At 40.9% G+C, this 108,606-nt stretch carries 100 protein-coding genes, 2 tRNA genes, 5 pseudogenes and 1 CRISPR repeat array; of the genes and pseudogenes, 53 read left to right on the forward strand and 54 right to left on the reverse strand.

The annotated features are described in order from the left end of the window. Positions 1–208 precede the first annotated feature (208 nt). The 10 genes from P1X15_RS27460 to P1X15_RS27505 all read left to right on the forward strand — a co-directional run bounded on the left by P1X15_RS27460 (position 209) and on the right by P1X15_RS27505 (position 13,135). Positions 209–2,980: a TonB-dependent receptor gene (locus P1X15_RS27460; RefSeq protein ID WP_277341339.1), complete on the forward strand. Its 2,772-nt coding sequence runs from the start codon at positions 209–211 to the stop codon at positions 2,978–2,980. 33 nt (positions 2,981–3,013) lie between these two features. Then, complete coding sequence (locus P1X15_RS27465; RefSeq protein ID WP_277341340.1) at positions 3,014–4,264, forward strand: right-handed parallel beta-helix repeat-containing protein; 1,251 nt, start codon at positions 3,014–3,016, stop codon at positions 4,262–4,264. Between the two features lie 83 nt (positions 4,265–4,347). Beyond that, complete coding sequence (locus P1X15_RS27470) at positions 4,348–5,424, forward strand: phytase (RefSeq protein WP_277341341.1); 1,077 nt, start codon at positions 4,348–4,350, stop codon at positions 5,422–5,424. A 245-nt stretch (positions 5,425–5,669) separates the two neighbouring features. Beyond that, on the forward strand, positions 5,670–6,977 hold the full coding sequence (locus tag P1X15_RS27475) for an esterase-like activity of phytase family protein (protein WP_277341342.1): 1,308 nt from the start codon (positions 5,670–5,672) through the stop codon (positions 6,975–6,977). Positions 6,978–7,175: 198 nt separating this feature from the next. Then, a complete protein-coding gene (locus tag P1X15_RS27480; RefSeq protein ID WP_277341343.1) occupies positions 7,176–8,108 on the forward strand; it encodes an ATP-grasp domain-containing protein in 933 nt (310 codons plus the stop codon). A 13-nt stretch (positions 8,109–8,121) separates the two neighbouring features. Continuing rightward, a complete protein-coding gene (locus P1X15_RS27485) occupies positions 8,122–9,000 on the forward strand; it encodes a substrate-binding domain-containing protein (protein ID WP_277341344.1) in 879 nt (292 codons plus the stop codon). After that, positions 8,993–9,886, forward strand: a complete 894-nt coding sequence (gene pstC, locus P1X15_RS27490) for a phosphate ABC transporter permease subunit PstC (protein ID WP_277341345.1) — start codon at positions 8,993–8,995, stop codon at positions 9,884–9,886. The genes P1X15_RS27485 and pstC overlap by 8 nt, the downstream gene beginning before the upstream one ends. 2 nt (positions 9,887–9,888) lie before the next feature. Beyond that, positions 9,889–10,746: a phosphate ABC transporter permease PstA gene (gene pstA / locus P1X15_RS27495; protein ID WP_277341346.1), complete on the forward strand. Its 858-nt coding sequence runs from the start codon at positions 9,889–9,891 to the stop codon at positions 10,744–10,746. Positions 10,747–10,769: 23 nt separating this feature from the next. Then, entirely contained in the window at positions 10,770–11,513 is a 744-nt protein-coding gene (gene pstB, locus P1X15_RS27500) for a phosphate ABC transporter ATP-binding protein PstB (protein ID WP_277341347.1), read from the forward strand. A 509-nt stretch (positions 11,514–12,022) separates the two neighbouring features. Then, entirely contained in the window at positions 12,023–13,135 is a 1,113-nt protein-coding gene (locus P1X15_RS27505) for an endonuclease/exonuclease/phosphatase family protein (RefSeq protein ID WP_277341348.1), read from the forward strand. A 288-nt stretch (positions 13,136–13,423) separates the two neighbouring features. On the opposite strand, the gene P1X15_RS27510 is transcribed toward P1X15_RS27505, so the two are convergent. The 5 genes and pseudogenes from P1X15_RS27510 to P1X15_RS27530 form a co-directional block, all read right to left on the reverse strand. Beyond that, entirely contained in the window at positions 13,424–13,675 is a 252-nt protein-coding gene (locus tag P1X15_RS27510) for a hypothetical protein (protein ID WP_277341349.1), read from the reverse strand. A gap of 268 nt (positions 13,676–13,943) precedes the next feature. Beyond that, positions 13,944–14,186 (reverse strand): hypothetical protein, encoded by a 243-nt coding sequence (locus tag P1X15_RS27515; RefSeq protein ID WP_277341350.1) that lies wholly within the window; start codon positions 14,184–14,186, stop codon positions 13,944–13,946. A gap of 256 nt (positions 14,187–14,442) precedes the next feature. Further along, positions 14,443–14,994 carry a hypothetical protein gene (locus P1X15_RS27520; RefSeq protein WP_277341351.1) on the reverse strand — a complete coding sequence of 184 codons (552 nt, stop codon included), beginning with the start codon at positions 14,992–14,994 and terminating at the stop codon, positions 14,443–14,445. Positions 14,995–15,032: 38 nt separating this feature from the next. Continuing rightward, complete coding sequence (locus P1X15_RS27525; protein WP_277341352.1) at positions 15,033–16,316, reverse strand: hypothetical protein; 1,284 nt, start codon at positions 16,314–16,316, stop codon at positions 15,033–15,035. Between the two features lie 429 nt (positions 16,317–16,745). Then, positions 16,746–16,904, reverse strand: a pseudogene (locus P1X15_RS27530) (zincin-like metallopeptidase domain-containing protein); the annotation flags it as partial. 244 nt (positions 16,905–17,148) lie between these two features. Between P1X15_RS27530 and P1X15_RS27535 the strand changes: the two are divergent. The 5 genes from P1X15_RS27535 (at position 17,149) to P1X15_RS27555 (ending at position 21,470) form a co-directional block, all read left to right on the forward strand. Further along, positions 17,149–17,874 (forward strand): DUF6088 family protein, encoded by a 726-nt coding sequence (locus tag P1X15_RS27535; protein ID WP_277341353.1) that lies wholly within the window; start codon positions 17,149–17,151, stop codon positions 17,872–17,874. Then, positions 17,871–18,089, forward strand: a complete 219-nt coding sequence (locus tag P1X15_RS27540; protein ID WP_277341354.1) for a nucleotidyl transferase AbiEii/AbiGii toxin family protein — start codon at positions 17,871–17,873, stop codon at positions 18,087–18,089. The genes P1X15_RS27535 and P1X15_RS27540 overlap by 4 nt, the downstream gene beginning before the upstream one ends. Positions 18,090–18,222: 133 nt before the next feature. Beyond that, complete coding sequence (locus tag P1X15_RS27545; protein ID WP_277341355.1) at positions 18,223–19,458, forward strand: tyrosine-type recombinase/integrase; 1,236 nt, start codon at positions 18,223–18,225, stop codon at positions 19,456–19,458. Between the two features lie 52 nt (positions 19,459–19,510). Further along, on the forward strand, positions 19,511–20,461 hold the full coding sequence (locus tag P1X15_RS27550) for a tyrosine-type recombinase/integrase (protein WP_277341356.1): 951 nt from the start codon (positions 19,511–19,513) through the stop codon (positions 20,459–20,461). Further along, positions 20,448–21,470 (forward strand): site-specific integrase, encoded by a 1,023-nt coding sequence (locus P1X15_RS27555; protein ID WP_277341357.1) that lies wholly within the window; start codon positions 20,448–20,450, stop codon positions 21,468–21,470. The genes P1X15_RS27550 and P1X15_RS27555 overlap by 14 nt, the downstream gene beginning before the upstream one ends. A 116-nt stretch (positions 21,471–21,586) precedes the next feature. Then, positions 21,587–22,206: direct repeats of the CRISPR family, unit length 29 nt; unit sequence CCTTCAATTGCACCTGTTGGTATTAAAAC. Positions 22,207–22,511: 305 nt separating this feature from the next. On the opposite strand, the gene P1X15_RS27560 is transcribed toward P1X15_RS27555, so the two are convergent. The 11 genes and pseudogenes from P1X15_RS27560 to P1X15_RS27605 form a co-directional block, all read right to left on the reverse strand. After that, positions 22,512–22,598 (reverse strand) — tRNA-Leu (locus tag P1X15_RS27560). Between the two features lie 47 nt (positions 22,599–22,645). After that, positions 22,646–22,718 (reverse strand) — tRNA-Gly (locus P1X15_RS27565). 118 nt (positions 22,719–22,836) lie between these two features. Then, the gene (locus P1X15_RS27570) at positions 22,837–23,691 is read right to left on the reverse strand and encodes a UbiA family prenyltransferase (RefSeq protein ID WP_277341358.1); all 855 of its coding nucleotides are present in this window, start codon (positions 23,689–23,691) and stop codon (positions 22,837–22,839) included. Positions 23,692–23,712: 21 nt separating this feature from the next. Beyond that, positions 23,713–24,474, reverse strand: coding sequence for a DUF6089 family protein (locus P1X15_RS27575; protein WP_277341359.1), 762 nt, complete (start codon positions 24,472–24,474; stop codon positions 23,713–23,715). A gap of 198 nt (positions 24,475–24,672) precedes the next feature. Further along, positions 24,673–26,490, reverse strand: a complete 1,818-nt coding sequence (locus P1X15_RS27580; RefSeq protein WP_277341360.1) for a DUF6089 family protein — start codon at positions 26,488–26,490, stop codon at positions 24,673–24,675. Between the two features lie 140 nt (positions 26,491–26,630). Beyond that, the gene (locus tag P1X15_RS27585) at positions 26,631–28,076 is read right to left on the reverse strand and encodes a M17 family metallopeptidase (protein ID WP_277341361.1); all 1,446 of its coding nucleotides are present in this window, start codon (positions 28,074–28,076) and stop codon (positions 26,631–26,633) included. A 59-nt stretch (positions 28,077–28,135) separates the two neighbouring features. After that, positions 28,136–28,828 (reverse strand): sulfite oxidase-like oxidoreductase, encoded by a 693-nt coding sequence (locus P1X15_RS27590; RefSeq protein WP_277341362.1) that lies wholly within the window; start codon positions 28,826–28,828, stop codon positions 28,136–28,138. Between the two features lie 35 nt (positions 28,829–28,863). Then, positions 28,864–31,122 carry a multicopper oxidase family protein gene (locus tag P1X15_RS27595; protein ID WP_277341363.1) on the reverse strand — a complete coding sequence of 753 codons (2,259 nt, stop codon included), beginning with the start codon at positions 31,120–31,122 and terminating at the stop codon, positions 28,864–28,866. A 30-nt stretch (positions 31,123–31,152) separates the two neighbouring features. Further along, complete coding sequence (locus P1X15_RS27600; RefSeq protein ID WP_277341364.1) at positions 31,153–33,267, reverse strand: heavy metal translocating P-type ATPase; 2,115 nt, start codon at positions 33,265–33,267, stop codon at positions 31,153–31,155. 114 nt (positions 33,268–33,381) lie between these two features. After that, the gene (locus tag P1X15_RS32645; protein WP_409049711.1) at positions 33,382–33,495 is read right to left on the reverse strand and encodes a hypothetical protein; all 114 of its coding nucleotides are present in this window, start codon (positions 33,493–33,495) and stop codon (positions 33,382–33,384) included. Then, positions 33,458–34,177, reverse strand: a pseudogene (locus P1X15_RS27605) (DUF3347 domain-containing protein); the annotation flags it as partial. The pseudogene P1X15_RS27605 and the gene P1X15_RS32645, both read right to left, overlap by 38 nt. Positions 34,178–34,732: 555 nt before the next feature. Between P1X15_RS27605 and P1X15_RS27610 the strand changes: the two are divergent. From P1X15_RS27610 to P1X15_RS27640, 7 genes are all read left to right on the forward strand, one after another. Then, on the forward strand, positions 34,733–35,725 hold the full coding sequence (locus P1X15_RS27610) for an EamA family transporter (RefSeq protein ID WP_277341366.1): 993 nt from the start codon (positions 34,733–34,735) through the stop codon (positions 35,723–35,725). Between the two features lie 7 nt (positions 35,726–35,732). Next, a complete protein-coding gene (locus tag P1X15_RS27615) occupies positions 35,733–36,362 on the forward strand; it encodes a DJ-1/PfpI family protein (RefSeq protein WP_277341367.1) in 630 nt (209 codons plus the stop codon). A gap of 153 nt (positions 36,363–36,515) precedes the next feature. Next, positions 36,516–37,013, forward strand: a complete 498-nt coding sequence (locus P1X15_RS27620) for a hypothetical protein (protein WP_277341368.1) — start codon at positions 36,516–36,518, stop codon at positions 37,011–37,013. A 267-nt stretch (positions 37,014–37,280) separates the two neighbouring features. Further along, the gene (locus P1X15_RS27625) at positions 37,281–38,279 is read left to right on the forward strand and encodes a M28 family peptidase (protein WP_277341369.1); all 999 of its coding nucleotides are present in this window, start codon (positions 37,281–37,283) and stop codon (positions 38,277–38,279) included. 11 nt (positions 38,280–38,290) lie between these two features. Continuing rightward, positions 38,291–38,683, forward strand: a complete 393-nt coding sequence (locus tag P1X15_RS27630; protein WP_277341370.1) for a hypothetical protein — start codon at positions 38,291–38,293, stop codon at positions 38,681–38,683. A gap of 83 nt (positions 38,684–38,766) precedes the next feature. Next, positions 38,767–40,143, forward strand: coding sequence for a serine aminopeptidase domain-containing protein (locus P1X15_RS27635; protein ID WP_277341371.1), 1,377 nt, complete (start codon positions 38,767–38,769; stop codon positions 40,141–40,143). After that, the gene (locus P1X15_RS27640) at positions 40,143–40,448 is read left to right on the forward strand and encodes a rhodanese-like domain-containing protein (RefSeq protein WP_277341372.1); all 306 of its coding nucleotides are present in this window, start codon (positions 40,143–40,145) and stop codon (positions 40,446–40,448) included. The genes P1X15_RS27635 and P1X15_RS27640 overlap by 1 nt, the downstream gene beginning before the upstream one ends. 3 nt (positions 40,449–40,451) lie before the next feature. On the opposite strand, the gene dapF is transcribed toward P1X15_RS27640, so the two are convergent. Both dapF and rplS read right to left on the reverse strand, forming a co-directional pair. Continuing rightward, a complete protein-coding gene (gene dapF, locus P1X15_RS27645; protein ID WP_277341373.1) occupies positions 40,452–41,246 on the reverse strand; it encodes a diaminopimelate epimerase in 795 nt (264 codons plus the stop codon). 90 nt (positions 41,247–41,336) lie between these two features. Beyond that, positions 41,337–41,696 (reverse strand): 50S ribosomal protein L19, encoded by a 360-nt coding sequence (gene rplS / locus P1X15_RS27650; RefSeq protein ID WP_277341374.1) that lies wholly within the window; start codon positions 41,694–41,696, stop codon positions 41,337–41,339. Between the two features lie 273 nt (positions 41,697–41,969). On the opposite strand from rplS, the gene P1X15_RS27655 reads away from it, so the two are divergent. Together P1X15_RS27655 and P1X15_RS27660 are read left to right on the forward strand one after the other, a co-directional pair. Next, the gene (locus tag P1X15_RS27655) at positions 41,970–43,115 is read left to right on the forward strand and encodes a glycosyltransferase family 4 protein (protein ID WP_277341375.1); all 1,146 of its coding nucleotides are present in this window, start codon (positions 41,970–41,972) and stop codon (positions 43,113–43,115) included. Next, on the forward strand, positions 43,112–43,975 hold the full coding sequence (locus P1X15_RS27660; RefSeq protein ID WP_277341376.1) for an alpha-1,2-fucosyltransferase: 864 nt from the start codon (positions 43,112–43,114) through the stop codon (positions 43,973–43,975). The genes P1X15_RS27655 and P1X15_RS27660 overlap by 4 nt, the downstream gene beginning before the upstream one ends. Here the strand turns inward: P1X15_RS27660 and P1X15_RS27665 are convergent. The 7 genes from P1X15_RS27665 to P1X15_RS27695 form a co-directional block, all read right to left on the reverse strand. Then, entirely contained in the window at positions 43,972–44,820 is an 849-nt protein-coding gene (locus P1X15_RS27665; protein ID WP_277341377.1) for a cytochrome c, read from the reverse strand. The two genes, P1X15_RS27660 and P1X15_RS27665, sit on opposite strands and share 4 nt — an antisense overlap. 19 nt (positions 44,821–44,839) lie before the next feature. Further along, positions 44,840–45,571 carry an NIPSNAP family protein gene (locus P1X15_RS27670; RefSeq protein ID WP_277341378.1) on the reverse strand — a complete coding sequence of 244 codons (732 nt, stop codon included), beginning with the start codon at positions 45,569–45,571 and terminating at the stop codon, positions 44,840–44,842. 132 nt (positions 45,572–45,703) lie between these two features. Next, positions 45,704–46,138, reverse strand: coding sequence for a GNAT family N-acetyltransferase (locus P1X15_RS27675; RefSeq protein WP_277341379.1), 435 nt, complete (start codon positions 46,136–46,138; stop codon positions 45,704–45,706). A gap of 10 nt (positions 46,139–46,148) precedes the next feature. Next, positions 46,149–46,796 carry an NAD(P)H-binding protein gene (locus tag P1X15_RS27680; RefSeq protein WP_277341380.1) on the reverse strand — a complete coding sequence of 216 codons (648 nt, stop codon included), beginning with the start codon at positions 46,794–46,796 and terminating at the stop codon, positions 46,149–46,151. Between the two features lie 181 nt (positions 46,797–46,977). After that, positions 46,978–47,610 carry an MgtC/SapB family protein gene (locus P1X15_RS27685; protein ID WP_277341381.1) on the reverse strand — a complete coding sequence of 211 codons (633 nt, stop codon included), beginning with the start codon at positions 47,608–47,610 and terminating at the stop codon, positions 46,978–46,980. 86 nt (positions 47,611–47,696) lie between these two features. Further along, a complete protein-coding gene (locus P1X15_RS27690) occupies positions 47,697–48,989 on the reverse strand; it encodes an aminopeptidase P family protein (RefSeq protein ID WP_277341382.1) in 1,293 nt (430 codons plus the stop codon). Between the two features lie 33 nt (positions 48,990–49,022). Continuing rightward, a complete protein-coding gene (locus P1X15_RS27695) occupies positions 49,023–50,408 on the reverse strand; it encodes an aminopeptidase P family protein (protein ID WP_277341383.1) in 1,386 nt (461 codons plus the stop codon). A gap of 376 nt (positions 50,409–50,784) precedes the next feature. On the opposite strand from P1X15_RS27695, the gene P1X15_RS27700 reads away from it, so the two are divergent. From P1X15_RS27700 to P1X15_RS27730, 7 genes are all read left to right on the forward strand, one after another. After that, positions 50,785–51,711, forward strand: a complete 927-nt coding sequence (locus P1X15_RS27700; protein WP_277341384.1) for a universal stress protein — start codon at positions 50,785–50,787, stop codon at positions 51,709–51,711. A gap of 101 nt (positions 51,712–51,812) precedes the next feature. Next, the gene (locus tag P1X15_RS27705) at positions 51,813–52,169 is read left to right on the forward strand and encodes a hypothetical protein (RefSeq protein WP_277341385.1); all 357 of its coding nucleotides are present in this window, start codon (positions 51,813–51,815) and stop codon (positions 52,167–52,169) included. 90 nt (positions 52,170–52,259) lie between these two features. Then, positions 52,260–53,546, forward strand: coding sequence for a DUF389 domain-containing protein (locus P1X15_RS27710; protein WP_277341386.1), 1,287 nt, complete (start codon positions 52,260–52,262; stop codon positions 53,544–53,546). A 7-nt stretch (positions 53,547–53,553) separates the two neighbouring features. Beyond that, complete coding sequence (locus tag P1X15_RS27715; RefSeq protein ID WP_277341387.1) at positions 53,554–54,246, forward strand: response regulator transcription factor; 693 nt, start codon at positions 53,554–53,556, stop codon at positions 54,244–54,246. Between the two features lie 3 nt (positions 54,247–54,249). Beyond that, a complete protein-coding gene (locus P1X15_RS27720; protein ID WP_277341388.1) occupies positions 54,250–55,629 on the forward strand; it encodes a cell wall metabolism sensor histidine kinase WalK in 1,380 nt (459 codons plus the stop codon). A 123-nt stretch (positions 55,630–55,752) separates the two neighbouring features. Then, positions 55,753–56,673: a hypothetical protein gene (locus tag P1X15_RS27725; protein ID WP_277341389.1), complete on the forward strand. Its 921-nt coding sequence runs from the start codon at positions 55,753–55,755 to the stop codon at positions 56,671–56,673. A 146-nt stretch (positions 56,674–56,819) separates the two neighbouring features. Next, complete coding sequence (locus P1X15_RS27730) at positions 56,820–58,520, forward strand: lipopolysaccharide assembly protein LapB (protein WP_277341390.1); 1,701 nt, start codon at positions 56,820–56,822, stop codon at positions 58,518–58,520. Positions 58,521–58,549: 29 nt separating this feature from the next. Here P1X15_RS27730 and P1X15_RS27735 read toward each other — a convergent pair whose 3' ends face one another. The 4 genes from P1X15_RS27735 to P1X15_RS27750 all read right to left on the reverse strand — a co-directional run bounded on the left by P1X15_RS27735 (position 58,550) and on the right by P1X15_RS27750 (position 64,873). After that, complete coding sequence (locus tag P1X15_RS27735; RefSeq protein ID WP_277341391.1) at positions 58,550–59,275, reverse strand: DUF2490 domain-containing protein; 726 nt, start codon at positions 59,273–59,275, stop codon at positions 58,550–58,552. Positions 59,276–59,324: 49 nt separating this feature from the next. Beyond that, on the reverse strand, positions 59,325–62,435 hold the full coding sequence (locus tag P1X15_RS27740; RefSeq protein WP_277341392.1) for an efflux RND transporter permease subunit: 3,111 nt from the start codon (positions 62,433–62,435) through the stop codon (positions 59,325–59,327). A 20-nt stretch (positions 62,436–62,455) separates the two neighbouring features. Continuing rightward, entirely contained in the window at positions 62,456–63,541 is a 1,086-nt protein-coding gene (locus tag P1X15_RS27745) for an efflux RND transporter periplasmic adaptor subunit (protein ID WP_277341393.1), read from the reverse strand. Between the two features lie 84 nt (positions 63,542–63,625). Continuing rightward, positions 63,626–64,873 carry a TolC family protein gene (locus P1X15_RS27750; RefSeq protein ID WP_277341394.1) on the reverse strand — a complete coding sequence of 416 codons (1,248 nt, stop codon included), beginning with the start codon at positions 64,871–64,873 and terminating at the stop codon, positions 63,626–63,628. A gap of 133 nt (positions 64,874–65,006) precedes the next feature. Between P1X15_RS27750 and P1X15_RS27755 the strand changes: the two genes are divergently transcribed. The 4 genes from P1X15_RS27755 (at position 65,007) to cydB (ending at position 69,721) form a co-directional block, all read left to right on the forward strand. Next, positions 65,007–65,711, forward strand: coding sequence for a response regulator transcription factor (locus tag P1X15_RS27755; protein WP_277341395.1), 705 nt, complete (start codon positions 65,007–65,009; stop codon positions 65,709–65,711). After that, the gene (locus P1X15_RS27760) at positions 65,708–67,093 is read left to right on the forward strand and encodes a HAMP domain-containing sensor histidine kinase (RefSeq protein WP_277341396.1); all 1,386 of its coding nucleotides are present in this window, start codon (positions 65,708–65,710) and stop codon (positions 67,091–67,093) included. The genes P1X15_RS27755 and P1X15_RS27760 overlap by 4 nt, the downstream gene beginning before the upstream one ends. Before the next feature lie 214 nt (positions 67,094–67,307). Then, the gene (locus P1X15_RS27765) at positions 67,308–68,687 is read left to right on the forward strand and encodes a cytochrome ubiquinol oxidase subunit I (RefSeq protein WP_277341397.1); all 1,380 of its coding nucleotides are present in this window, start codon (positions 67,308–67,310) and stop codon (positions 68,685–68,687) included. Beyond that, positions 68,687–69,721, forward strand: a complete 1,035-nt coding sequence (cydB, locus tag P1X15_RS27770; RefSeq protein WP_277341398.1) for a cytochrome d ubiquinol oxidase subunit II — start codon at positions 68,687–68,689, stop codon at positions 69,719–69,721. The genes P1X15_RS27765 and cydB overlap by 1 nt, the downstream gene beginning before the upstream one ends. A 776-nt stretch (positions 69,722–70,497) precedes the next feature. Here the strand turns inward: cydB and P1X15_RS27775 are convergent. Continuing rightward, on the reverse strand, positions 70,498–70,806 hold the full coding sequence (locus P1X15_RS27775; RefSeq protein WP_277341399.1) for a DUF1493 family protein: 309 nt from the start codon (positions 70,804–70,806) through the stop codon (positions 70,498–70,500). Next, positions 70,796–71,689: pseudogene (locus P1X15_RS27780) on the reverse strand (RHS repeat domain-containing protein); the annotation flags it as partial. The pseudogene P1X15_RS27780 and the gene P1X15_RS27775, both read right to left, overlap by 11 nt. An 89-nt stretch (positions 71,690–71,778) precedes the next feature. On the opposite strand from P1X15_RS27780, the gene tnpC reads away from it, so the two are divergent. After that, on the forward strand, positions 71,779–72,978 hold the full coding sequence (tnpC, locus tag P1X15_RS27785; RefSeq protein WP_277341400.1) for an IS66 family transposase: 1,200 nt from the start codon (positions 71,779–71,781) through the stop codon (positions 72,976–72,978). A gap of 262 nt (positions 72,979–73,240) precedes the next feature. Here the strand turns inward: tnpC and P1X15_RS27790 are convergent, their stop codons facing one another. The 12 genes and pseudogenes from P1X15_RS27790 to P1X15_RS27840 all read right to left on the reverse strand — a co-directional run bounded on the left by P1X15_RS27790 (position 73,241) and on the right by P1X15_RS27840 (position 82,378). Further along, the gene (locus P1X15_RS27790) at positions 73,241–73,759 is read right to left on the reverse strand and encodes a hypothetical protein (protein ID WP_277341401.1); all 519 of its coding nucleotides are present in this window, start codon (positions 73,757–73,759) and stop codon (positions 73,241–73,243) included. Positions 73,760–73,761: 2 nt separating this feature from the next. Beyond that, positions 73,762–74,688 (reverse strand): M91 family zinc metallopeptidase, encoded by a 927-nt coding sequence (locus P1X15_RS27795; protein WP_310586048.1) that lies wholly within the window; start codon positions 74,686–74,688, stop codon positions 73,762–73,764. Positions 74,689–74,977: 289 nt separating this feature from the next. Continuing rightward, the gene (locus P1X15_RS27800; protein WP_277341403.1) at positions 74,978–75,424 is read right to left on the reverse strand and encodes an SMI1/KNR4 family protein; all 447 of its coding nucleotides are present in this window, start codon (positions 75,422–75,424) and stop codon (positions 74,978–74,980) included. A gap of 107 nt (positions 75,425–75,531) precedes the next feature. Then, the gene (locus tag P1X15_RS32650; protein ID WP_409049712.1) at positions 75,532–75,603 is read right to left on the reverse strand and encodes a hypothetical protein; all 72 of its coding nucleotides are present in this window, start codon (positions 75,601–75,603) and stop codon (positions 75,532–75,534) included. A gap of 11 nt (positions 75,604–75,614) precedes the next feature. Next, a pseudogene (locus P1X15_RS27805) lies at positions 75,615–76,337 on the reverse strand (RHS repeat-associated core domain-containing protein); the annotation flags it as partial. A 294-nt stretch (positions 76,338–76,631) separates the two neighbouring features. Further along, positions 76,632–77,060, reverse strand: coding sequence for an Imm9 family immunity protein (gene imm9 / locus P1X15_RS27810; RefSeq protein ID WP_277341404.1), 429 nt, complete (start codon positions 77,058–77,060; stop codon positions 76,632–76,634). Between the two features lie 69 nt (positions 77,061–77,129). Beyond that, positions 77,130–77,531, reverse strand: a complete 402-nt coding sequence (locus tag P1X15_RS27815) for a hypothetical protein (RefSeq protein ID WP_277341405.1) — start codon at positions 77,529–77,531, stop codon at positions 77,130–77,132. A gap of 27 nt (positions 77,532–77,558) precedes the next feature. After that, positions 77,559–77,951, reverse strand: a pseudogene (locus P1X15_RS27820) (RHS repeat-associated core domain-containing protein); the annotation flags it as partial. Positions 77,952–78,092: 141 nt separating this feature from the next. Then, entirely contained in the window at positions 78,093–78,386 is a 294-nt protein-coding gene (locus tag P1X15_RS27825; protein WP_277341406.1) for an immunity 53 family protein, read from the reverse strand. A 375-nt stretch (positions 78,387–78,761) separates the two neighbouring features. Further along, positions 78,762–79,439: a hypothetical protein gene (locus tag P1X15_RS27830; RefSeq protein ID WP_277341407.1), complete on the reverse strand. Its 678-nt coding sequence runs from the start codon at positions 79,437–79,439 to the stop codon at positions 78,762–78,764. A gap of 309 nt (positions 79,440–79,748) precedes the next feature. Beyond that, positions 79,749–80,261: a HEAT repeat domain-containing protein gene (locus tag P1X15_RS27835; protein ID WP_277341408.1), complete on the reverse strand. Its 513-nt coding sequence runs from the start codon at positions 80,259–80,261 to the stop codon at positions 79,749–79,751. 230 nt (positions 80,262–80,491) lie between these two features. Further along, positions 80,492–82,378: a S9 family peptidase gene (locus tag P1X15_RS27840; RefSeq protein WP_277341409.1), complete on the reverse strand. Its 1,887-nt coding sequence runs from the start codon at positions 82,376–82,378 to the stop codon at positions 80,492–80,494. A 115-nt stretch (positions 82,379–82,493) separates the two neighbouring features. Here P1X15_RS27840 and P1X15_RS27845 point away from each other — a divergent pair, with 115 nt between their 5' ends. After that, the gene (locus tag P1X15_RS27845) at positions 82,494–83,030 is read left to right on the forward strand and encodes a C40 family peptidase (RefSeq protein WP_277341410.1); all 537 of its coding nucleotides are present in this window, start codon (positions 82,494–82,496) and stop codon (positions 83,028–83,030) included. 19 nt (positions 83,031–83,049) lie between these two features. Here P1X15_RS27845 and P1X15_RS27850 read toward each other — a convergent pair whose 3' ends face one another. Then, positions 83,050–84,288 (reverse strand): NAD(P)/FAD-dependent oxidoreductase, encoded by a 1,239-nt coding sequence (locus P1X15_RS27850; RefSeq protein ID WP_277341411.1) that lies wholly within the window; start codon positions 84,286–84,288, stop codon positions 83,050–83,052. A 120-nt stretch (positions 84,289–84,408) separates the two neighbouring features. Here P1X15_RS27850 and P1X15_RS27855 point away from each other — a divergent pair, with 120 nt between their 5' ends. Then, entirely contained in the window at positions 84,409–85,446 is a 1,038-nt protein-coding gene (locus P1X15_RS27855) for a DNA/RNA non-specific endonuclease (protein ID WP_277341412.1), read from the forward strand. A gap of 9 nt (positions 85,447–85,455) precedes the next feature. On the opposite strand, the gene P1X15_RS27860 is transcribed toward P1X15_RS27855, so the two are convergent. Together P1X15_RS27860 and P1X15_RS27865 are read right to left on the reverse strand one after the other, a co-directional pair. Then, positions 85,456–86,280, reverse strand: coding sequence for an N-acetylmuramoyl-L-alanine amidase-like domain-containing protein (locus P1X15_RS27860; protein WP_277341413.1), 825 nt, complete (start codon positions 86,278–86,280; stop codon positions 85,456–85,458). A 3-nt stretch (positions 86,281–86,283) separates the two neighbouring features. Next, complete coding sequence (locus tag P1X15_RS27865) at positions 86,284–86,712, reverse strand: OsmC family protein (protein ID WP_277341414.1); 429 nt, start codon at positions 86,710–86,712, stop codon at positions 86,284–86,286. Between the two features lie 165 nt (positions 86,713–86,877). Here P1X15_RS27865 and P1X15_RS27870 point away from each other — a divergent pair, with 165 nt between their 5' ends. From P1X15_RS27870 to P1X15_RS27880, 3 genes are all read left to right on the forward strand, one after another. Further along, positions 86,878–87,636: a hypothetical protein gene (locus P1X15_RS27870; protein WP_028666440.1), complete on the forward strand. Its 759-nt coding sequence runs from the start codon at positions 86,878–86,880 to the stop codon at positions 87,634–87,636. Between the two features lie 79 nt (positions 87,637–87,715). Next, the gene (lipA, locus tag P1X15_RS27875; protein WP_277341415.1) at positions 87,716–88,594 is read left to right on the forward strand and encodes a lipoyl synthase; all 879 of its coding nucleotides are present in this window, start codon (positions 87,716–87,718) and stop codon (positions 88,592–88,594) included. Further along, complete coding sequence (locus tag P1X15_RS27880; RefSeq protein ID WP_277341416.1) at positions 88,594–89,751, forward strand: lycopene cyclase family protein; 1,158 nt, start codon at positions 88,594–88,596, stop codon at positions 89,749–89,751. Before lipA ends, P1X15_RS27880 begins: the two co-directional genes overlap by 1 nt. Here P1X15_RS27880 and P1X15_RS27885 read toward each other — a convergent pair. Together P1X15_RS27885 and P1X15_RS27890 are read right to left on the reverse strand one after the other, a co-directional pair. Beyond that, on the reverse strand, positions 89,748–90,461 hold the full coding sequence (locus P1X15_RS27885) for a glucosamine-6-phosphate deaminase (protein WP_277341417.1): 714 nt from the start codon (positions 90,459–90,461) through the stop codon (positions 89,748–89,750). The two genes, P1X15_RS27880 and P1X15_RS27885, sit on opposite strands and share 4 nt — an antisense overlap. Before the next feature lie 80 nt (positions 90,462–90,541). After that, complete coding sequence (locus P1X15_RS27890; RefSeq protein WP_277341418.1) at positions 90,542–91,720, reverse strand: acyltransferase family protein; 1,179 nt, start codon at positions 91,718–91,720, stop codon at positions 90,542–90,544. A 328-nt stretch (positions 91,721–92,048) separates the two neighbouring features. Between P1X15_RS27890 and P1X15_RS27895 the strand changes: the two genes are divergently transcribed. Next, on the forward strand, positions 92,049–92,549 hold the full coding sequence (locus P1X15_RS27895; RefSeq protein WP_277341419.1) for a thioredoxin family protein: 501 nt from the start codon (positions 92,049–92,051) through the stop codon (positions 92,547–92,549). Between the two features lie 39 nt (positions 92,550–92,588). Here the strand turns inward: P1X15_RS27895 and P1X15_RS27900 are convergent, their stop codons facing one another. Continuing rightward, entirely contained in the window at positions 92,589–93,935 is a 1,347-nt protein-coding gene (locus P1X15_RS27900) for an APC family permease (protein WP_277341420.1), read from the reverse strand. Between the two features lie 209 nt (positions 93,936–94,144). On the opposite strand from P1X15_RS27900, the gene P1X15_RS27905 reads away from it, so the two are divergent. The 4 genes from P1X15_RS27905 to P1X15_RS27920 all read left to right on the forward strand — a co-directional run bounded on the left by P1X15_RS27905 (position 94,145) and on the right by P1X15_RS27920 (position 96,990). Then, positions 94,145–94,717, forward strand: a complete 573-nt coding sequence (locus P1X15_RS27905) for a hypothetical protein (RefSeq protein ID WP_277341421.1) — start codon at positions 94,145–94,147, stop codon at positions 94,715–94,717. Between the two features lie 3 nt (positions 94,718–94,720). Then, positions 94,721–95,269, forward strand: coding sequence for a DinB family protein (locus P1X15_RS27910; RefSeq protein ID WP_277341422.1), 549 nt, complete (start codon positions 94,721–94,723; stop codon positions 95,267–95,269). A 61-nt stretch (positions 95,270–95,330) separates the two neighbouring features. Beyond that, positions 95,331–96,206 (forward strand): geranylgeranylglycerol-phosphate geranylgeranyltransferase, encoded by an 876-nt coding sequence (locus P1X15_RS27915; RefSeq protein WP_277341423.1) that lies wholly within the window; start codon positions 95,331–95,333, stop codon positions 96,204–96,206. Between the two features lie 88 nt (positions 96,207–96,294). After that, entirely contained in the window at positions 96,295–96,990 is a 696-nt protein-coding gene (locus P1X15_RS27920) for a hypothetical protein (protein WP_277341424.1), read from the forward strand. Positions 96,991–97,000: 10 nt separating this feature from the next. On the opposite strand, the gene gldD is transcribed toward P1X15_RS27920, so the two are convergent. After that, the gene (gene gldD, locus P1X15_RS27925; protein WP_310586049.1) at positions 97,001–97,672 is read right to left on the reverse strand and encodes a gliding motility lipoprotein GldD; all 672 of its coding nucleotides are present in this window, start codon (positions 97,670–97,672) and stop codon (positions 97,001–97,003) included. Continuing rightward, positions 97,662–98,420, reverse strand: a complete 759-nt coding sequence (locus tag P1X15_RS27930) for a biotin--[acetyl-CoA-carboxylase] ligase (protein WP_277341425.1) — start codon at positions 98,418–98,420, stop codon at positions 97,662–97,664. The genes gldD and P1X15_RS27930 overlap by 11 nt, the downstream gene beginning before the upstream one ends. 47 nt (positions 98,421–98,467) lie before the next feature. On the opposite strand from P1X15_RS27930, the gene rsfS reads away from it, so the two are divergent. From rsfS to P1X15_RS27945, 3 genes are all read left to right on the forward strand, one after another. Next, on the forward strand, positions 98,468–98,851 hold the full coding sequence (rsfS, locus tag P1X15_RS27935; RefSeq protein ID WP_277341426.1) for a ribosome silencing factor: 384 nt from the start codon (positions 98,468–98,470) through the stop codon (positions 98,849–98,851). A 177-nt stretch (positions 98,852–99,028) separates the two neighbouring features. Further along, a complete protein-coding gene (gene ftsH / locus P1X15_RS27940; protein WP_277341427.1) occupies positions 99,029–101,014 on the forward strand; it encodes an ATP-dependent zinc metalloprotease FtsH in 1,986 nt (661 codons plus the stop codon). A 101-nt stretch (positions 101,015–101,115) separates the two neighbouring features. Next, positions 101,116–101,403: a YciI family protein gene (locus P1X15_RS27945; RefSeq protein ID WP_028665195.1), complete on the forward strand. Its 288-nt coding sequence runs from the start codon at positions 101,116–101,118 to the stop codon at positions 101,401–101,403. 102 nt (positions 101,404–101,505) lie between these two features. On the opposite strand, the gene rpsU is transcribed toward P1X15_RS27945, so the two are convergent. Beyond that, complete coding sequence (gene rpsU / locus P1X15_RS27950) at positions 101,506–101,700, reverse strand: 30S ribosomal protein S21 (RefSeq protein WP_028665194.1); 195 nt, start codon at positions 101,698–101,700, stop codon at positions 101,506–101,508. Positions 101,701–101,828: 128 nt separating this feature from the next. Here rpsU and P1X15_RS27955 point away from each other — a divergent pair, with 128 nt between their 5' ends. Then, the gene (locus P1X15_RS27955) at positions 101,829–102,773 is read left to right on the forward strand and encodes a phosphatase (protein WP_277341428.1); all 945 of its coding nucleotides are present in this window, start codon (positions 101,829–101,831) and stop codon (positions 102,771–102,773) included. 3 nt (positions 102,774–102,776) lie between these two features. Here P1X15_RS27955 and P1X15_RS27960 read toward each other — a convergent pair whose 3' ends face one another. Together P1X15_RS27960 and P1X15_RS27965 are read right to left on the reverse strand one after the other, a co-directional pair. Next, a complete protein-coding gene (locus tag P1X15_RS27960) occupies positions 102,777–102,986 on the reverse strand; it encodes an alkylphosphonate utilization protein (RefSeq protein WP_028665192.1) in 210 nt (69 codons plus the stop codon). 155 nt (positions 102,987–103,141) lie between these two features. Beyond that, positions 103,142–104,857 (reverse strand): IlvD/Edd family dehydratase, encoded by a 1,716-nt coding sequence (locus tag P1X15_RS27965; RefSeq protein WP_277341429.1) that lies wholly within the window; start codon positions 104,855–104,857, stop codon positions 103,142–103,144. Between the two features lie 433 nt (positions 104,858–105,290). Between P1X15_RS27965 and P1X15_RS27970 the strand changes: the two genes are divergently transcribed. The 3 genes from P1X15_RS27970 (at position 105,291) to P1X15_RS27980 (ending at position 108,520) form a co-directional block, all read left to right on the forward strand. Then, on the forward strand, positions 105,291–105,848 hold the full coding sequence (locus P1X15_RS27970) for a cob(I)yrinic acid a,c-diamide adenosyltransferase (protein WP_277341430.1): 558 nt from the start codon (positions 105,291–105,293) through the stop codon (positions 105,846–105,848). A gap of 133 nt (positions 105,849–105,981) precedes the next feature. Further along, positions 105,982–107,049 (forward strand): branched-chain amino acid aminotransferase, encoded by a 1,068-nt coding sequence (locus tag P1X15_RS27975; protein ID WP_277341431.1) that lies wholly within the window; start codon positions 105,982–105,984, stop codon positions 107,047–107,049. Between the two features lie 109 nt (positions 107,050–107,158). Then, the gene (locus P1X15_RS27980) at positions 107,159–108,520 is read left to right on the forward strand and encodes a P-loop NTPase fold protein (protein ID WP_277341432.1); all 1,362 of its coding nucleotides are present in this window, start codon (positions 107,159–107,161) and stop codon (positions 108,518–108,520) included. Positions 108,521–108,606: the final 86 nt, after the last annotated feature.

The following is a 108,606-nucleotide window of genomic DNA, read 5'->3' on the forward strand; positions in this document are numbered from 1 at the left end:
ATCGATACAGTTCAATGACATGCCATCGAAAGGCACCTGTTTTGTACTTTTTCTTTAAATTAATAAAGCTGCTCACTTTCATAACTTTACACAATTTGTGTCAAGCTATTTCAGGGATATACAGTTTGGATTAAGCTTTTTCTGGCCCACAATATCTCGTATTTCTTCTCTCTACTTTTACCGATGAAATAAGTCACTCAGTGAATTTATGAATCGACATTACCCCTGTCTCATCGCTTTATCCCTTCTTTTTTTATTACTGTTTTGCCAGAACGTTTTTGCTGCAACGCTGAAAGGTTTGGTAAAAGATGTCAAAACGGGGGAGCCTTTAGTCGGCGCTTCTGTAATGGTCAAAAATACAAAAATGGGTTCGTCAGCAGGACTGGACGGCACCTTTCAAATCAAAGATATTCCTGCCGGGGTGTATCAATTGCAAGTCAGTTACATTACCTATCAAACAGCTACCTTAAACGTTAACGTTGATAAAGAAGATGTTGCCGTTGTCATTTCGCTGGAAGAAAATACCGGAAAAACGCTCAACGAAGTGTTAGTGACGGGTGTCGCGGACAGATCTACCGAAAACAGCGCACGTCTTATTGAGCGTAATGCGAATCAGTTAATGAATATCGTCTCCGGCAAAACTATTGAGATTTCTCCGGATTTGACAATAGCAAACTTAATACAACGCGTATCAGGGGTCTCGATTGAGCGAAACAGCAACGGCGACGGGCAGTATGCCATTCTTAGAGGCATGGACAAACGCTACAATTATACGCTGGTAAACGGAATCAAGATTCCCAGCCCTGACAACAAATACCGCTACGTGCCATTGGATATTTTTCCCTCAGAATTGTTGGGGCGGTTGGAAGTAACAAAGACTTTAACCCCTGATTTGGAGGGGGATGCTGTTGGAGGGGTGGTTAATATGGTCATGAAAGATGCCCCAAATCAATTGGAAATCAGAGCAAATGTAGCGGGTGGCTATAATGAACTTTTTATGGAACGCGGCTTCGGCAGTTTTGATCGAAGTCAGATTCAACACCAATCTCCCTATGAATTGAAAGGTAGTTCGTATAGTGCGACCGTTAACGATTTCCCCAAAGCAACCGCCTCTACGCAAACTAAAACCCCGATACCTAACATCATCGGCGGGTTTTCCGTCGGAAATCGTTTTTTACAAAACAGGCTGGGGGTGATCCTCGCGGCGAGTTATCAAAATACCTATCGGGGCAGTAACAGCCGTTTTTTCTCGTCTACAGTCTATGATACCGAAAAAACATCTCGCATTACCAGCCTGGCAGAACGTAAATTTTCGGATCAACAACAGCGTTTAGGTCTTCATGCAAAAGCCGATTTTCGCTTCAATCAAAGAAACAAGTTACAGTGGTATAATGCATTTTTGAATCTGGCTAACATTCAATTAAGAGACACCAAAACCACCGAATTTTCTTCGGGCGGTTATGATCCGCTCAAAGGAAATGCCGGGTTAAGTTTCTCTACTCGGTCACGGGTGACACGGCAACAAATCCTGAACAGTACCCTGCAAGGCAATCATTTGTTGTCCAATAAATTAAAGGTAAACTGGTCGGTGGTATATTCATTAGCGACAAGCAGAATTCCCGATAATACAACCGTAAGCGTATTGGGTAAACGAGAAAATTTCGTTGAAACCAAAACCTACGCTTCCCAATCTACGCGTCGTTGGGAGCATAACTCCGATCAGGATTATGCAGGGTATTTGAATGCCAGCTATCGGACACTATTGAAAGGTAACTCGCTGGAGATCGACGCAGGTGGACTTTATAGAGACAAACGCAGAGAGAATTTTTATAATAATTACCAACTGCAACCCGCCAATACCTTTACCCAATACGGCAAAGACTTCTTCAGCAATGCCGATATTAACTGGACCTTAAACAATCCACGGGGCTCGGTGGCATCTGCCCTAACGTATAAAGCTACCGAGCAGATTGGGGCGGCCTATGCTATGGCAAAACTGGAAACCAAAAAATGGCAGGTAATTGGCGGATTGCGGACAGAACACACCAACCAAGGATATGAAATGCTGTTCCCGTTGGGTGAATTGCGCCCGTCAGGTACCCAAACCTATACCGATCTGCTGCCAAGTTTGAACCTTAAATACGGATTGACGTCTGTCCAATCTTTACGGGCTTCGTATTTTCGTTCGCTCAATCGCCCAGGCTTCTTTGAAATTGTACCTGGTAAAGTCGTGAATGAAGAATTTCAGGAAAGGGGAAATCCTGATTTAAAAAGAGCACTTGCCGACAATTTCGATATCCGGTATGAAGTTTTTCCTACTCCTTCCGACTTATTCATGGTAGGCGTGTTTTACAAATACATCAAGGATCCGATTGAATATGCCCTGAGTGTTGATGCTACACGCGGACAGGATGTGTTTTATTCGCCCGGAAACTATGGAAATGCAACGAATTATGGCTTGGAACTTGACCTCATTAAGTATTTTCACAAGGTAGGTATCAAGGCCAATTATACGTATACCAACTCCTCGATCACCACCCAAAAAATTATCAGAGAACGAGATGCCAATGGCAATCTCTTCAATAAAAATGTGCTGCAAACCCGCCCGCTTTACGGGCAGGCTGCCCACGTAGCCAATGTGACCTTGCTTTACAAAGACACCAAAAGCGGTTGGGACGCACAGGTCGCAGCCTCCTATACGGGCGAGCGTATCAACACCGTTTCACAATTTCTTGACAACGACCTTTGGCAAGAGGCCTTCATTCAAATGGATGCTTCCGTCGAAAAAAGCCTCCGAGGAAAGTGGGTGATCTTTGCCAAAGCCAACAACCTATTGGATACCCCTTTGCGGGTCATCATAAAAAATACCAATCCGGTTAACAACGACCTTGAGGCAGATACAAATACCGGAAACAGTACTCTCATTCGGCAGGATTTTTATAAAAGGTCGTTTGTAGCCGGACTTCGTTTCAAATTGTAAAATCAAATTTCACTTATACACATTCATTTAAAAATGAAAAAAATACTATTGTTCGCGATGGCTGCTGCCTTTCTGGCAGGATGCCAAAAAAGTACAGACGACGTAACGCCTGTCGTAAAGCCCGATGAATTGAGCGTTTCGGGAGAAGTTTCTGGAACCTGGAAGAAAAGCTCAATCATCACCGTGAAAGGGGATATTATCATTCCTGCCGGAAAATCCTTGGCTATTGAAGAAGGTGTAAGTATCATTATGGATACCACAACCAAACCGGAGATCATTGTCAACGGGAACTTATTTGCGGTAGGTACAGCGGCCAATCCAATCAAATTTACGGTTCCGGAAGCGGCAAGAACGGCAAAGTATAAATTCGGTCAACTTTGGGGTGGGATTTTAGCTTCTAAAACCTGTGCGGAATTGCTACTTAATAACGTAATCATGGAATACGGCGGGGCCGTCACGACAGAAGCTTCCACGTCGGTTAAATTGGGCCTTTACAAAGCGGCGAGCGGCGAATTTGATCCCGCATTGTGGTTTTCAAATACAAACGGTAAATTGGTAATTGTTAATTCTACCATTCGCAATTGGCGTGATGATGCTACCTATATCGAAGGCGGTAGCGTACTTTTTGCCAACAACACTTTTTATACCACCGGCATGAGTGGCGGAGACGGAATCAACATCAAATCCGGTGTAATTGCCGACGTAGCTTACAATCTTATTTATAGTACCAATACAAATGGTTTAAAATTGTCAAGTACTGGCGGACGCACGCCGCAAGCCTACGTGGTGGCTTATAACAATACGCTCGTCAATACCGGTTGGAGAAGACCTACAGTGAAAGGAGGTTCTATTTGGGTAGAACAAAGTGTAAGAGCTGATCTGTACAACAATCTGATGGCGAACTGCCGTTTCGGAATTAAAAGAGATGCCAAACTTCCAGAAGATGCTCGTTCGGTCGTAAGCAATAATTTTTACTACGGTTATTCTCAGGATGCGGTGGATCAATTCCAGCCTTCTAAAGAAATTTTGGCAGGTATAAATGATATTATCGGAATAAAAGCGGATCAAAATGACCCTAAATTTGTGAATTATCCTAACAGCACAGATAAACTTAATGCCGATTATAATACCTCATGGGATTTTCACTTAGCGGCAGGTTCGCCGGCGTTGGGAAAAGGCATTACTTCCTTTACGAGAAATTTTAAAGATGGAATCGTAATCAATGGCGTCGCCTACAAATCACCTGATCCGGCTACGTACATAGGTGCTTTCGGAACAAAATAGACTTTCTTAAACCCCAATTAGCTACAAAGACCACTTGAGATACAGTGGTTTTTTGTTAACCGCCCAACTATTTATTATTGTATATGAACTTCAAATTTGTACCTCTAATTGCGCTTGGTATTGTGGCCTGCAAAAGTCTGCCCAAACAATCAAGAAACACGACTACGGAGATAGTAGCGCCCGTAGTTGTGACAGATAGCGTAAAAAAAGATTCTGACGACCCGGCCGTTTGGATCAACCCCTCTGACCCTGCCAAAAGCCTTATCATCGGTACGGACAAAGATCAGGACGGAGCGTTGTATGTGTTTGATTTGAAAGGAAAAGTGCAAGAAGACAAAGTGGTAAGAGGACTGCAAAGACCCAACAACGTGGATATAGAGTATGGTCTGAAGTTAAAAGGCGTTTCGACCGACATTGCCGTAACGACCGAACGGTTTACTCATCAACTTCGTATTTATTCTTTGCCGGATATGCGTCCTGTGGACAATGGCGGCATTCCTGTTTTTGAAAACGAGACAGGCGAAGGGTTTCGAGATTTGATGGGTATTGCTTTGTATAAAAACAGTGAAGGAACAATTTATGCCATAGTAGGACGAAAAACAGGCCCTACTAGCGGCGACTATCTTTGGCAATACTTACTCTCAGATGATGGCACCGGCAACGTAAAAGCAACATTGGTCAGAAAATTTGGGCAGTATAGTGGTAAAAAAGAGATCGAATCCATTGCAGTAGACGACGAATTGGGGTACGTTTATTATTCTGACGAGGGAGTGGGTGTCCGAAAATACTATGCTGACCCGAGCAAAGGTAATGAGCAGTTAGCCCTTTTTGCTACTACCGGCTTTACGGAAGATCACGAAGGAATTTCGATTTACCAACTCTCGAAAACCAAAGGTTATATTTTAGTCTCAGACCAAGGTGCTGACCAATTCCACATTTTTATGCGAGAAGGAACAAAGCAAAATCCCCATGAGCATACTTTATTAAAAGTAGTAAAAGTGAAAGCTCACCAAAGTGATGGTTCGGAAACGGTGGCAATCCCTTTTAACAACGTTTTTCGTAAAGGGCTGTTTATCGCCATGAGCGACGACCGTACGTTTCATCTCTATCGTTGGGAAGACATTGCGGGAAAAGAATTAAAAAGTATCAAAGGAAAGTAGAGAAGCGAGAGCCAACCAAAGTTACCATATTTCGTTGTTTGCTATGTCTGGTTCTGTATTCTTAATAATTAGACAACAAACATTCCGTTTATTTAGAAAGAGTAGAGCCGAATGTTTTTTTAAAAACATTAAATTGCTGATATACAAACTACTACCATTGTTTACATATCCTTAATAGAGAAAGTTTTTTTACGAAAGGGACAACCAATAGCTTTGTACATACTATCATTTATTTCCCCTTTCACATGCAAACTTCTACCTTTTTGCAAGCCTTTGGCGGTGCCTTGTTTCTGAGTGTTGTTATTACCTCCTGTGATGACCACAAATTATTTCCCAATACGTATCCATTGTATGCGGAAGCGTCTAATCCGCAAGTATTGTCGACCGCGCCCAACGGCACAGTGCTTTACAATGGAGGATTTGGTTCGGCGCTTGTAAGAGATCTCAAAGATCCCAGCGTTTTCTATTTAATGACCGACCGTGGTCCCAATGCAGCAGGTGTGGCTGCCAACTCTATTATTTTTGGAAAAACTGATTTTACACCTCAAATCGGCAAATTCCGTTTGGTAGGAAATCAATTGGTATTAGAACAGACTATTTTATTCAAAAACGCAGCTGGTCAATTGCTGAATGGTTTACCCAATCCAAGCGGTCAAGGCAGTACTGGCGAAACAGCTATCGATTTAAACGGTAATCCGATTGCGCCTAGCTCTGACGGAATCGACTCAGAAGGTTTGGTGTTGGCAGCTGACGGCACGTTCTGGGTAAGTGATGAATACGGCCCTCATATTGTCCATTTTGATGCTTCTGGCAAAACCATCGAGCGAATCAATCCCTTCGGTACCGGAACCGGTGGCCGTACATTACCTAAAGTATTGGCACGACGTCGTCCCAATCGGGGTATGGAAGGGCTAACCATTACACCCAATGGAAAAACACTGGTAGGCTTGATGCAATCGCCCATGTATAATCCGTCTTCTAGCGCAGTTAGTGGCTCAGTGGTTCTTCGGGTGGTTACGTTTGAAATTGCTACTGGTGCTACCAAACAGTACGTTTATCTGATGGAAAATGCCTCCCTGACGGGATGTAGCGAAATAGCCGCCATTACGAATACAACATTCTTGGCCTTGGAAAGAGACGGTGATTATGGCGGTAATACGGCCAAGCCTGCTACCTTTAAACGCATTTATAAATTTGACTTGGCAGGAGCCACCGACATTTCCGATCCCGCCAATGGAGATGGAGGAAAATTGTACAGTGGGTCAACAGTCGAGCAATTGAAAAATATGACTGGCTTAACCAATGCAGGAATTGTACCAGTAAAGAAGACATTGGTGTTTGACTTACTGACCGACATATCGCCCATTTATCCTCATGATAAACCAGAGGGACTTGTGTTGATTGGCAGTAATACGTTGGCCATTTCTAACGATGACGATTTTGGGGTGCTAGACAACGGGCAAAATAGCTTTACAACGAAACTCTTACCCGCTACCGGCAAAGTAGATGCTAATCGGATTTATTTTGTAACCTTGCCTACTGCTTTAAGATAGTTTTTTCGGTTCTCGTACACGATTTTTGGGAACTCACCTTCTGACGAGGGTGAGTTCTATGATTTGTATACGGATAAAGCAGGAAATACCCTCATTTTTGTTTATAACTCAGACTTATTTAGGTAATGATTTGTTCACAGAATCTTAATCTACACCCGGCTTGGTTTATCGTAAATTCGTAGGATAAATCTATCTTACATGAAGTTACTTTATTTGTATTCCGACTCGGAATTTACACCCTGGCGAGAAAATATTAATGCGGTCACGGTAGCCTCTCTCATTGAAGCTACACCGAGTCATATACAGCCCTATATTGCTCATTTTGTTGGCTTTACCGAAGAATTTACCCATTTTCTTCGTCGATTTGATTTAGTTTTCAATATTTGCTACGGATTTGATAATGCCGACCAAGTAGAAGTAGCTGGCTGGCTAGATTGGCATGAAATCAAGCATACGGCCAGCTCGTATGCCACCCAGCGAGTGGCAATGGATAAATCATCATTACCAGAGCTTTGTCAGAAAGTACAGCTGAACACCCCCCGCTTAGTGGCCTTTGATGATTTAGCTTCATTTTCAGAAACGACTACCTTTATTGCCAAGTACCGCTACGGTAGTCTGCACCGCGATATGTTATTCTTCACGCAGGACAACGTTCCTTATGAACAACTGATGCTCAATGACAATTACATTATTCAGCCCTATCTGCCCGGACGGGAATTTACGGTGGCTATTATCCCGGACGAGGACGGAAGAGAGTTCATTTGTTTGCCACCCGTTGAAATCATTCCGGATGATGGTCGAAAGATTTATGTAGCTGGACAGGGATATGGTACAACCCTCAAACAATTTCAACCAGAGTTAACACCGTCTCTTTACCAAAAAATCACGGAAGGAATTTTGGCTTTACACCAACTCATCGGTATCAAAGGAATGTCCCGTACCGATATCAGAGTCATGGAGGATGAGGTATATGTATTGGACATCAATACTATGCCTAATTTAGATCCTAAGCGAAGTTATTTGCCAGCCATTGTGGCGCATCAGGGTATATCCATAAAGGAATTGATTGAGCGGCTTATTAAATCAGCGACCTATTGGTACGACAAAAAAAGAATCATAGAAACTGCTTAAACTTCATGGCGCAATGAGATTTCGCTCCCTGAATTATTTTTACAAAAAATGGATAACCGGAGTTTCGTTCGGTTTGCTATTGGGAATGATAGCTTGTAGCAGTGATACTGAATTTCTCAGACTGAAAGGCTCCGATACTGAAGTAAACCTTTCGGTGTTGTTGGCGGAAGCATTTTATAAACAAAATCAATCCCTTCAGTTGTCTGTTTCAGGAGGAGGTTCCGGGTTGGGAATTGCGGCCCTCATGAATGGGCTAACGGACATCGCCAACTCATCTCGCCCGATGAATTTGGAAGAAGAACGCCTCTTTAAAGAAAAAAAGAAAGAAATTATCCCTTATGTATTTGCGCACGATGCTATTGCCATTGTGGTTCACGCGTCGTTACCGTTAGATTCTATTTCAGTAGAAGCATTGAGAAATATATTTAGCGGCAAAATACGGCAATGGACGTTTAAACAACTTCCAATGACGATTTATGGGCGGCAAAGTAATTCGGGAACCCACAGTTATTTAAAGCAAAAATTAGGCATTGATTTCTCTCTGTATGCGAAGGAAATGAATGGCAACGCACAAATCATCGAAGCCGTAAAAGCCGATAAAGGAGGCATTGGCTATGCGGGGGCCGGATACGTCATCAAAAATGGCAAACAGCAGGGAACGGGATTTAAAATCCTGAAAGTGTACGAAAAGAATGCCTTAGCCTACTCGCCGCTTGATTTTGATGCGGTCGTTCATAAAAAATATTACTTTCAACGACCTTTGTATCAATACATTTTAAAAAGCTCATATGCAAAGGCACTGCCACTTTTGACGTTTGAGAAGAGTATAGAAGGACAAAAAATTATCATCAATAATGGCTATTTCCCGGCCGACATTCCCGTCCATGAATAAGACAAAAGCACGCGTCCGAATTAATAAACTATTTCGATTTCTTTTCCAATTTTCGGGATTGTTGTGCATCTCTATTTTGCTGGGAATTTTTGGGATGTTATGTTACAATACTATTGCTTTTTTTACCAAAATCAGTCCCATAGATTTTATCACAGCGACCCAATGGGCACCTTCCTCCGGGGGAGATACCTCTACGTATGGCTTATTACCCTTGTTGGTAAGTACGTTGTTAGTCACTTCGGGGTCAATGGTGCTGGCGATTCCTTTGGGTATCGGAACAGCCTTGTTCATGTCGGAATACGCAGGTGCTGGAATGAAACAATGGTTGAAACCGACCATAGAAATGCTGGCGGCGATACCGTCGGTAGTGATTGGTTTTGTAGGTATCACTATAGTCAGCCCTTTGATTTCAACCCTATTCGGCTTGCCCAATGGACTGAATGCATTGAACGGATCCGTTTTGTTGGCTATTATGGCATTACCTACCATTATCACCATTTCGGAAGATGCCATTCATGCTGTTCCACAATCACTGAAGGAAGCTTCTTTAGGCTTAGGAGCTACCTATTGGCAGACCCTTCGTGGAGTGGTACTGCCGACAGCAGCGCCAGGAATCATTGCGGCGGTGATGCTGGGAATGGGAAGAGCAATCGGCGAAACGATGACCGTCCTGATGGCAACTGGCAACACATTGGCTTTCCCGAAAAGTTTTTTTGATTCCATTCGTACTATTACGGCAACCATTGCCATCGAAATGGGGGAAGTTCCCTATCAAACCACGCATTATTATGCCCTTTTTGCGATTGCGTTTGTCTTATTTATAATCACTATGCTAGTGAATATATTGGCTGAACATATTGCTAATCGTATTCGACAATTCCAATAAAGATGAAACCAACTGCTTCTCATCAGGAAAGCCCCGCGCCTTACTTATGGCTTTTGGCAGGTACGCTGCTAGTATGCCTATTTTTATTCAATATTTTATTTTTTATCTTCTTCAGAGGGTTTCCTGCCTTATCGTTTGATTTTTTGATTCAGTATCCTACGGAAGGAATGACCCAAGGAGGTATCTTACCGGCGATTGTCGGAACAGTGCTTTTAACCTTGATGACGGCTGTGGTTGCTTTACCTTTCGGGATAGGATGTGCCATCTATTTAAATGAATATGCCCAAGACACCTGGCTTACACGCAGCATTCGAGCCGCGATTCGTAATTTAGCGGGGGTTCCTTCTATTATTTTCGGGTTATTCGGCTTGGCTCTGTTTGTCCAGGGATTGCAATTGGGAACTTCACTTTTGTCTGCCGGACTGACACTGGGATTACTTTCCTTGCCTTATCTGATTACTACAACGGAAGAAGCCCTCAAAACCGTACCAAACGCCATGCGTGAAGGTGCTTTGGCCTTAGGGGCTACTCAGTTTGAAACGATACGTGACATTGTGCTGCCTCAGGCCATTCCCGGTATTGCTACGGGTACTATCTTAAGTTTATCCAGAGCGGCCGGAGAAACAGCCCCCATCTTATTTACTGGGGCGGCCTTTTTTATTACCGATGTACCAAGAAATCCGAAGGAAGAATTCATGGCGCTTCCTTATCATCTTTACATGCTTTCTACTCAGCACCAATCCATTGAATTGGTGCGCCCTTTCGCTTACGGGACGGCGGCGGTACTGATTACTTTGGTGTTTTTGTTGAATTTAACCGCCATCATTATTCGAAAACGTTATCGTACTCATTATCAATAAACGCATTGAGCTAACCAAAATCAATGATTCAAATCAAGCACCTAAACCTTTATTTCGGCACGAAACAGGTGTTGAAAACGATTGACTTGGAGATTGCTGCCCACAAAGTAACAGCACTAATTGGCCCCTCTGGTTGTGGAAAATCGACCCTACTTCGAACCTTAAATCGAATGCATGACTTAACGCCTGATGTACGGATAGAAGGAGAAATAGAGGTCGATCATATCGATGTGTTGTCACCGCAAACCAATGTACACCAGCTCCGAAAAAAAGTGGGCATGGTTTTCCAAAAACCGAACCCTTTCCCTAAAAGTATTTACGAAAATGTAGCGTATGGATTGAAAATCAACGGCTTTGCCAAAGGGAAAATCGACGAAATTGTGGAAGATTCGCTTCGTAAAAGTTATTTGTTTGAGGAAGTTAAAGATAAATTACATGAACCAGCGACTCGCCTTTCGGGCGGACAGCAACAACGTTTGTGTATCGCCCGAACCATTGCAGTACATCCGCAAATTATCCTGATGGACGAACCGTGCTCGGCCTTAGATCCCATAAGCACGGGGAAGATAGAAGAACTAATCGGAGAATTGAGGAAAGATTACACTATCGTCATTGTCACCCATAATATGCAACAGGCCATTCGAGTGTCCGATTATACAGTATTTATGTATCTTGGAGAAGTGATTGAGTTTTCATCAACGGAGGCCATTTTCCAATCTCCTACAAAGGAGCTAACCAAAAACTACGTAAAAGGGCACTTTGGCTAATAAATTCGTATCTTTTATTAGCGCCGGTGTCTTCTCTGTTATTCTGCCACGGCTAGAACCTTCGTTGAGGAGACTTTGGCTTTTTGTTTGCTTGGTTTCACTCCCCGTTCATTCTTCGTGGCGCTTTTTTTCTTCTTTTCGAAAAAGCTTAGTTAATTTTCGACTTTTCATATTAATAGAAGTTTTAATAAATACATGCCTGACACTATTTTGTTATTTATGAAAAAGAATTTTTTAAATTAAATAATGACAGTATTAAAGACTCTGACCATTTCAGATTTCTAGCCATATCAAGGATTAAAACTTAAAAAAATCTGTATTTCCGCTGCTTAAATTTAAAAGTAAATCAAAAAAAACAACATAAATCATCAATTTATTAGAAATACACGCTTGAATAATGACTACAAAATAGCACTTCTAATAGCTAACAATCAACAACTTACCGTTTGATAACTTTATTGTAATCTCAAAAAAGATTATCGTATTTTTAGGTTAAAACTCTTACTACCATGAAAATAGCTTCCTTCAATGTAGAAAACCTTTTTGACCGTCCTAAAGTTTTTAATGAAACTCAGGCTATAAGTGACAAAGTCAACGACCAAGTCACCAAATTGAATAATCTTTTGGAGTTAGACCGGTATTCAGATACGGATAAAGTGGAAATAAAAAAACTAATCATTGTCTTGGGGCTTGAAAAAACCGATGAAAGTGAATTTGTCATTTTAAGGCAGAATCGGGGGAAATTATTATCCCGTCCTAAAAACAAACCCATAGAAGTAGTTGCTAATGGACGTGAAGAATGGATTGGATGGTTAGAATTAAAAACAGCCCCAATCAATCAAATCGCCATCCGAAATACCGCTCAGGTGCTACGTGATATAAATGCTGATGTAATGGTGGTCATTGAAGCGGAAAATCGAATTGCGTTGAAACAATATAGTGAAATTATTCTCAAAAGTGTTCAGGGACATCCTTACGAGGAAATCATGATAATTGACGGAAATGACCCTCGGGGTATTGATGTGGGAATCATGACCAAAAACGGTTTTACCATCGGCCGAATACAAAGCCATGTTCATGATAAAGATACGGCAGGTCGGCTTATTTTTAGTCGAGATTGTCCCGAATACCTTATCAAAACACCCTCAGGAGAGTCCATTTGGGTACTTCCAAACCACTTTAAAAGTAAGTTTGGGGGCGATGATGCCTCTTCGCGTCGGAAACGATTGACCCAAGCTAATCGGGTCAAAGAAATTTACCAAAGGCTTATTGCAGAAGGAGAAACCAACGTCATTGTTTTAGGAGATTTGAATGATACTCCCAATAGTCAAGCACTCAGACCATTACTAGAGGAAACTGATCTACAAGATGTTTCTAACCACCCTAACTTTGATACTGGGGAGTTTGATGGAAAAGGCACGTTCGGTTTAGGCAATGACACTAACAAAATTGATTACATTTTACTTTCTACCGCCCTTTTTGTCCGAATTACCGCCTGTGGATTATTCCGTAAAGGGGCGTGGCCAGGTAAATCTCCTAAACGTTGGACAGTGTACCCCGAATTACAGAAAGAAATTCATGCCGCCAGTGACCACCATTTAATTTGGGTGGAACTTCGATAGGCATTTAAAACACGACAAACGTAAGAAAAAACAGACAGGGTTTACATGGGGCTGCCAGCTCTTGAGCCAAATAGTCTTTTTTGCCTACCTGTCGGGGGCCTAGCACGCCAACGGCGGGAAATTCCTCCAGTAGCTGCGTAATTTCTAAGGTGGTGTTGCGTCTAATCATCCTTGCAATTATAACACATTGTGTTCGATTTACAAGGATGTATTTTTAGATTTTCGTTAATAATTACTGAATTAGCTTAAAAAAAACAGGGCCGAGGCCATTCTCGGCCCTGTTGCAGTTTACACTTCTTTTGGTTTATTCTTGCGAATAACCAAAGAAATTGGTTGACCCAAGACGGTCAAAGACAGGTTCAAACCTTCTTGGTCGGCGTGTTCCCAGGCGACGCCCGTTTTGAGCCAATCGGGTTTTTCTTGGCCTTCTTTGTCTTTCAAAAAATAGACCGTGTGGGAAGGGTATTTAGGGTGAGAAGTGGTATCACTAGTCATCGTAGAGTCTCCTTTGGTTGGTGGTAAATGACGGAAGTCTTTCAAGCGTTTCGGCCATAGGGTAGCTCCCCGTAGTCGAAGATGATTTTTTCAAAAATCAGGGATTAGCGCCCAACAAGACGATGCGCTAGGCTTCCTGCGTCATCCCGCCTCTCAACAAAGTAGCGACTCAGATGATTAAAGCCTACTTCGAACCCCTCACTTTTTGAAAAAGGAATGATTGGTATATTTTAGTAAATGAGGAAATGACATATACCAGAAGACATTCTGCAAAACAGTGGGACTGTAGTTCTGAGTGTGGATAGACAAAGGATTAGGACTGGAAGCCTAGCATGAAGCCGTTAGTAGGTTTGCCATTGAGGTAGCTACCGAATTTACCAAAATAGAAAGCTGCACGCCCGCAACTCTTAGAAGCATTGGCACAATGCAAAAAGCAACGTGTCATACTCATCATTGCAAAACTCGACAGATTAGGTAAAAATGTGGCCTTTATCTCCAATCCTATGGAAGGTAGGGTAGATTTTAAAGCAGTGGACAATCCTAACTTAGGAAGCATTTATTGCCTGCTTAGTTTCAATAAACTTCAAAGATATAAGCGGCGAACCGCTGGAAGGCTATTTTATCTGAATTGTTAATTACATTTGGTGAGAGGGCTCAGATTGGCAAACTAGAAAATTAATTATTGACACAGTTCAGTGAAAACTCTCTAAATAAATAGTTTACTCATACTTTACAATATAACTTTTCTAAGTTCATATGGATACCAGTGTTATGGGTATTCAATAACCAGACTATTGAATAGGGAAAATAAGCTAAACAGACTTCAGTTTTCTGATTTCTCCAGTTTTCTTATCAATCAAAAGAATAATACTACAAGGAGAGCTTCCTCCTGATATTATTTTCTGAAAGCTTCTTTTTTTCAAACTCCCGTCGGCATTATAGGTTTCCACCCATCTTCCTTTTCTCTTTTGTTCGACAAATACCCTATCTCCTACATCGTTTAACAAAGCTTCAAGTTGTTCGGAAGGAACTTCATTTTTTGGGGTTCTAATATTTTCATCATGTTCATAAATTAAAACAATCTTTCCCCAAAGGTGGGCGTATTGCCGAGGTGGGTTATCTTTAAAACTATCGGTTAAATTTGTCCATAAATTTATCCTTTTTTCAGTTTTTCCACTATCAGGATATATATCCATATGTATAACGCCCATATCTTTATAAATATCATTAGCTTTATTACAGGTAATGATGAGCTCGCCGATAGCATCAATGATTTGTTGATCCTTTATTTGTATTTTCTCGCATTTTTGAGCCATACCAGACGAGAAAATACATAACAATAAAAGAGTGATTATTAGTCTCATGGTCTTATTAGTTAAAGACGTAAGTTAATACAAAAAGATCAATTAAGAAAACTAGATATTCCCGCACAGTCATTTTGCCAATTCCTTTTTCTACTGATTACGGAAGTGCCGTTATACTTTATCAAACCGTTGGCATGTACGATATAATGAGCCAATTCCGGCACATGTGATGCTGTGTCATAATCTTTGTTAGGTCCTGAACTTGGCTCGTCATAATCAGTGTTTGGTTCTTGCGGATGAGTGTGAAAAATCCCCTTAATAACATATTCATGCTGAACATGAGAGTTGGTGTTTGGACCTTGATAATAATAAACAAGGATTCCCCACCCTCCATCTTTTGGATATGTAGATACAATGGGTCTATTATTAATATCATAACTGATACTTCCCAGTGTATAAGTAAAATCATGTTGGTTATTTGCGTCATTTGGCATGATAATTATTTTATTATCTGTTGTAATGAAACCTAACATTTCTTTATTCTCAGCAGCTTGAGCTGCAAGTGCTTGATTAAATCCATCACAAGGAGTGGTGTGCTCTGAAAATCTTTTGAAATAGGTTATAACTCCCTCTGAGCCTATTGCACTACCACCACTGTTATCACTATAACCACTACTTTCAGCTGGTGGTTCTTGATCTTGGTCGAATCCATAATTCCAGATACATGATAGACCAGTAGAACATACAGTCCAATAATGTGTAGAACCATAACTGGAGGTAGAACCGGAATAACACGATAGGGTCGTATAACAATAATGACTTGTACGTCCATTTTTAGGCTTCTTTACCAGCTGTTTGACTCCATTAATAATTTCTCCAATATCCATAAGTCCTGCTACAGCTTTCCCATTCTCATAGGCTATACCACCTAGAATATTATCACCCCATTCTCTTATCAACATTGCGCCAGTAAAGTTTTTGAAAGAATAATTACCAAGTTGCTCATGGGAGATATTAGTGTCATACAAAAACTCCACAATTCTCATGGTTATCTCTTTATTTTTATTTTTATATACCCAAAGTTGTTGAAGACCAAGTATTTTACCTCTTCGTGCTTGCGTTATAGGAACTATGATAACAGCACTTTTCTTATTTTTATCCATTTTGGATTCATATGCATATTTCCAAAACACTTGCCTTTCAATGTCGTTTCCGATTAGTCGGGAACTTTTCATCATGTCATCAAACCATAACCTTGCTTCATCAATTGTAATATTCTCATTTTTTGGAACACTTATTACGGATTCCAAATCCTTATTACAGGAAATGACACCTAAAAGGAATAGTAAAGTGATTATTTTTTGATAATAGTATTTTTTCATAGAAATAGATGATTTAAAATAATTTATCTAATAAAAAAGAACATGTAGAATCCTAAATTATAATCTATTATTCTTTTGAGGAAGAATAACTTTTTGCAAAAATAGTTTTATATTTTGGGCAATAAAATACTGAAATCCCAGTACTTTTGTATGTTTTTGACTTTTAAGAAAATTTTTTAACCTTAAAGGAAAATAGTTTGTTCTAACAATTAATATTTTACACAAAAAATCAATACACTCCACACTACTTGTATTTCATTCTCACACAATCCTTGTTTCGATAAGCATTATTAGTGCACAAAGCAACTGTACCAATTTAAACCCCAGCTTATTTCGGTGCGGTTTTTAGGTACTCTACCCAACATACAAATTAATTTCTTTAATAGCTTGACATCCCATGATGCCAAGCTATTAAAGGGCTTTTATTCCTCACGGCCCTTGCAACCCATGCAGATACTCCACGGCTTTCTGAGCATGAGATGCCGCCGTGAAAATGAAACGCTTGTCGTCTTTGAGCACCTGCAGCCACGATTGAAGGTAAGCCGCGTGTTGTAGCTCCGGCATCGGTTCAAAACCAAGGTCTGCACCTAAAAAGCAGGTTGATTAATTGTAACGGATGTTTCGGTTGGATGCCCCCAACGGCTGTTAATACCCGTTTAATATAGTTTATCATCTGCCTATCCATTATGCAACTAAAGCTTGCGCTTTGGATGCTGTTGCTGGCTTATTTGAAAATCTGTCGCCTTATAGAGGTAATCTTTAAATATTTATTTGTCCAGTTTTTTTACTAATAAACTGGACAAATCTAGTATGTTTGTGATAATATATTCTTATGAAAACATCTGATTACATAGTATCTACAATAGACAGATTGCCCAAGGTCTATGTTTTTACCTACGCTGATTTTATGACTGAGGTAAGTCAAAAGGAAGCGGTGATAAAAGCCCTTAACCGTATGGTGCAGGCAGGAAAAATCGCTAAACTCTCAAAAGGCAAATATTATAAACCCGAAAATACTGTTTTTGGTCCGCTGCTTCCCAACCAAAATCAGATAGTCAAAGACCTACTCAAAGAGGATGGAAAGGTTACGGGATACCTGACGGGTTACAGCATTTATAACCAATTGGGTTTAACCACCCAAATCAGTAATACCATCCAAATCGGCAAAAGAGATGTTCGTCCCGCCTTTCAAAGGGAACGTTATACGATTTCGTTTATGAAGCAAAAGAATACCATTACCAAAGAAAATATTCCTCTACTGCAAATTTTGGATGCCATTCGCACGATCAAAAAAATTCCTGATGCCAGTTTGCAATCCTCGGCAAATCGCCTACTCGCTATCTTGAAAGGTCTGTCAGACAATTACTTAAACACCCTAGTTCGTCTGGCGTTGAAATACCCCCCTGCGACCAGGGCCTTATTGGGAGCACTTTTGGATGAATTAAAGAAGGAATCACTGACCCTTTCTCTGTACAAAACATTGAATCCCATTACTAAATATAAATTACCTGGCTTGAATAAGTCCCTAAGTACCACCGAAAAATGGAATATCGTATGAGATTGCACGAAAATAAAACCCTTTTCAGGCAGGCGGTGCAATTCACGGCTGACCAAATGCAAATAGCAGCGATTTATGTCGAAAAAGACTATTGGGTGACCTATGCGTTATACGTTATTTTTCAACACTCCATTGGCGAAGATACCATTTTTAAAGGTGGTACCGCCTTGTCCAAATGCTTTAGCATGATAGACCGTTTTTCTTATCCAAAGTAAATCGTTATCCAAAGATCTTTTTATCAGACACCTTAACCGGCTGATTTACAATACGACTTATGATAATCTTCTTTTGATAATTATGTTATCAGTTAACCAAGTGTAACTCAACACTTGATTAATGATAACATACATGATGATTAAACAGGACATCCATTCTCTTGTCGAAGCATGTGTTGCTTGGCTAAGGGGTGAGGGTTATTCTGAAACGCGGATTCAGGATTACCTTAGGTTATGGAAGAGCGGAATTAAGAAGTTTATGGAAGAACATTCCTTAGCTTTTTACAGTACCGAGGTTGGAGCACGCTTTATTAATTCACCACTTCCCTTTGATAGTGCGACCTATAAACGGGCTGTTCGGCGTAGTGTAGCTGTGCTTTCTGATTTCCTGCTCAATGGCAAGGTCAGCAGGAGAATAGTTCACCGTGTTAACTACGAACTGCCTGGGGAAATAGGCGATGCTGCGAAGGCTTTTATTGCGTCCCGGGAGGAATTGCGCCTGAGTATGCTTACACTCAGTGAACATCGACGGGTGCTGAGTTATTTTATACAGCATCTGTCGATGAAATCAATACATCAAGTATCCGGGATCAATGAACAGCACGTACTTTCCTTTCTGGCTTCTTCCCAGAACTGCAAGGATAAATTCCTGAACACAACACGCCTGTTCTTCCGCTACCTTTACGCATGCAAACTGGTAGACAGGAATATCGAATATGTTATCGGGAGAAACAACTTTCTCCAACGGGAAAAACTACCTTCCGTATATGACGCCGATGAAATCAGGCAGATAGAAGGCGCGGTGGACCGATCGGACCCGGTAGGCAAGCGTGATTACGCCATGCTCTTGCTGGCTACCAGGTTGGGGCTCCGCTCTTCTGATATCGCCGGGCTGCAGTTTACCAATCTGGATTGGGATAATAACCTTATACGACTCACCCAATATAAAACCAAACGGGAAGTAGAACTTCCTTTACTCGCCAATATCGGTGATGCCATTATCAATTATCTGCAATACGCACGACCGGTATCACCTTTGCAGAATGTATTCCTTTCCGCCTGTGCCCCATATCGTATGACCAACCGTCTGATTATCAATGGAGCTATCAGCAGGATTATTAAAGCCTCGAAAGTGGTCGTTGGCAACAGGAAGTTTGGTCCTCATTCTATGAGGCACACGCTGGCAAGCCGGTTGCTGGGCAACGGAATCTCTTTGCCTATTATATCAGAAACCCTGGGTCATACGGACACACAGACTACAATGAAATACCTCCGTATTGATATCAACAATCTCCGACGTTGTGCCCTTGAGGTTCCCATGGTCGGCCAGGGCTTTTACAAACAGAAAGGAGGGGTGTTCTATGAGTAAGCGGATTGTCTTCAGGAGTGTTTTCGCTCCCTATTTCAACAGTTTCCTTGATATGAAGGAACAGATGGGCTTTGGCCTGACTAAATTCCGGGATGTGTTTACTGAGTTCGATCGCTTCTTTTTGGGTACCGGCGCCAATGACCTCCATATTACGTACAATCAGATTACGGCATGGAGTCAATCCCGCATCAATGATAAAGCCCGGACCCTTTACGACAAGCACTCTATTATGCGACAGTTCTGTCTTTACCTCTGTCATCTGGGACACGAGTGTCATATACATCGGCTGCCAAAACAGAACTGGCCCCCGTTCATCCCCTATATTTTTTCGCACCCGCAAATGGAACGTATTTTTAAGGCAAGCGATGAATTAACGCTGCCGAACAGGTCCCTGTCCAGTGTGCTTATCGCTATCCCGGCATTGATCCGGCTGCTTTATTCCACGGGAATGCGCATCAGCGAGGCTCTATCCATAAAAAACGAGGATGTAGATTTTGTGCGCGAACGCATACTGCTTAAGCAGACAAAAAACCGGATAGAGCGACTGGTTCCCATATGTCCGTCTTTGCTTGCGGTACTCAGCCAATATAAGGATTACCGTGATAGGATGCCGATCAATGGAGTATCCGCTCAAACGGCATTATTTTTCGTATCCACGGTTGGTAAGCCGATAGGTGTAAGCTCGGTTCGCCGTTGGTTCGCGGATATATTGGTGCAATGCGAAATTCCCCGCCGCGCAGATGGCCAAGGCCCCCGTATCCATGACATCCGCCACACCACAGCAGTTCATTCCCTGATGAAAATGGTACGGGAAGGATTGGATATGTACTGTGCTATGCCTATCCTGTCGATCTTCCTGGGACACAAATCTCTGAAAGGTACAGAAACATACGTACGACTGACCTGTGAGATGCATCCTGATATCGTCGGAATGGAACACCTGATCACCTCATTTGTATTCCCAAGCACTCCTTACATTGAAATAGACCATGCAAACAACTGACTTTGCAAAGTACCTGACCAAGTTCTTTTCTGAATACCTTACCGGAGAACGTGGTGCCAGCACCAACACGATCCGATCATACAGCAATACATTTACCCATTTGCTGACCTTCATGGATGAAAAAGAACACATCAAAGCGGATACATTGTTGCTCGACCATCTCAATAGGAATGTGATTCTACGCTTCCTGGACTGGCTACAAACCAGCAAACAATCCGGTAATGCGACCAGAAATCAACGTCTTGCCGCTCTGCATTCTTTCTTCAAATACATGCAATATGAGGACGTGAAGCGTATGAGCCAGTGGCAGGAGATCCTTTCAATAAAAGTTAAACGGCAGGAAAGAAGAAGCGTCAACTACCTTACTGTCGATGGGGTCAAGTTCCTGTTGGAGCAGATTCCTACCGATAACAGGACGGCAAGAAGGAATCTGGCACTAATAGCGTTGATGTACGATTGTGGGGCAAGGGTACAGGAAATCATCGACCTTTCCCCGTCTTCTTTGCGTATAGACAAACCTTCCTGTATCACGCTATATGGAAAGGGAAACAAAAAGCGGATCGTCCCCCTACAAGACGAACAGGTGGCATTGTTGAAGGAATATATGAAGGAAAACTCACTTGACAATCCGGCTAACAACCAACGACCGCTGTTTGCCAATAACCGGGGCGGGAGACTGACCAATGCCGGCATAACCTACATACTGAATATGTATGCAGACATGGCCCGTAAGTTGAAGCCGGAGATAATCCCCAAAATATCGCCACATACCCTTAGGCACAGTAAGGCTATGCATCTGCTGCAAGCCGGGGTTAACCTTGTTTATATACGGGATATACTTGGACATGTATCAATACAGACAACAGAAATATACGCGCGGGCGGACTCAAAACAAAAGCGACAAGCCTTGGAAGCCGCTTATATCAATGTCCTGCCAAAGACAGACAACCAAGGGTTATGGGAAAAAGACGCTCAACTCAAAACTTGGTTAAAGAACCTCTCAAAGTAGGTAAATCAAATCGTTATCAAAAGTTGTATTAGAAAGAACGAAGCATAATTGATTGAAAATCAATTCAAAATGTAATGCACTTTGGATAACGATTTACTTTGGATAACAATAGCGGGCCTTCAATTGCACCTGTTGGTATTAAAACTGGCCACGTCTTTTGCATCCATACTTTTTTTGGGGCCTTCAATTGCACCTGTTGGTATTAAAACGGAGAACTACTTTGGCGGATGTGAGTCCAGGTAATCCTTCAATTGCACCTGTTGGTATTAAAACCAGGTAATTTGACGCTTTACGCTAGAAGAGAAAAAGAGCCTTCAATTGCACCTGTTGGTATTAAAACTAGCCACGGCGATAAGTACAGCCCAAATTAACATATCCTTCAATTGCATCTGTTGGTATTAAAACAAAGGATGCCAGGAGCCTATACCCTTTTCGCGAAAGCCTTCAATTGCACCTGTTGGTATTAAAACATTGAACTTGTGTTAATATTACTGATGTCTCCAAGGTACCCTTCAATTGCACCTGTTGGTATTAAAACGCATTGATAGTGATACTTACCGCGTCGGCTCTGTCCATCCTTCAATTGCACCTGTTGGTATTAAAACATTGGACATTCAATAAGGAAGATGCGGAAGTAGATGACCTTCAATTGCACCTGTTGGTATTGAAACTTGGGCGAAAAAACGTAAGTATCACGGTTTGCTTTTGCTTCAATCGCACCTTTTGGCATTGAAACCCCGTTTAACACTCCAACCCGCCAACGTTATTTCACGCTTCAATCGCACCTTTTGGTAGGATTGAAACTTCCAAGACCTATTGAAAGTGTAAGGGAATTGGTGACTTCCAGAGGAATCCAACGATACAGAAGGATTGAAACTTTCAGAACAAGTAAAGGCAGAAAACTTTCCAAAACACACAGGTTTGATTAAACGCACAAACCTAAAAAAATCCAACGTACTCCACAACTTTTGGGATTGATCCAATGTTGTACCAAACAAAAAACGGGTTGCACAATTTCTTGTACAACCCGTTGATAATCAGTACTGGAAGCGGGAATCGAACCCGCACGGACTTTTACGGTCCACAGGATTTTAAGTCCTGCGCGTCTACCTATTCCGCCATTCCAGCCCGGCGTGCATTAGGGATAAAAAAAGCACCGTTTTGGCGGTGCTTTGAGCGGAAGACGGGGTTCGAACCCGCGACCTCGACCTTGGCAAGGTCGCGCTCTACCAGCTGAGCTACTTCCGCGTATGTTGTTGCCAATTGTTATTTGGTGGTGCAAAAGTAGGCGGTTTAAGTATATCACGCAAGTTTTTTCTCAAAAAAAATGTCTTTTTTTTGAGAAAAATTTACAATTTATTGAAAATCAGAACTTCCAAAAAAGTAAAACTCCAAAACAAATATTGAGACATACCGCCGCTATTAGGTTCAAATACATGGTATTTTTAAAATTAGCTTGACGTTCGTCTTCCCAAACATTCCACATCCATCTCCCAAAGAAAAGTAGTAAGGGTCCAAGCAAAATGATTAACAATAGCAAGTGAGCTGTAAATCCAAAATAATATAAAAATCCCCCGCCAGAAAGCCCTAACCAAAAGCAAGCATTCATAAAAGTCCCCTTAATTCCCAGCAGCCTACTCATGGTCATATCTCCTCGTTTTGCATCTTCTTCATGTTGATATATTTGAGTAAGCGGATAGATAGCCAGCAAATTGGAAGTACAAATTAGCGCTGGTACAAGTTGGGGTATTAGCTCAGAAAAAGTCGCTTGTGGCGCTACAGCCCTAAAAACAGCCACGTAGGTAAGTGCTCCTTGAAAGGTAGTAACAACAATCCAACTCAAAATAGGATACTTTTTGAGCCGAATCATAGGATGACTGTAGGCTTTCGAAACTAGTCCATACACCAATAAGTAAACTACAAATTCGATATTGACAAATAAGTAACCTAATATCAAACCCACCAAATCCATTGCCCAAGCAACGTACCATAATTCTTTGGTGACAGGCGGAGGCGTTTCGAGCAATCCAATACTACCTTCGTCTTTGTCATAGTAGCTATTGTAGGCATTGCTGGCAGGAAACAACAAAAAGTGTAAAATAAAAAACACCCACCACGCCTTTGCTACATTGATTTGGGGAGCCTGACTCAATGCAAAAAGAAAAATTGGAAGTAACAAAAAAGAAAAAGGCAACCGTAGATGGATGACGATATTTTTCATTAGAGGGGTTTAAGTATTCTGCTAAAAATAATCATTCATTGGGACTTTACACTTAGTGGGATTTCGATTTTTAAAACCGAAGGGCTTTTTTAGAAAACGATAAGTAAGAAACACTCCCCAAAATTGATATCTGTCGTTTTTGGCGGGATTGGCCGCATGACTTATACCGTCTAAATAATCCGAAAATGCAAATCTAAAAGTGGCTTCTATTCCTAAAGTCCAATGATATGTAAAATGATACTTCAATCCCAAACCCAAAGGAACTACTCCGCGTAAAAAACGAGACGGGGCTTGTTTGTCTTTAAGTATGCCCTCTACGATAAAAGGTTTTTCTTCTAGCATATTATCCATATCAGGCTTAGACACAGTATGGATCATACCAAAACCTGCTAGTAAATAGGGCGAAAACGAGGGTTTAAAGCGTGATTTCAGTGAAGGATGAGTGAGAGGCCAAAAATGCCATTCGACTTGTGCTGACAGCTCATTCAAGGAAGCTTGGGTCGTAAAGTTTCGAAAAGCTCTATCTTCATAATGACTATCTCTTCCCGACAACTTCCCTTGTAGAAAAGATAATCTCAGTGCTAACCGTTCCGAAAAATTATACCTGCTCAAGACACCCCAGGCGAGTTGAGGCTCTCTAGTCAACCAGTCTGACTTGTTGAGGTCGCCTAAATACCCTGACATCCCTGCCCAAAGCCCCAATTCTAATCGCTCTTGTGCTTTTGAGATTGTAGTGCATACAATCAAGCAAAGCGTCATCAATCCACCTCTACCACTTTTCATAAAAGAGTTTTATATCATAACCCTTCTAAAACGCAAAAAACCGAGCGAAAGTTATTCGATTCGGTTATTGAGTAGATATTTTGTATTTAACGGGCTCCAATGGTTCTGGCAAGGTATCTTCTCATTGGCTATCTCTTCTAAAACAAAAATGCGAGCCGAATCACATTCGCTCGCATTTTTGTAAAAGTTATTCGTTTTTTATTGCTTAAAGGCTTCTACTTCAGCGCGGCGGTTTTGTTGTCTGCCTTCTTCGGTAGTATTATCGGCAGCAGGAGTTGTTTCCCCCAATCCACGTAACAATACTCGTGTAGCGCTGATTCCTTTAGATTGCAAGTAATCAAGACATGCCTTCGCTCTTTTCTCGGACAGGCGTTGATTATAAGCATCCGAGCCTACATTGTCGGCATGTCCCGAAATCCGTAATTTATAACTTGGATTTTTGGTCATCAAATCTGCGATATTGTTTAAGATAGTTTTGTAGGCATCTTGTAGCACGGCACTGTTGGTACCAAACAAGATTGGCTCAATCTTAACATCTAGCAGTTTTTGCGACTCATCAATTTTCACACCTTGTTTTTTGGCCGCTTTGGCTTCCAAAAGGGCTTTCTTCTCGGCGGCTTTGATGATTGCCTTCAACGTCTTGGCATCAGGGCAACCTTCGAATTCAGGCGTACCCGCTACATCTGGACAACGGTCTTTGGCATCTTCTACCCCGTCCGAATCAGAATCTGGGCAGCCATTAAATTGTGCCACTCCTGCTACATCAGGACAAGCATCATCTTGGTCGGCCACTCCGTCGTTATCTCTATCAGGGCAGCCTTTAAGTTCGGCTTTACCCGCTACATCTGGACAAGCGTCGTCTTTGTCGGCCACGCCGTCATTATCCTTATCAGGACAGCCTTTGAGTTCGGCTTTACCCGCTACATCTGGACAAGCGTCGTCTTTGTCGGGTATGCCATCATTATCCTTATCAGGGCAGCCTTTAAATTCAGCTTTACCAGCTACATCAGGGCATTCATCATCTTTGTCGGCAATGCCATCTTTATCACGGTCAGGGCAGCCTCTCAACGACGCTAACCCAGCCTCGTTTGGACAAGCATCATCTTTGTCGGCTACACCATCCCCATCCGCATCTGGACATCCTTTAAGCGAAGCCAGACCAGCCACATCCGGGCAATCATCATCTTTATCAGCCACTCCGTCGTTGTCTTTATCAGGACAACCTTTCATCCTAACTGACCCTGGCACAGTGGGGCAAGCGTCTTTTTCGTCAGGAATCCCATCTCGGTCGGTGTCTTTTTTATCAAAGCGGTAAGTAAGCGAAATGTTAGATAGCTTATAACGGTCGTCTCGACCAGGATTTGCCCCTTGACTGATACCGTCCAAGTAATCAGAAAAAGCAAGACGAAAGCCAGCTTCTACACCTACCACCCAGTTTCTATTCAAATCATAACGAACCCCTATCCCAAAAGGAATGACAACATTTGTATTGGAATAATTAGCTGCTTGGTCAGCAATCGCCCCTTGCCTAAAATTGGCTGGAGTCGAGGGAGTTCCTGTAAAATCAGGCTTGGGATTGGTAAAACCTAGACCCGCTCCCGTAAACAAATAAGGTGACAATTTACGTTTGAAACGTACTTGAAATGCCGTAGAGTCATATTTAAAACGCCCTTTGCCCAAAAAGTCATATTCCACAATGGCTGACAAATCAGTAAGAGAAGAACGAGTTTTAAACCCACGAACTGCACGATCGGCAAAATTGGCGTCATTTCCAGAAAGTGTACCGAAGGTCAAAGCACCCCTTAAAGCCCAATTTCTATTGAAATGATAACGTCCCAAAAGGCCTCCGCTAAATTTGGGTTCTTGAGAAAAGAAATCTGACTTATTTAAATCCCCTAAGTATCCCGACAATCCAAGTCCGCCACCCACTTCCCAACGTGGTTGTAGCTGTTGGGCATAAGCTGTACTGACTGTCAAGCTTAGCCATACGAAACTCTTCAGTAATGTTTTATTCATAAATATCCGTCGTTTTACGCCTAAAACTAACAGAAGCTAGCTAGAATACCAAAATATAATCTTGCTATCTTAATAGGTTGACCGATTAGAGTCTTTGTCGAATAAAGTCTTAAACTAATTTTTTAAGAAAATAAGAAAAATCACCCTCGCGTTCTTAGCCATTCTATCAACAAACGAACTCCGTAAGCAGTGCCTGATTTCATAGTACCAAACTCAGAATCTCCAAAAGCGGTGCCTGCAATGTCTAAATGTGCCCAACTTGGGTGTTTGTCAACAAAAACCTCCAAAAACTTTGCCGCCACTATCGCTCCCGCAAAAGGTTTACCATGAAAATTTTTGACATCCGCCACATCAGACTTTAGTTCCTCTTTATAATCATCCCAAAGTGGTAATCGCCATAATTTTTCGCCAGTCTGTTGTCCACTTTGATACAAACTAGCCGCTAAGTCTTCGTTATTGGTAAACATCCCTGCGGCATGATACCCCAAGGTAGCCACGCAGCTTCCGGTAAGGGTTGCCAAATCAATAAGTACTTCAAGTTGAAAGTTTTTGAGAATATAACTCAAGCCATCTGCTAAAATAAGGCGTCCTTCAGCATCTGTATCTATGACTTCGATGGTTTTTCCCGAAAAACTCCCTATCACATCTCCAGGCTTCAAAGCCAAACCATCGATTGAGTTTTCGGTAGAAGGAATCACTCCAATCAAGTGCACAGGCAGTTGAAGTTTAGCGGCCAATTCGACCGTCCCAAGCACAGCTGCAGCCCCTCCCATATCAGATTTCATGTAGTGCATGTTGGTCGACTGCTTGAGCGACACGCCTCCAGTATCAAACGTGACACCTTTTCCCACCAACCCTACTTTTTGGGTTGCTTCTGGGTGTTTGTACTCCAATACAATAAATCTCGGGGGATTTTTGCTCCCTTCACCAACCGCTAGCAATGCATGTAAACCCATTTGAGCGCATTCGAGTTCATTGTAAACGTTGACCAAATAGCCATATTTAGTACCCGAATCTAATGCCCAATCGCCCAAGCTCTCTGGAGATTTTTTGTTAGAGGGCGCATTCATCAAGTCCATGATTCTTATCTGTGTCCAGGCCGTAGCTTCTCCCCTAAAAGCGTGTTGCTTGGCTAGTTCAGTATTAGCCTCTTCTACTACGATTTGTAAAGAAGTATTTTTGCCAAAGAAAGTGGGTTGCATCCCCTCTGTTTTATACAAACCTAAATCATAATCTCCCAACACTACTCCATTGACAATGGCACTTATCCATTCGGTTTCGATTCCACCCAGCGTAAGATTCAGGGCTACCGTATCTGGTAAATCTTTTTTTTGTTTATAAAAAAATGAACGAAGTACCTTGATATAATCGCTTTCTTTGGGAGATTTGCCAAGCCCAAGGAAGAAAACTTTCTGGTTTGCTTGGTAAAAAAGTTGCGTTTGTTTGGCCTCTGCTTTAAAGTCTTGTACCAAAAAATCGGCAAACGGAAATGATTGTATGCGCTCAATGAGGGTATCGTCTTGCCGAAACAAATAGATGACTGTCTGAGCCGTATTTGAATTTTGATAAATTACTTCTACTTTCATTTATGACAAAAGGTAATAACTTCTTTTCTTCGATTTAACTTGAAAATGTACTCAATTCCTTAGCTATAACGATCGTTACGCCAAGGATATGCGGTATTGGAATATCCTCTTTCTTCCCAAAAACCCCGTTTATTTTTAGACAAAAACTCAATTCTTTTAATCCATTTGGAGCCTTTCCAAGCATACAGCTGCGGTGTAATCATCCTGACTGGCCCGCCATGTTCTTTAGGAAGTGGCTCGCCATATACAGTATGAGCCAGCAATACATCAGGTTTGAGCGCTTCTTCGAGCGACACATTGGTGGTGTAGGTATCGTATCCATAGCACATCAAATGTGTAGCAGTTTCTTTGGGCTGTACTAGGGCCGCAATGTCCATCAAACGCACCCCTACCCACGACATATCCAGTTTTGACCAAGTGGTTACACAATGGAAATCAGATACATCTTCGGTTTGGGGGAGTGACATAAAATCATCCCATGTCAAAACCATTGGATGTTCTACTTCGCCATCAATATAAAGTCGCCAGCGGTCAAGCGTCACATTGGGTTGATAGCCCAAATCCAGCACTGGCCATTTGGTAGTGACGGTCTGTCCTACTGGTACTTGAGGCATACCATGCCGATTGGTTTCGCCATGCCCTTGAGGACGTGCATCGGCAATTGAAGGCGTTTTCCTGATTTTTTCCTCAAAGCGCTCCTTAAGCTTCATCCGCGCTTCGACGATGCGGTCAAGTTTGCTATTTTCTTCCATGGTGCACAAAGTTAGATACAAATCTCTTGATTATATTAATAATTGACAGACAAGCCAATACCAAATCCCATATCACTATCATAATGGCCACGAATACCCCAATTTTTATGAACAATGTATCTCAATTCCCCCATATACTCAAAATCTGTATTGACCATAAACCCAGCTCTAATTCTTCGGGAAATCGGAATATCTTCACGCATTAGCTGCAAACGCACAATACCATCATTGTAAACTTCTGCCTGAAAATTGACCAACATAGGCAACGTATACATAAATCCCAAACTAATAGCGCTTCGATTGTCTTTTTTATTGACCTGTCCAAACAAATTCTTTTCATGGCCGTCCATTCCCATTTTGCGATAACGCCAATCAAAACCAATAAACGGCATCAGCCATTGCGTTTTACCGATGTATCTTCCTAAATGGGTCTCGGTTTCGTAGCCGTGCATATCGTTATAGCCCAATCGCCATTCTACTCCTAAACTCCATCTTGCATTTTGCAGCATGGCATCTCCATCATTTCCATTGGTAGCAAAGTCGTTTTGAGCCATCAGATGTACCATATTGCTTTCTTTTTGCAACATTTTGTAGGCTTTATTTTTATCAGGCAGATATGGATTGCTATAGTCGTCTACAGCAAATACGCGGTTCATTCCTGCCATCATATGATAAAGGATATGACAATGAAAAAACCAATCTCCTTCTTCGTTGGCCAGAAATTCGATGGTATCTGTTTCCATAGGCATGATGTCGATTATATTTTTGAGCGGAGCGTTTTTCCCTTGGCCATTTATCAGTCTAAAATCAAACCCATGCAAGTGGATAGGATGCCGCATCATCGAATTGTTGTAGAGTACAATGCGAAGTACTTCTCCTTTCTTTACGGGGATTTTATCGGCTTCTGAAAGTATCTTATTGTCCATACTCCAAACATAGCGATTCATATTTCCAGTAAGGGTAAAAGACAATTCCCTCACTTGGGCTTTGGCGGGAAGTGTGGTTGTAGATGGCGATTTCAGCATGGCATAGTTTAAGGTGACAATATTGCCCAAAGCATTTGCATTGTAGCGATTTGAGTTATCTTTCATATGGATGCTATGGTCTTCATTTTTTGATGCTACTCCAGTAATTTCGGGATACATGACCACATTCATATCCATTTTATTGAGAGTCATCTTCATTCCCATATCGTCTAGGTTTCCATTCATTTTCATCATGCTATTCATCATCTTCATTCCCTCGAAATATTTCAGACGTGGAAGCGGAGAAATAAGTTGCTTGATACCATTACCGATAAAAATGCTTGCAGATTGTGTACGGTCTTCGGTCGTTGCCAAAAATTCATAAAAAAGCCCTTCTTTCGGAATAGTGACTATCACATCGTAAGTTTCGGATACAGCAATGATTAATCTATCAACCTCTACAGGTTCTACATCATTGCCATCACTAGCGACTACGGTCATTTTACCTCCTGCATACCGAAGCCAGAAATAAGAAGAAGCACCGCCGTTGGAGATACGTAGCCTCACCTTATCTCCTGCTTTTAAGGGTTTTGCATCAATACTTGTCAAATCTTGAGAAGTACTGCCATTAATCATCACTTTGTCATAATAGACATCGCTCACATCCATTGCCAACATCCGCTTCCATTCGTTGGTAAGCTTGGTACTGAAATGCCCCTCTTTCAAAGATTCAGTATAAGATTGCACGGCATTTTTTTTGATAGCGGCCCAGTCATTCGCATAGCGTAGCATTCGCTGTATGTTTTCAGGTCTATAGTTTGTCCATTCACTCAGCATCACAGCCATAGTCGGTAAGTCGTCGATACCCTTTCTAAAAGTTTTGTCTGCTTTCCTTTTGTTCATCACAAAACTCCCGTACATCCCAATCTGCTCCTGTAATCCCGAATGTGAATGATACCAATGCGTACCGTTTTGAATAATCGGGAATCTGTACACATGAGTTTCTCCAGGATTAATAGGCATTTGGGTCAGGTGAGGTACACCATCTTCTTTATTTGACAAAAACACCCCATGCCAATGCAAAGAAGTGCTTTCTTTCAAAAGATTATGCACCACTATTTCGGCAGTATCTCCTTCCGTAAATTCAAGAGTTGGCATGGGTATTTGCCCATTTACAGCGATAGCTCTTTTTTCTTTTCCAGCATAGTTGACAACGGTATCTTTTACATACAGGTCATACCTAACTGTGGTCTGGGCATGTAAAGAAGTGACAAGTAACAACCCTGCTACCTGCCACATCATAAATTTTAAGATTTTTATTTTGTTCATCTTTTGTCAGCTTAGCAATGCACTATAGCATCAAGATTTATTTAGTTTCAGTAAACTAGCGTTGATGGCTACTACAATAGTACTTGCACTCATCAGGATGGCCCCCACGGCGGGACTTAGCACAAATTTTGGATAGAAAATTCCTGCTGAAAGAGGTATGGCTATCACATTATAGCCCACCGCCCAAACGATATTTTGTATCATTTTGCGATACGTTCTTTTTCCAAAATCAATCAACTTCACCACATCTTTCGGGTCACTGTTGGCTAAGATAATGTCAGCCGTTTCGGCGGCTACGTCTGTACCCGATCCCACAGCAATACCCACATCGGCCTGAGCCAAAGCAGGGGCGTCGTTTACACCATCACCCGTCATTGCCACAATTTCGCCTTTATCCTGTAGTTCTTTTATTTTTTCTAGTTTGTTGTGTGGCAATACATTAGCCCAATAACCGTCCATATCTAGCTGCTTGGCAATGGCAGCCGCTACCTTTTCATTGTCACCTGTCAGCAAATAAGATTTAATATTCATTTGTTTTAAGGCATCGATAGCCTCTTTGGAGCTTTCTCTCAGGCTATCTGCCAAAGAAATGATTCCCACAGGTTTGTTATCAATCAACACGAAATTGACTGTTTCTGTATTTTGATCAATGTCACTAGGAATCTCTGGTAGTGTTAGATTATTTTGGTTAAAATAATTAGGCCCTACAGCTATCACCTCCTTACCCTTAACGGTGCCTTTTACACCTACTCCTTGGATATATTGGAAGTTTTGAGATACCCAAAGCTCCAAATTGAGTTCCTTTAATCGTTTCAATACACCTTTCGCAATATGGTGTTCGGAGTTTTGTTGTACAGCAGCTGCGTACTGAAGAATTTCATTTGCAGAAAAAGTATTAGTAAGTGGTATTATTCTCTCCACAGCATGCGACCCTTTGGTAAGAGTACCTGTTTTATCAAAAATGATAATAGATAAATTTCGGGTTATTTCAAATGCTGTACGGTTTCGGATTAGTAATCCGCTGGTAGCCGATAAGGTAGTAGAAATCGCTACTACCAATGGAATAGCAACACCCAAAGCGTGTGGACAGGCTGTCACCATTACCGTCACCATCCGTTCTAGTGCAAAAGCCAAATCCCCCTTGCTTACAAACCAGTATCCAAATGTGCTTACCCCCACACCAATGGCTATAAACGTCAGCCATTTAGCTACTTTATCGGCTAAGTTTTGGGTATTAGACTTAGCAGTCTGCGCCATTTGAACCAAATCAATGACTTTGTTGAGATAACTATCTTTACCAACTCCTGTTGTTTTTATCTGTAATGCGCCATCACCGTTTACAGCTCCTGCTATAACTTTAGTATTCACTTCTTTTTTAACAGGGACGCTTTCGCCAGTAAGCATACTCTCATTTACATAAGAGCTACCTTCAGTTACGATGCCATCAGCGGGAATTTTTTCGCCAGGTTTGATGACAACGATTTCATCATTTTTCAATTCATCCAGTTTGATTTCCACCTGCTCACCATGCCTCCAAACAGTCACTTTGTTGGGCAACAGGGCTACGAGTGATTGTAAAGCCTTGGAGGCCGCCATTTGCGAACGCATTTCTAGCCAATGCCCCAGCAGCATAATCACAATCAGAGTAGCTAATTCCCAAAAGAAATCCATACCTTTTAGGCCAAGTGCTACCGCAACTGAGTATACATAAGCAACTGAAATAGCAATGGCTACCAATGTCATCATTCCGATGGCCTTGGCTTTGATTTCACCTACCATTCCTTTTAAAAATGGCATACCTCCATAAATGTAAATGACGGTACCTAATCCCAATAGCACATAATTATCGCCAGGAAATGTAAAACTAAAGCCTAGCCAATGCTGTATCATATGAGAAAGCAGCAGGATAGGAATCGTAATTATGAGACTCACCCAAAATCTTTTCAGAAAATCGTTTGTATGATGCCCCTCGTGCTTGTTATAATCCTTGGTGTGATGTTCATGCGAATGATGATGGTCGTGTTCGTGAGCATGGGTATGTTGTTGAGGGCTGCCCATCGGAACCAACGACATACCACAGAGTGGGCATTTGCCCGGTTCGTCCTTCAGCACTTGAGGGTGCATAGGACATGTATATTTTACCATGATTTGAGTATTTTGAAAAATTAAGAATCACCTATTAATTCAAGGTCTCCACTGTGTTTCCGCAAGTCAACATTTGAGAGCCGTAATACGGGTTTTTAATCGTATTTTCTTTGCTTAGCCAATTGGCACCTTTGCCATTGTTATACATCGGGCAATGTTGGTAATAGATACTGGCGTCTTGTTTTGATACTTTTCCAAGCTCATACATACCCGTTGAAAGCAAAGCAAAAGCTTCTCGTTGTTTTGAAATATTTTTTGATTTTGAGATACCTTCTGCATTGGCGGTTAAATCTTTCTTTATTTTCATCCAAACGGTATGCTCTTCTGTAGAAAGTTTACCCATTTCAACCGCTTTGAGTGCATTGGACAAATCCCTGGCTTTAGCAGCAGCCATGTCAGCATCGGTTTTTACCAAAGCATCTTTTAGTGAAAAATAGTGCTCAAAAATGGCTTTTAGTTCTGATATATTCTGAGTTGGCTCATTTACGGATGGAGCCATATTGTCACTATGATGATGATGCTCACTTTTCATGCTCATCCCTGACACATTGTTTTTGTCATTGGGTTTCAAAGTTCTTTCATATCGACAACAGTCACCTAGTTTTGCATATACATCATCGGGTGCCAAAAACTTTTCATTATCATAGCCTGCCAGGGCAATACGTTTCAGGATATCATTTAGGGTTGTTTTCTTATTATCATACATAATAGCCGCCATTTGAGTATCCTTATTCCAATCTACTTGGGCTGTCTTTTTGACATTTCCTGCTTGTTCAATGGCGTTTTTACACGTCTCGCAGTTCCCCAAAATTTTTATAGTTTCTGTTGTCAGATTTTTGATTTGAGCAAAACTATTTGCTGTTGATAGCAATACAGAGATTACCATCAATACTCTTGATATTGAGTTCATTTGTTGTTTTTTTGATAAATGATATAAAATAACCTCTTTAAAAGCGACTATTCGCTTTCGACAAGACCCATGTATGGCTATTAGGTCTGCTTTTTAGCTTATTTTAGGAGGCGACCAAATCAAATAAAAGCCCGAAGAAATGTGGGCAAGAGCGAAATAATACTTTTGATTTTGGCCTTTGACAAATGCTAGATTTGGTTCTATCTCGACAAAAGACGGCAAACTTACTATGTGATAATTGTAACCCGCACATCTACAAAGTTGCCCTTTGCATCTACCGTTACATCCCCCACAGTTCTTATGTTTTTTACAAGAATGAGTTTTACAACCGTCTTTTTTGTGCGATTTTTCAGAATGAGTATTTGAGTGATCTACATTTTGGGTGGCAGTGGTGTTCATGCCGCAAGCGTAACTTCTACTTGGCACCAACAACGACACCAAGCATATCATGATTACCAAAGCAATATGTATTCTCAAATTTTTCACTGATACAAAGTTAATATTTTTGAGAATAGGAAGTAGCTAGAAAAGTAGATTTATGCTTAAAGTCATTTTATGAGGCTCTTGAATTGGAAAGCATCTATAAAGTTTTCCCTAATTCAAGTGGATTTGTCGTATTTTTGGGGCATGAAATCGCCTTCTACTGCCAAGCTTTGGCTCAATCTACTATTGGTATATATCGTATGGGGTTCTACTTTTTTAGGCGTACGATATGCCATCCAAACCCTTCCCCCTCTCCTAACCAACTCGATTCGCTTTTTGGTCGGGGGCATTTTGTTTTTTTTGTTTACGCTTCTACGTGGGTACTCTATTCCATCCCTAAAACAGTGGCTTTCTGCTGCTTGGGTAGGGTTATTGTTGAGTGGTATTGGCAACTGTGCCGTTGCTTATGCTATCGGCTTTATGCCTACTGGTATGGTAGCGCTACTGGTAGCTACCTTGCCTGGATGGATAGTAGGCTTAGATTATTATTTTTTTTCAAAACAAAAACCCTCATGGCTTACCCTTTTAGGACTGGCGGTAGGCTTGGTAGGAATGTATATTTTACTGAATCCATTGGGGCAAATCACAAACCAAGAAATCCCACTTTTTCCTGCCAGTTTGGTTTTTATTGGTTCCATTACTTGGGCGTGGGGTTCATTACAATCCCCCTATCTTGATATGCCTCCTCAAATGCAAACTACCGCTATTCAGATGCTTGGTGGGGGCATATTTTCGCTGCTGATGAGTGTATGGTTGGAGCCACAGGCTTTTTCTACCTTATCATTGATGACTACCCAAACTTATTTGGCACTTCTTTATTTAATTATTATGGGGTCGTTTGTGGGTTATTCGGCTTATGTGTGGCTACTTCATCATGCACCTCCTACCCTTACAGCTACTTATGCTTATGTTAATCCAGTGGTTGCAATGATTTTAGGGTGGATTTTTGTCAATGAAAAACTAAGTACTCGCTCACTTATCGCATCCTTGGTAGTACTCGCTGGAGTTGTTTTGATTACATTAGGTCGTAAATTTGTTCGTAAAACAAAAACCATAGAAACCTAAAAGACTTATGTCTACGACTAGAGACGTTGCCATATTTTTATTTGACGATGTAGAAGTCCTTGATTTTGCTGGGCCTTACGAGGTATTTAGCGTTGCGGGCTTACGTACACTTCCACAAAAACCATTTAATGTCTTTACAGTGGCCGAAAAGTCGCCTATCATTGCACGCAACGGGCTGACTATTGTTCCTGATTTTTTGCTAGATGAATGTCCTTTAGCACCTATTTTTCTGATTCCAGGTGGGGGTGGCTATCATCCCAATGGTTCTCCTTTTGGCAGCCGCCGCGAAATGCACAATCCCGTAGTTATAGAATGGGTACAAAAACAAGCTAAATTCGCTGAACTGACATTATCAGTATGTACGGGTGCTCTAATCTTAGCTCAAGCAGGAATTTTGGAAGGTCTGCAAGCTACCACTCATTTCAAAGCGCTAGATTCGCTGAAAGCTATTTCACCCAATATTGAAGTGCTAGATCATGTGAGGTATGTTGATAATGGCCATGTTATTTTGTCGGCAGGGGTATCGGCGGGGATTGATATGTCCTACTATGTAGTCAGTAAACTGCTCGGGGAAGCACTAGCCAATGAAGCAGCGCAATACGCCCAATATGACTATTGGCCTCACGCCAAAGCCTAGAAAGAAATACATCAAGACACTTGCAACTTTTACAAAGATTTAATATTTTGCTAGGGTTTTTCTTTACAATTGTAAGTTTTTTTACAAACCTCCCTATTTTTGGGGGAATAACTTTGCAAAACACTCCAATCCCACATTTAACACACAAATTCCATGAAAAAACATCTGTACGCATTTTTATTTGTTTCAGTAGCACTCTTGGGGGGGTGTTCTAAATCCGAACCAGAACCTGAGCCTGCAGAGCAGGTAATTGGCACTTACAACGTTGATAAAATAACTATTGCTTTCAAATATAATGATTCACCTATTGAAGAATCCCAGAGCTACGTCTTACCTTTTAAAGGTACAGGTGGTGAATTGAGTGCAATATTAGATGTTTCTAAAACCTCTTCTAACGTAGTTACAATTTCTTACATTGAAACTGCAAAATATACCGACGGAACTACCGATAAAAATACCGATGTGTACAGCAGTATTGAGCTCAAAAAAAACGAGTCTAACTCAGCGATTTTTGATATGTTCAACGCAGGTGCAAAAAGTGGTACTATAGGTGGCGGAACTATCGCTCTTGATGATATTGTGAATGCTAAAGACAGCACTGGTCGCGCCTACACTTATACATTTAGAGTCACTGGCAAAAAAGCCCAATAATTTTTTGTTTTTTTCTAAAAGCTACGAATCTCTCAATATTGATTCGTAGCTTTTTTATTGGGGTGGTATTAGGCATCATCTTTTTTTCTTGAATTAAACCATAATATACTGTCAATCAATCCTATAACCCAGACAACACCCTTCACTGTTATTTTTTATACGCCAATATCTATCACTCATTCGACGTTAATGAAAAACATAAGTTATTTATTGGGAATTTTATCTAATCGATAAACCCATAATTTTGTCGTTTCCAACATTAAACTCATGAACAGATTCTGTAAATCACTTGTCATCCTCACGATTTTTAGTCTTCTCTGGAATTGCAAAACCAATACCTCTTCCGAGCAAACCACCGAAAGCGAAACTTCTTCCACACTCGTCAAAACACCTGATTTTAGTGGTGATTCAGCTTATGTTTTTGTAGAAAAGCAAGTCAAGTTTGGACCTCGCGTTCCCAACTCCACTGCGCATACTCGCTGTGGGGATTATTTAGTAGCCGAATTGAAAAGGCTGGGCTGTAGCGTCATTGAGCAGAAGTTTACGGCTACCAATTACGACGGCCGCAAACTCAACGCCCGCAATATCATTGGTACTATCAATCCGCAGGCTCCTAAGCGCATTTTGCTGGCTTCGCACTGGGATAGCCGACCAGTGGCCGACGAAGACCCTACCAATAAGCAAGGTGCTATCGATGGTGCCAACGATGGTGCAAGTGGTGTGGGGGTTTTGCTCGAACTAGCCCGTACGATCCAGCAAGCCAATCAAAAACCTACCGTCGGAATTGATTTTATCTTCTTTGATGTAGAAGACGGCGGTAACTCAGCCGTTGCCAAAGACAAATTCACGGGATTTTGTCTAGGTTCTCAATATTGGGCAGCCAATAAGCATGTTCCTAATTATTCTGCTTATTACGGAGTATTGCTCGACATGGTGGGCGCTAAAGGAGCGACATTTCCCAAAGAATCCTTTTCAAAACAATACGCTGGCGAAATCACCCAAAACATATGGAACCTAGCCAGTCAACTTGGGTATAATTCGTACTTTATCCAACAAGACGGTTCGGCCATTACTGACGATCACTTACCCATCAACGAAACTGCCAAGATTCCGATGGTTGACATTATCCACCTTCAACTCAACAATCCTCAAAAAACTTTTTTTGAAGATTGGCATACTCATGAAGATGATATGCGCAATATCGACCCCGCCACTTTGAAAGCGGTAGGACAGGTATTACTGCAAGCATTATATCAAGAATCTTAATCTCCGCTGGCATGAAACATCTTCGTATTTTAGTTTTTTCGTTCTTTTTCTCATCTATTTGGGGAGGATGTAGTTCTCCCCCCGACAAATTCGGGAATTTAGATTTAATAAAATGGAGAAGCGACCGAGGTGGGTGCAATGACGTCCGAAAAGGGCTCGAAAATGACTTAAAACAAATTCAAGATAAACTTTTAGGAAAGCATATTGAAGAGGTAGGAAGGATGTTTGGCCGCCCAGACATTAATCAATTGGCGGGAAGAGATCAAAAATTTTATGTCTATTTTTTAGAAAAAGGGCCTCATTGCAACGACATAGCTCAAAAATCCAACGCTCAAAAATTAATTTTGAGGTTCAATTCTGTAGGTTTGCTCTCCGAAATCACTTTTCAGGCACGACCTTTGTAATAAAATTTATCAATGTCACTGTTGATAGAAGTTACAAAACAGTCGCAATCTATATGCCTTTCAACGATTAAATTTCCAATCAGATGCGTTTTAGTTTATTATTTTTCTTCTTATTTCTGACAGGTTTTACAGTACTAGCTCAGCATTTAAGGCACAAAGGTTCTCTCGGAATTCAATACGTCGAAGCATCTGATTCTTTGTTGGCCGAAGAACGTGTACTAGAAACCAGAGGAATTTGGGTAAAATCTGTTACTCCAGGACTCACAGCCGCAGCACTCGGTATTGAAGTCAATGATATTTTAGTGGCGGTCAACAATATCGACTCTCTTTATTTGTATGATTTCCAGAAATTAGAAAAAAGTATCTACGAAAACGAACCTATTTCGATTACATACATCAGAGGACGTCGTAAAAACAGAGTAGTCGGGCAGGTAGTAGCAGGCCGCAAAGAATCATCAAAAGGAGAAATAAGCTACGGCGAAGTAGCCTACAATCGAGGGTATTTACGCACCCTTATACATAAGCCATACGGGGCGACTCGCTTTCCTGCTATATTTTATATCCAAGACTACGAGTGTAGCTCTATCGACTTTTCTAAAGACTCCTTATCTCCTATCAAAAAGCTTATTGATGGCTGGGTTAAAGCTGGTTACGTGGTTTTTAGAGTCGAAAAACCCGGAATTGGCGAAAGCCAAGGAACAAAAGATTGCTCTAGGTTGAGTTTTCAAGAAGAACTTTCTGCTTTTCAAAATGCTTTTACTAAGTTCAAAAAACTACCTTTTGTAGATAGTACCCAAGCCTTTATTTTTGGACACGGCGTAGGTGGTTCAATCGCTCCCCTTCTAGCGGCCCAAGCTCCTAGCAAGCCGCGTGGTATTATGGTTTATGGTAGTACTACCAAACCTTGGTTTGAGCACATGATTGATGTCTTCAGAAAACAGCCTATGCTTCATAAGGAATCCCTCCAAGCCATTGATGCCACGACTCGCATGGTCACTCCCTTACTTTTTGAATGGCTCATCCAAAACAAAAGCGTAAGTGATTTAATCCAAAATCCAGATTTTGAAGCGATTCTGACTTCTAAAGAAAATCCATTGCAATACTACAGAGGAACATTTTTTGGCAAAGCAGCACCCTTTTTTCCCGAACTCAATCAGCAAAACATCACTCAAGCATGGATAGAAGCAGCTACTCCTACCTTATCTCTGCATGGGGAGTTTGACGAAAAAGCCATCAGTCCAGAATCTGCCCAAAGCATTGCTCAGCTTGTCAATGAGGTTTTGGGAGAAAAAGGTAACTATCAACTCATCAAAAATAGCGACCACTGGTTTGGGAAAATACAGTCTTTTGAGGAGTATTACAAACTCATCCAAAATAGAAAATACACCCAGCACCTTGAGCAAAATTTTAACCACGAAATCGTGGACATAACTGTTAAATGGATGAAACAACAGCAGTAATGAGTATTTCTTATGAAGATATTTCGCTAGCTACTTTAGAAATTCTAGCACAACAACCCCAAACCATCATTGTAGATGTGCGTGAGCCTTGGGAGTTTGAGGAGTTTAATATAGGAGGGGTTAATATTCCACTAGCCGATATTCGAGAGCGACGACAAGAGGTTGTGTCCTTCCAAAACATCATCGTAGTATGCACCAATGGCACACGCTCGAAAGTAGCAGCAAAAGACTATTGTCGTGCGGATGAGTTACAAACAAAATCAATCTTCCACCTCCAAGGAGGTATTTTGGAGGTGGAAGATTAAATCTTAATCGACCACAAAAACGCCTTCATATACTTTGACGGCAGGCCCGATTAGGTATATATTGTTGAAGCCTTTCTCATCTTCTACAAACGAGACCCGGAGGTCTCCTCCTTTGGTTTTGACATTGATAAGCTCAGGCATTTCAAATCGTTTGTGAGCCACTAAAGCACAGGCCGTTACACCAGTCCCACACGAGTAGGTCTCATCCTCTACTCCCCGCTCATAAGTACGTACATAGAGCGTCTGCTCATCGAGGTTTTGCACAAAATTGACGTTGGTTCCTCCTTTAGGACCATATACATCTCCATAGCGTATTTTTCTACCTTCAGTCACCACATCTACCGATTCTACCGATTCCACAAAAGTGACATAATGAGGAGAGCCTGTATTTAAAAAATAGTCGTTGCCATCTTGGTTCCCTCCTGTCACATCACCCATTTTTAAGAAAATCTCTTCTTCACACGCGACGGCCTTGTGCTCACCATCTACGGCAATAAAAAGCGTATTTTCCTCAAAAAGTCCCAAATCCTGTGCAAACCTTACAGTACAACGCCCGCCATTGCCACACATACTGCCTTCGCCTCCATCAGCATTGAAATAGACCATTCTGAAATCATATCCTTCTGCATTGCGAAGTAAGATAAGGCCATCAGCTCCTATTCCAAAACGACGATGACATAAAAATTCGATAAAGTTTTTGTCGACCGGAAATTGCTCCTCACGGTCATCAATCATGATAAAGTCATTGCCTGTACCCTGGTACTTTGAAAATCTAATAGAAAATTTATCGTGAAGCATTGGAAGTAGCTATTTTGTGTAAAATCAAAAATACAAATAAAAAAAGCCGCCTCAAAAGACAGCTTTTTTATAACCACTCGCTTTGAGAAATTATTTCTTTTTCTCTTTAACACGAGCGGCTTTGCCTTGTTTACCACGAAGATAAAACAAACGAGCACGACGTACTCTACCTTGACGTACCAATTCGATTTTATCGATGTTTGGTGACAGAATAGGGATTATACGCTCTACACCCACTCCGTTGGATACTTTACGGATAGTAAAAGTCTCTCCACTTCCACCTACGTTGCGGCGTTGAATTACGGTTCCAGTGAATACCTGAATCCGCTCTTTGGTACCTTCAATAATTTTAAGGTGAACATTGAGGGTATCCCCTGCTTGAAACGAAGGGATGCTTTCGCGTTTTCCAGCGAATTCTGCATCAACCAACTTGATTAACTCATTAGACATTGTTATAAATTAAATTGATGCTTTTTTCAGCGGACGGACACAAGCCGTCATTCAAAAAAGCGAGTTATCAAAAAATTGCCCGCAAAAGTACAAATTTTAAACGCAAACTAAAACTAGAGTAAAGATTTTTTTATCATAAGTATCCACTGTCAGGTACGCTACCACAGGTTTAGTAGCGAAGTGGTTTATCTATCCAACACAAATTTTATAAAATTTATGTTGCTTTTCTTCAATAAGTGGGTCAAAAGCAAAACTCTATCCCTTTTTTGCGTTATGTCGCTCAAGATTGTTATTGCTAGTTTTGATTTTTATCCAGCCCAACATGGAATAGCCCAAGTAGCATTTCAGCACGCCTTTGGATTACATCAACTAGGGTATGATGTCACGGTCATTACGCAGCCATTGCCCCAGCAGACACCCAAATTTCCCTTCAAACTTGTCTATTTTCCTATTCACTACCGAGGATTTTCGCTTCGCCCCAAAACCGAACAAGAAAGAGATTATCAGACTTACTTATTAGAATCAAATGCGCATATTTTCTTTTTTCATTGTTGGGAAACATGGGTGTCTGAACTTGCATTACCCTTATGGAAACACATTAGAGGCAAGACTGTCTTGGTAAGTCATGGCACCACTCTCAATCTACTACTTCCTGGGATAAAAGGATGGATAAGGTGGTTGCTCAATCGGCCATTAGCATGGCGTTTTCCTGAAAAGTTAAAAAAATTTGACCACTATGTTTTTCTTAGCTCCAAACCTGATTCCTTTCGCATGACAGATGTAGTATGGTCAAAACGCCTCTCGCTACCAAACTTCTCGGTCATTCCGAATGCTGCTCAACCTGATTTTGATATACCTACAAGCCTCAACTTTAAGAAACACTACGGAATATCTACCTCAAATATGCTCCTTTGTGTAAGTAATTTTATCAAATCCAAAGGCCAACATCAGTTGATAAAGTGGTTTTTAGAGATGAATCTGGAAGATACTGCCTTGATTTTGATTGGAAGTCATGTCAATTTGTATACCGAAAAGCTAAAAAAGCTAGCTTCTACAAAACTAAACAAAACTATCTTTATCTTTGACAAACTATCTCAATCACATATAAAGGCCGCTTATCACGCCTCCACTTTGTTTGTATCAGCTACCTTCACCGAAGTTCAGCCTTTGGTACTGTTAGATTCGATGGCAGCTGGGGTTCCTTTCGTATGTAGAGACGTAGGAGCCGTATCTGAGCTGGCGGGTGGAATGTGTTTTCGTACTTCAGAGCAGTTCAAAAAACAAGTATTTTTTCTATTGCAACATTCTCAAGAACGTATGCAATTGAGTGAAGCTGGAAAGAAAGCCTTCTACTCAAACTATAATTGGCAAAAAGTAATAAAGACCTATGATGAATTAATAAAAAAATTAGTCTCATGATTATCACCAAACTCCGAGGAGGGCTGGGCAATCAACTTTTTCAGTATGCCTTGGGGAGGCACTTGGCTCTCCGGCATCAAACTGAATTGAGATTTGACACTTCCTACCTCGACAATTCTCATCAATGGACTTATCGTAGTTTTGCATTGGAGGCTTTTCATATCCAAGCCACAGCTGCCACTAAAACTGAAATCAAATCACTGAAAGGTACTTTCTCGCCTTGGCTATCAAAAATAAATCTTTCAAGGCATTTACATACCCGTTATTATCGAGAGCCTCATTTTCACTTTGCTTCTTCTATACTATCCACCCCCGACAATGCCTATTTGGATGGATACTGGCAATCTGAAAAATATTTTGCTCCCATTGCATCCACTATCCGCGAAGATTTGGCCCTACAATTTCCTCCTTCCGGTGCTTATCAGAATTGGTCAAAAAAAATCAAAAGTACTTTAGCAGTAAGTTTGCATATACGACGTGGCGACTATCTACACTACTCCAAATCAAACCTTTATTTGTGTACTTGCCCACAAGACTATTATCACAGAGCGCTTGATTTGCTAACCTCTCAACTTTCCTCTTCTTTTACTTTATTTGTATTTTCGGACGATATAGAATGGTGCAAAGCCAATTTATCTTTTGCCTATCCTACCCATTTTGTAGAGCCTCATTCCGCTCCCGAAGACTTGTGGCTTATGGCTTGTTGTCAGCATCATATCATCGCCAACAGTACCTTTAGCTGGTGGGGAGCTTGGCTTAACCCCCATCCCAATAAAATAGTAATCGCCCCGCTGGAGTGGTTCCATTCAGGGCGATTTGATACCAAAGACCTACTTCCTAAATCTTGGATAAGACTCTAAGAATCCTGTACCTTATGCTTCGACATGTACTGCAAATAGCTCACGATTTCGTCGAGTTCTCTATCGCTTAGGTGAGTCACGGCTGGCATTTTGCAATCGTTTCGGTAGGATGAAGGAGCTTTTACAAATTGTTTGATATGCTCTACTTGCCAGTACTCAGTGATACTTTTGGGATAATTGAGTTCGGGTCCCATCTTTCCACCCACTTTGTTGAGCGAATGGCAAGTCAAACAATTTACTTTAAACAATTCAAATCCTTTGACTTGCGTATCATCTTCTTTAGGAAAAAGCACAGCTAACTCCTTTGAAGCGGCTGATAAACTTATTTTGACCAAATTGTAAGGCCATTTATAGGTTACATCCTTGGCAGGCACATCTGTATAGACTACATAAAACGGCGCTATTTTCATTTCATGATTACCTTTTTTCGGATTTATCCACTCTTCGCCTGTTGGAGCATCGATGTCAGAAACAGCCAAATACGCTTTTTTATTCAGTATTTTCTCTAACGACATCGAAGGATTATAGCCATCTTCACACTCAAACACAATTTGAGTTTGGCTGAGGTCAAGTTTTTTGTAAGCTGGCAAAAATTGATCAAGAACCTTCTGCAAAGGAATAGCTTTATAAGACTTGGCCTTGAAAAATACAGGGTCATCTTTGACTTCTACCGTTTGTGCTTCAGGAAGCAAGGCTTTCACATCAGGCAAATAAACACTCAGGCTATCTTTCATAACCTTTACTACCGTACTATCTGCCACAGCCGAATGAGAAGCTTGCTTTTCGGAGCCTCCACAACTACCCAAAACAACCCCTAAAGTCAAAACAATGAGCTGGGTTTTCATTGATTACGATTAGTTCCAGTTATTTAATAGTGGAGAAATCTGTAGCTTTCATATAGACTGATTCTACCTTAGCTGCCAGCTTACCATTCTTTTCTGATTCGTCGCGTGCTTTGATCCACACAGGGTCAGTCCTAAATGCTTCAAATGCTTGTTTTCCAGCCTCTTCACTAGGGTGTGCCAAAATATAAATCAGTGTATCATCTTTGCCATCCACGGTCCAATAGGCTACGTTAGTCATGCCATGTTTTTTAAACAATTTGAGTGTATGATCCCTAAAACGCGTCAACAAATCAGGCAGTTTCCCAGTATTGGTGGTGTAAGTTCGTAGCTCAAATACGCGCTCTTTTTTACTTTTAGAGGATTTGATTTTGGGCGAAAAATCCGTGGCTTTCATAAAAATGCTTTCTACTTTGGAAACAATTTTGCCACTTAGCTCCGACTCACTCTGCACTTTTTTCCACTCAGGATCAGACCCGAAGGCTTTCCACGCGGCGTCACGAGCGGCACGGTCAGGGTACGAAAGTACGTAGATGAGCTTGTTTTCTTCGTGCAAAGGCACCCAATACCCCACATTAGTCATTCCATGTTTTTCGAAGATACGGGTAGTATGATTACGAAAACGAGTCAGCAGGGCTTCCAACCTACCAGGTTCGGTATAATAAATGCGGGTTTCGTATAAACGGGTATCTTGTGCATCAGCCGACGATACCGCCCCTAAAATGAGCATAATAAAAAGAATTTGTTTAAACATAAGTGCTTATTAGTTTATTTGCAGTTATTAAAGACACATCATACCACATTCTATGTTTCTAAAAACAAGTTTTCTTTCTTTAGTATGGTATGCTGTAGGCGATATATATGCTCTTATACCTGTGTAGATTTATTAATCGTACTTTTTTACAAACTTAAAATGAGTAGGTAGTAAGCCTTTACTTTCATAAAAACGATGCGTATCCATTCGCTTTTTGTTGGCTGTTACTTCCAAAATTTTGAAATTTTCGCGCTTTGCCACTTCAAAAAGCGCCTCTATAAGAAGACTCCCGATGCCTTTTCCACGATAAGATTCCTTGACAAACATCTCTTGAATTTCGCCTACTTTACCGCAGTGATGCAATAGCCACTGAGCATGTACGCTTGCATATCCTATACACTCATCTGCGTCAAAAGCCAAGAAGTAATGGCAATCAGGATTAGCTAAGTTGTGGACATATATTTTATTAAACACCTCAAAATCAAAAACTTCCTCTTCTAACTCACTGATAAATTGATACACACTGGACACGTCAAGTGCTAGCGCGGGTCTAATTATTAAGCTCATAGATGTCAGGTCAAAATTCTTGCATAAGGTCTGATTCGTAGACAAGCGCTCCTTTTACGTTGCTGGCGGTGATAGAAACCATAGCCGCAGCTACTTTTTCTGCTTCGATGGCTCGGTACTTGATGGGTATCATACCTTGAAAAAATTTGGCTAATGCTTCCCCTATTTTTTCACCAGTGCGGCTTTCGGTACGATTACCAAGCAGCAACGACGGCCTGAAAATAAGTAATGCTTCATACCCTAATTTTTTTAAGGCTTCTTCAATATCACCTTTTACCCGATTATAATAAAAAAGCGATTTTGAATTGGCTCCCATTGCCGTAACGATAGCAAATCGTTTGGCACCATTGGCAAGAGCCATTTGGGCTATTTCGTAAGGATAGGTATAGTCAACTTTGTAAAAGGCTGCTTTTGAACCCGCTTTTTTCATAGTAGTGCCTAAGCAACAAAACACGTCGTCGGCTTTTATGAGCGATATATCTGGTTTGTCAAAATCAAAAACAATACACTCAAGTTTCGAATGGCTGATATTCAATGGCTTACGAACAAGAACTTTGACATGTGTATATTTTTCGGAAGTCAGTAGTTTTTCTACGACTTTTGCTCCCACCAAACCTGTAGCCCCAATCACTAATGCACTACGTTTTTCGGAGACCATATTTTATAGAATGGTTATTTTGGTATAATTAATTTATATTTTAGACATATGTCTTCATTTTTATGCTACTTAGAAATAATGCTGTTTGGTAAGATAAATAGAAATTGTTTAATTAAAAAAAATAGGCAATCAACAATTTATTAAACGGTTTTGAAGAAGATTTTACAATCAAAAGTTTTGGTTAAAAATCGAACTCTATTACCTCTTTATCATTCAATAAAATTTTGGTCAATTTTTCATGCTCCCTTTCAGAACCTTGCACAATCCAAGTACCTGTGATTGTATTACCGACTCGGCTTTGTATGCCTCTTTTGGCATCAAGCCCTAAATCCCGAAATAGCATTTCGTAGTTTTTGAGTGTTTTTTGCTGAAACTTACATACAATTCGGTAGTTACGAAGTTGATTGCGGCGTTTTATCATGTTTTGAATCGGCAACAAAACATACAACACCACCAATACCAGTCCAGAGGCTACTAGTGCAATATGGTAAAATCCTATTCCTACACACATTCCAAGTGCCGCCGTAGCCCAAGCGGTGGCAGCGGTAGTGATTCCTACTACGCGGTTGTTTTCTCGAAAAATAATTCCCCCTCCAATAAAACCTATACCTGTTACGATATTGGCGGCGATTCGTCCAGTATCGTTCCCTAGTTTTGTAGAGATAACGGTAAAAAGAGTCGCTCCCAACGATATAAGCATCATAGTTCGTAGTCCTGCCGATTTGCTGTGGTATTCGCGCTCTAATCCTATCAATGCCCCCAACCCAGCTGCAATCAGCAACTTGATTACATCCTCGTTTAGAAAGAGTTCCATAGAGTGTATTTAGCTCAAATTAAAAGCCAGTGAGTTTCTAAAACATGTTTTAGGAACTCACTGAGTGGTGTCATTTACTTTACTCATCAGGGTTGATTCATCCATTCCTCAATTTCATCGGCCTCTATGGGAATATGAGCCATGAGATCGATATTACCACTTTCGGTAATGAGGATATTGTTTTCAAGCCGAATCCCCAACCCTTCTTGTTTGATATAAATCCCAGGCTCACACGTAAAAACCATGCCCGGTGCAAATTTGCGGTAGCGACTTCCGACATCGTGCACATCCAAGCCCAGTAAGTGAGAAGTGCCATGCATAAAATATTTTTTATAAGCAGGCCATTCGGGGTCTTGTTTTTCGATGTCAGTTTTGGTCAACAAACCCAAACCCAACAATTCGCTTTCCATCACTTTGGCGACTTCGGCTTGGTATTCATCCAAGGTATTGCCCGTGGTGAGCATCGTTTTAGCGGCTTTCATTACCCGTAAAACGGCCTCATACACCTCTCGTTGGCGAGCCGTAAATCGTCCATTGACAGGAATAGAACGTGTCAAATCGGCATTATAATTGGCATATTCGGCTGCTACATCTAGTAGCAACACTTCTCCATCTTTACACTGCTTATTGTTTTGAACATAATGCAGTACACAAGCATTGGCCCCCGAAGCGATAATAGGCGTATAAGCGAAGCCCTTCGAACGTCGTTTGATAAACTCATGCGCAAACTCGGCTTCAATCTCATATTCCCACACTTCTGGTTTTGTAAACTTCAGCACCCTCAAAAATCCCTCTCTCGTAATATCAATAGCTTGCTGAATCAGCCCAATTTCTTGTGTTTGCTTGGTAGCCCGCAGATAGTAGGTCAAAGGTGCTAAGCGTTGTAGCGTATGCAAAGGATATCTTTCCTTAAAATCACGGATATAACGCGCATCTCGTGATTGTACCTGCAAGTCACTCCGGGCGTGTTCATTGGTATTGAGATATACATAGTCGGCTTCAAATACCATTTGACTAAAAATTACCTCAAACTGATGAGTCCAATAAATACGCTCTATCCCCGAAACCTTGGTCGCTTGCTCTTTTGATAGTTTTTCGCCTTCCCAAACAGCAATCAGTTCGTTGGTTTCACGCAAGAAAAGTACTTCACGAAAACGCGGATCAGGATGCTCTGGAAACAAAACAAGGATAGTATCTTCTTGATCAATGCCCGACAAATAAAATAAATCTGAGTTTTGCCGAAAGCCCATGGTACCGTCGGCATTGGTAGGCATCACATCATTGGCATTCAAGACTACCAAGCTTTTAGGCTTTAGCAATTTATAAAGTCTTTGGCGGTTTTGTACAAACAGCTCTTTATCAATAATATCGTAACGCATTTTGGTATCACTGTCAATCTAACGGGTGGATTTTTAAGCCCTTAGAGCTTCTATTTCGGCTATCGTCTTCGGAATAGGCGCTCCAATGAGGCGAGCACCATCGTGGGTAATGAGATAATTGTCTTCAATCCTTACGCCTCCAAAATCAAAGTAGTCTTTCAAAGCCTCATAATTTACATACTCTAAGAATTTTCCTTGGCTTTGCCATTGTTGAATCAATTCGGGAATAAAATAAAGCCCTGGCTCTACCGTGAGTACAAAACCCGCTTCTAGTTCTTTGGCTAAACGTAGGGATTTGAGACCCAATAACGAACTACGCGTCATACCTTCACGGTAGCCAATGAGGTCTTCTCCTAGGCTTTCCATGTCGTGTACATCCAAACCAATCATGTGCCCTACGCCATGAGGCATAAACAACGCTGGTACGCCAAGTGTAAGCATTTCGTCAATATCACCTTTCAGCAAACCGAGGTCTTTGAGCCCTTCTGCTACCGTACGCCAAGCAATCAAATGGCAATCAAGATACGTAATTCCGGGTCGGAGAGCGGCGATTACGTTCAGATTAGCATCTAGCACAATCTGATAAATTTCCTTTTGTTTTTGGGTAAATGTACGATCCACAGGCCATGTACGCGTAATATCTCCCGCATAATGTGAAACCGCCTCCGCTCCAAAATCCCCTAGTACGAGCTTGCCGCTAGTGAGACGATTGCCGTGATAGTGGTTGTGGAGCGTTTGACCATTGACCGACAAAATAATAGGATAAGCTAAGTCTCCTCCTCCACTCCTTGCCGTACCATGCACTACTCCTACGATTTCGTATTCATATTTACCAGCTTGCGTAGCTTTGATTGCATTGAGATGCATTTGAGCCGAAATATCAACGGCTTTATCCATTTCTATGATTTCTTCGTCGGTTTTATAAGACCGCTGATTGATGACGGCCATTACAAACTCCTGAGAAATTTTCTGCGGGATTTCGCCCAACGCCCACCCCGTCAACTGATGTAATTTGAAGGTATGCTCTGGGCGGTAAGGGGGCAAGTAATGAACTGATTTCCCTATACTTAAGCTTCCTTTGATTTTGGTTTCTAATGCTGACTTAGGCAATACCTGCGCCACTCCCACTTCCAAAGCCTGCGCCAAAAGGGTAGGCTGCGGCCCTGCCCAAATCACATCATCCATCGTAATCTCATCTCCTACAATCCATTCTTCACCCGATTCTAAGTCAATAATAGCCGCCAACCCTACTTTATCAAGACCAAAATAGTATAAAAAAGTACTATCCTGTCGAAAATGATAGGTATTGTCAGTATAATTCATGCCTGTTTCTTCGTTTCCTAGAAATAGAAGTAGCCCTCCTTGAAGGGAGTTTTTGAGAACAGCACGACGCTGTATATAAGTTTGAGATGAAAACATACACTTGGGGTTATTTTATTCGGACAATATTAATGATTTATTCAAATAACTCTTATTTAAAAAGCAGTGAATTTCATACGTTAAACCTACCCAATAACCAGTATTTTTATAGGTAAACAGCGCATAAATTGCTAGTTTTTAAAGATTTATCAATAAAATGCGACATCTGCCTTCATTGTATTTTATAAAATTCTAATTTTACATTAAGCCCTTATTAAGTTTAGAATAAGTAAATTTGTTGCTATAATGGTCGTATATTTGCATATTCTTTTGGGGCATACGAATAGCTAACGCACTTAGAAGTTGGGGAATTGTTTGTTTTTGCTACGGTCACCGTCCCTGCATAGCATTTTATTTTATTCTAAAAGTCAGCACTATGGATACTCTAGCCTTACAAAAAATACTTGTTCCGATCGACTTTAGCGACACCTCGCTCAATGCGCTCCAAACCGCCGTCGCTATGGCCAAGCGACACCAAGCGAAATTGGTTTTGGTGCACGTCGTAAGTGTCAATACCGCATTTGTAATGCCCGAAGGAAGCGTAATCTTGGATTCGGGACTTGATCAGGTTTTGAAAACAGCCAATCAGCAGTTAGCCCAATGGGTAGACACCCTCATCACAACTCATGGCATAGATGCCCAAGGATTAGTAGAAACGGGCAGTGTCACAGACTCGATTGTACACCTGGCCAAATCTCATCAAGTAGATTTGATTGTATTGGGTAGTCATGGCGCATCGGGGTTGCGGGAGTTTTTTATGGGTTCTACCGCTTATAGTGTTATCAGGAGTGCCTCGTGCCCTGTTCTGACCATTCCGCCTCATCAGCAATGGCTCGATTTCAAAAAGATACTGTTTCCAGTACGTCCTGTGGCTGATGCCTTAGAAAAATATGATTTTGCGCGGCGGATCATCCGTAAAAACAACGCAAAGCTTATTGTTATGGGTGTATTAGAACGTCTTGGGAATCATACTTTTGAAGCACTCAATGACGAAGCCGCCAAACTCATCAAAATCATTGAAGAAGATGGCGTAAGCGTAGAAACACAGTTCCATTTTTCGGATACATTGGCCGAAACCATTTTAGAAAAAGCCAATGAGTTAGAAGTAGATTTACTAGTAGTAACGGCTTCTCTTGATTATCAAATCAAAGAACTTTTCATTGGGCCTTTTGCCCAACAAATCGTCAATCATGCCAAAGTCCCAGTGCTTTCTATCAGACCTCACCCTAGCCCCCAAGAAGGTACGCAGACAAAACATGAGCCAAATGTTTTCCCCAACCCTTATTTGACAATACCCTTTTAAAGGTTGTTTTTAAAAAATTTCTTATTCATTTAGATTGGTAGCTGCTTCACTCCTATTTTGCTTAGGTAGCACAGCTACGAATCATAAACTTTTTTTTAATCATGGACAAAGATTCTTATATACCCAAAGTAGTAGAGTGGGTAAAACGTAAAGGTTACGAACAAATAAAAGCTAACTTAGAGGGATTTGAAGTACCCATTGCTTACGAACGTCAAAATGATGACGAGCGCTTCATACCTGATGTGACAGCAAAGTTGCTTTATGAAAAATCTTATTTTGAAGTAGTTCTTAAAACCGACAATCCCGACAGAGTAGTTTCAAAACTCCGGCTGTTGAGCATGTTGGCTAGTCAAAAAGGAGGACGACTGTTTATGATGGCACCTTCTGGCCATCTCAATTTTGTGAAAGAACTAGCCCTCAAGCATTCTATCAGCGGTGAGGTTGTAAAAATCGCCTAGTCAGTCGTATAAGACAATTTGCCCATGTCTCAGCATTTGGCCAAATTGTCTTATTTTTTTTCATTATTTTCTATCGTTTGAGTATAGTCTATGAAGAATTTTATTCAAACCCAATTCCACTCCCTTTTTCATCTTTTTGATACTACAGATGCCCCCAAAACCATCCGTGAGATTTCGGATGGAATCTCCATGAGGGGCTACAATTTATGGATACTTATTTGTGCTGCAATGCTGGCCTCCATTGGCCTTGATACCAACTCCACGGCGGTCATCATTGGAGCCATGCTTATTTCTCCTCTTATGTCTCCTATTTTAGGAGTAGGGTTAGGATTGGCCATCAATGACCAAGATATATTGCTGCGGTCGCTCCGCAATCTTACTATTGCGACGGTGGCTAGCTTGGCTACCAGTACGCTATATTTTTGGGTATCACCACTGAGCGAACCCACCGCCGAGGAACTCGCCCGTACCCAGCCCAACCTGCTAGATGTAATGGTGGCTTTATTTGGAGGCGTAGCTGGTATAGTGGCAGGTTCTCGTTCCGAAAAAACCAACGCGATTCCGGGCGTAGCAATTGCCACCGCCTTGATGCCACCCGTATGTACAGCAGGATTTGGACTAGCGCATGGCGATTGGCGCATCTTTGGAGGAGCCTTTTACCTTTTTGCTATCAATGCCGTCTTTATTAGTTTGGCTACTTTTGCCGTGGCAAAATACTTACGATTTCCCCTCAAAGAGTATGTAAATGATACAGTTCGTAAACGAGTTCGCAATTTTATTTATGGTACTTTGATTGTGACGCTCATCCCAAGTATTTACTTTTTATACACCGTTTATAAAAACAATCGGGAGAAAAAAATCATCGAAACTCAAGTTGTTAATGAAATCACAAAACGAGGAAATGAAGTATTGAAATGGGAAATTCATCGCGAACTAGTACCTCGCCAAGTTAAGATTTATTATTCGGGTGAGCAGCTGGAAGAACCTCAAATGGAAGAATTTAATAAAAGTTTGCGGCTCAACAACATTCCTGATTACGAAATTCGACTATTTAGGATGAACCTGACCCGTGAAGAAATCTCCGAAATGAGCAACGAAGCAGTTCAAAATCTCCTCAAAACCCTGAATGTAAACCAAAGACCTGATTCCACTAATCGCACACAAACTAATATTTTAAAGGAAATTCAAGCCCTTTATCCTCAAGTCAAACAAGTGGGTTTTGGGGAAGTAGTTTTTATAGGTGCTAAAACCGACACAATCTCCCAAGTCCTGTTGGAAGTAGAGAAGCGCCCTCTTGCACCAGCAGACCTTAATCGGCTCAACAATTACCTAAAAATACGTTTAAGAAAAGACACTTTGCTGTTAAGAAATCTCTAAACACACCATGGAGACTTCCACCAAATTACTTTTTGTAGAAGATGATAAACGCATCTCAGACGCTACCACCAATGGCCTCCAAAAACACGGCTTTGTAGTCGAGCCAGCCTATGATGGTTTTGTAGGGGCTCGCCTTGCCACTACTTATAATTACGACCTCATTATTTTGGACATCAACCTGCCGCTCATGAATGGATTTGAGGTATGCAAGGCCATAAGGCAGCACGGAGTCGCTACGCCGATTTTGATGCTTACGGCCTTGGGCGAAATCGACGACCGCGTCAAAGGACTTGATTTTGGAGCAGACGATTATCTAGTTAAACCTTTCGATTTCAGGGAATTACTGGCGCGTATTCACGCCCTATTACGTCGTACCAATGCTACCCATGAACAAGCTTCAGAGATATTGAGAGAGGCCAACTTAGAGATGAACCTCGTCAATAAAACCGTAAGACGTAACAATCAGCTCATCGACCTCACTGCTCGCGAGTATGAGCTGCTAGAGTTTTTGTTACGAAATAAAGGCCGCGTACTTTCAAAAATGGACATCATCGAACACGTATGGGAGCTTAATTTCGACACCAATACCAATGTCATAGAGGTATTTATCAATTATTTACGCAAAAAGATAGACCGTAATTTTGAGCCTAAATTGATTCATACCAAAACAGGGCTGGGGTACTATTTAAAAGCCGACTAGCTCATGCAAATACGGTACAAAATAGCCTTACAATTTACCTTAATAGTACTGGCAATTTTGTTGGTATTTTCGGCTATTGTGTATTTTAGGGCAGAAAATCAACGCCGCACCAATTTTTATGACCGCCTTGCTCGCCGCGCCAAAACTACCGCCCGCTTACTAGTTGATGTCAAAGAATTTAACACCACGCTCCTCAAGCTCATCGACCGAAACTCTTCATCTCGGCTCCCCGCCGAAGAGATATTCATCTATGATTATCGCAATTTGTTGCTTTATTCCAACCTCGAGAAGGTGTCTCCGTATGTCAATCATCAGCTCATCAACAATAGCCGCCTCCGAAGAGAAATAAGATTTTTGTACGAAGAAAGAGCCGTGATTGGACTCCTATTTGAAGGAAGATATGACCGCTTTGTAGTCATTGCATCGGGAGTCGACAAAAACGGAAAACTCCAGCTTCAGGAGTTGGTTATTACCCTTCTATTTGCTTTTTTAGGAGGTATTGCTGTCACTATCGCCTTGTCTTTATTTTTTGCTAATCAAGCGTTACGTCCTATTCATACTATCAATCAGGAAGTAGGGGAAATCACGGCTCGCAATCTCCGCAAACGCATCAATGAAGGCAATGGTAAAGATGAAATAGCGCAGCTAGCTACCAATTTTAATCTCATGCTAGAAAGGCTCGAACTTGCTTTTCAGCAGCAAAAACAATTTGTGTCCCAAGCTTCCCATGAGCTTCGTACGCCTCTTTCTGCCCTTAAAACCGAAATTCAAGTAGGGTTGTCGGTACTTCACTCTTCAGAAGACCATCACCTGATTTTAAAAAATCTCCTCAAAGACACCGACCGCCTCATCGAATTATCCAATAGCCTACTTCAACTGGCCAGAATTCATGAAACCCCCGACCAACTTCCCTTTGATGAAGTGCGGATGGAAGAAGTACTCCTCAATGCCCAACAGGAGTTGCTTTCTGTACACACCGATTATCATATCAATTTTGATTTTGATCAGATACCCGAAGAAGATTACTTTACCCTTGTAAAAGGCAATGAGGCACTCTTAAAAAATGTGTTTGTAAATTTATTAGAAAATGCCTGCAAATATACCCCCAATCACCAAGCAACGCTTCGCTTAGGTTTTGATGAGCAATACTGCATCGTAAGGGTGATTGACCAAGGCATTGGGATTGCCAAAGTAGATTTACCTCATATTTTTCAGCCTTTTTATCGTTCCAAAAATGCCATTGATTATCAAGGCTTTGGCGTAGGGCTGTCGGTGGTTCAGCGCATCATTGATCTTCATGAGGGAAGTATTGAAGTAAAAAGCAAACAACACCTTGGGACTTCGTTTGTGGTTAAAATCAAACATTTGGGTCCTCAAAGCTAGGATGTTGTGACTCCATTTTTTTTGTCTTCTAAGAAAATTCTAATTTGTCGTTAAGGTGTTCTTAAGTTTTGGGTAAAACCTTTGTATCATCAAAATGAAAGTTCCACCCAAAAACATAAGACTATGGAATGGACTGCTCAAAACTCAAAACTCATCGCTGGCGTACTAGCCTTGTTGCTCACCGGCAGCGTTATAGGAGGCATTTATTTCTGGGATAAAACAGGGGACTTGGCCAAAGAAAATGACAAAACAACGCTTAAAGCAGATTCGTTGTTGTCCGTCAAGCTCAGTCTCGAACGCGATATTCATAACCTCAGCCAAGAACTCGCTTCTGCCAACACTGATAAAGAATCGCTCAACCAAAAACTCAATTCCACCCAAAAACTTCTTTCTCAAAAGAACCAAATTCTGACCCGTCTTCAAAAAGAGAGTAAAATACAACAAGAAGATGTATCAGACCTCAACAATCAAGTAGCAGAGTTGACACAGCTCAAAAACGATTTGAAGGCAGAGATTGAGACCTATCAAAACGAAAAGAACAAATGGGTTGCCGAAAACAATTCTCTAAAAAAATCAAATGAAGGTCTTCAAACTCAAGTCAATGACCTTACTACTCAGCTTGGTGGCATGGTCTCAAAAGACCTTATTACGGCCAATAACTTTAGGGTAGATGTACTGAAAAATAACAACAAAGTAACCGCGAAAGCCAAAAAAGCAAATACCATTTTGGTTTCGTTGACACTTCCTAAAGCACTCTCAGGCGAAGGGTCTCAGCAAGTCTATCTGAGTCTGACCGATTTAGAAAATCGTCCGATGAGTGGGGCTATCCAAAATGTAAACGTAAAAAACAATGAATCTACCCTCGAAGTACCTGTTCATGTAGTTCAATCAGCAGATTTTGGCCGTAACCCTCAAAAGATTGTTTTTGAATTTGAGCCTTCTACCAAAGTACCTGACGGCACTTACAAAGCGAATGTGTATACCACCAATGCCTACTTAGGCTCGATAGAATTTCATTTAAGAGATAGTTTTCTGTTTTTCTAAAATATTTCATCCAAGTCGTAGTTACTACCCCCCCAAATCGTAGTTACCCGTTAATTCCACACCGTTATTATTTGCTCTCCACACCTTTTCTATTACTTGATTTGCCCGCCTTACATCTTTTTCGTTAACCTAAAACAACCACACGCATGAAAAAGATTTTTCGCCCCCTAACGGTCAGTCTGATATGTCTGACCTTAGGAATTCTATCCCTACAAGCCCAAGATATTCAAAGTGCTATCCAATGGCTCGATAGAAATCAACCCAATAAAGCAATACAAACTTTACAGGATATTCACCAAACTCAACCAACGCGTCAGACATACTTTTATAGTGGCTACTTAGCAATTCGTACCAACCGTCTCTCGGAAGCGCAGCAATATTTTGAAAAAGGAACGGCACTCGACGAAAAGCGCCATCCTCTTAACAAAACGGGTTTAGGAATTGTAGCTTTCTTAGAAGGACGTACCGCCGACGCTGACCAAATTTTGGAAGAAGTTTTAAAAGCTAGCAAAGGCAAAGACCCCGAAATCCTTTGGCGCATTGGAGAAGCCTATACCGGTTATGCGCAAGTAATCAACGATGTAGATACTCCCCTCTATCCACATCACAATGCTCAAAAAGCCATTGATTATCTTGAGCAAGCCCTAAAACGCGATAAGAAAAATGGAGGTATTTGGCTTACCTTAGGCGATGCACGCGCCTTGGCTACTCCCACCAACGGTGGACCCGCCGTAACTGCCTACGAATATGCAATGGAATACCTTCCCAATCGCAGTCTTCCAAACCATCGTATCGGAAATATATACTGGGCGGGCAAAAGCTATAACCTCGCTTCTGATTATTATAAGGCTGCTCTTGGAGCCGATTCGCTTTATACACCTTCTTATTTGCAATTGGCCGAACTAAGCTTCCAAACCAATAAATTCAAGGACGCCGCTGCCAATATGGATAAATACCTATGGCTAGTCGAAACCCCCACCGCCGAATTACGCTATCGGTCAGGGCAGTTTGATTATCTAGCTAGGCAATATTCTAGAGCGGTAGAAAAACTAGTACAAGTCAAAAAAGATATAGAATCGCCCGTCAAATATCGTTTATTGGGGAGGTCATATTTTAGTCTAAAAGACTATGACAAATCTATCCAAAACCTAGAAACTTTTCTAGAAAAAGCGCCCGACAAAGCCGAAGGACTTGAGTATAAACTACTTGGCAGAGCTTATCAAAACACTACCGATACTACCATTGCCAAAGATTCGATAGCGGTGTTTTATTTGGCCAAAGCCGCCAAAACCGATACTACCGAAAATCTCTACAGCGAAATTGCCGAAATGAGCTATCGCCTCAAAAACTACAAAGACGTAGTAAAATACGTGGAGGCTGGCGAAAAACGCTTCAACAAATCGTCAGTTAAAGACAAATTTTGGCTTGCTATGGCTGCTTACAAAATGGGTCCCAACGACTCTACAATGTACCTGAAAGCAGATTCGGCTTTTGCGGCTGTGCAGGAAAGTAGTCCCGACCACCTTCCTACTATTCTGTACCGCGCCAAGTCCAATTACTATGGATACGCGGGTCAAGATACCACCTTTGCTAAGTCGGTTCCGTTTTATGAGCGTTTTGTGGAATTGGCCTACACCAAAAAAGAAGAAAAGAAATTTAAGTATGACATGAAAATCGCCCTTAAATTCTTGTATTCTTACTATACCGCCATTGAAAACGACCCTGCCAAAGCCTTGGAGTTTGCTCAAAAAGGAAAAGAATTGGACCCCGCCGACAAAGATTTTAATGATATGATAGCTCAACTTGACAAGCGAGTCCCCGACTCAGCTAGTCCTAAACCCCAATAATCTGATTGTTTTCGTGGCTGTATGTTGACTCATTGGCTACTACTTCTGGTAGTAGTCAATTTTTTTTTATGCTTAGATTTTTTGAAAGGTTTAATAGAAAACTCCAAATCCAACCCCATTATAAAATTTTGTTTGGCATTGTTGGTTGCCAAAATAGGCTGCCATATAAAATAAGGGTTTAGCACTTGATTTTTTATAAACTCATACTTCAATCCAACTGAGTTTTGCCAGTTATCTGTTTTGAAGTATAGATTTTTTTTCAATGCATAAAAAGGCTCTGCATAAGCATAAACATCAAATTTTTTATTGAGCTTATATTTAAGAGTCAAACGAGGTCTAAAATAAGCGTCAGTATCAAATCTAATCTCATCATCTCCTATAAACCGCTGATTCTGATATTGAATAGCGGGTCTAAAATTCAATGTCCAGTGATTTAATTTTACCCTCGCCGAAACTCCCAAAAAATATCGATGAAAAACTCCCCTATCTACCAAAGCTAACCGATAATTGGCAACTCCTCGGAAGTTTTTGTTGAAATCGTATTCGAGAATTCCAAACAAATAAGATCCTTTATAATAGGTAACATCTTCAATAAATCTGCTACGATACTGAGCTGTAAAAGCCCACTTTTTAGGCAAATTAAATTCTAGCGAGGTTCCAGGCCATAATTGAGTGTCAGTAATAGTCCGCTGCCCAATCCCTATCAAAGGCAAGCAAGTCAGTACAAAAACGAATGAGCTAGGTAGGATTTTCATCCTTGAATTCGATTATAGTTTCAGGATCTCGTTAAGAATTATTTTTTACTTAATCTAAATCCCTCATTGTGTGAACGTTGTGACGATAGAAAAAGCGATAAATAATCGGGAAGATAAGCAACGTCAACACCGTAGCGGTAATCAGCCCTCCAATTACCACAATCGCCAGAGGTTTTTGGGTTTCGGAGCCGATACCCGTCGAAACTGCCGCAGGTAATAGTCCAATCGCCGCCATCATAGCCGTCATTACTACGGGCCTAATCCGAGATTTTACGCCCTCTCGTATGGCGGTGTCGAGAGACATTCGGGAAGCTAGGTTTTTGTTGAACACCGAAATCAGAATGACCCCATTTTGAACACAAATCCCAAACAAAGCAATGAAACCTACCCCTGCCGAAATTCCAAAATTCATATGGGTAAAATGCAAGGCCAATATACCTCCTATCAATGCAAAGGGCACATTGATGAGGACCAGCCCGGCATCTTTGGCATTGCCGAAGGTGATAAAAAGCAATACAAAAATTGCCGCAAGGCTAATCGGCACTACTTGACCAAGGCGTTCGGTAGCACGCACTTGGTTTTCAAACTCTCCCGTCCAATCAATCGAATAGCCTTTTGGCAATGTCTTTAAGATAGGCTCTACTTTTTTCTGTGCTTCGGCGATGGTACTTCCTAAATCGCGCTCTCGCACCGAAAATTTCACCCCAATAAATCGTTTGTTGTTGTCGCGATACACAAAAGCCGGCCCTGTTACTTTGCGTAGAGTAGCGATCTCTTTGAGCGGGATTTTACTCCCCTTCAAAGTAGGCACCATCAGCATCAAAATATCGTCTTCATTGCGGCGGTATTGCTCTTGATAACGTAACCGAATATCAAACTTCCGCTCTCCTTCATAGAGAATAGAGGCAGTTTTTCCGCCAATCGCCATCTCAATCACCGCTTGGGCATCGGCAATACTGACGCCATAAAGCGCCATTTTGTGGTCATGCAGGATGACACTCATTTCGGGCTGCCCCGTATTTCTTAAAATCCCCGCATCTTTTACACCTGGTACCGCCTTGATTTCCTCCAAAACTTGGTCGGCTAAGGCATCTAATTTATCAAGGTCTTCGCCGTAGATTTTGATGGCATTGGAGGCTTTTATGCCAGCGGCGGCTTCGGCCACGTTATCGATAATGGGCTGTGAATAGTTGTAGGTAATCCCCTGAAAATGAGACAAATCATGATCTAGCTCCTCAATAATGTCATCTACCGATTTGCCGTTAAGTTCTTCTTTGGGTTTGAGATCTACCTGAAATTGCAAGAAGTTAAAGCCATTGGGGTCGGTACCGTCGTTTGACCTACCTTCTTGCGAAAGTACTTGTTTTACTTCTTTATGATTATTGATTTTTTGTCTAATAATCCGCGCAATCTTCACACTTTCGTTTTGAGAATAACTCATCGGTAGCTCTGCCGTAATCCACAAAGAGCCTTCGTTGAGCTGTGGCAAAAACTCAGTTCCGAGCAATTTGGCCGAAAACAAAGTAGTTCCTAAAAACACTAATGAAGCAAAAACGCTTATTTTCTTGTGTTTATAACAAAACTCAAAGCCACGGCTTACCCAAGTATCAAAAAATCGAACGATAGGATTTGACTTTTCTCTTACGTTTTTTCGTAATAAAAACGAACAAAGTACCGGCACCAAAGTAAGGGTGTACAACAACGCCCCTAGTAAAGCAAAACCTAAGGTAAAGGCCAAAGGACTAAACATTTTACCTTCGACTTTCTGAAAACTAAAGATGGGCAGCAATGCCGTAATAATGATAAGTTTTGAAAAAAAGACGGCCTTACCAAGCTCTCCACCCGTTTTTTTGATAAGACCTAACTTGGCCAATTTGTTAAACTTATCCATGCCTTTTTTGTGGGCAAGGTGATCGAGTGTTACAAATATCCCCTCTACCATCACCACTGCTCCGTCAATGATAATCCCAAAATCGACGGCTCCCATAGAGAGCAGGTTTGCGGACATCCCCCTCATACGCAAGCACATGAAAGCAAACAACAACGCCAAAGGAATCACAATAGACACAATGAGCGTGGTGCGCCAATCGGCCATAAACAAAAATACAATCACCGTCACAAACAAAATCCCTTCGAAAAGATTGTGTAAGACCGTTTTGGTACAAAAATCAATCAAATTGTCACGGTCATAAAAAGTCACCATTTTCACATCTGGCGGCAATATCTTGGTATTTAGCTCTTCGATTTTGGCTTTGACTCGCCCCAATACTTCACTAGGGTTCTCGCCTTTACGTTGCACTACGATACCTTCTACTACGTCGTCATTTTGGTCAAGTCCTACTTGTCCTACCCTTGGCAGATTAGATTCTTTCACGTCTGCTACGTTTCTGACCAAAATAGGATTATCATTCACATACTGTACAATGATGTTTTCGATGTCGGCGATAGAGTTGAGCAATCCTATTCCCCGCACTACATAGGCCTGTCCATTCTTTTCGATTACATCTCCACCTACGTTGACGTTGCTTTTGGTCACCGCTTCATATACTTCTAAGGGCGTAATACCGTATTTGGCAAGCTGCGTAGGGTTGACCTGAATTTCGTAGATTTTTTCTCTTCCGCCAAACGCCACTACATCTGCTACGCCTGGCACACTTCTTAATTGTCTATCAATCACCCAATTGTGCAAAGTCAACAACTCTCTACTATCGCGATCTTTGCTTTCGAGCGTAAATCTGAAGATTTCGCCCGTAGGGCCGTATGGAGGCTGCACATCCGGCTCCACTCCATCGGGCAGCGATACCGTTCGGAGTTGGTTATTGACTTGTTGTCGGGCAAAAAAATCTTCTACATCGTCCTCAAAAATGATTTTGATGATACTCAACCCAAACATTGTCACGCTCCGCACGTTGGTTTTGCGCTGTACAGAGTTCATGGCTACTTCAATAGGCACTGTCACAAAACGCTCTATTTCTTCGGCACTACGTCCGTTCCATTCCGTAACTACAATGATTTGGGTATTGGTCACGTCGGGAAAGGCCTCCAAAGGAGTGTTGAGATAGCTCACCACGCCCGAAATCACCAACACGCCCGTCATGAAGAAAACAAAGAATCGGTTTTTGAGTGAAAAACCTACTATTCCTCTAATAAATTTGTTCATAAGTCAATAAGGATCAGCCTTTAATCATTTAAAGCATCATATACCAACAATTGATTTTTGGATATGACCTGTTCATCAGTTCTCAAACCTGCACGTATATACGCTATATCATTGAGCATTTTATAGACCTGCACTTCACGCGTCTCAATATCGGAACGATTGCGGAACACCATCACCCAGTTTTTGCTACGGTCAAAAATCACCGAACTTGCCGGAATCGCTATCATCTCTCCTCCTTCATTGAACTTGAGCGATACCGTAGCGTGCATTTCAGGCTTGAGTTTATAGCCTACATTGTTGAGTCTGATTCTTACTTTCATGGTTTTGGTGTCGGGGTCGAGTACGTTATAGATTTTGTCAACGCCCCCTCTAAACAATTCATCCCCATAGCTAATTGTCTGTATATCAGCCTTCATACCCAATTTCACTTTCGGAATATCACTTTCGTTGACATTGGCCATGACCCATACTTCACTGATTTGACCCACGGTAAAAATCTGCTCGTCGTTGTCGGAGCGTAACTGCATACCGGGATTCACATTTTTACTAATCACAAAACCATCAATCGGGGATTTGACCAAATAAACGGGAGTCTTGCCGAGTCCGTAAATCCGAAATACTTCTTTGATACGATTCAATTCAGCCTGCGCATTTTCGAGTTCTTTTTTGGCTGCCACCACTTCGCGTTGCGAATTGAGCTTGCTATCAAAAAGCTCCTCTGCGGTTTTGAGGTTTTTTTCGGCTACCAACACCTCCGCTTGTGCCTGAATCATTTGGCGCTCAAAATCAGCCACTTCGCCCGAACGTATCGTAGCAAGGACTTGTCCTTTGCGGACATAATCCCCTAGCTCTACGCTTACATTTTCGACATTGCCGCCCACCAACGGAAACACTTTAATGACACGGTTTTCGTCGGCAATCACCTTTCCGACAAGCGTTAATTCGCTCCGTACCGGTTCGGTTTTTACGGTGGCAAGCTCAATACGCTTCATCATCGTATCTGATAGCATAAAGGCCTTGATTTCTTCGGCAGTAGTTTGTTTTTTGTCGCAGCCTGCCAACCAAACGCCTCCAGAAATTAGTAAAAATAAAAGGCTCTTTTTCATTAGTTAAAAAGTTCTTGTATTATGTCAGGCTTTCCAAGTTTAGGTATCGAGTGAGTAAAAAACTTGGAAAGTCTAGCAGTACATTTAGTTAAAAAGTTCTTGTCCTACCATAAAATTCAATTCTTCGTATGCCTCTACGCGGTCTGATTTGAGTCGGTTTAGCTCTTTGATACTTTCGCTGTAGGTCTCAATCAAATCAATAAATTCCAGCAAAGTCAGATTACCTTTTTGAAAATTTTCGACCACCCCACGGTTGAGAAGTTCTAGCTGTTCGGTAAATCTCACATCTACACTTTGCACCATATTTTCTACGTATTTGACTTTTTGGAGCGCAGCCGTTACTTCATTTTTAATAAGCTGTTCTTTCTGTGTAAGTATCCCTTTTTGATACTCAATCATGCGTTTGGCTACTTTAATATTCCCTTGGTTTTTATTGAAAAAAGGCAAATCAGCCGACAGCGTCAACCCCGTATAATGGTTGACATAGCTGCCTGATTGGTCATAGACCGCGCCCAACCTCAAATCCGGTACTGCAAGTGATTTTTGTAAGTTATAATTCAATTCTGCCTGCCTCGCCAAAGACGAAACTACCTTTAAATCACCGCGATTTTGCAATGCTAAATCGCTCAAATAAGCCGCATCTTCGCTCCGCAATTGATAACGTGTCAATTCTTCTGGGCTTACGATTGGCGAAAGCGGTTTTTCCAAATGAAGAATGGTCTTCAACGCTTTTTGTTTTTCGGCCAACTCAAATAAGATTTCGGTTTTGTCATTGTTGAGTTGAAATAGCAAAGCCTTCAACCGCAGCATTTCGCGTAGCGATACATTGTTTTTTTCGTATTGTTTTTCAAAAGCCCCTACTGTATTTTGGAGGGTTCGGATCTGAATTTCATAACGACTGAGGGTATTTTGAAGAAAATAAACATCAAAAAAATGATTGCGTAATTCAAACTTCAGTACCCTCAACAAATCCATAAATTCATATTCGGTCATGCGGGCGTTTTCGAGGGTGAGGGCGACTTGCTTACTACGCTTGCCTGCCGTAAGAAGCAGCTGCTCAATAGCGATGATTTTTTGTCCACCTTTTCCTACATCTAGCACTCGTTTTCTGTCAGGATTATAAATATTCCATTCGGTCGAAAGCGTGGGATTATCCCAAAGGCGGGCTTGTATCACCTCCGCCTGAGCCGCCTCAATCCTAAAACGCTCACTTAAAAGCTGAAGATTGTTAGTCAAAAAAAGGCTATCCGCTTGCCTCAGTGAGATTCGGAGTGAATCTTGAGCAAGCCCTCGCAAAGGCACCAAAAAAGCAATCAAAAGAAGAATTCGCATAAGGTCAACAATACTTTTTGCAAAGGTGATGACCAAAGATTAAGCTCATATAAAGACCACCTTAAAAAAAACTAAATAGCCTGTAAGGAAGACGCTTATGCTTTATATTTGAACAAAAAATCTATTTTTCTTTATGAAAACCGACGCCGCACCCAAGAAAATCCTCATCATTGAAGATGATTTACGCATTGCTCAACTACTTACGCGCGGCCTCACCAACAAAGGTTTTGAGACAGAAGTCTCCTATACAGGTGCCCTTGGGCTGCGCCGTGCGTTGTCGGTTGCTTTTGATTTAGTGATTTTAGACATCAATTTACCCGAACTAAGCGGCTATGAAGTATGTCAGCGAATTCGCGAGCAAAAACCTTCGCTCCCGATTTTGATGCTTACTGCCATGAGCGAAATTGAAGATAAAATAGAGGGCTTTGAAGCGGGAGCCGACGACTATCTCGTCAAACCTTTCGATTTTAGGGAATTGTATCATCGAGTAGTGGTAGGCCTGCGTCGAAACCACTCCGAAGCCGAAACCGTCGGTAAAGTATTGCGTATTGCTGATTTGGAAATTTTCTTGGATAGTAAGCTCGTTAAGCGAGCCACTCAAGAAATCAGTCTCACGGCACGCGAGTACGAATTTTTGGTTTATTTAGTAAAAAACAAAGGTAAAGTGGTTTCTAAAAACGATATAGCGGCCAACGTTTGGGATGTACATTTTGATACAGGAACCAATGTAATAGAAGTGTATATCAATATCTTACGCCGAAAAATCGACCGAAATTTTGAACCAAAACTCATCCACACACGCCCCGGCTTGGGCTATTTATTAAGAGAAACACCATGAAAATCCAGACCAAAATTTCTATCCTATTTTCCCTCATTGTAGGAAGTCTGTTGGCTATTTTTTCGTTTATAGTGTATCAGATTTTTGCCGAATTTCGCGAGCAAGAATACTACGACCGTCTCAAAAGCAAGGCAATCACGACGGCCCAATTGCTCATCAAAGTAGATGAAATAGACCGAAATCTGCTCAAAATCATCGACAAAAATACCCTTACTGCCCTAATTGATGAAAAGGTATTGGTATTTGATCAAAACAATAAACTCTTCTATAGCAGCCTAGACGACCATGTGATTCATTATGGGAATGATTTGCTCGAACGCATAAGACGCGAAAAATACGTGGAAACTAGCAGCGGCGACAACGAAGTAGTAGGACTTATCTACGAACTCAACCAACAGAAATACATTATTTTGGCCTCTGCTTACGATAAGTTTGGGCGAAGTAAAATGGACAATCTCCGTAAAACGCTGTTTGGTGGGCTTGTATTCGGAATTGTAGGGACGATACTCTTGGGGATATTTTTTGCGGGAAAAGCCCTTGGGCCAGTTAATCAGTTTATTGTTCAAATCAGCGCGATTTCGGCCAACAACCTTACTGAGCGACTCGACGAACGAAATGGTAAAGATGAGATTGGGCTATTGGCCACTGCCTTCAACAAAATGATGTATCGTCTTGAAGAATCTTTTGAACTTCAAAAAAGTTTTGTTTCGCACGCGTCTCATGAGCTCCGAACGCCCCTCGCTGCACTTAAGTCAGAAGTGGAAATTAGCCTTGAAGAAAAACTCACTTTGGCCCAGCACAAAGGTATTTTAAGAAATATCAGCAAAGACATCAATCGGCTTATCAACCTCACCAATAGCCTTTTACAAATCGTAAAACCTTTCAAAACTACCCTCAGCAATGCCCAAAATGTACGTATAGACGATGTGATTTTTCAAGCCCAAGATGATTTGCTCCTCTCCCGACCCGAATATAAAATCTTGGTAGAATATGCCCAAGACCCTGAAGATGAAAACAATATCACAGTCCTTGGAGAAGAGAATCTTTTGAAGACGGTGTTTACCAACCTTATCGACAATGCCTGTAAATACTCTTCGCCTCACCAAGCATTGGTAATCATTGATTTTAAAAATGACACGACCGTAGTTAGTATCCAAGATGAAGGAATCGGAATCCCTAATGAGGACATATCAAGTATCTTTGAACCTTTTTACCGCTCCAAAAATGCACTGTCGATTTCGGGTTTTGGGGTAGGACTATCGGTGTGCAAAAAAATAATTGAGATGCATCGTGGCAAAATTCACGTATCCAGCGTCCCCAACCAAGGCAGCATTTTTATGGTGGTTCTTCCCAATGTGAATACTGCTAGAGACACCAAATAAAATTTTGTCCATAAAATAAAAAAGTCACAAAAGTTCACTTTTCTTTCTCCTCAAAAGGCACAAAAGCCCTTTTCTTTTTGTTAGGTTTTTAGATGCCAAACGGTATCGGCCTGTGTCTTTTGAGCATTGCCGAGTCTTACTTTTCATCTTGGCGTTTTGCTTATTTTCTTATTCTCGGTGCAGGCTTTTTGCTCATCATACAGCGCACCTCTTTATGAACACCGAAATACTTTCACGTATTCAGTTTGCTTTTACGGTGGCTTTTCATTACATCTATCCTCCGCTAAGTATTGGTTTAGGGATAGTATTGGTTATCATGGAAGGCATGTATCTCCGCACGGGTCAAAAAATCTATGAGCAAATGACCCGCTTTTGGATTAAAATCTTTGCTTTGATTTTTGGGATTGGCGTAGCCACGGGCATCGTAATGGAGTTCGAATTTGGCACCAACTGGGCGGTTTATTCTCGTTATGTAGGAGATATTTTCGGAAGTGCCTTAGCTGCCGAAGGTATTTTTGCCTTTGCCCTCGAATCTGGTTTTTTGGGTATTTTGATTTTTGGTTGGAATCGAGTCAGCCCTCGCGTTCATTTCTTTTCTACGATAATGGTCGCATTGGGGTCTATGTTTTCGGCGATTTGGATTGTAGTAGCCAACTCTTGGCAACAAACGCCCGCTGGCTTTCGAATCGAAGGCGAAGGCATGAAAGCGCGGGCTGTCATCACGGATTTTTGGGCAATGGTCTTTAATCCTTCGAGTGTTGACCGTCTTTCTCACGTCATTATTGGGTCATTTTTAGCAGGTTCGTTTTTGGTTTTGAGTGTCAATGCTTATTATCTTCTCCGAAACCGCCACGTATCTATCGCCAAATCAGGCTTCAAAATCGCCCTTGTGGTCGCTACGGTAGCTTCGCTATTGCAGCTTTTTACGGGGCACCGCTCGGCTGATGGAGTAGCCAAAAACCAACCCGCCAAATTAGCCGCTTTTGAAGGTCATTATGACTCTTTGGCAGTGGCCGACATGTACTTATGGGGCTGGACGGATGCCCAAGCTCAAAAAGTAAGTGGTCTCAAAATTCCAGGTGGTTTGTCGTTTTTAATTCATCAAGATTTGAAAGCTCCCGTCACGGGCTTAAACGCTTTTCCGACCGACCAACGGCCTTCCGCCAGAGCTATCAACTTTGTGTTTCAGACTTATCACCTCATGGTAGCCATCGGTATGGCATTGATTGGACTTTCATTGTTGGGGATGTTTTTATGGTGGCGAGGTCGTCTTTTTGACCAAAAATGGCTTTTACAAATATTTGCATGGGCGGTGCTATTCCCCCAAATCGCCAATCAAGTAGGCTGGTACTCTGCCGAAGTAGGCCGACAACCGTGGGTTGTGTATGGACTTCTGCGTACATCCGATGCGCTTTCTCAATCGCTTCGTACCGAGCAGGTTCTTTTTTCACTGATTTTATTTACGTTGGTTTATAGCTTGTTGTTTGCGCTGTTTTTGTATTTACTCAATAAAAAAATCAAACATGGCCCCGACGAGTTGCACGAAGAAGTGATTCCTGATTATTCAAAACGCGACAACCCAATTCTCAACTAATGGAAACGATACTCGGACTTGATTTGCCCACTTGGTGGTTTTTGGTGGTGGGTGGCGTATTTAGTGGCTACGCTATTCTCGATGGCTTCGACCTCGGCGCGGGTGCATTACATCTGTTTTTCAAAAAAGAAGAAAGTAGGCGGATTGCCCTCAACGCCATCGGCCCCGTATGGGATGGCAATGAAGTATGGTTGGTGATTGGCGGCGGAGCCTTGTTTGCTGGCTTTCCAGTGGTGTATGCTACGGTTTTTTCGGCGTTTTATGAGTTGTTTATGATTTTTTTGGTCATGCTCATTCTAAGAGCGATTTCCATAGAGTTCCGTTCCAAAGAACCCATGCTTTGGTGGCGCAAAACATGGGATATTAGTTATAGTGTATCCAGTATTTTGCTGGCTTTGGCTTTGGGGTTGGTTTTGGGAAATGTGATTCAAGGCTTTGCCATTGACCAAAACTACATTTATCGAGGTACATTGCTCGACTATTTCAACCCTTATGCCCTTCTCGTATCGGTCACTACATTGGCGCTATTTATGATGCACGGGGCTATCTATTTGGTGATGAAAACCGAAAATCGGCTTTACGCCAAACTTACCGTTTTGGCCAAAAACACGACTATCTTTTTTGTACTGATGTTTGCGATTACGTCGGTCGCTACGCTTTTGTTCATCCCTCACATGATAAACCGCTATCGCGAAGTGCCTTATATGTTTGCGTTTCCGGTTTTGGCTATTTTGGCCGTAGCCAACATTACGCGCCAAATCTCACGGCGGCGTTATTTTTACGCTTTTTTATCATCGGCTTTTGTGACGGCTATGCTCATGATTTTGGTAGCGGTGGGGCTTTTTCCCAACATCGTTCTCTCCACTATCGACCCCAACCTTCATATCACGGTTTACAACGGAGCATCGACCGACAAATCCCTTAAAATCATGCTCACTTTTGCCGCGATTGGGGTACCATTGGTGGCACTTTATACGAGTTTTGTTTTTTGGACTTTTCGAGGTAAAGTAAAACTCGATGAGACGAGTTATTGAGTAAAAAATGCCTCGCAGCCTATTTAGACAAAAATCAACCTGTCCCCACAATAGGAGTAGGTACGTAAAATAGCACCTCAAAAAATCGAACGCAATGTGTTAGAATTCAAAGGAAAATTAGACATATGGGGGTTATGATTTGGGTCAGATACCAAGCATTTACGTGACGTTTGCCAAAACTTGCTTCATCATCATCGTACCCATGTTCTTTGTTCTTTGTAGGCAAAGATATATTTGATGCCTTTGGTATCTACAACTCTGATGGTGTCAATTCTACCTTGGGTACGAAGTCCGATTGGGCACAAAGTACCCCTGTTCCACACCACCAGAGTATGGAGCTAAAAAGCCATTTGTTAATCATTAGAGTTGTTGTTTACTTTTGTCTATTTATAAACTATAGTGTGAAAAGAGTATTTGAAAATCTGGGAGGTATCCCCATTTTTCTACGACTTGTCCTTAAACTTCTGCGTATTAGTTTCACTGGTCATGATTGTTTTGTAAAGTGTTCTTTCGCTAATGCTTTCCTTGCTACTTCTGATGCACTGTTATTTTAGTATTGAGTATCCACGACAAGAATCGGGGATTGACGGTGACCAGAGGCAAAATCTTACATAAATTACCTTAGAAAGAATTTCAGGGTTATAAAAGGATTCATAGATTTGTGAGAAAGGGACAATATCATTGACGATGCTATCGGTAACCCCAGCTTTCAACAAATAAAATTTGAGTTTAAAAAAAACAAACTCAACGAGGGATGATTAGATGACTACTTAGTTTTATACTAAAACTTTTGCCTTTACAGCCTTTAATAAGCTTTCAACAGTCAGTTCTTTTGTTTTTTTTGTATTTCTAAAAGAAAAAAAAACTGGTTCGGCATGAAAATATTCATAAAACTGAAAATTACTAATATCGACCTTAAATTTTTCTGAAAAGGCACGTATCAAATCACTAGCATCATCGCCTGAAATACCTAAATCAGATTCTAAACCATCTGTTAAACTAATGTTTTCAGATTCAATACCTACAATTTTATTTAAGAATAATAGAACTTCTTCTATTATTTCACCTTGAATATTATCTTTCATTATTAAATTGTTTTTTTACAGCGTCTCGCTGTTCTTGTAATAATTCCTTAGGAATAAATGAGCCTGACATTTGTTGCGTCTGCAAAAGTTGATGCTGTTCTTCTAATGCCATATTTTGAAAATTTGTGTTCGCCGTATCAACAATATCATAAACAGTGACAGCCATGCTTGCACGAGAGAGACCGAAGCCTAAGCATCTACCCACATATCTGCCTAATAAATTAGTCTTAAAACGGACAACTTTACCATTTATGATTCTACTATGTGTATAGAGTCGTTTAGACATTACATTACTGTAATTGAAAAATTTTTGCATTCTTTCGTTACCTAACAATTTATTACTAAGGTATGATATAGATGTTGTAACTTCCGATGCGTTTCCAACAGTAGCTTTACCAATCCAGATTTTAGGAAATTCTGCCGCAGGAACTATTATACTTGGGCCAAATAAATGTCCCCAACCCTTAAAAGTAGGTTCTTGATTTCTTTTTCCATAAACAGTTGCTCCTTTTCCATCTCCATTTAATACTATACCTGTTTCTTTATCATAAGTATAAAGTGATTTATTATTACGGTATTCATCGTACTTTTTGTCGTTTGGACAAGTGGGACAGATAGCAATAGAGGTACTTTCAAAAGCATTACTTGGGCTTAAACCGTATAAATCAACATAGTTTACAGGATTGTTGTATGTATAGTGGTATGGACTCCAAGTCTCCTGTTCATCTGTTAATGGGTCAATTACATGCCATTTCCCAAGTAGAGGATCATACATCCTAGCACCATAGTCTAATTGGTTTAATCCCAATTCTTCTATTTTTTCTTTGCCATTGTACTGCCACTTGTGCTCAGGATTGCCTTCCGTCTCAATACCCACCAAATTCCAACCCCAAGGCGCTACAGGCTACTCTTTTCTCACATTTCAAAGAACATTTGTAACTATTTAGGTACGCAATTTGCATAGCTAATATTATGGAAGAATTGGTCAAAGAAATAGCAGACTTGAAGGCGTTGGTAAACCGCTTACTACTTCGTATCGAAGAGTTAGAGGCGGAAAACGCTGACTTGCGCCGTCAACTTGGCCAAAACTCATCAAACTCCCATAAACCACCCTGCAGTGAAGGCTACGCAAAGAAGCCTCTTATCAAACCAGCCCTATCCAAACCGGCAGGCAAAAAGCCCGGAGGGCAACACGGTCATCCAGGCAAAACTCTACAATTAGTAGATCATCCAGATCAAATTCATACCCATCAGGCCACGCATTGTTCTAGTTGTGGACTTACCCTCCAAGGTGAAGGACAAGTGGTTGCCCGTCGCCAAGTTTTTGATTTACCTCCCACTGCTATGTGGGTAAGCGAACACCAAGTAGTGGTTCATCGTTGCCAATGCGGTTGTGAGCAAACAGGCCAATTTCCTTCTGATGTAGCGGCACCGGTACAATATGGCCCGCGTATTCATGCTCAAAGTATTGTGCTCAACCTTGACTATCGTTTGCCTTTTGCCAAGATAAGCCAGCTATGGGCTGATTTGACAGGCTATGCCTACAATCCGGCCACGTTGGCAAGTGCTCAAACCAAGCTTTATGAGCAGTTGACTCCGATAGAGGCTCAAATCAAAGAACAACTCAAAGCGGCGTCTGTCTGCCATTTTGACGAAACAGGACTGCGGGTTGGTGGTGGTCTAAAATGGCTTCATTCAGCAAGCAATGAGCAATACACCCACTTTTTTGTTCATCATAAACGGGGTCAGGAAGCTCTTTTGTCGCAGGAAAGTATTTTTCCTGAGTGTATCAATTGGACAATCCATGACTGTTGGGCATCCTATTTTACGGTAGGTAAAGGGCGACATAGTCTCTGTGGAGCGCATTTATTACGAGAACTGCAAGCGCTCATTGAGCAAGGAGGTCAGTGGGCTAAAGCCATGCACGACTACTTGATGGCTGCCTATGAAGCAACTGGGCCGATTGGTCTTGACCAACAGGCACATTGGCGAGTGCACTACCACCAAATTTGCCAGCAGGCAGACCTGGAAGAACATCCTGTCATTGCCTTTTTCAAACCAAATGGTCGTCAGAGTAAACCTAAAAGAAGCAAAGGGCGCAACTTGTTGCAGCGGTTGATTCGACACCAAGAGGCTGTTTTAGCATTTGCTCGCACCGGCGACCCGGTTTGAGTCGGGCGTACCATTTACGAATAACCAAGCCGAGCGGGATTTAAGAACTGCTAAGGTCAATCGGAGCGCCGAAGCGACAAAAAATCAGTAACTGCTTTCGTCGTACCAGCGGGGCTAACGCCTACGCCCGTATGGCGAGCTTTATCTCTACAATTCGCAAAATGAACCGCAACATTATGAACAATATTGAGAATGTTCTAATGGGAAACTTCGAGTGGGCTACCTAAATAATTACGAACATTTTTAACTCAAAACCTACAGCCTAGTTTAGGCTTTTTTGTTTATAATTATTGATATTTAATGAAGAATATGAATCATGAAAGCAAAAGGTCTTGACTTCTTTCCCTCGTATCACTTGGGTAATAAAAGTTCGATAACCCCCTAAAATTTTATGTTTGTCTATTGTTGTTGTATCGAACTGTTCTACATTGGTTTTATAACGATTATTCCATAAATTGTAATTTAGAACCGTATCTTTAAAGATTTCAGTTTCTCTTTTATATTCATAAACCACATTTCTTTTTGAAGTCCATATATTACCCCATACTTCTAAACTTGGCTCGCCAATTCTTTCAATCAAAAATAATGTATCACAAGGAAAAATTATTTTAGAATATTTTGACAATATATCGTTCCTTGTCCATTTTGCACTGTTAGCAAAACCTTTTCCAACCACATTTTGCCTTTTAAAAATATTCGTTGATACAACACTTTTTTGTGTTTGACAAGCAACAACTATTACTATAAAGAGTGTAATTATATTTGAATAACCGCTTTTCATTTTTATCTGTATTTAACCTTTGAATAAATTAAACTTCTTCCTTTTTTGTCAACTATTGGGTTTAATGGATCAGGTACAAACACCTTAGGTGATATTTCTATAACCCCATAATGTGTTCTCAAAGGAAGTCCATTTTCAGATCTAAATTGATTTTCACGATGAGTTGAGTATTTCTCTGCTTCTAAATAGTTGATTGTACCCACCCAAGTTTTATTTTTATTCAGCGTACCTTTTAAATGGTCTTCTGTATGAGCTAATTCATGTCCTAAACTTATATAAGATGGTGATTTAGCTAAGCCATTTACCCCTCCCTCAGTTGGGATATCTGCTTTACTATTAGGATTAAACCCTACCGTATGCGTATTATCATCATATTGATTACCACCCTGCGCAATACTTACCACTTGGGCATCATTTGAAAGAAAATCAATCATTTGCCTGCCCTCTTTTCCTAATCCTAAACGAGCTAAGGCACTTCCTACTTGATTAATGAATTTATCGCCACCTGTATAAGCTGTTCCATCTGCATTGTAGAAATTATATCCGCCTTGTTGAGTATAACCATAATGCACCCTTTGTTCTTGGCTATTTGTATCAAAATAATTGATTACCAAACTATCGCCATTCATATCGGTATATCTCAGCGGATTACCACCAAAGGCAGAATAGGGGGAAAGGTTAAAATATTTATCGGCGAATCTATCGGAGCGGTTCCAGTGAACAGCAGCAGGGTCATACATTCTATTTCCGAAGTCATACCAACCAAGTTCGGGTATTTCCTCTTGCCCTTGAAACTTAAATTTAAGCTCAGGATTCCCCTCTGTTTCAATACCCACCAAATTCCAACCCCAAGGGTCGTACCGGGGTCGCGTCCGACTGGTTTTCCTGTACAATGGCAGGAGGGTCGTTGGTAATGGATAAATTGTCAAAGTACGCCGCCGTACGCTTGGATCTGTTGACTACATTTACCTGCAAGGTAGCGTTCTGCGGGGCTACAGGATGACATTACCTGCTACCTCGCTCGCACCCTTTTAGATTACATTTCAAAGAACATTTCTATCTCAAAACCTACAGCCTGCTTCGCGCTTTGATACAGGTTATAGGCACTCACCGTATCACAGACTCTCCAGTTATTTTTAGTAAGCAGTCTTTACTAGGAAGACAAAGCACAACGGTAAGCCTGTGCTTCTCAGAAGACTACAGTGAATTGGGGAAAACCTACTCTTCAATTTTCTTTTTAAGAAAATCGAAGAAATCATTTGCGTATTTATCCCCTGTTATATCACAGTAAACTGGTGCTTCTCCATTAACATCAATTTGTGATAAATCAAAATAATATGTTTCCCCTTGATCATTCTCTTGTATTACTAATTGATGGATAGAAAAGCCTAAGTTCTTCCTGTTTAATTCATTCATATAAACAATATCGCCTCCTACTACTGTATCAAAATCAATTTCATAAATACTATATATTTCATTTCCGTGAATTTCCCCACCTCCGTAATTTTTAAGCCACCAAATATATGAAGGAGGAAATTGAACCTTCAATCGTTCTTGCGCTCTTTTGACCCATTCATCAGAAGCCCCATTCCCAAATTCTCCAAATTGAGCTATATTCTCATTCGAAGCTATTATTTTAACAATTTCATAATATCTATTTTCCATTGTATTTTATTCTTTAAAATCATTAGATCTATTTATCCAATAATTGCTTCTCCAAGAGTTAAATTCATCTCGTTTAATACCGGATGGAATGGTATTGGGATTTATATCTATAACCTTATGGTTTTTTTGTGGAAAGTTTGCGTAATTTCTGCCATGCCTGCACCATCTTTTTGAATCAGATGATGTAAATTTACTGTTTTCCATCATTTCCTACCGGTGCCCTTCCTGATGCCATCCGTTCAATGTTATTGCCAGTAATAACTTTTCCATTTTCTTTCCACGAACCAACTTGGGAAGGGTTAAAAATATCATCTCTTTGAAAAACTTTCACATTATCAAATACTGAAACTTTTTGCCAAAATTTATTCCCTTCTACAAAATTGTTAGTTAAGTATAAGGCTTCTCCAATAGTATTACCAACTCGTTTAATAGCGCTTCCACTAACATAAGGAATCGCAGCCCCTCCAGCCGCAAATATTTTGTCCAACACAGATGCTTTTGTACCGTCAATATTAACAGCATTATTGCCTCTTGTAATGGTAGTTGCTAAAACGGTTACATCATTTATATCGGTGAGTGAGAGTAAGTTTCCTGCTATACCACCATAATATTCATTTTTTTGCTTTACTGTCGCACTTTTGAGATGCATAGCATCCCCATACATCACAGCACTAACAGCCTCTAATCCCTCCAATTCAATACGAGCAGTTACTTTATTCTCACTAAAAGCATAAGTAGAATTGTGTACATACTTTTCACTTAATGGATCTACAGAAATAAAACGCCCAATGGCAGGGTCATGTAAACGCCATTTAAAATGAGCATAATTAATCTCTAATTCATCTAATTTTTCTTGTCCCTGAAACTGCCACTTGTGCTCCGCATCACCCTCCGTCTCAATACCCACCAAATTCCAACCCCAAGGCGCTACAGGCTACTCTTTTCTCACATTTCAAAGAACATTTTTAACTCAAAACCTATGGCGTATTTTAGGCTTTGAAGCAGGTTTATAGGCTCTCACCAAGTCACAGAAACTCTGTTTATTTTTAGTACGTAGTCTTCAAGACTACGCACAAATTTTGAATAAAATTTATATCTCAACTCCCATCTATAAAGTATTGCCATACCAAATACGCTAACGAATTATAGATAAAACTCGTTTTGAAAATCTAATTTAACCTTAGCCTTTCCAACGGTAAATCCAACTTCAAATTTTTTTTATTGCTCTTCGTAAGCAATCTAATATATACTCCTCTCTATTAGAATATTTATAAAAATCAACATCAAGAGTCCAGAAATTTGCAATTATTTTATCACAGTGTTCGTCGTCATAAGTAAACTGCTCCTTATCTATCCCCCAAGGCACTATATGTGCTGTTGGTATAGGAATAGGAATCGTTATCTCTTTAATTTTATCAGCAGAATAAGAGCCGAATTTATTTTTCGAAACAAGTAGTTTCTTTCCAGTGCTATAAGTTGCCCTAAATTGAATTACCCAATCATTTTGGATTGAAAAATTGTTTTTTTCTAGAGCATTATCTATTTCTTGCTTTAACAATTTGCTTATTTTAATTGAGTCAAAACCCACATCTAAAAAGTGAGATATATATGAAGTATGTGTTATTCTGGATTCCATATCTTAGTGATTATAATATTTTTTATCTTTTTCTTTGTTTAATGGATGAGCATCTGGATTATTTTTTCTTTAATCTCTTACTCTAGCAGCCTCTGCTTCTTTGGCTTGTTTAGTTGTTACTGAGCCTAAATCTTGAACTTTCTCGGCGGTAGCTCCTGGATGTATTTTTTGTGCTTTTCGCTCACTATGTTTCATTCTTACTGGATCTCCTAAAGCTGTAGTCCTGTTAGCATCTGCTTTACCTACTTTTAATAAAAGCCCATCTTCAGCTTTAATTTCATATAGAATAAAATTCCCAATAGTATCGTTTGAATTTTTGTTAATAGTACTTTTAATAATTTCATTAGCAGGAGACTTTCCACCTGCGACTTTAGCTAAAAGACTACCCGCAGGTCCACTACTAGGGATTGCTGTAGCAATGTCTAAAACCCCGAGAGCAGCGGAAACATGTTTATTATCTTCAATCGGCACAAGTTTGCCATTCCGTCCATTTTCATCCTAGGTATATTGAATTCTTTGGACTTTAATATCATCAGAAAATAAAGAGCCTATATAAGTTCCAACAGTGACAATACCTGAAGTAACCTGGTCTCTAATACCCCAATAAAGATTCTCCACGACTGACATGCTATTTCTAGGAGGGCAACCTATACAGTTTCCATTGGGGTCACTAAGCCTTACAGGATTATTCCATCCATACTGATAAGTACTTAAACTCTCCTGTCCTTGGGCATCCGGCAGAGGATCCACACTATGAAACCTTCCCAATACACTCTCATAACCACGGGCTTTGAGGTCGTACCAATCAAGCCCTAAATCCTCAATCTTTTCACGGTCAAGGTACTGCCATTGATGCTCAGGATTCCCCTCCGTCTCAATACCCACCAAATTCCAACCCCAAGGCGCTACAGGCTACTCTTTTCTCACATTTCAAAGAACATTGTTAACTCAAAACCTATGGCCTATTTTAGGCTTTGAAGCAGGTTTATAGGCTCTCACCGGGTCATAGATACTCAGGTTATTTTTAGTACGTCAATCTGTACTCTCTACTATTTCTTTAAACTTTTTGATTAATGTTTCAAGTTTTGTAGGGTCTCCAAAAGCTTCATATTTTCCATTCAGAATTTTATAACCATACCAATCTGTTTCGCCATTTTCAAAATTTTGCATTTCTATTTCTAAATCTTGGAACTGTGTATATATTAAATCTATTTCTAAATACCAACCTGGATTATCAACAGTTGTAATACTAATTCTATATTGGTGTTCCCAATCACCATCACAGTGCGATTGATACCATTCTTGTAACCATTGTAACATATTCATATTTTGTAATTATTTAGGTACCCTATAAAAAATAAACACCTGATAATAAATTAGTTAACATTGTTAAGCAATTGTATGAAAAATGTCACATTTTTTGAATTTTCGAGGTTCTTTCAAATCATAAATTGTACTATTCTAACTAGAAAATGGTCTTTAAATTGTACTTTTTAAGCAAAAAGAGTACCTAAACAGCTACCATATTCCAAAGAATATTTCTATATCAAAAACCACAGCCTACTTTAGGATTTAATACATTTTGGCACACCGCTTATTTTCTTTACTTTTATAAAAAACAAACACACAATAGTTTAAATTCCCAGAACACAACACCGACCCTCCTATATATCTCAATATTTTATATAATTAAGTATTTTATTAGAAATACTTAATTTCTAAGGCTGAAAAATATTTTTCTTTATTGGTATTATCAAAATCAATTATTTGCACAAAGTATTGATCTTGATAATACCAACAGTGATATAATGTATGAAAATTTCTTATATTTTCCATAGGAATTTGAGTAGATTTGCCATTTTCAAGAATAAACAATGAATCACTTTGTATTTTAAGAAATATAGCTTTTAAGCTAGCAATCTGAGTTGTCCCCTTTGTCAGCACCTTATTGTATTTTATTGTAAATTTTTTATTTTTTAAAAATACGCTTTGGCGATTAGGTATTTTTATGTTCATATAAATGCTACTATCTACGCTCATATTAACGACTACTGTATCATTTTCAATTTTTTCTATCCAAGTTGGCATATCACTCTGCATTTTTACTTGAATACTATTATTGCTTTTCCGATCTATAATTTTTAAATATTGTTCAGCACAATCATCTATCTCATCACAGTTAATAATAATACAGACTGTGTTGTTATTAGGATATATTTGGTATACTTTTTTTTCGTTGATAGGAGATTGGTCAGCACAAGAAGTTAGCCAGTAAAAAGAGCCAATAAATAAATAAAAATTATTTTTTAGTACCATTATAATAAATCTTTTCGAAATATCAATAAATTCATTTTTCGTTGTTATACCTTCATATCCCATTCTTTGGAAAAGGTTTGAAGGACCGCGTTCTACATAAGTTGATTAAAGTACCCGCGTTCCACACCACCAGAGTATGGAGCTAAAAAGCCATTTATTAATCATTAGAGTTGTTTTTTAATTTTCTTTATTTATAAACTATAGTGTGAAAATAGTATTTTAAAATACTGATTTAAATTTAATTATATTCGTATTTCTTGCTCAATTGTAATATTGGGATGTCCTGCAAAATCATGAGCAAAGCATCGACACTCTTATTTAATAACTATACTTTATTTATCATTTTACAATCTTTTTTTATTCAAAAAATTACTAATTATTGTTTTCTAATAACTCCTGTATCAGCTCTATTATATCATTATCTGACTCAAAAATTAATCTAGTTTTGAGATACTCTTTATAATCTTGATTCGGCATCCTGCTTAAAGCTAAAATAGCAGCATATCTTATATCTACATTGTGATGGTTTATTAAGTTTATCAAGTTCTCTTGTAAGAAATTATCAGAAAATGAAATCGCTATTTGAGCATTCCAATAAATGACACTTTCAAACTTGCTATGCAACGCTAATTTAATAAAAGGAATTACTAATTCACTAGGGTAGCATTTTAAAACATCTTCAATTAGTTGATAAACCCCAAATCCATTTCTACCTCCGAATGAGTTCAAAAACAAAGGAATGCATCTGGGGTCATAATGGGCAAGAAAACATTTTCTTACTTCATTATAGATATTTAAAATATTTATGTTTTTAGATAATTCACTATCACTAGGGAGAGGTTGATAAGCCTCCAAAAATTTTAAAGCTTCTTCTTTATCAATCATTTTTGAAATCATCCAAGGTTTTTATTTTGTCTTATCAACTCTAATATTTGAGTATTTACAGTCTGACGTTCATACCCATTGTTAAGTAAAAGTGTACGTAATTCTTTTATATTCCGTATGAGCTAATTCCTCTCCTAAACTTATATAAGATATCAATCTATCATTCAATAACAAAAAACGCAATAAAGAACCCCCTCTTCATTGCGTTTTTTGTTTCTACAAATCTCGCTTTATTCCATTTTTTTCTGTGACAAATATTTATCCAAAAACGCCAGTACTTCTTTGGAAGCTTTGATTTGATTTTCTTTTTTCACAAAACCGTGACCTTCGTCTGGGAATAGGACATACTCTACTGGCACTCCTTTTTTCTTGGCCGCCGCGACCATTTCGTCAGACTCTACTTGAAGTACGCGTGGATCTTGCGAGCCTTGCAACACAATAAGCGGAATCTCGATATTATTGGCATTGAAGAGTGGAGAAATTCGGCGCAAGCGTAGGGAATCAGCCGTGTTTGGGTCGCCCATTTCTTGGTAAAGAGCTGCTTTAAACGACTCCCACCACGGCGGAATGCTTTTGAGCGTACGTAGCCAATTTACAACTCCAAAATAATTGACCCCTACCTTAAATTCTTTGGGCTTAGAAGTGAGGGCCGCCATTACCATAAAGCCACCGTAAGAACCTCCCATGATGCCAATTTTTTCTTTATCTACCCAATCAAGCGACGCCAAGTAGTTTTTGCCTTCAATACAATCTTGCAAGTCTTTTTCGCCGTGGTTTTTATCATCCATTTTATAGAAAGTCTTCCCGTATCCACTTGAGCCTCTATTGTTTACATCCAGCACCGCATAGCCATGATTGACCAAAAACTGAGTATTGTCACTATATCCCGTGCGCGCTTGTCCGCCCGGCCCACCGTGTACTTTCACGAGCGCAGGTACTTTCTGACCCGCCGAAGCTTGGTGTGGACGATACAAAATAGCCGGAATTTCGGTACCATCAAATGACTTAAACCGTACCACTTCGGCCTGTACCAAATCAGCCGGCTCAATAGCTTTGCTCATAACGTCGGTCAACTTTTTGAGTTCTTTTGATTTGAAATCATATACATACAAGTTGTCATTGGAGGTAGAACTCCCTACACTAATTGCTACTTTTTGCTCGCTATCCGAAATTGTTACGGAGTTGACATTTCCATCCTCAAACTTCGGGAAATCCACCTCTTTACCTCCCTCTTGCATATCAAACACTTTCACTACAGTACGGGCATCATCGTTGATACCAATGACCCGATACCGCCCTTTGTCAGAATGATAAGCATACATGATGTCCCATTTTTCTTCGGCTACTTTTTCACGTTTTCCCGTGGCTATATCGTAGCTCATGAGGCGTTTAAACTCCGCAGCGTCGTCAGTAAGATAATACATTTTCTGACTATCTACGCTAAAATCCGTGGGCTGATAAGCGGCCAAATTTTCTGATATTTTGGTCATTTTTTTGGTAGCCAATTCATACAAAAACAACTCACTATCGTTGGTATTGATTTCTTTGGAAAGCGAGATGTACTTTTTATCGTTAGAAACTGAGCCCACGCTGTAGCCACCGTCATTCTGAAAAATAAGCTTGGGCTTGAGGCTAGTGGCGTCCATTTCATAGAGATCAAAAAAACGGGCGTCTCTTTTATTCCAGATAAAGAAAAAACTTTTTTTGTCATGCGCCCAGCCATAAAACTGCGTCTTTGCCTTACCCGCCGTCAGGTCGGTAGCTTTGCCCGTAGTATCTTGAAGATAGAGGTGGTTCAATTCATTGCCCCCTTCATCACTACTATACAAAAATCGATTGTCGTTGGGAAAATATGAAACTGCAAATACGGAGTTTTTGGTAGAATTGGTCAAAGCTTTAGGCTCTTTTCCATCTAGTGAAAGCTCATACGCATTATAAATTCCGGTTTTATTGTTGGTCAACAAAACCCGCGATTCGTCATGCGAAAACCCAGAGCCAGCCACATCTTGGTTGTCCATAAACTGCTCGATGGTATACTGCTTTACTTCACGAGATTCTTCTTTTTGACAGCCCCCAAGCAGAAGCAAAGGCAAAAAAGCAAATACTATTTTTCTCATAAAAAAGGTGATTTAGGAAGTATTAATCAATAACGTTTGAGGTAAATTTAGCGAAATATGGACAATATCTAATGCTTTATTCGTTATTTTCGTAAGTAACAAATTTCTAACCCTCATGCCCAAGATTTCCCTTTGGATTGGCTTTTGCTTAGCTTTCTGTCTTAGTTCGTGTGCGATTTTCAATACACCCAATACCTCCGCTCCTAAAAATGCTCCCGCCAAACGTCCCTTAGCTACCAAACCCAAAGGAGCGTATTCCAACTATGTGCGCGACATTGTCCGCACGGCTCGCGCTTATACAGGTACTCCTTATCGCAGCGGCGGCAACGACCGCCGAGGTATTGATTGCTCAGGGCTGATTTGTAGCGTTTATACCGAGGTAGGTCTCAAGGTACCCCGTATTTCATGGCAGCAAGCGGAGTTTGGTAACGAAATCGAAGATGTAAGAGATATTCGTCCGGGCGATTGGATTTTTTATGTACCCGATGCAGGCAAAGCAGGCTATGTATCGCACGTAGGGATTGTGACCGAAGTCAGAAGTAAAACCGATATTATGTTTATCCACGCTTCTTCTTCCAAGGGCGTTCGCGAAGACAACCTTTTTTCAAAATACTTCAAAAACCGTTTTGTGAAAGCGATGAGACCTTTTTAAATCATATGTTGAAAGAAAATTAAGACTCTTTTTCTTTCAACATATGACTACCAGCAATGTAGCCCGTAGTCCAGGCTGCCTGAAAATTATACCCGCCCGTAATACCATCTATATCAAGCACTTCTCCTGCAAAAAACAAACCTGGCACCTCACGGCATTCCATGGTTTTGGGATGAATACCATTTAAGTTCACACCTCCACAAGTCACAAACTCCTCTTTAAAAGTGGTTTTGCCTTGTACCTCCAATTGAAAATTAGTGAGATGCTCTACCAATCGATTGAGGTTTTTGGCAGGCATATCTGACCATCGCATGGTATCAGGGATATTTGAAAGCTCTACCAGCTGTTTCCAAAGGCGCTGAGGTAACCCAAAAGGGGCTTGAGTTGCCACAAACTTCCCTCTCCAAGCAGCATCTCGCTGAAAATCTATCAATTGCTGCATGACCTCATTGGACTTTTTGTTGGTAAAATTGATAAGAGAAATAAACTGATAATTTTTGGATGACAACTCCCGCGCTCCCCACGCCGACAATCTCAATACCGCAGGGCCACTGATGCCCCAATGCGTAAACAGCAAAGCCCCTGTTTCGGAGAGTTTGCTTCCTGCCATTTTAACGGCCGTATTTCCCACCGATACCCCCATAAGTTCTTTTAACGGAGAAGTAGGGATGTTGAAAGTAAACAAAGAAGGTACGGGTGCTTCTACTTTAGCTCCCACTTTTAGCAGCCACTCATAGCCTGACAATTGCGGATGACCGCCTGAAGTTACCAAAACAGCCGTTGCTGGAATAACTTCACCTGTGCGTAAAATCACTTCAAACCCTGCTCCTATTTTTGTGATTTCTACTACGTCGGTACTCGTACGGATATTTATATTTGCTCTTTGAGCTGATTTGATCAGGCAATCGACGATGGTTTCGGAGTCGTTGGTGGTCGGAAACATCCGCCCATCAGGTTCAGTTTTGAGCAAAACTCCTCTTTTTTCAAACCACTGAATGGTATGCTGATTATTGAAAATTTCAAAAAGAGGGCGTAAAAACTTAGCTCCGCGCGGATAGCCTTTCACCAATTCTGGGATAGTAGGGGCGGCATTGGTGACATTGCAGCGACCTCCTCCCGAAATCCGTACCTTATTTAATACGCCTCTGTTTTTTTCTAAAATGGTCACTTTTGCCAAAGGAAAAGATTCAGCGGCTGTAATAGCCCCCATAAAACCAGCAGCGCCGCCGCCGATAACAATGATTTGTGGTTGTTGCACGTTTTATAAATCTAAAAACTGTCCGAAAGTTGCGAAACTTTTGCAGAAGTAAAAAAATCTTTGGGCGGTTCGTTTTGCAATGACGAACTTTGCGTCTCCAAAAACTCTCAACTATTCATAATGCATCGTAAAGGTCTACGCTGGGGCAATACCCTCATTTTGTTATTTATTTTTGTCGTCATTGGTCTTATTCTTCATTACCGTGGGCGCACCAAGCCGTTGGTCACTTTTTGGAATGACGTCAAAAGCGTGTTTATTTACCAAGAACGTGGTAAATCTTCCACCAATCCCTATAAAAACCCCGAACCTACCTCCAACGACAACGTAGCCTCCGACGACCGTACCTCTTCCGAGGCCAAAGATGACCGGAGTTTGTTGGAAAAAGTAGGTATTGGAAAAACCTCGAGCAGTGAAGAACCTGAGGAAACAACTTCGTCTAGCAGCAACTATGATTTTGCCAATTTAAAGGATTTTCACTTACCCGCCATTGGTTCCAATGACCAAATCGTCCGACATCGCAAAATCACCCTTCGCTACCGTGAGCAGTATGAGCAAGCCGACTGGGTCGCTTACAAACTTACCAACGAAGAAGCTAGTGCCTACCTCTCGCGCGATGGCAATAAATTCGTACCAGACCCACTAGTAGGTACAGGTTCGGCCATTACGTCCGACTACACTCGCTCAGGCTATGACCGAGGCCACTTAGCTCCCGCTGGGGACTTCAATCTCAACCCTACCGACAAGCAAGAAACTTTTTATATGAGCAACATCAGCCCTCAAGTACCTGATTTTAATCGAGGGATTTGGAACGATTTAGAACAAAAATTTAGGCAATGGGCACAGCGTGACGGTTTTTTGTACGTAGTGACTGGCCCCGTTTTAAAAGCTGGCTTGCCTACTATTGGCCAAAGAAATGAAATTGCGGTACCCGAAATGTATTACAAAATCGCACTTTGCGTGACCGACGATGAGCCTCGAATGATTGGCTTTTTAATGAAAAATGAGTTTTCAAACCAAAACCTGAAGACTTTTGTGGTAAGTGTAGATGAAATAGAACGTCTCACAGGCATTGATTTTTTTCCAAAACTCCCCGACACACTAGAAAAAAAACTAGAAAGTGCCAACACTACTAAGGGTTGGTTTTCAGCAAGAAACTGAGGGTTCTCCTCAGTTTCTTATTCTAAGTACAACAATACCGCTGTGTTTCTTGACCCGCTGAAGATATTCGGATAAAGTTTCGGAAGAGGTTACTACCTTTTTGGCCTCCGACGACGCATGCAAAAGATAGGCTTTATTGGCTTTTTTGATTACAAAACCTTCATGGTTGAAATCTAAACCCGCAATACCCGACGTAATACCGATGATATCGCCGTCCTGTAAGTCATTTTCGATGGCAGCTACTTTGTGTTTAGGGAGAAAATACCAAGGTGTAGCACTTAGCTTTTTCTCCACTTCTTCCACCTTTTGAAACTCAGCCTCACTCTCAAGTGCTGGATACAAGGAGCGATGTTTAGTCATGAAGTTGATAGGAGGGCGAATCTCTTCACCTCCAAGCTTTTGAGTCACATCGGTATACCATCCTGAAGCTTCACCTTGGTTTTTCCATTCTAAAAAATAATGAAGCCTCGAAGCATAACCATCAATTTTGCCGTCTCGATACCGCATCTGCCGCAGCAGAATCTGGTATTGTAAGTAAGTTTTGAGATGATGCCGCGTGAGAGTCATCGCCAGTACTGATTCCACAAAAGTATAGCAATCAAAAGTGCGAAGATTGCAAACAAGCTGCTCAGGAGTTTGCTCTAAAGTATGAGCTACGTAGTCATTTCCCAAAAAGCTTTTCCCAAAAATCAAAGCTGTTTGAGCTTTCGCGCTTCCGGCAGGCAATTGCATTTTTTCCTTAAAAATGGCCTGTTCTACATCAATTGAGCCAAATCGCCAAGCCGTCCCTATTACCGCAACACTTAGTAAGACTCCCAAACATAATCGCTTCATCGCTTAACTTTCAACAGCCACATTCCACTCAAAAGTCACTGCTTGCTCAATATCGGGATGCAGACTCAATGCTACCGGACAAGTATAAGCAGCACGTTCGAGCTTGGCTTTGTCGGTATCGCTTATTTCGGTAGCAGTCAGCATCGAAAGCTTCACCTCTATTTTAGCGATTTTACGTGGTGGCTCCGCACTCATGATTTTGGTAATCTCCATCTGTGACCCTCTGAGATCTATTTCATCGCGGCGCGCAACAATACCCATGATAGTCATCATACAGCTCCCTAATGCGCCCGCTACAAGGTCGGTAGGCGAAAAAGCTTCCCCTTTACCATTGTTGTCGGTGGGTGCATCAGTGATAATGGTGGTTCCTGATTGTAAATGAGTCGCTTGTGTGCGTAAGTCTCCAAGATAGACAGTCTGAACGGTTGGCATAATTTTTTCGCTTAAATAATATCGTCAATTTTTCTGAACCATAAAGCTATTAAAATAGTTTGGTAAATGAATTATGGTAGCAACCTTTAAGGAGATTTTAACGTATATTGACTTGACTTTAAATAGTATTTGTGTTACGTTTAGATAAAAATTTTGTTAAGTCTAATGAAAGCTTTTTATACATTCGGTTTAGCTCTTTTGTTATTAACAGAAGTCGCATGGAGTCAACAACGTCAGACTAAAAATAATTTAGAAGAAGAGGAAGAAGACTACGCGACTATTACTACTTATGGTATTACGACCAATACCAACTCGGGTTTATTAGGTGGTTTTGTATTTCGTCACTCGCGTCGCTTAGAAAATGAGCTTTTTGGCCGTCGCCAATATCGCTATTTAGCTTTCGAGCTAGTCAACGTGAGGCATCCTAAAGAGCTTTCGGAATCTAGCAATACGGGTTCGCGCTTTACACCTGGCAAGCAAAACTATTTGTTTGTGCTTCGCCCCCAATATGGTCGCGAGATAATCCTTTCTAACCGTAGCAATGATGAAGGCATCTCTATCAATGGAATCTTAGCCGTAGGAGCCTCTTTGGGAATTTTGAAACCTTATTTCATTCAATATCAGGTGCGCCCCGGTGTAGTACGCAACGAAGCCTATGACCCTATCAAGCACTCTGATCCAGGCAATATTTTAGGAGCAGGAAATATGCTTCAAGGCTTAGGAAGCTCAAAAATTGTACCTGGAGTCAATGCCAAAATAGCATTTAGTTTTGAATTAAGTGCTTTCCGCAGCAATCTCACTGGTTTAGAGATTGGTTTTCTAACTGAGGTATTTGGAAAAGCTCCTATCATTATTCCTTCTGCCGAAAATCGTAGCTTGTTTACCTCAGGTTACGTAACTTTGTTTTTTGGTAATAAAAAATGAGCCTCTATCAGCCAATCATTATCCATGCTTATACACACTTTAGGATAATATAGGGCTGATAAACGACAACAAAATTAAGATGATTGAACTTCCTGTAATAACTTCAGAGCGGAAAAAACGCCCTGATTGGCTACGTGTAAAATTGCCCGTAGGGCCAGAATATCGCAAAGTCCGCACAATAGTCGATACCAATAAACTACACACCATTTGTGAAAGCGGAAACTGTCCCAACATGGGCGAATGCTGGGGAGAAGGTACGGCTACTTTTATGATTTTAGGGAATGTATGTACCAGAAGCTGCTCATTTTGTGCAGTGGCTACAGGTCGTCCCAACGAATACGACGTAGATGAGCCACGCCGTGTGGCTGAGGCCATCAAAACCATGGGTGTTAAACACGCCGTGATTACCTCTGTCAACCGCGACGAACTCAAAGATAAAGGCGCCGAAATTTGGTACCAAACTGTAGTATTGACCAAGGAATTAAGCCCCGCTACTACGATTGAAACCCTAATCCCCGATACTAAAAATAACTGGGATGCCCTCGAACGCATGATTTCGGCGGGACAAGAAGTAGTATCTCACAATATGGAAACCGTAGCACGGCTTTATAGAGCAGTACGTCCCCAGGCCAAATACGAACGCAGTCTTGAGCAAATCCGCCGCACAAAAGCCTATGGCAAACGCACCAAATCGGGCATCATGCTTGGTCTTGGCGAAACGCAAGAAGAGGTGTTTAAAGCTATGGACGATTTGGTAGCACATGGGCTTGATGTCCTGACGCTGGGCCAATACCTACAGCCTACCAAAATGCACCATGAAGTGATTGAGTGGATTCATCCTGATATTTTTGCCCTTTACCGCGAAGAAGGGCTCAAAAGAGGACTCAAATATGTAGAATCAGGGCCATTGGTTCGTTCAAGTTATCATTCAGAACGCCACGTCAACGTGCCGATTTAATGCAAAAATACGATTTCATTATCGCGGGAGGAGGGTTGGCAGGCTTGAGTTTGGCTTATTACATGAACCAAACGATTTTACGCGAGAAATCTATCCTTATTATTGACCAAGACACCAAGACCAAAAATGATCGGACTTGGTGTTTTTGGGAAAAAGATGGTACCACTCCTTTCGATAGTATTGTTCATCGCCAATGGAAAAATGTTTTTTTTCATGGAACAAACTACTCTGATAAACTCGACCTTGGACCTTATACCTATAAATGGCTCAAAGGCGTTGATTTTTACAACTTCGTAAAAACCAATCTACTTACTAATTCAAATATTGTTTTTGTACAAGAACGTATTGAGCGGCTCATTGATACTCCCGCTGGTGGGTTTATCATTACTCCTGATAATCAGTATTTGGGCGAGTATGTTTTTGATAGCATCAAACCTCTCAAGTTAGACTTAGCCGACTGTCATAACCTCCTTCAGCATTTCAAAGGTTGGGAAATCGTCACCGACAAACCCGTCTTTGATACTCACTGTCCTACTATGATGGATTATCGCGTAGCACAAAAAGGAGTGGGGGTTCGGTTCATGTATATTCTTCCCGAAAGCCCTACGCGAGCTATGGTAGAATACACCGTTTTTTCGGATAAGCTACTCTCTCCTGACGAATACGACGCCGAACTGCATCAGTATATCAAGGATTTCTTAAAAATAGAAAACTTCACCATCGAGCATGAAGAGTTTGGGGTCATCCCGATGACCGATGAACCCACTCCTCAGCATCCTGGTGAGCATATTGTACGTATTGGCACGGCAGGAGGATACGTGAAAGCTTCTACAGGGTATGCCTTTCAGCGAACGCAACGTTTTACCCAAGAACTCGTCAGAAATTTGGTAACTGTGGGTAAACCACTTCACACTCCTCCCACCCTTCGGACCCGATTCAAATCCCTCATGGATAGCACATTATTAAATGTACTTCTCTACAATCGTGCTCCGGGTAAAGACGTATTTACAGCTTTGTACAAAAAAAACCCAACTCCTCTGCTTTTCTCATTTTTGGACGAAGACACCTCTTTTGCCGAAGACTTCCGCATTATGCGTACTGTTCCGCTAGGTGCTTTCATTATTGGCATGTTAGATGCTATCCGCAAAAGATTCTAGGCAGGATTGGCCGCGCTGTCAACCCACAAATGACCATTGGAATGTATTTTAAGCGCCGAAGCTGGTAAGCCTTCATGAACAGGCTCTTCCAAAACTCTTTTGATGATATTCTGCTTGCCATTTCCATTGGCCAACACAATCGCTATTTTGGCTTCTAAAAAATGTCGCAATCCTACCGTAATCCCTTGCGTAAGAGGAGTTTCATCTTGAAAATATTTCTGCCCCACCGAAGCCGTTACTTCTTCCAACTGTGATACATGCGCATAGGTATCAAACGACGTTCCGGGCTCGTTCAATCCCAAGTGCCCATTCATTCCAATTCCTACCATAATAATGTCTAAGCCTCCTTTACTAGCAATAAGTTCGTTGACTCTCTGACACTCGGCTTCTAAATCCTCCGCCAAGCCATCAAAAAACGAAACTCTTTCAGGACTAATTCCCAAAGGTGTAATCAACGGTACATCAATGTAGGCCCGACAACTGCCCGGATTGCTAGGCTCAATGCCTACCCATTCGTCTAATCCAATAAAAGTAACTTGGTCAAAATCTCCTGGCTGTGCTTGCGCTACAATGGTCTGAAAAGTCAGCATCGGCGTCTGACCCGAAGCCACACAAATAGTAGCCGTTGGGTGCTGACGCACATACTCCAATACAAATTGAGCAGCGTGCTGTGAAAGGGTTTCGTAAGTGTCAAAAACTTGATAATTCATCTTGAAAGTGGGAAGTTTTATTTTAAATAGTAGCCAGCCTCAAGCTATTTCTACTCATATTTTCCCAAAAATATCCCTTCTCATTTCAACCCAAAAAGTATCCTTAAAGGTTTGATTCGCTTGATAACCAACCAATACAACCCCACACTCACCAAAAAAGAAAGCGTGCTTATCACCAAAAAACCTCCCCAAACACCAAGATTTAGTTTTAACAAATAATAGCCTATGACCACAATGACCGTTTGGTGTAAAATATAAAATGGGTATACTCCTTCGTTGAGGGTAGCCAAAAGCGGATGAGGACGATTGAGGTATTTGTATCCATACCCAATAGACGCTAATACCGAAAACCAGGTCAAACAAAAAGAGTTGACATCCCACACGATGTCGGCCCAAGCTACATCATTTAGCTCCGGACGAAACTGATATACGGTAAAGAAAATATACATTGCCACTGTCGTAACTAACGTAGCCCATAAATAAGTTCGCCGCTGATTTGCCATTATTTCCCAAAATACAGGTCTACTTACTAACACATATCCTCCCCAAAAAATGAGAATATTGAATACAAAATAAGCCCAGTCGTCGGTTAAGGCATGAGTCTCGTCTGGAAAGAAAGGCTGAAGTATGACTTGGCTCAAAATAATCACCAACGCGTACCATAAAGCTCCGCCTTTATAAGAAATTATTTTTTCAATTTTATCTAAAAAAAGACTCCCAGAAGATGATTTGAGCCATCGGAACAAAGGAATGCTTATCAGTGCATACAAAAATAAATAGGCAATAAACCACAAATGATGCCAGCTAAAGCTTCCTTTAGGATAAGGGACAAAATCAAAAACGCTTTTGTAAAAATCTGCATAACTTTCAAAAACAATTCCGTTTGAGATGCGCTCATAATAAATCTGAGGAGGCACTATCACAAACATCCCAAATACCAATGGAATAAATAATCTCTTGACTCGCTCTCCAGCATAACCCGCAAAAGAACGTCTGCGCAACGCAAAATAAGTACCCGCCCCCGAAATAAAAAACAACAAAGGCATGCGCCAATGATGCAGCCAAATCATGATCCAACGTAAAAGTTGGCTTTTCTCCTCACTTTTGATGTGCCAATCCCAAGGGACATATATCATCCCCACATGATAATATAACAATACAATGATGCAAAATACCCGCAGCCAATCGAGGTCATAACGGCGCAAGGTAGGAGGTGCTACTTCTTTAGTAGTCAGCGTACTTGTTGATTGAGGTTTCATGGTTGTCTTTTTTTTGATGCAAAACAATCACGCCCTCCCTTCCAAACCTTCATTTGCCTATAAAATCGAAGTTCGAGCTTATCGGCAAGCACAAAAAATGCCCTTTACGAGCCGTAGAGGGCATTCCAACCAATTGTTCTTGTACCAAAATTTGTTTCTTTTTTATAGCCTATCCGAAGATTTATGGGCATTGCCTTTAGGTATAAGACTCTCTAAATCCATTGATGGTTGTAACTGTTTTGAATTTTTCCCCTCAAGATTTTCTCTATATTTGCCAATTATCAAGTGTCTTTCCTATTTTCACCATACTTCATCCTCTTTTTGATTCATGAAAAATCTATTTACATCTTTCTTCCTTTACTTGATTTTGGTAGGTTTTTTCTGCACAGCTTATGCCCAAGAAAAGCCCAAACTATATAGTCCTGAAGCTGATGCAAAAGCCCAAGTAAAAGAAGCCGTAGCCAAAGCTAAAGCAGAAGGCAAACAAGTATTTTTGCAGATTGGGGGTAATTGGTGTGGGTGGTGTTTGAAATTCAATAAATTAAGTACTACCGATGCCCAGATTGATTCATCGTTTAAGGCCAATTATGTGGTAGCACATATCAATTACAGCAAAGAAAATATGAATCTCGCTCTCCTAGAGCAGTTGCATTATCCTCAACGCTTCGGATTTCCGGTATTTGTCATTCTCAACGATAAAGGCGAACGCATTCACACTCAAAACAGTGCTTATCTCGAAAAAGGAGATGGTTACGATAAGGCACGAATTCTAGAATTTTTGAAAAATTGGAGTACATCGGCCCTCGACCCAAAGCATTATCAAAAATAAAATGAAAGAAGGACACTAGCCATGAGAGCATCTAAGTCGTCAAGCTTTGTTTAGACGTTTGACCAATAAATAAAGAGGATAGCTCAAAACCAAAAAACCTAACGCATAGACACTACTGCCAGGGTCTTGAAAACCAGCCCCTACCAAAAAAGCCGCCGAAGCCAGCAACACCACCCAAGGAACAATGGGATACCCTGGCACTTTCCAAGGGCGGGGCAAGTTTGGCTCTGTTTGTCGAAGCCGTAATAGAGAAGCAAAGCCCGAAGTATACCCAATCACAAAGAAGAAAGTGGCAATATCGGAGAGTTTCCCGCTTGCTTCTTTTCCGCTAATAATAAACACAATCGCCATCGCTACCGACAGAGGCATCACCACACTCGGGGTGCCTCCCGCATTGACTCTCGTACCTTGCGGAACAAAAAGGCCATCGCGGCTCATTGAGTAGAGCACGCGAGGGTTGAACATGACTTGGGCATTTACAATCCCCAATATCGAAATCATCAGAAAAAATGTGACAATTTTTCCCGATTTTTCCCCAAATATCAAAGTAATAGCATCAGCTGCGGCTAGTTTGGACTGCTGTAATACTGGCATTGGCAAAATGTACAAAATCGCGGCATTGACCAACAGATAAATAACCACAATAAGCGCCAAGCCTCCAATCATGGATTTAGGAAGGTTGCGGGCGGGATCGGCATCTTCTTCGGCAAAATATGCGGCTGTATGCCAACCATCATAGGTATAAAATATCGCCTGAAGCGCAAATATTAAAGCGCCTATCATCGACCCTTTTTCTACGACTTTCACCGTAGTCTCTACCACTTGCGTAGGTGTAACCGCATCGCCATATACAAAACAAATCGCTACAAATGCAAAAAGGCCAACCGCCTTTGCTACACTCATAATTTCTTGCGCTCGGCTTGCTGTTCGAAGCCCTACCCAATGTAAAAGTGCCAGACCTAACAATATCCCTATCGCAATATACGTCTCATATCCAGCCGCTTGCGGCAGTAGCAAAGTAGTGTATTCGCTCATCGTAAAAGCGCCAAAAGCCGTGGCAGAGGAGGTACCAAGCCAGCTATTGAAACCCACTACAAACCCTGCGTATCCACCAAATGCACGACGAGCATACACATACCACGCTCCTGCTTTAGGAAAACTCACTCCTAGCTCAATGGTACACAATACCCCCAAAAATGCGTATATACTCACCAATATCCATACCCCCATAATGACCCAAGGGTCGCCAAGTGCTTGGGCTATAGGGCCTGGTTTGCGCAAAATACCGGTGCCAATGGTACCGCCAATCGTAACCGCAATGCCAAAGCCGACACCAAGAATTTTGAGAAGTTGATTTTTTTTAGGTTGGGTTTCTGTGTTCTGCATGATTTTTTTCCAAATAGACTCTCGCAAAATCAAAAAGACAATGCGACGATTATGGGCTAGGTTTGCTAAATTGGCAAAAAAAAGTCAATTAGCCTAACCTGCTCTTTGATATTCTTGGAGAAGAAATTTTTAGGTGGTATGTTTTTTGTAAAAAACACAACTACTGTTTATTTAAGTTATGTATAAACTTTCTCACCTTATTCTATTATATGAATCGCCTTGCTAGCTTTCTCAACCGCATTTCCAACTGGAAAACCTTATTAGGTTTGATTATTATATACTTGCCTTTTCCTACTTTTTTCTTCAAAAATGCCGAAGAAAAAATCAATCTGTTAGCCGGACAAGCGATTGGCCCTATTGACCTTACGATAGGTTTTACACCCAAACGAACCCTACAGATGGTAGAAGCCTACGGAGTCCGAGGACGAGAGTACTATGCCAACGTACAAATGACACTCGATGTAGTCTATCCTTTGGTGTATACTCTTCTCTTAGCAGTAACATTGACATTACTATATCGCAAAAAAAAATATGTACCTTTCTCCTATGTCAATTTACTCCCATTTGTAGTACTTATTTTTGACTATCTTGAAAATGGGATGATTGTGCTTTTACTTAAAAGTTTTCCTGAACAGTCTTATACCGTAGCGGCCTTTTGTGAAATTTTTAAGTCAATCAAATGGTTTTCAGCACTTACTTGCTTATTACTGATTATTTATGGTTCTCTGAAAATTCTGCCTAAATCAAAGAAAATGAAAGATTCTTCAACCGCCAATCCCTAACCTATGACGAGTCAACTTACGCCTAAACAAATTTTTGAAAATATTCAACAAACTATTGACCACTATGTTGTTTCGCTTGTGAGCTATTCAGAAGCGCAATTTATTTACAAATCAAACCCTGAAGTCTGGTCTCTTGGTCAACTGTATGAGCATCTTTATATTACCTCTAATTTTTTCTTTTTAGCGCAAGTAGTACGGTGCTTAGAGCATCGAAAAGGGCAAATGGGAGGAGAGAAAAATCAATACGGGGATAATATTTTTAAACACAATGGATTCCCACCCCTTAAATTCAAAATTCCTGAAGTTTTGCAAGGCCCTGAACCTATCGCCAAAACTCGCACCGAATATCAGCACCTTCTTCTCAACGTAATCACTGACGCAGAGAAACTCATCGAAACAGTCACGAGCGACGAAGGAGAATATAAATGTTTTCATCCAGTTTTTGGATGGCTCAATGCCCACGAATGGTACCACAACTTGGATATGCACCTACGTCATCATCTACGGCAGCAGCAAGAACTAACCTCTTTACTCCCCATTAATCTTGTTTAGGGAACGAATTTAGGCTTTTTTTAGCTATTGCTATTATAGATATATTCCAACCTACTATCCTTTGAGACGTCGCATTACAATAAAAGATTTTTTAGGGGGTTTTTTACGACTCATCCGCTGGCCCAACCTCGCCATTATTGCTGTTACGCAGTATATGGCTAGAATTTTCTTGATTGGCCCAGTGAGTGAATGGAAACAGATTTTTTTAGAACCAGCCATTTTTTTGATTGTTCTTTCTACGGTTCTTATTGCAGCGGCAGGTTATATAATCAACGATTACTTTGATGTCAAAATTGATCTTATCAACAAACCTGAAAAAGTCATTATTGGACGTTATCTAAAGCGCAGGGTAGCCATCGGTACGCATCAATTATTCAATGTTCTAGGATGTATTATCGCATTATGGGTGAGCAAATGGGTATTTTTGGTAAGTGTACTGTCAGCTACGTTGCTGTGGGTATATGCTTCTTACTTCAAAAAACGGCCTTTTATTGGCAACTTGATTGTATCTCTTCTGACCGCTTCTTCTCTATTAATTCTTGTGGTTTATTACCCTCAAAACCGCGCCCTTGCATGTTTGTATGCTTTATTCGCCTTTGGAATTACGCTTATCCGTGAAATTATCAAAGACATCGAAGATGTAAAAGGAGATGCTTCCCACGGCTGCCAAACATTGCCTATCATCTGGGGTATCCGCCGTACCAAATTATTGATATACGGCCTTGTTATTTTATTTATTCTCTCTTTGTTTGGTGCTGCTCACTGGCTACAAAATGCACAACTGGGATGGATGTTTTTGGTATTAATGGGCTTTATTGGCACTTTGGTGTATCGATTGGTATATGCGGATACAAAAAAAGAGTTTGGTATGCTCAGCAACCTATGCAAACTTATCATGATTCTAGGAATGGCAAGCATGGTGTGGATTGTATATTAAATCTTTGACCGTTCACTCAATTTTTATAGGAATGTAGAGCTAATATTTCAACTTTGTGCCGTTGAATCAACTTAAATTTTGTTAGCTCATGAAAAAAATCATCACCCTTATCACATTTTTTATTTGTTTTCAAATACAGGCAAATGCTCAAATGTGCTTTGGTATCAACATGAAATCAGGAATGGGTTTTGAAATGCTTTCTTATAATGCCAAAGACAAACCCATGGGCAAGCTGCTTTATACCATCAAAGATGTAACCAATGAGGGGGGAGCTACGGTCTTGAAAATTGAATTACAATCATTTAATGCAAAAGACAAATTAGAATCTACTAATTCTTACACTTGTCGCTGTAAAGGCAACGAAATCATGGTAGATATGACATCCATGATGGCTGCTCAAGAAAATCCCATGCTCAAAGATGCCAAAATGACTTTCACTTCTACCGACCTCACCTATAGTGATAATTATACAATCGGAGCTAGTCTCAAGGATGCGTCCCTCAAAGGAGAAGGAGAAATGGGCGGTGGCATGAAACTCCAATATAGCATGGATATGAAAAACCGTAAAGTAGAGAGTCAAGAAAATATAACAGTACCGAGCGGTACTTACAATGCCTACAAGATTACATCTGACATGACTATCAACACCAAAACCCTCATGAACATTTCCTTTGATTTTCAGACAGTAAGCTATCGAGCGCCTAAAATACTTTGGGATGTAAAAACCGAAACCTACCGCAAAGGCAAACTCATGAGCTATACTGTTTTGTCAAAAGTTTTTTAGTAGTTCTTAATTAGAGCTTGTTTTTCCAACGAAGCGTGTTGAGCATATGTAAAATATCTTTGCGGAGATATTCGATGGCTGGCCGAAGAGAATCTTGCTTATCTGCCACCGTAAAATATAAAGCTCCTCGAAGATAATGCCGAGTGGTATCGGTCGTAAAAAATTGAGTATAACTCGGGACATCTCCCGATATATCCAGCAGCACAGCCGTACGCCCAGAAGTAGTTTTAATGACCTGCTCTCTAATGCCCGTGGCCCTTACTTGGTGTTTACCCGCCAGCCTGTAGGCATCATTGATAAAGCCCATCAATCGTTGGGGATTGTTCTGAACTTGTTTGTAAGTGAGTTGAATGCTCGCATTTAAACTTGGATAAGCCACAAAAATCCAATGCGGCTCTGCTCTTTGAAAAGTATCAGGTAGCAACACTGCACTTTTTGAATATTCGAAAGTATAAGGATGGTCTTCTTTCATCACCTGATACTCCTGACGTGGCAAATCAAGTCGGGGATAGCCTTTGGGCTTGGGGATATAATCGGTGTCTGAAGAGCCACAGCCAATTACCATTCCTAAGCATCCGAGCATGAGGCTGCAAGTAGCCACCTTTTTTAGGGGAGTTTGATTTTTGCTTGTACTGATTTTCACAAACAACTCTTTACCAACTCCTCTCACTTTAAAAAACATAACTTATCTCCTTTAAATCAAAATAGACTAATTTATTTTCGACTTGCATCGCAAGCTGCCCCATTTCATTGATGCCCATTATCATTCCAGCAAACAGCTTTTCATCTTGTTGAAATAGATGAAGTTCTTGATAACGAAAAAGGCCTTGCAAATAACGTGTTTTGAGGGTATCAAAATGTTTGTTTCGAAGCAAAAGATAATTTTTTTCTAAGCAACTCAACAAATCTGGCAACAATCCAGCCAATGAATATTCTTTTGAAGTAAGGACTCGTAAAGAAGTAGCACGTTCGGACTCAAACAGGATTTGGTTGATATTGAGCCCAATCCCTACAATAGCACTTTCGATACGACCACTTTGCAGGGTATTTTCAATCAAAACCCCTCCTAGTTTTTGATTTCCTACATAAATGTCATTAGGCCATTTTATTTTTAAAGACTCTCCAACCAATGGCTCCAAAAAATCGTAAATACCTAAAGAGATAGCAATATTGAGCCTAAATTGCTCGGCTGGTGAAAGAAAAGTAGGACGCAAAATCAAGGAAAAAGTAAAGTTTTCGCCCGCTTGAGTAAGCCATTGATTACCACGTTGTCCGCGACCAGCAGTTTGATAGTCGGTTATGACAACCGTACCCTCAATACCCTCTCCTTGGCGCAACAAATCAGCCGCTTCGTCGTTAGTGGACTGACAAGTTGGCAGATAAACTATTTTTTTTCCAACAAAAAGGGTTTTGGACTTAATTTTGTACAAAATTTCTTAATTTTATCAATTGAAAAGTTGCAATTTAAAACTTACGCATGAAACAACGCAAATTAGATGTTATATCTTCTGAAGAACTGTGCCATTTAGTAGTAAAAGGGATGCAGGAAAAAAAGGCGGTAGACGTGGTAATAATGGACCTGCGCGAAATCAAAAATGCCATTACTGATTTTTTTGTGATTTGCACCGGTAACTCTGATACCCAAATAGACGCTATCGCCGACTCAATCGAACAAGAAGTTTATAAAGTAACTCAGGGACTACCTTGGCAGCGCGAAGGCAAAGAAGCAAAGGAGTGGATTCTGATTGATTATGTAGACGTAGTGGCTCACGTTTTCAAAAAAGAACGTCGCGAATTTTATGGACTCGAACAGCTATGGGGTGATGCCAAAGTTACCTACGTAGAAGAAGAGTTTGCATAAATGAACATTACCCTTAAAAATAATGTTGCCTTAACATACATTGAAGTACGCCAACCAAACACCCATACCTAATCAAACACTTGTCAATGGTCTTTCGTGATTGTAGCGTCTAGTCTAGTATTTTATTTATGCAGCCACCAGTACGAATAACCATTAACCGCTAACGTTTTTATAATTATGTCCGAAAACAATGGAAACCCGCTCAACCCCAACAACCGTAATCCACGCCGCTCCGGCTATCAAGGGTGGATTATAGCGGCATTGGTGTTGGCAATTTTGGGGATTACTTTCTTTAGTAAAAACACCGCAGTAAGACCAATCACCCAAAAGAAATTTGAAAAGATGGTTCATGCACACGAAGTGCAGAATGTCGTCATTGTCAATAACGAATTTGTAGAAGTTACGCTTACCCCAAAAGCACTCGAAGACCCTAAATATCGTGCTTTGTTTGCCGATAAGCCTTATTTTAGCAATGGAGGCCCTCATTTTCAATTCGAAGTTACCTCGGCTGACAAGTTTTTGGATGATTTCCAAAAACTAAAGCCTGATAGTGACTCTATCGACTACGATTTTGATCGCCGCAGCGATTGGACTGGGTTCTTGAGCACTTGGGGATTCTTGATTATCATGATTTTGGCCATGTACTTCTTGCTGGGCCGTATGACAGGAGGCGGAGGTCCAGGTGGCCAAATCTTCAACATTGGTCGCTCACGTGCAACTTTGTTTGACGCTGAAAACAAAGTAAAAATCACATTTAGTGATGTGGCAGGCTTAGAAGAGGCGAAGGAGGAAATCAAAGAAATCGTAGATTATCTCAAAAACCCAAGCAAGTTTACTAAACTAGGGGCAAAAATCCCGAAAGGTGCTTTGCTTGTAGGCCCTCCCGGTACTGGTAAAACCCTAATTGCGAAAGCAGTAGCAGGTGAAGCAGGCGTACCTTTCTTCTCATTGTCAGGTTCTGACTTTGTTGAAATGTTTGTAGGGGTTGGGGCTGCACGGGTTCGTGATTTGTTCAAACAAGCCAAAGAAAAAGCGCCGTGTATTATTTTTATTGACGAGATTGACGCCGTAGGACGCTCACGTGGCCGAGGTGCAATGCCAGGTGCCAATGACGAGCGCGAAAACACCCTCAACTCTTTGTTGGTTGAAATGGATGGCTTTGCGACTGATTCAGGGATTATTATTATGGCTGCTACCAACCGCCCTGATGTACTTGACCCAGCTCTCCTACGTCCAGGTCGTTTTGACCGCCAAATCTCAGTCGATAAACCAGACATTGTAGGCCGTGAAGCTATTTTTAAAGTGCACTTGAAGCCCATTAAATTGGCCCCTGATGTGGACCCTAAAAAACTAGCAGCTCAGACACCGGGCTTTGCAGGAGCTGAAATCGCCAACGTTTGTAACGAAGCTGCTTTGATTGCCGCACGTCGCGACCGTGAAGAGGTCACTATGCAAGACTTCCAAGATGCGATGGATAGGGTCATTGGTGGTTTGGAGAAAAAGAATAAGCTCATTTCGCCTGATGAAAAGAAAATCGTGGCTTATCACGAAGCAGGACACGCCGTAGCGGGTTGGTTTTTGGAACACGCCGATCCCTTGGTGAAAGTTACGATTGTACCACGCGGAGTTGCTGCTCTTGGCTATGCACAATACTTGCCCCGTGAGCAGTATTTGTACCGTACTGAGCAATTGATGGACGAAATGTGTATGACCCTCGGAGGGCGTGCCGCTGAAGATGTAGTGTTTGGTAAGGTTTCGACTGGTGCCTTGAGCGACTTGGAGCGAGTAACGAAACTTGCTCACAGTATGGTAACCGTGTATGGTCTCAACGATAAGATAGGCAACATGTCATATTATGATTCCAAACAGTCGGATTACTCATTCAATAAGCCTTATTCAGAAGAAACAGCCCGTATGATTGATGAGGAAGTTCGTAAACTCATCGAGCAAGCCTATAATCGTTGTTTCAATTTACTTTCCGAGCATCGCGAAGCCCTTGAAGTAATTGCCAAAGAATTACTTGAAAAAGAAATCCTTTTCCAAAGTGATTTAGAGCGCTTAATTGGTAAGCGTCCTTTTGAAAGAGAGACCGTATACCAAGCTTATATGAATAACGACAACGGCAACACTCAACCCGAAGAGGAAACTTCTGAAGTAAAATAATTTTTGTTGCTTTATCAAAAGGCTAGAAAAAAGGGTAAAATACCCCTATTTCTAGCCTTTTTTTGTAATATAATTTTATCCAAATCCCCAAAGCCAAAAAGATGTTATATGTAATCCATGCGTATGATTATACTGACGCAGAAGCACTCGAACGCCGCATGACGGCACGCCCTCACCACTTAGAAGGCGCCAAAACGCTCAAAGAAAATGGAAATTTTGTGATGGGGGGCGCCCTTCTTGATCCAGAAGGCAAAATGATTGGCTCCATGATGGTCGTTGACTTTGATACTGAAGACCAAATGAATCAATGGCTTCACAATGACCCCTACGTCACCGGAAAAGTATGGGAAAGGATAGATGCAAAACCTTTCCGAAAAGCGGATGTTTAGGAAGCAGAAAAAGGCACTATGACGAGTCGTAGTGCCTTCTAATGATTTATATATGAAGAGTGTAGTATTCTAACTACTAACCTCTCTGTGAGTTCAGTAAGCTTAGATTACTTCGTTTTCGCGCATTTTTTGCACGTAAGACGCATGAATCACTTGCTGACGGCGCTTAACTGATTTTTTCTCGAATGCAGAGCGTGAACGCAATTCTTTTAAAACACCAGTTTTTTCAAATTTCTTTTTGAAACGTTTTAACGCTTTGTCAATTGATTCGTTTTCTTTGATTTGTACGACGAGCATATTTGTTTGAGTTTATATCTTTTTCTAAACGGACTGCAAAAATAAAAGCCTATTTTTAAAAAATCAACTTTATTTGTGTTTTTGTTTAACTAATTTATCGCTGCAAACCCAATTATTTTTCCTGTATTATGTATTTTGCCATTATCGACCTAGGTACCAACACTTTCCATTTGGTGATTGTTAAAAAAAATGCCCATCAAACGACTCCCGTTTACAAGGCACAAATACCTACCAAAATAGGCAAATCGGGTATCAATCAAGGAATTATTACGGAAGAAGCTATCCAAAGGGCACTTACGGTACTTACTCAATTTCGACAAAAAACAGATGAATGGAACATCCCTGTTGATCATATAACAGCGATAGGAACAAGTGCTATCCGCAACGCTAGCAATGCTCCCACTTTTTGTCAGGCTATTTTTGAGGCCACAGGGATTACTGTAGAGGTGATTTCGGGCGACCGCGAAGCTGAACTTATCTACGAAGGAGTCAAACAAGCCCTTGATTTAGAGCAAAGCCCTTCTTTGGTGATGGATATCGGCGGAGGAAGTGTAGAATTTATCATTTGCAATCAATCACGGATTTTTTGGAAACAAAGCTTTGAGATAGGTGGACAACGATTACTAGAAAAATTTGTGTCTACCGATCCTATCTCTGCCTCCGCTATACAACGCTTGTCAAATTATTTAGAAGAAGAGCTTTTGCCTCTCCTCAACGCCGCACATCAATATGCCCCCAAAATATTAGTAGGCTCTTCGGGGTCATTTGATACGCTGGTAGAAATGGATTTTATGAATAGACTTGGGAACTTTCCTGATGCCCAACAAACTGGTTTTGAGCTTTCTTTGTCCGAATTTGAGCGGGCCTATGAGCTTATTACCACCAAAAACCGAGAACAAAGGTTGGCTATTCCGGGGATGATAGAGCTACGGGTTGATTTGATTGTACCTGCCGTGGTATTGATAGCCTATGTATTGAAAGCACTCCAAATCAATAGAATTCGGACTTCGACTTACGCCCTCAAAGAAGGAGTTTTAGCGTGGGTACTTAGCAAAAATCAAAGTCTACAATAAAAGCTATATTTTTTTCACAAAACTTGTTTTTAACACAATACTCATACCATCTACTCGGCAATCTATCTCCTCGTCGTTGTCAGTAAGGCGAATTTTTTTGATTACTTTTCCTTGTTTCAAAGTGACCGACGAGCCTTTGACTTTCAAGTCTTTAGTAAGTTTTACTGAATCACCATCATTGAGTAAAGTTCCGTTACTATCTTTTACTTCCATTTTTTGTTTTATTTTTTTAACACTATCTAAGCTTTTTTGGTAGCTATAACGCTTCAAAGTAAGGCATAAGTTTTGAGTTTTGAAAACAACAGGAGCGACAAAAATAGATTCTTGCCGCTCTTGTTCCGATTTTAATATTTTGTATCGTAAGTCTTCTAATGCGATTCGCGGCTTACTTCACTTCCTGATTTTCCTACCAAGAAATCAAAATCACAACCCTCATGCGACTGAGTGACGTGCTCAATGTAGAGTTTGTTATGACCTCGATTGTAGCCCAAGTCAATTGGTTGCCAAGCCGCTCTACGGCGCGTAATTTCGTCTTCCTCAACATGCCAATGAATATAGCGTTCATGGATGTCAATTTCAATCAAGTCACCGTTTTGTACCAATGCTAAATTTCCCCCAATAGCACTTTCGGGAGAAGCATGTAAGAGTACAGTGCCATAAGCTGTACCACTCATCCGAGCATCAGAAATACGGACCATGTCAGTAATGCCTTTTTCTAACAGTTTTTTGGGAAGTGCCATATTTCCTACTTCCGGCATGCCAGGATAGCCCTTAGGCCCGACGTTTTTCAAGACCATTACACAGGTTTCGTCAATATCCAAAGCAGGGTCATCAATACGAGCGTGGTAATCTTCAATAGTCTCAAAAACCACCGCTCGGCCTTTGTGTTTCATAAGATGTGCCGAGGCCGCTGAAGGCTTAATGACGGCGCCATTTTCGCAAAGATTTCCCTTAATTACGGCTATTCCACCTTCTTCTAAGATAGGCTGCTCTCCCGAAGCAATCACATCAGGATTCCAGTTTTTAGCACTTACCGAATTATCAATCAAAGACTTACCATTGACCGTGATTACATCTTTATGCAAATGCTCTTTGATTTCATTGATAACGACCTGTAAACCTCCTGCATAGAAATAATCTTCCATGAGGTATTTGCCAGATGGCATCACATTGAGTAAGAAAGGCATCCGCGAACCCACACGGTCAAAATCATCAAGGGTCAAATCAACCCCTACCCTTCCGGCAATAGCCAGTAGGTGAAGAACAAAATTGGTAGAACCACCTACGGCGGCATTGGCCATGATGGCATTTTCGAAAGCCTCTTTGGTTAAGATTTTAGAAAGCGTGAGGTTTTCTTTTACCATTTCTACAATACGCATCCCGGTAAGATGAGCATTCATTTTCTTACGGGAATCTGCCGCAGGAATTGCCGAAAGTCCGGGCAAAGTCAACCCCAGAGCCTCAGCCATGGTTGCCATCGTAGAGGCCGTCCCCATGGTAGAGCAGTGACCAATACTCCTACTCATACAACTTTCGGCTTCTTCAAATTCTTCGGGGGTCATTTTGCCAGTTTTAAGATCGTCAGCAAAGCGCCACACATCCGTACCGGAGCCAATGGCTTTTCCTTGAAAACGCCCCGCCAACATTGGCCCACCGGGCAATACAATGGTAGGCAAATCGACGCTGGCCGCGCCCATGATAAGCGAAGGCGTAGTTTTGTCACAGCCTGTTAGCAATACAATCGCATCAAAAGGATTGGCTCGGATACTTTCTTCGACACTCATACTGGCTAGGTTACGATAAAGCATCGCCGTAGGCCGAATAAGCGTCTCTCCAAGCGACATCACTGGAAACTCCAACGGAAACCCACCCGCTTCATACACTCCATTTTTGACACTTTGAGCCAAATCTCGAAAATGAGCATTACAAGGAGTCACTTCCGACCACGTATTACAAATACCAATCACGGGCTTCCCTTTAAATTGATGCGGGGCATGACCCTGATTTTTCATCCAACTACGGTAAATAAAACCATCTTTACCTTCTTTGCCAAACCAATCTTGGCTGCGGAGTTTCTGTTCCATTTAATTGTGAAAGGTGCAAATGCACCGTTTGTAGTGACACTCTGATAAGTTATCAGGTAACAAGCCCTGTGTTGTCTTATAAAAGGCATAGAAGTGCAAAATCTAATAGTTGTAGTTCTGGGGAAGAAAATGTATTTTTAAATAAATCAACTTACTGAATATCCAACTACCTTTCATCTGGCATTTGCACAAAAGTTGATTTATCCCTATCCTTAGACCGCTCTGTCTTCGCCACTCATTAGTTTTACTCTTCTATTAGCGTTGAGTACCAATATATTGTAACAGGAGTTCTAAATTTAAAACCCTTTAAAGGATCAATTTGTTAATTAGTTAGATCCCAGCGAGTAGTTTTCAGTAGTATTTTTGAGTGAATGTGGATACTTTATTTTAGACATCTTATCTTTTTAACGGGCAAGACGCTCGTAATATTTTTATGAAAATATACACCAAAACAGGCGACCAAGGCTCTACCTCTTTAGTAGGCGGAACACGTCTTAGCAAAGCTGATTTAAGAATCGATACTTACGGAACGGTAGACGAACTCAACGCCTACATCGGATTGGTACGCGACCAAGAGGTCAATCAGCCTCGGCGCGATTTCTTGAAATATATCCAAGATAGGCTTTTTACGATTGGTTCCATTTTGGCCTCTGAACCTGACAACAAAAAACATTTTATTCCTGACCTTCATGAAGAAGATATCACCGCCCTAGAAATGGCCATGGATGAAATGAATCTTGTACTCGAACCCATGCGAGCCTTTATTTTGCCAGGTGGACATGAGTCAGTATCATTTGCTCACGTAGCACGTACCGTCTGCCGCCGCGCCGAGCGCCTCACTGTGGCACTCAACGAAACCGAACCGGTAGAATCAGTCGTGATTCGATACCTCAATCGCCTCTCTGATTATTTGTTTGTACTTTCTCGCAAAATGGCACAAGAATTGGGAGTAGAAGAAATCAAATGGGCAGGCCGCAAAAGCAAGCAATAGCCCCTTCACTCTATCTATTTTAGTTATTTTTAGTAAGTATAGTCCTATTTTTTTGGGTTTTTCCATAAAAATAAAAATATTTGCATTGACAACTAATTTTAGTCAACTCACATACAGTAAACCACCAATCACAATGACAACGGACACTTTGGCCATGGAAATAACGCGCGTAGAAGCTTCGCGCATCCATGAAGTAGATTTCGAAAATTTGGTATTTGGTCGCCATTATTCAGACCATATGTTTGTCGCGGATTATATCAACGGCGAATGGACAAATCTCCAAATCGTACCCTACGCCAACCTCAGCCTCAGCCCTGCCACTGCCGCTCTTCACTACGGACAAGCGATTTTTGAAGGAATGAAAGCTTACAAAAACGACGCTGGCGAAGTGCTGATGTTTCGTCCGTTGGACAACTTGGCACGCTTCAACAAATCGGCGGCTCGGATGTGTATGCCCGAAGTTCCTGAAGAAATTTTTATGGGAGGACTTACCGAATTGCTCCGCATGGACGCCGCTTGGGTACCTACTACTCCTGATGCTTCTTTGTATATCCGCCCTTATATGTTTTCGACCGATGCCTATATCGGTGTAAAACCATCTGATACTTACAAATTTATCATATTTACGGGCCCTGTAGGTAAATACTACGCCAAGCCTCCTCGCGTAAAAGTAGAACAGCACTATATCCGCGCCGCTGAAGGCGGAGTAGGTGCGGCCAAATGCGCCGGAAATTATGGTGGGTCGTTGTACCCTGCTCGTCTTGCCCAACAGCAAGGCTATGACCAAATCATCTGGACCGATGCCCGCGATCACGCGTTTGTGGAAGAGTCGGGTACCATGAATGTCATGTTTTTCATGGATGGCAAGCTCGTCACGCCAGCGGTTTCGGATACGATTCTCAACGGCGTCACGCGCAACAGCATCGTAGACATTGCACGTCACTGGGGTATTCCGGTAGAAGAGCGTAAAGTATCTGTTCAAGAAATAATCGACGCTCTTAAAGAAAATCGTCTTGAAGCAGCTTTCGGCGCAGGTACCGCAGTAGTGGTATCGCCATTTGGGGTAATTGGCTACGAAGGGGTTGACTACGAGCTTCCTGCCGTGACCGAGGATTCATTTGTGGCTAAAGTAAAGGCATTTTTGACCGACATCCGTACAGGCAAAGCCGAAGATCCTTTTGGATGGGTTTTGAAAGCGTAACAATAAATTATTTTTTTTAGATAAAAGCGCAAAGCGAAAGTTTTGCGCTTTTGCTTTTTATAAATTTTAAAGTATATTCACATGCCAAAAATTTATATTGCAAAAAAGTATGAACAAATTATTAGAAAAATTTCGTAAAAAATTCCCTAACACTGTTTGTATTATTGAAATATATATTCAAAATTTCTCAAAAAGATCTTTTTGTATTCTCTTATCATTGTCTTTAATAGTAACAATATTTAATGAACCTTTAAAAAGACCACTATTAACATTCACAAATGTAATATTTAAAGATTTGCCTACCAAAGACGTTTTTCGATCTTATGTAGTACTTTCTTTATTAATTTACAGTCTTTTCGTATTCATAAACAACAATATACGTAAACACCGATACCCTACTGCAAATAGTATTTTATTTGCAGTAACATTTTATTGTATTTATATCATATGGTTTCGTAATAGCCTTAATTTTTATTATTTCAAATGGTTTGAAAGCAACATCTACATATTAGACATAATCTATATAGCTATTATAATTTTAGGAATTTTTGATTATCAAACTATTACCCCCCCTTTAAAACATAAAGAAAGTTTTATATTAGAAGACAATGTTGACCTGGAAGAGCTAGAAAACGATATCTTAGCTAGAAATACTTTTACCGAAACACTTTCCAAAATCATCAACCAAACAACTCCTAATAAAGCAATTGCTATAGCAATAGTTTCAAAATGGGGCTTTGGGAAAACAGTATTTTTAAAACAACTAGAAAAAGAACTAACTAGAGACAATTCATCTAATATAGTTTTAAATTTCAACCCTTGGAAAGCAGATAGCAATGTAAATGTATTTCAATTATTTTTTGAAGAACTTTCTGAAGCATTAGCACCATATAACAATAGCTTTATAAAGCAGACCAAAAGTTATTCACAAAAATTAACGGAATCAGAAGACGGGGATTCGACATTAATAAAAATATCTAAAATAGTATTTGGTGGAATATTTTTCAATCCTTTATCGCTACCAAAACAATATGAAGAATTAAACAAATCAATACAGAGGATTGGCAAACGAATAATTGTAATAATAGATGATTTAGACCGTTTGTCAGGTGACGAGATTATACTTATCATGCGTTTAATACGCAATATAGCAGACTTTCAAAATGTAATTTTCGTAGCAGCCTTTGACCGATCTTATGTGGTAAATACCTTATCTAAGGTAGATAAGCTTACAAAGGAAGAAAAATATCTTGAAAAAATATTTCAAGTAGAAATACCTCTTCCTCCCATTAAGGATGATATAATTATAGAAGAACTAAAAAGGTTAAGCAAACCATTTTTATTAAAAGAAGACTTTAACGAATTAGAAAGCTGGACAAGCAATGTATTAAACATTACAAATATCCATGCTTCCAATATCAAGAGTCTAAGGGTGCATTGCAAATTGTCGCCTTCATGCCGCATTGTTTAGATGCTTAAAATTGATTTGGAGCACTTTCTTTTTGACTTCGCACCACCTATCCGACTCATACCTTGTTCGTAACTTAAGCATTGCAT

It is taken from the genome of Runella sp. MFBS21 (assembly GCF_029433105.1).
Lineage (GTDB): Bacteria > Bacteroidota > Bacteroidia > Cytophagales > Spirosomataceae > Runella.

Bases quoted from the DNA above. Each gene is read 5' to 3' on its own strand.
- P1X15_RS27460 (WP_277341339.1), top strand. From the start codon at position 209: ATGAATCGACATTACCCCTGTCTCATCGCTTTATCCCTTCTTTTTTTA.
- P1X15_RS27465 (WP_277341340.1), top strand. From the start codon at position 3,014: ATGAAAAAAATACTATTGTTCGCGATGGCTGCTGCCTTTCTGGCAGGA.
- P1X15_RS27470 (WP_277341341.1), top strand. From the start codon at position 4,348: ATGAACTTCAAATTTGTACCTCTAATTGCGCTTGGTATTGTGGCCTGC.
- P1X15_RS27475 (WP_277341342.1), top strand. From the start codon at position 5,670: ATGCAAACTTCTACCTTTTTGCAAGCCTTTGGCGGTGCCTTGTTTCTG.
- P1X15_RS27480 (WP_277341343.1), top strand. From the start codon at position 7,176: ATGAAGTTACTTTATTTGTATTCCGACTCGGAATTTACACCCTGGCGA.
- P1X15_RS27485 (WP_277341344.1), top strand. From the start codon at position 8,122: ATGAGATTTCGCTCCCTGAATTATTTTTACAAAAAATGGATAACCGGA.
- pstC (WP_277341345.1), top strand. From the start codon at position 8,993: ATGAATAAGACAAAAGCACGCGTCCGAATTAATAAACTATTTCGATTT.
- pstA (WP_277341346.1), top strand. From the start codon at position 9,889: ATGAAACCAACTGCTTCTCATCAGGAAAGCCCCGCGCCTTACTTATGG.
- pstB (WP_277341347.1), top strand. From the start codon at position 10,770: ATGATTCAAATCAAGCACCTAAACCTTTATTTCGGCACGAAACAGGTG.
- P1X15_RS27505 (WP_277341348.1), top strand. From the start codon at position 12,023: ATGAAAATAGCTTCCTTCAATGTAGAAAACCTTTTTGACCGTCCTAAA.
- P1X15_RS27515 (WP_277341350.1), bottom strand. From the start codon at position 14,186: ATGCTTCCTAAGTTAGGATTGTCCACTGCTTTAAAATCTACCCTACCT.
- P1X15_RS27520 (WP_277341351.1), bottom strand. From the start codon at position 14,994: ATGAGACTAATAATCACTCTTTTATTGTTATGTATTTTCTCGTCTGGT.
- P1X15_RS27525 (WP_277341352.1), bottom strand. From the start codon at position 16,316: ATGAAAAAATACTATTATCAAAAAATAATCACTTTACTATTCCTTTTA.
- P1X15_RS27535 (WP_277341353.1), top strand. From the start codon at position 17,149: ATGAAAACATCTGATTACATAGTATCTACAATAGACAGATTGCCCAAG.
- P1X15_RS27540 (WP_277341354.1), top strand. From the start codon at position 17,871: ATGAGATTGCACGAAAATAAAACCCTTTTCAGGCAGGCGGTGCAATTC.
- P1X15_RS27545 (WP_277341355.1), top strand. From the start codon at position 18,223: ATGATGATTAAACAGGACATCCATTCTCTTGTCGAAGCATGTGTTGCT.
- P1X15_RS27550 (WP_277341356.1), top strand. From the start codon at position 19,511: ATGAAGGAACAGATGGGCTTTGGCCTGACTAAATTCCGGGATGTGTTT.
- P1X15_RS27555 (WP_277341357.1), top strand. From the start codon at position 20,448: ATGCAAACAACTGACTTTGCAAAGTACCTGACCAAGTTCTTTTCTGAA.
- P1X15_RS27570 (WP_277341358.1), bottom strand. From the start codon at position 23,691: ATGAAAAATATCGTCATCCATCTACGGTTGCCTTTTTCTTTTTTGTTA.
- P1X15_RS27575 (WP_277341359.1), bottom strand. From the start codon at position 24,474: ATGAAAAGTGGTAGAGGTGGATTGATGACGCTTTGCTTGATTGTATGC.
- P1X15_RS27580 (WP_277341360.1), bottom strand. From the start codon at position 26,490: ATGAATAAAACATTACTGAAGAGTTTCGTATGGCTAAGCTTGACAGTC.
- P1X15_RS27585 (WP_277341361.1), bottom strand. From the start codon at position 28,076: ATGAAAGTAGAAGTAATTTATCAAAATTCAAATACGGCTCAGACAGTC.
- P1X15_RS27590 (WP_277341362.1), bottom strand. From the start codon at position 28,828: ATGGAAGAAAATAGCAAACTTGACCGCATCGTCGAAGCGCGGATGAAG.
- P1X15_RS27595 (WP_277341363.1), bottom strand. From the start codon at position 31,122: ATGAACAAAATAAAAATCTTAAAATTTATGATGTGGCAGGTAGCAGGG.
- P1X15_RS27600 (WP_277341364.1), bottom strand. From the start codon at position 33,267: ATGGTAAAATATACATGTCCTATGCACCCTCAAGTGCTGAAGGACGAA.
- P1X15_RS27610 (WP_277341366.1), top strand. From the start codon at position 34,733: ATGAGGCTCTTGAATTGGAAAGCATCTATAAAGTTTTCCCTAATTCAA.
- P1X15_RS27615 (WP_277341367.1), top strand. From the start codon at position 35,733: ATGTCTACGACTAGAGACGTTGCCATATTTTTATTTGACGATGTAGAA.
- P1X15_RS27620 (WP_277341368.1), top strand. From the start codon at position 36,516: ATGAAAAAACATCTGTACGCATTTTTATTTGTTTCAGTAGCACTCTTG.
- P1X15_RS27625 (WP_277341369.1), top strand. From the start codon at position 37,281: ATGAACAGATTCTGTAAATCACTTGTCATCCTCACGATTTTTAGTCTT.
- P1X15_RS27630 (WP_277341370.1), top strand. From the start codon at position 38,291: ATGAAACATCTTCGTATTTTAGTTTTTTCGTTCTTTTTCTCATCTATT.
- P1X15_RS27635 (WP_277341371.1), top strand. From the start codon at position 38,767: ATGCGTTTTAGTTTATTATTTTTCTTCTTATTTCTGACAGGTTTTACA.
- P1X15_RS27640 (WP_277341372.1), top strand. From the start codon at position 40,143: ATGAGTATTTCTTATGAAGATATTTCGCTAGCTACTTTAGAAATTCTA.
- dapF (WP_277341373.1), bottom strand. From the start codon at position 41,246: ATGCTTCACGATAAATTTTCTATTAGATTTTCAAAGTACCAGGGTACA.
- rplS (WP_277341374.1), bottom strand. From the start codon at position 41,696: ATGTCTAATGAGTTAATCAAGTTGGTTGATGCAGAATTCGCTGGAAAA.
- P1X15_RS27655 (WP_277341375.1), top strand. From the start codon at position 41,970: ATGTCGCTCAAGATTGTTATTGCTAGTTTTGATTTTTATCCAGCCCAA.
- P1X15_RS27660 (WP_277341376.1), top strand. From the start codon at position 43,112: ATGATTATCACCAAACTCCGAGGAGGGCTGGGCAATCAACTTTTTCAG.
- P1X15_RS27665 (WP_277341377.1), bottom strand. From the start codon at position 44,820: ATGAAAACCCAGCTCATTGTTTTGACTTTAGGGGTTGTTTTGGGTAGT.
- P1X15_RS27670 (WP_277341378.1), bottom strand. From the start codon at position 45,571: ATGTTTAAACAAATTCTTTTTATTATGCTCATTTTAGGGGCGGTATCG.
- P1X15_RS27675 (WP_277341379.1), bottom strand. From the start codon at position 46,138: ATGAGCTTAATAATTAGACCCGCGCTAGCACTTGACGTGTCCAGTGTG.
- P1X15_RS27680 (WP_277341380.1), bottom strand. From the start codon at position 46,796: ATGGTCTCCGAAAAACGTAGTGCATTAGTGATTGGGGCTACAGGTTTG.
- P1X15_RS27685 (WP_277341381.1), bottom strand. From the start codon at position 47,610: ATGGAACTCTTTCTAAACGAGGATGTAATCAAGTTGCTGATTGCAGCT.
- P1X15_RS27690 (WP_277341382.1), bottom strand. From the start codon at position 48,989: ATGCGTTACGATATTATTGATAAAGAGCTGTTTGTACAAAACCGCCAA.
- P1X15_RS27695 (WP_277341383.1), bottom strand. From the start codon at position 50,408: ATGTTTTCATCTCAAACTTATATACAGCGTCGTGCTGTTCTCAAAAAC.
- P1X15_RS27700 (WP_277341384.1), top strand. From the start codon at position 50,785: ATGGATACTCTAGCCTTACAAAAAATACTTGTTCCGATCGACTTTAGC.
- P1X15_RS27705 (WP_277341385.1), top strand. From the start codon at position 51,813: ATGGACAAAGATTCTTATATACCCAAAGTAGTAGAGTGGGTAAAACGT.
- P1X15_RS27710 (WP_277341386.1), top strand. From the start codon at position 52,260: ATGAAGAATTTTATTCAAACCCAATTCCACTCCCTTTTTCATCTTTTT.
- P1X15_RS27715 (WP_277341387.1), top strand. From the start codon at position 53,554: ATGGAGACTTCCACCAAATTACTTTTTGTAGAAGATGATAAACGCATC.
- P1X15_RS27720 (WP_277341388.1), top strand. From the start codon at position 54,250: ATGCAAATACGGTACAAAATAGCCTTACAATTTACCTTAATAGTACTG.
- P1X15_RS27725 (WP_277341389.1), top strand. From the start codon at position 55,753: ATGGAATGGACTGCTCAAAACTCAAAACTCATCGCTGGCGTACTAGCC.
- P1X15_RS27730 (WP_277341390.1), top strand. From the start codon at position 56,820: ATGAAAAAGATTTTTCGCCCCCTAACGGTCAGTCTGATATGTCTGACC.
- P1X15_RS27735 (WP_277341391.1), bottom strand. From the start codon at position 59,275: ATGAAAATCCTACCTAGCTCATTCGTTTTTGTACTGACTTGCTTGCCT.
- P1X15_RS27740 (WP_277341392.1), bottom strand. From the start codon at position 62,435: ATGAACAAATTTATTAGAGGAATAGTAGGTTTTTCACTCAAAAACCGA.
- P1X15_RS27745 (WP_277341393.1), bottom strand. From the start codon at position 63,541: ATGAAAAAGAGCCTTTTATTTTTACTAATTTCTGGAGGCGTTTGGTTG.
- P1X15_RS27750 (WP_277341394.1), bottom strand. From the start codon at position 64,873: ATGCGAATTCTTCTTTTGATTGCTTTTTTGGTGCCTTTGCGAGGGCTT.
- P1X15_RS27755 (WP_277341395.1), top strand. From the start codon at position 65,007: ATGAAAACCGACGCCGCACCCAAGAAAATCCTCATCATTGAAGATGAT.
- P1X15_RS27760 (WP_277341396.1), top strand. From the start codon at position 65,708: ATGAAAATCCAGACCAAAATTTCTATCCTATTTTCCCTCATTGTAGGA.
- P1X15_RS27765 (WP_277341397.1), top strand. From the start codon at position 67,308: ATGAACACCGAAATACTTTCACGTATTCAGTTTGCTTTTACGGTGGCT.
- cydB (WP_277341398.1), top strand. From the start codon at position 68,687: ATGGAAACGATACTCGGACTTGATTTGCCCACTTGGTGGTTTTTGGTG.
- P1X15_RS27775 (WP_277341399.1), bottom strand. From the start codon at position 70,806: ATGAAAGATAATATTCAAGGTGAAATAATAGAAGAAGTTCTATTATTC.
- tnpC (WP_277341400.1), top strand. From the start codon at position 71,779: ATGGAAGAATTGGTCAAAGAAATAGCAGACTTGAAGGCGTTGGTAAAC.
- P1X15_RS27790 (WP_277341401.1), bottom strand. From the start codon at position 73,759: ATGAAAAGCGGTTATTCAAATATAATTACACTCTTTATAGTAATAGTT.
- P1X15_RS27800 (WP_277341403.1), bottom strand. From the start codon at position 75,424: ATGGAAAATAGATATTATGAAATTGTTAAAATAATAGCTTCGAATGAG.
- imm9 (WP_277341404.1), bottom strand. From the start codon at position 77,060: ATGGAATCCAGAATAACACATACTTCATATATATCTCACTTTTTAGAT.
- P1X15_RS27825 (WP_277341406.1), bottom strand. From the start codon at position 78,386: ATGAATATGTTACAATGGTTACAAGAATGGTATCAATCGCACTGTGAT.
- P1X15_RS27830 (WP_277341407.1), bottom strand. From the start codon at position 79,439: ATGGGATATGAAGGTATAACAACGAAAAATGAATTTATTGATATTTCG.
- P1X15_RS27835 (WP_277341408.1), bottom strand. From the start codon at position 80,261: ATGATTGATAAAGAAGAAGCTTTAAAATTTTTGGAGGCTTATCAACCT.
- P1X15_RS27840 (WP_277341409.1), bottom strand. From the start codon at position 82,378: ATGAGAAAAATAGTATTTGCTTTTTTGCCTTTGCTTCTGCTTGGGGGC.
- P1X15_RS27845 (WP_277341410.1), top strand. From the start codon at position 82,494: ATGCCCAAGATTTCCCTTTGGATTGGCTTTTGCTTAGCTTTCTGTCTT.
- P1X15_RS27855 (WP_277341412.1), top strand. From the start codon at position 84,409: ATGCATCGTAAAGGTCTACGCTGGGGCAATACCCTCATTTTGTTATTT.
- P1X15_RS27860 (WP_277341413.1), bottom strand. From the start codon at position 86,280: ATGAAGCGATTATGTTTGGGAGTCTTACTAAGTGTTGCGGTAATAGGG.
- P1X15_RS27865 (WP_277341414.1), bottom strand. From the start codon at position 86,712: ATGCCAACCGTTCAGACTGTCTATCTTGGAGACTTACGCACACAAGCG.
- P1X15_RS27870 (WP_028666440.1), top strand. From the start codon at position 86,878: ATGAAAGCTTTTTATACATTCGGTTTAGCTCTTTTGTTATTAACAGAA.
- lipA (WP_277341415.1), top strand. From the start codon at position 87,716: ATGATTGAACTTCCTGTAATAACTTCAGAGCGGAAAAAACGCCCTGAT.
- P1X15_RS27880 (WP_277341416.1), top strand. From the start codon at position 88,594: ATGCAAAAATACGATTTCATTATCGCGGGAGGAGGGTTGGCAGGCTTG.
- P1X15_RS27885 (WP_277341417.1), bottom strand. From the start codon at position 90,461: ATGAATTATCAAGTTTTTGACACTTACGAAACCCTTTCACAGCACGCT.
- P1X15_RS27890 (WP_277341418.1), bottom strand. From the start codon at position 91,720: ATGAAACCTCAATCAACAAGTACGCTGACTACTAAAGAAGTAGCACCT.
- P1X15_RS27895 (WP_277341419.1), top strand. From the start codon at position 92,049: ATGAAAAATCTATTTACATCTTTCTTCCTTTACTTGATTTTGGTAGGT.
- P1X15_RS27900 (WP_277341420.1), bottom strand. From the start codon at position 93,935: ATGCAGAACACAGAAACCCAACCTAAAAAAAATCAACTTCTCAAAATT.
- P1X15_RS27905 (WP_277341421.1), top strand. From the start codon at position 94,145: ATGAATCGCCTTGCTAGCTTTCTCAACCGCATTTCCAACTGGAAAACC.
- P1X15_RS27910 (WP_277341422.1), top strand. From the start codon at position 94,721: ATGACGAGTCAACTTACGCCTAAACAAATTTTTGAAAATATTCAACAA.
- P1X15_RS27920 (WP_277341424.1), top strand. From the start codon at position 96,295: ATGAAAAAAATCATCACCCTTATCACATTTTTTATTTGTTTTCAAATA.
- gldD (WP_310586049.1), bottom strand. From the start codon at position 97,672: ATGTTTTTTAAAGTGAGAGGAGTTGGTAAAGAGTTGTTTGTGAAAATC.
- rsfS (WP_277341426.1), top strand. From the start codon at position 98,468: ATGAAACAACGCAAATTAGATGTTATATCTTCTGAAGAACTGTGCCAT.
- ftsH (WP_277341427.1), top strand. From the start codon at position 99,029: ATGTCCGAAAACAATGGAAACCCGCTCAACCCCAACAACCGTAATCCA.
- P1X15_RS27945 (WP_028665195.1), top strand. From the start codon at position 101,116: ATGTTATATGTAATCCATGCGTATGATTATACTGACGCAGAAGCACTC.
- rpsU (WP_028665194.1), bottom strand. From the start codon at position 101,700: ATGCTCGTCGTACAAATCAAAGAAAACGAATCAATTGACAAAGCGTTA.
- P1X15_RS27955 (WP_277341428.1), top strand. From the start codon at position 101,829: ATGTATTTTGCCATTATCGACCTAGGTACCAACACTTTCCATTTGGTG.
- P1X15_RS27960 (WP_028665192.1), bottom strand. From the start codon at position 102,986: ATGGAAGTAAAAGATAGTAACGGAACTTTACTCAATGATGGTGATTCA.
- P1X15_RS27965 (WP_277341429.1), bottom strand. From the start codon at position 104,857: ATGGAACAGAAACTCCGCAGCCAAGATTGGTTTGGCAAAGAAGGTAAA.
- P1X15_RS27970 (WP_277341430.1), top strand. From the start codon at position 105,291: ATGAAAATATACACCAAAACAGGCGACCAAGGCTCTACCTCTTTAGTA.
- P1X15_RS27975 (WP_277341431.1), top strand. From the start codon at position 105,982: ATGACAACGGACACTTTGGCCATGGAAATAACGCGCGTAGAAGCTTCG.
- P1X15_RS27980 (WP_277341432.1), top strand. From the start codon at position 107,159: ATGAACAAATTATTAGAAAAATTTCGTAAAAAATTCCCTAACACTGTT.